The 115,343-nt window shown below is 38.3% G+C and carries 110 protein-coding genes (1 of these 110 running past the window's edge); 2 read left to right on the top strand and 108 right to left on the bottom strand.

What is annotated here, in order from left to right; translation table 11 throughout:
- The 78 genes from ASU02_RS09795 to ASU02_RS09410 all read right to left on the bottom strand — a co-directional run.
- Positions 1–4,176, bottom strand: the 5' portion of a protein-coding gene (locus ASU02_RS09795; RefSeq protein ID WP_057763241.1) for a PolC-type DNA polymerase III. Its footprint begins 147 nt before the window's first position; only the first 4,176 of its 4,323 coding nucleotides appear in the window; its start codon is at positions 4,174–4,176; the stop codon falls past the left edge of the window.
- 163 nt (positions 4,177–4,339) lie between these two features.
- Positions 4,340–6,043, bottom strand: a complete 1,704-nt coding sequence (locus ASU02_RS09790; RefSeq protein WP_057763240.1) for a proline--tRNA ligase — start codon at positions 6,041–6,043, stop codon at positions 4,340–4,342.
- Positions 6,044–6,120: 77 nt separating this feature from the next.
- Complete coding sequence (gene rseP / locus ASU02_RS09785) at positions 6,121–7,383, bottom strand: RIP metalloprotease RseP (RefSeq protein WP_057763239.1); 1,263 nt, start codon at positions 7,381–7,383, stop codon at positions 6,121–6,123.
- 110 nt (positions 7,384–7,493) lie between these two features.
- On the bottom strand, positions 7,494–8,636 hold the full coding sequence (locus ASU02_RS09780) for a 1-deoxy-D-xylulose-5-phosphate reductoisomerase (protein WP_057763238.1): 1,143 nt from the start codon (positions 8,634–8,636) through the stop codon (positions 7,494–7,496).
- Between the two features lie 82 nt (positions 8,637–8,718).
- Positions 8,719–9,507, bottom strand: coding sequence for a phosphatidate cytidylyltransferase (locus tag ASU02_RS09775; protein ID WP_057763237.1), 789 nt, complete (start codon positions 9,505–9,507; stop codon positions 8,719–8,721).
- A 19-nt stretch (positions 9,508–9,526) separates the two neighbouring features.
- Complete coding sequence (locus ASU02_RS09770) at positions 9,527–10,303, bottom strand: isoprenyl transferase (RefSeq protein WP_057763236.1); 777 nt, start codon at positions 10,301–10,303, stop codon at positions 9,527–9,529.
- A 504-nt stretch (positions 10,304–10,807) separates the two neighbouring features.
- The gene (gene frr / locus ASU02_RS09765) at positions 10,808–11,365 is read right to left on the bottom strand and encodes a ribosome recycling factor (protein WP_057763235.1); all 558 of its coding nucleotides are present in this window, start codon (positions 11,363–11,365) and stop codon (positions 10,808–10,810) included.
- Positions 11,365–12,090: a UMP kinase gene (pyrH, locus tag ASU02_RS09760; RefSeq protein WP_057763234.1), complete on the bottom strand. Its 726-nt coding sequence runs from the start codon at positions 12,088–12,090 to the stop codon at positions 11,365–11,367. The genes frr and pyrH overlap by 1 nt, the downstream gene beginning before the upstream one ends.
- A gap of 160 nt (positions 12,091–12,250) precedes the next feature.
- Positions 12,251–13,132, bottom strand: coding sequence for a translation elongation factor Ts (gene tsf, locus ASU02_RS09755; protein WP_057763233.1), 882 nt, complete (start codon positions 13,130–13,132; stop codon positions 12,251–12,253).
- A 135-nt stretch (positions 13,133–13,267) separates the two neighbouring features.
- On the bottom strand, positions 13,268–13,969 hold the full coding sequence (gene rpsB, locus ASU02_RS09750) for a 30S ribosomal protein S2 (protein WP_053475690.1): 702 nt from the start codon (positions 13,967–13,969) through the stop codon (positions 13,268–13,270).
- A gap of 152 nt (positions 13,970–14,121) precedes the next feature.
- Positions 14,122–14,775, bottom strand: a complete 654-nt coding sequence (locus ASU02_RS09745; protein ID WP_057763232.1) for a hypothetical protein — start codon at positions 14,773–14,775, stop codon at positions 14,122–14,124.
- Positions 14,776–14,784: 9 nt separating this feature from the next.
- Positions 14,785–15,102 (bottom strand): hypothetical protein, encoded by a 318-nt coding sequence (locus ASU02_RS09740; protein WP_057763231.1) that lies wholly within the window; start codon positions 15,100–15,102, stop codon positions 14,785–14,787.
- Positions 15,103–15,117: 15 nt separating this feature from the next.
- Positions 15,118–16,503 (bottom strand): DUF342 domain-containing protein, encoded by a 1,386-nt coding sequence (locus ASU02_RS09735; RefSeq protein ID WP_057763230.1) that lies wholly within the window; start codon positions 16,501–16,503, stop codon positions 15,118–15,120.
- A 27-nt stretch (positions 16,504–16,530) separates the two neighbouring features.
- Positions 16,531–17,292: a FliA/WhiG family RNA polymerase sigma factor gene (locus ASU02_RS09730; protein WP_057763229.1), complete on the bottom strand. Its 762-nt coding sequence runs from the start codon at positions 17,290–17,292 to the stop codon at positions 16,531–16,533.
- Between the two features lie 153 nt (positions 17,293–17,445).
- Positions 17,446–17,943 carry a chemotaxis protein CheD gene (locus tag ASU02_RS09725; RefSeq protein ID WP_057763228.1) on the bottom strand — a complete coding sequence of 166 codons (498 nt, stop codon included), beginning with the start codon at positions 17,941–17,943 and terminating at the stop codon, positions 17,446–17,448.
- A complete protein-coding gene (locus tag ASU02_RS09720) occupies positions 17,936–18,577 on the bottom strand; it encodes a chemotaxis protein CheC (protein ID WP_057763227.1) in 642 nt (213 codons plus the stop codon). Before ASU02_RS09720 ends, ASU02_RS09725 begins: the two co-directional genes overlap by 8 nt.
- A gap of 4 nt (positions 18,578–18,581) precedes the next feature.
- Positions 18,582–19,049, bottom strand: a complete 468-nt coding sequence (locus tag ASU02_RS09715; protein WP_057763226.1) for a chemotaxis protein CheW — start codon at positions 19,047–19,049, stop codon at positions 18,582–18,584.
- A 69-nt stretch (positions 19,050–19,118) separates the two neighbouring features.
- The gene (locus ASU02_RS09710; protein WP_057763225.1) at positions 19,119–21,173 is read right to left on the bottom strand and encodes a chemotaxis protein CheA; all 2,055 of its coding nucleotides are present in this window, start codon (positions 21,171–21,173) and stop codon (positions 19,119–19,121) included.
- A gap of 21 nt (positions 21,174–21,194) precedes the next feature.
- Positions 21,195–22,292: a protein-glutamate methylesterase/protein-glutamine glutaminase gene (locus tag ASU02_RS09705; RefSeq protein ID WP_057763224.1), complete on the bottom strand. Its 1,098-nt coding sequence runs from the start codon at positions 22,290–22,292 to the stop codon at positions 21,195–21,197.
- Positions 22,293–22,302: 10 nt separating this feature from the next.
- Positions 22,303–23,172, bottom strand: coding sequence for a MinD/ParA family protein (locus ASU02_RS09700; RefSeq protein WP_057763223.1), 870 nt, complete (start codon positions 23,170–23,172; stop codon positions 22,303–22,305).
- A 1-nt stretch (position 23,173) separates the two neighbouring features.
- A complete protein-coding gene (gene flhF / locus ASU02_RS09695) occupies positions 23,174–24,337 on the bottom strand; it encodes a flagellar biosynthesis protein FlhF (protein ID WP_057763222.1) in 1,164 nt (387 codons plus the stop codon).
- Positions 24,334–26,370, bottom strand: a complete 2,037-nt coding sequence (flhA, locus tag ASU02_RS09690) for a flagellar biosynthesis protein FlhA (RefSeq protein ID WP_057763221.1) — start codon at positions 26,368–26,370, stop codon at positions 24,334–24,336. The genes flhF and flhA overlap by 4 nt, the downstream gene beginning before the upstream one ends.
- Before the next feature lie 210 nt (positions 26,371–26,580).
- Positions 26,581–27,666 (bottom strand): flagellar biosynthesis protein FlhB, encoded by a 1,086-nt coding sequence (gene flhB, locus ASU02_RS09685; RefSeq protein ID WP_057763220.1) that lies wholly within the window; start codon positions 27,664–27,666, stop codon positions 26,581–26,583.
- Positions 27,663–28,445, bottom strand: a complete 783-nt coding sequence (fliR, locus tag ASU02_RS09680; protein ID WP_057763336.1) for a flagellar biosynthetic protein FliR — start codon at positions 28,443–28,445, stop codon at positions 27,663–27,665. Before fliR ends, flhB begins: the two co-directional genes overlap by 4 nt.
- A 4-nt stretch (positions 28,446–28,449) precedes the next feature.
- A complete protein-coding gene (gene fliQ / locus ASU02_RS09675) occupies positions 28,450–28,719 on the bottom strand; it encodes a flagellar biosynthesis protein FliQ (RefSeq protein WP_053475676.1) in 270 nt (89 codons plus the stop codon).
- 17 nt (positions 28,720–28,736) lie between these two features.
- Positions 28,737–29,402, bottom strand: a complete 666-nt coding sequence (gene fliP, locus ASU02_RS09670; RefSeq protein WP_053475675.1) for a flagellar type III secretion system pore protein FliP — start codon at positions 29,400–29,402, stop codon at positions 28,737–28,739.
- Positions 29,399–30,061 carry a flagellar biosynthetic protein FliO gene (locus ASU02_RS09665; protein WP_232426219.1) on the bottom strand — a complete coding sequence of 221 codons (663 nt, stop codon included), beginning with the start codon at positions 30,059–30,061 and terminating at the stop codon, positions 29,399–29,401. Before ASU02_RS09665 ends, fliP begins: the two co-directional genes overlap by 4 nt.
- Before the next feature lie 28 nt (positions 30,062–30,089).
- Positions 30,090–30,452: a response regulator gene (locus ASU02_RS09660; RefSeq protein ID WP_057763219.1), complete on the bottom strand. Its 363-nt coding sequence runs from the start codon at positions 30,450–30,452 to the stop codon at positions 30,090–30,092.
- A gap of 19 nt (positions 30,453–30,471) precedes the next feature.
- A complete protein-coding gene (gene fliY, locus ASU02_RS09655; RefSeq protein WP_057763218.1) occupies positions 30,472–31,758 on the bottom strand; it encodes a flagellar motor switch phosphatase FliY in 1,287 nt (428 codons plus the stop codon).
- Positions 31,745–32,746, bottom strand: coding sequence for a flagellar motor switch protein FliM (gene fliM, locus ASU02_RS09650; RefSeq protein WP_057763217.1), 1,002 nt, complete (start codon positions 32,744–32,746; stop codon positions 31,745–31,747). The genes fliY and fliM overlap by 14 nt, the downstream gene beginning before the upstream one ends.
- Positions 32,747–32,875: 129 nt before the next feature.
- Complete coding sequence (gene fliL, locus ASU02_RS09645; RefSeq protein WP_057763216.1) at positions 32,876–33,307, bottom strand: flagellar basal body-associated protein FliL; 432 nt, start codon at positions 33,305–33,307, stop codon at positions 32,876–32,878.
- Positions 33,297–33,518: a flagellar FlbD family protein gene (locus tag ASU02_RS09640; RefSeq protein ID WP_057763215.1), complete on the bottom strand. Its 222-nt coding sequence runs from the start codon at positions 33,516–33,518 to the stop codon at positions 33,297–33,299. Before ASU02_RS09640 ends, fliL begins: the two co-directional genes overlap by 11 nt.
- Positions 33,519–33,571: 53 nt before the next feature.
- A complete protein-coding gene (locus ASU02_RS09635) occupies positions 33,572–34,774 on the bottom strand; it encodes a flagellar hook protein FlgE (protein WP_057763214.1) in 1,203 nt (400 codons plus the stop codon).
- 80 nt (positions 34,775–34,854) lie between these two features.
- Positions 34,855–35,244 carry a TIGR02530 family flagellar biosynthesis protein gene (locus ASU02_RS09630; RefSeq protein ID WP_057763213.1) on the bottom strand — a complete coding sequence of 130 codons (390 nt, stop codon included), beginning with the start codon at positions 35,242–35,244 and terminating at the stop codon, positions 34,855–34,857.
- A 17-nt stretch (positions 35,245–35,261) separates the two neighbouring features.
- Positions 35,262–35,897, bottom strand: a complete 636-nt coding sequence (gene flgD, locus ASU02_RS09625; protein WP_057763212.1) for a flagellar hook assembly protein FlgD — start codon at positions 35,895–35,897, stop codon at positions 35,262–35,264.
- A 12-nt stretch (positions 35,898–35,909) separates the two neighbouring features.
- Complete coding sequence (locus tag ASU02_RS09620; protein ID WP_057763211.1) at positions 35,910–37,196, bottom strand: flagellar hook-length control protein FliK; 1,287 nt, start codon at positions 37,194–37,196, stop codon at positions 35,910–35,912.
- Positions 37,197–37,226: 30 nt separating this feature from the next.
- Positions 37,227–37,829, bottom strand: a complete 603-nt coding sequence (locus tag ASU02_RS09615; RefSeq protein WP_057763210.1) for a MotE family protein — start codon at positions 37,827–37,829, stop codon at positions 37,227–37,229.
- Positions 37,830–37,837: 8 nt separating this feature from the next.
- The gene (gene fliJ, locus ASU02_RS09610; RefSeq protein ID WP_057763209.1) at positions 37,838–38,281 is read right to left on the bottom strand and encodes a flagellar export protein FliJ; all 444 of its coding nucleotides are present in this window, start codon (positions 38,279–38,281) and stop codon (positions 37,838–37,840) included.
- A gap of 5 nt (positions 38,282–38,286) precedes the next feature.
- Positions 38,287–39,603, bottom strand: coding sequence for a flagellar protein export ATPase FliI (gene fliI, locus ASU02_RS09605; RefSeq protein ID WP_057763208.1), 1,317 nt, complete (start codon positions 39,601–39,603; stop codon positions 38,287–38,289).
- A gap of 3 nt (positions 39,604–39,606) precedes the next feature.
- Complete coding sequence (fliH, locus tag ASU02_RS09600) at positions 39,607–40,383, bottom strand: flagellar assembly protein FliH (protein WP_057763207.1); 777 nt, start codon at positions 40,381–40,383, stop codon at positions 39,607–39,609.
- Positions 40,367–41,383 (bottom strand): flagellar motor switch protein FliG, encoded by a 1,017-nt coding sequence (gene fliG, locus ASU02_RS09595; protein WP_057763206.1) that lies wholly within the window; start codon positions 41,381–41,383, stop codon positions 40,367–40,369. Before fliG ends, fliH begins: the two co-directional genes overlap by 17 nt.
- A 12-nt stretch (positions 41,384–41,395) precedes the next feature.
- Entirely contained in the window at positions 41,396–42,982 is a 1,587-nt protein-coding gene (gene fliF / locus ASU02_RS09590) for a flagellar basal-body MS-ring/collar protein FliF (RefSeq protein WP_057763205.1), read from the bottom strand.
- 147 nt (positions 42,983–43,129) lie between these two features.
- Positions 43,130–43,441 (bottom strand): flagellar hook-basal body complex protein FliE, encoded by a 312-nt coding sequence (gene fliE, locus ASU02_RS09585; RefSeq protein ID WP_082631753.1) that lies wholly within the window; start codon positions 43,439–43,441, stop codon positions 43,130–43,132.
- Positions 43,442–43,454: 13 nt separating this feature from the next.
- Entirely contained in the window at positions 43,455–43,913 is a 459-nt protein-coding gene (gene flgC / locus ASU02_RS09580; protein ID WP_057763204.1) for a flagellar basal body rod protein FlgC, read from the bottom strand.
- A gap of 2 nt (positions 43,914–43,915) precedes the next feature.
- Positions 43,916–44,311: a flagellar basal body rod protein FlgB gene (gene flgB, locus ASU02_RS09575; RefSeq protein ID WP_057763203.1), complete on the bottom strand. Its 396-nt coding sequence runs from the start codon at positions 44,309–44,311 to the stop codon at positions 43,916–43,918.
- A 423-nt stretch (positions 44,312–44,734) separates the two neighbouring features.
- Entirely contained in the window at positions 44,735–45,514 is a 780-nt protein-coding gene (codY, locus tag ASU02_RS09570) for a GTP-sensing pleiotropic transcriptional regulator CodY (RefSeq protein WP_057763202.1), read from the bottom strand.
- 80 nt (positions 45,515–45,594) lie between these two features.
- Positions 45,595–47,001, bottom strand: coding sequence for an HslU--HslV peptidase ATPase subunit (gene hslU / locus ASU02_RS09565; RefSeq protein ID WP_057763201.1), 1,407 nt, complete (start codon positions 46,999–47,001; stop codon positions 45,595–45,597).
- Between the two features lie 19 nt (positions 47,002–47,020).
- Complete coding sequence (hslV, locus tag ASU02_RS09560; RefSeq protein WP_057763200.1) at positions 47,021–47,563, bottom strand: ATP-dependent protease subunit HslV; 543 nt, start codon at positions 47,561–47,563, stop codon at positions 47,021–47,023.
- 79 nt (positions 47,564–47,642) lie between these two features.
- Complete coding sequence (gene xerC, locus ASU02_RS09555; RefSeq protein WP_057763199.1) at positions 47,643–48,548, bottom strand: tyrosine recombinase XerC; 906 nt, start codon at positions 48,546–48,548, stop codon at positions 47,643–47,645.
- Between the two features lie 54 nt (positions 48,549–48,602).
- Entirely contained in the window at positions 48,603–49,913 is a 1,311-nt protein-coding gene (trmFO, locus tag ASU02_RS09550) for an FADH(2)-oxidizing methylenetetrahydrofolate--tRNA-(uracil(54)-C(5))-methyltransferase TrmFO (protein WP_057763198.1), read from the bottom strand.
- 176 nt (positions 49,914–50,089) lie between these two features.
- On the bottom strand, positions 50,090–52,165 hold the full coding sequence (gene topA / locus ASU02_RS09545) for a type I DNA topoisomerase (protein WP_057763197.1): 2,076 nt from the start codon (positions 52,163–52,165) through the stop codon (positions 50,090–50,092).
- A gap of 334 nt (positions 52,166–52,499) precedes the next feature.
- Positions 52,500–53,363, bottom strand: a complete 864-nt coding sequence (gene dprA / locus ASU02_RS09540) for a DNA-processing protein DprA (RefSeq protein WP_057763196.1) — start codon at positions 53,361–53,363, stop codon at positions 52,500–52,502.
- Positions 53,364–53,482: 119 nt separating this feature from the next.
- Positions 53,483–54,385 carry a succinate--CoA ligase subunit alpha gene (sucD, locus tag ASU02_RS09535; protein WP_057763195.1) on the bottom strand — a complete coding sequence of 301 codons (903 nt, stop codon included), beginning with the start codon at positions 54,383–54,385 and terminating at the stop codon, positions 53,483–53,485.
- Between the two features lie 29 nt (positions 54,386–54,414).
- The gene (sucC, locus tag ASU02_RS09530; protein ID WP_057763194.1) at positions 54,415–55,575 is read right to left on the bottom strand and encodes an ADP-forming succinate--CoA ligase subunit beta; all 1,161 of its coding nucleotides are present in this window, start codon (positions 55,573–55,575) and stop codon (positions 54,415–54,417) included.
- 269 nt (positions 55,576–55,844) lie between these two features.
- Positions 55,845–56,123, bottom strand: coding sequence for an EscU/YscU/HrcU family type III secretion system export apparatus switch protein (locus tag ASU02_RS09525; RefSeq protein ID WP_057763193.1), 279 nt, complete (start codon positions 56,121–56,123; stop codon positions 55,845–55,847).
- Complete coding sequence (locus ASU02_RS09520) at positions 56,120–58,039, bottom strand: hypothetical protein (RefSeq protein WP_057763192.1); 1,920 nt, start codon at positions 58,037–58,039, stop codon at positions 56,120–56,122. Before ASU02_RS09520 ends, ASU02_RS09525 begins: the two co-directional genes overlap by 4 nt.
- A 35-nt stretch (positions 58,040–58,074) precedes the next feature.
- Positions 58,075–58,848, bottom strand: a complete 774-nt coding sequence (locus ASU02_RS09515) for a ribonuclease HII (protein ID WP_057763191.1) — start codon at positions 58,846–58,848, stop codon at positions 58,075–58,077.
- Positions 58,849–58,945: 97 nt separating this feature from the next.
- Positions 58,946–59,818, bottom strand: coding sequence for a ribosome biogenesis GTPase YlqF (gene ylqF / locus ASU02_RS09510; RefSeq protein ID WP_057763190.1), 873 nt, complete (start codon positions 59,816–59,818; stop codon positions 58,946–58,948).
- Positions 59,819–59,941: 123 nt separating this feature from the next.
- Entirely contained in the window at positions 59,942–60,493 is a 552-nt protein-coding gene (lepB, locus tag ASU02_RS09505) for a signal peptidase I (protein WP_057763189.1), read from the bottom strand.
- 205 nt (positions 60,494–60,698) lie between these two features.
- Complete coding sequence (gene rplS, locus ASU02_RS09500) at positions 60,699–61,043, bottom strand: 50S ribosomal protein L19 (RefSeq protein ID WP_053475644.1); 345 nt, start codon at positions 61,041–61,043, stop codon at positions 60,699–60,701.
- Positions 61,044–61,183: 140 nt separating this feature from the next.
- Positions 61,184–61,924 carry a tRNA (guanosine(37)-N1)-methyltransferase TrmD gene (gene trmD / locus ASU02_RS09495; RefSeq protein WP_057763188.1) on the bottom strand — a complete coding sequence of 247 codons (741 nt, stop codon included), beginning with the start codon at positions 61,922–61,924 and terminating at the stop codon, positions 61,184–61,186.
- Entirely contained in the window at positions 61,921–62,439 is a 519-nt protein-coding gene (gene rimM, locus ASU02_RS09490) for a ribosome maturation factor RimM (protein WP_057763187.1), read from the bottom strand. The genes trmD and rimM overlap by 4 nt, the downstream gene beginning before the upstream one ends.
- Before the next feature lie 14 nt (positions 62,440–62,453).
- Positions 62,454–62,840: a YlqD family protein gene (locus tag ASU02_RS09485; RefSeq protein WP_057763186.1), complete on the bottom strand. Its 387-nt coding sequence runs from the start codon at positions 62,838–62,840 to the stop codon at positions 62,454–62,456.
- A gap of 234 nt (positions 62,841–63,074) precedes the next feature.
- The gene (locus ASU02_RS09480) at positions 63,075–63,305 is read right to left on the bottom strand and encodes a KH domain-containing protein (protein ID WP_057763185.1); all 231 of its coding nucleotides are present in this window, start codon (positions 63,303–63,305) and stop codon (positions 63,075–63,077) included.
- An 11-nt stretch (positions 63,306–63,316) separates the two neighbouring features.
- Positions 63,317–63,589 carry a 30S ribosomal protein S16 gene (gene rpsP, locus ASU02_RS09475; RefSeq protein ID WP_057763184.1) on the bottom strand — a complete coding sequence of 91 codons (273 nt, stop codon included), beginning with the start codon at positions 63,587–63,589 and terminating at the stop codon, positions 63,317–63,319.
- 107 nt (positions 63,590–63,696) lie between these two features.
- Positions 63,697–65,049: a signal recognition particle protein gene (gene ffh / locus ASU02_RS09470; RefSeq protein WP_057763183.1), complete on the bottom strand. Its 1,353-nt coding sequence runs from the start codon at positions 65,047–65,049 to the stop codon at positions 63,697–63,699.
- An 11-nt stretch (positions 65,050–65,060) separates the two neighbouring features.
- Complete coding sequence (locus ASU02_RS09465) at positions 65,061–65,393, bottom strand: putative DNA-binding protein (protein WP_057763182.1); 333 nt, start codon at positions 65,391–65,393, stop codon at positions 65,061–65,063.
- Between the two features lie 719 nt (positions 65,394–66,112).
- A complete protein-coding gene (ftsY, locus tag ASU02_RS09460; RefSeq protein ID WP_057763181.1) occupies positions 66,113–67,099 on the bottom strand; it encodes a signal recognition particle-docking protein FtsY in 987 nt (328 codons plus the stop codon).
- A gap of 14 nt (positions 67,100–67,113) precedes the next feature.
- Positions 67,114–70,680 carry a chromosome segregation protein SMC gene (smc, locus tag ASU02_RS09455; protein WP_057763180.1) on the bottom strand — a complete coding sequence of 1,189 codons (3,567 nt, stop codon included), beginning with the start codon at positions 70,678–70,680 and terminating at the stop codon, positions 67,114–67,116.
- A gap of 50 nt (positions 70,681–70,730) precedes the next feature.
- Positions 70,731–71,471, bottom strand: coding sequence for a ribonuclease III (rnc, locus tag ASU02_RS09450; RefSeq protein ID WP_057763179.1), 741 nt, complete (start codon positions 71,469–71,471; stop codon positions 70,731–70,733).
- A gap of 222 nt (positions 71,472–71,693) precedes the next feature.
- A complete protein-coding gene (locus tag ASU02_RS09445) occupies positions 71,694–71,927 on the bottom strand; it encodes an acyl carrier protein (RefSeq protein ID WP_053475633.1) in 234 nt (77 codons plus the stop codon).
- Between the two features lie 116 nt (positions 71,928–72,043).
- Complete coding sequence (gene fabG / locus ASU02_RS09440; protein WP_057763178.1) at positions 72,044–72,787, bottom strand: 3-oxoacyl-[acyl-carrier-protein] reductase; 744 nt, start codon at positions 72,785–72,787, stop codon at positions 72,044–72,046.
- Positions 72,784–73,731 carry an ACP S-malonyltransferase gene (gene fabD, locus ASU02_RS09435; protein ID WP_057763177.1) on the bottom strand — a complete coding sequence of 316 codons (948 nt, stop codon included), beginning with the start codon at positions 73,729–73,731 and terminating at the stop codon, positions 72,784–72,786. The genes fabG and fabD overlap by 4 nt, the downstream gene beginning before the upstream one ends.
- A 21-nt stretch (positions 73,732–73,752) precedes the next feature.
- On the bottom strand, positions 73,753–74,745 hold the full coding sequence (gene plsX / locus ASU02_RS09430) for a phosphate acyltransferase PlsX (protein ID WP_057763333.1): 993 nt from the start codon (positions 74,743–74,745) through the stop codon (positions 73,753–73,755).
- 41 nt (positions 74,746–74,786) lie between these two features.
- Positions 74,787–75,362 carry a transcription factor FapR gene (gene fapR, locus ASU02_RS09425; RefSeq protein ID WP_057763176.1) on the bottom strand — a complete coding sequence of 192 codons (576 nt, stop codon included), beginning with the start codon at positions 75,360–75,362 and terminating at the stop codon, positions 74,787–74,789.
- A 63-nt stretch (positions 75,363–75,425) separates the two neighbouring features.
- Positions 75,426–77,474, bottom strand: a complete 2,049-nt coding sequence (gene recG, locus ASU02_RS09420; protein WP_057763175.1) for an ATP-dependent DNA helicase RecG — start codon at positions 77,472–77,474, stop codon at positions 75,426–75,428.
- A 225-nt stretch (positions 77,475–77,699) separates the two neighbouring features.
- Positions 77,700–79,379: a DAK2 domain-containing protein gene (locus ASU02_RS09415; protein ID WP_057763174.1), complete on the bottom strand. Its 1,680-nt coding sequence runs from the start codon at positions 79,377–79,379 to the stop codon at positions 77,700–77,702.
- A 16-nt stretch (positions 79,380–79,395) separates the two neighbouring features.
- Positions 79,396–79,758, bottom strand: a complete 363-nt coding sequence (locus tag ASU02_RS09410; RefSeq protein WP_053475626.1) for an Asp23/Gls24 family envelope stress response protein — start codon at positions 79,756–79,758, stop codon at positions 79,396–79,398.
- 345 nt (positions 79,759–80,103) lie between these two features.
- On the opposite strand from ASU02_RS09410, the gene rpmB reads away from it, so the two are divergent.
- Positions 80,104–80,292 (top strand): 50S ribosomal protein L28, encoded by a 189-nt coding sequence (rpmB, locus tag ASU02_RS09405; RefSeq protein ID WP_053475625.1) that lies wholly within the window; start codon positions 80,104–80,106, stop codon positions 80,290–80,292.
- Positions 80,293–80,548: 256 nt separating this feature from the next.
- Here the strand turns inward: rpmB and spoVM are convergent, their stop codons facing one another.
- The 17 genes from spoVM to ASU02_RS09320 all read right to left on the bottom strand — a co-directional run bounded on the left by spoVM (position 80,549) and on the right by ASU02_RS09320 (position 98,859).
- Positions 80,549–80,629, bottom strand: a complete 81-nt coding sequence (gene spoVM, locus ASU02_RS09400) for a stage V sporulation protein SpoVM (RefSeq protein ID WP_053475624.1) — start codon at positions 80,627–80,629, stop codon at positions 80,549–80,551.
- Between the two features lie 89 nt (positions 80,630–80,718).
- Complete coding sequence (locus ASU02_RS09395) at positions 80,719–81,366, bottom strand: thiamine diphosphokinase (RefSeq protein WP_057763173.1); 648 nt, start codon at positions 81,364–81,366, stop codon at positions 80,719–80,721.
- 181 nt (positions 81,367–81,547) lie between these two features.
- Positions 81,548–82,207: a ribulose-phosphate 3-epimerase gene (gene rpe, locus ASU02_RS09390; RefSeq protein WP_057763172.1), complete on the bottom strand. Its 660-nt coding sequence runs from the start codon at positions 82,205–82,207 to the stop codon at positions 81,548–81,550.
- 2 nt (positions 82,208–82,209) lie between these two features.
- Positions 82,210–83,091: a ribosome small subunit-dependent GTPase A gene (rsgA, locus tag ASU02_RS09385; RefSeq protein ID WP_057763171.1), complete on the bottom strand. Its 882-nt coding sequence runs from the start codon at positions 83,089–83,091 to the stop codon at positions 82,210–82,212.
- Between the two features lie 10 nt (positions 83,092–83,101).
- Positions 83,102–85,090 (bottom strand): Stk1 family PASTA domain-containing Ser/Thr kinase, encoded by a 1,989-nt coding sequence (pknB, locus tag ASU02_RS09380; protein WP_057763170.1) that lies wholly within the window; start codon positions 85,088–85,090, stop codon positions 83,102–83,104.
- On the bottom strand, positions 85,087–85,845 hold the full coding sequence (locus ASU02_RS09375; protein ID WP_057763169.1) for a Stp1/IreP family PP2C-type Ser/Thr phosphatase: 759 nt from the start codon (positions 85,843–85,845) through the stop codon (positions 85,087–85,089). Before ASU02_RS09375 ends, pknB begins: the two co-directional genes overlap by 4 nt.
- A gap of 4 nt (positions 85,846–85,849) precedes the next feature.
- Entirely contained in the window at positions 85,850–86,935 is a 1,086-nt protein-coding gene (rlmN, locus tag ASU02_RS09370) for a 23S rRNA (adenine(2503)-C(2))-methyltransferase RlmN (protein ID WP_057763168.1), read from the bottom strand.
- A gap of 2 nt (positions 86,936–86,937) precedes the next feature.
- Positions 86,938–88,290, bottom strand: a complete 1,353-nt coding sequence (rsmB, locus tag ASU02_RS09365; RefSeq protein ID WP_057763167.1) for a 16S rRNA (cytosine(967)-C(5))-methyltransferase RsmB — start codon at positions 88,288–88,290, stop codon at positions 86,938–86,940.
- Positions 88,287–89,237 (bottom strand): methionyl-tRNA formyltransferase, encoded by a 951-nt coding sequence (gene fmt, locus ASU02_RS09360; protein ID WP_057763166.1) that lies wholly within the window; start codon positions 89,235–89,237, stop codon positions 88,287–88,289. The genes rsmB and fmt overlap by 4 nt, the downstream gene beginning before the upstream one ends.
- The gene (def, locus tag ASU02_RS09355) at positions 89,237–89,719 is read right to left on the bottom strand and encodes a peptide deformylase (RefSeq protein ID WP_057763165.1); all 483 of its coding nucleotides are present in this window, start codon (positions 89,717–89,719) and stop codon (positions 89,237–89,239) included. The genes fmt and def overlap by 1 nt, the downstream gene beginning before the upstream one ends.
- A gap of 75 nt (positions 89,720–89,794) precedes the next feature.
- Positions 89,795–92,203 carry a primosomal protein N' gene (gene priA, locus ASU02_RS09350; protein WP_057763164.1) on the bottom strand — a complete coding sequence of 803 codons (2,409 nt, stop codon included), beginning with the start codon at positions 92,201–92,203 and terminating at the stop codon, positions 89,795–89,797.
- Positions 92,200–93,408, bottom strand: a complete 1,209-nt coding sequence (coaBC, locus tag ASU02_RS09345) for a bifunctional phosphopantothenoylcysteine decarboxylase/phosphopantothenate--cysteine ligase CoaBC (protein ID WP_057763163.1) — start codon at positions 93,406–93,408, stop codon at positions 92,200–92,202. Before coaBC ends, priA begins: the two co-directional genes overlap by 4 nt.
- Before the next feature lie 324 nt (positions 93,409–93,732).
- Complete coding sequence (gene rpoZ / locus ASU02_RS09340; protein WP_053475612.1) at positions 93,733–93,954, bottom strand: DNA-directed RNA polymerase subunit omega; 222 nt, start codon at positions 93,952–93,954, stop codon at positions 93,733–93,735.
- Entirely contained in the window at positions 93,955–94,569 is a 615-nt protein-coding gene (gene gmk / locus ASU02_RS09335) for a guanylate kinase (protein WP_057763162.1), read from the bottom strand. It lies immediately after the preceding gene.
- Between the two features lie 9 nt (positions 94,570–94,578).
- On the bottom strand, positions 94,579–94,842 hold the full coding sequence (gene remA / locus ASU02_RS09330; protein WP_003350261.1) for an extracellular matrix/biofilm regulator RemA: 264 nt from the start codon (positions 94,840–94,842) through the stop codon (positions 94,579–94,581).
- Positions 94,843–94,902: 60 nt separating this feature from the next.
- Positions 94,903–95,775: a YicC/YloC family endoribonuclease gene (locus ASU02_RS09325; RefSeq protein WP_057763161.1), complete on the bottom strand. Its 873-nt coding sequence runs from the start codon at positions 95,773–95,775 to the stop codon at positions 94,903–94,905.
- Between the two features lie 405 nt (positions 95,776–96,180).
- Positions 96,181–98,859: a calcium-translocating P-type ATPase, SERCA-type gene (locus ASU02_RS09320; protein ID WP_057763160.1), complete on the bottom strand. Its 2,679-nt coding sequence runs from the start codon at positions 98,857–98,859 to the stop codon at positions 96,181–96,183.
- A gap of 824 nt (positions 98,860–99,683) precedes the next feature.
- On the opposite strand from ASU02_RS09320, the gene ASU02_RS09315 reads away from it, so the two are divergent.
- Positions 99,684–101,396, top strand: coding sequence for an Rqc2 family fibronectin-binding protein (locus tag ASU02_RS09315; RefSeq protein WP_057763159.1), 1,713 nt, complete (start codon positions 99,684–99,686; stop codon positions 101,394–101,396).
- Positions 101,397–101,547: 151 nt separating this feature from the next.
- Here ASU02_RS09315 and pyrE read toward each other — a convergent pair whose 3' ends face one another.
- The 13 genes from pyrE to ASU02_RS09250 form a co-directional block, all read right to left on the bottom strand.
- Positions 101,548–102,180 (bottom strand): orotate phosphoribosyltransferase, encoded by a 633-nt coding sequence (pyrE, locus tag ASU02_RS09310; protein ID WP_057763158.1) that lies wholly within the window; start codon positions 102,178–102,180, stop codon positions 101,548–101,550.
- The gene (pyrF, locus tag ASU02_RS09305; RefSeq protein ID WP_057763157.1) at positions 102,177–102,893 is read right to left on the bottom strand and encodes an orotidine-5'-phosphate decarboxylase; all 717 of its coding nucleotides are present in this window, start codon (positions 102,891–102,893) and stop codon (positions 102,177–102,179) included. The genes pyrE and pyrF overlap by 4 nt, the downstream gene beginning before the upstream one ends.
- Complete coding sequence (locus ASU02_RS09300; protein ID WP_057763156.1) at positions 102,886–103,803, bottom strand: dihydroorotate dehydrogenase; 918 nt, start codon at positions 103,801–103,803, stop codon at positions 102,886–102,888. The genes pyrF and ASU02_RS09300 overlap by 8 nt, the downstream gene beginning before the upstream one ends.
- Positions 103,800–104,579, bottom strand: coding sequence for a dihydroorotate dehydrogenase electron transfer subunit (locus ASU02_RS09295; RefSeq protein WP_057763155.1), 780 nt, complete (start codon positions 104,577–104,579; stop codon positions 103,800–103,802). Before ASU02_RS09295 ends, ASU02_RS09300 begins: the two co-directional genes overlap by 4 nt.
- Entirely contained in the window at positions 104,576–107,788 is a 3,213-nt protein-coding gene (gene carB / locus ASU02_RS09290) for a carbamoyl-phosphate synthase large subunit (RefSeq protein ID WP_057763154.1), read from the bottom strand. The genes ASU02_RS09295 and carB overlap by 4 nt, the downstream gene beginning before the upstream one ends.
- Positions 107,767–108,873 (bottom strand): carbamoyl phosphate synthase small subunit, encoded by a 1,107-nt coding sequence (locus tag ASU02_RS09285; protein ID WP_057763153.1) that lies wholly within the window; start codon positions 108,871–108,873, stop codon positions 107,767–107,769. Before ASU02_RS09285 ends, carB begins: the two co-directional genes overlap by 22 nt.
- A complete protein-coding gene (locus tag ASU02_RS09280; RefSeq protein WP_057763152.1) occupies positions 108,870–110,156 on the bottom strand; it encodes a dihydroorotase in 1,287 nt (428 codons plus the stop codon). Before ASU02_RS09280 ends, ASU02_RS09285 begins: the two co-directional genes overlap by 4 nt.
- Positions 110,119–111,057 carry an aspartate carbamoyltransferase catalytic subunit gene (locus ASU02_RS09275; protein WP_057763151.1) on the bottom strand — a complete coding sequence of 313 codons (939 nt, stop codon included), beginning with the start codon at positions 111,055–111,057 and terminating at the stop codon, positions 110,119–110,121. Before ASU02_RS09275 ends, ASU02_RS09280 begins: the two co-directional genes overlap by 38 nt.
- Positions 111,058–111,224: 167 nt before the next feature.
- Positions 111,225–112,505: a solute carrier family 23 protein gene (locus ASU02_RS09270; protein WP_057763150.1), complete on the bottom strand. Its 1,281-nt coding sequence runs from the start codon at positions 112,503–112,505 to the stop codon at positions 111,225–111,227.
- A 59-nt stretch (positions 112,506–112,564) separates the two neighbouring features.
- Entirely contained in the window at positions 112,565–113,107 is a 543-nt protein-coding gene (gene pyrR / locus ASU02_RS09265; protein ID WP_057763149.1) for a bifunctional pyr operon transcriptional regulator/uracil phosphoribosyltransferase PyrR, read from the bottom strand.
- Between the two features lie 182 nt (positions 113,108–113,289).
- Positions 113,290–114,201 carry an RluA family pseudouridine synthase gene (locus ASU02_RS09260; protein ID WP_057763148.1) on the bottom strand — a complete coding sequence of 304 codons (912 nt, stop codon included), beginning with the start codon at positions 114,199–114,201 and terminating at the stop codon, positions 113,290–113,292.
- Positions 114,173–114,667 (bottom strand): signal peptidase II, encoded by a 495-nt coding sequence (gene lspA / locus ASU02_RS09255; RefSeq protein ID WP_057763147.1) that lies wholly within the window; start codon positions 114,665–114,667, stop codon positions 114,173–114,175. The genes ASU02_RS09260 and lspA overlap by 29 nt, the downstream gene beginning before the upstream one ends.
- Before the next feature lie 79 nt (positions 114,668–114,746).
- Positions 114,747–115,034 carry a hypothetical protein gene (locus tag ASU02_RS09250; RefSeq protein ID WP_057763146.1) on the bottom strand — a complete coding sequence of 96 codons (288 nt, stop codon included), beginning with the start codon at positions 115,032–115,034 and terminating at the stop codon, positions 114,747–114,749.
- Positions 115,035–115,343 lie beyond the last annotated feature (309 nt).

Raw genomic sequence — 115,343 nt, 5'->3', positions numbered from 1 at the left:
GTTGATAGCGGCATTTGTTCCAAGGCCAGGAATCGCATTGAACGGAGGGATCAGTGCACCGTCTTCAATTATAAATTCATTTGCACTTGATCGATAGAGATCAACCTTCTTAAATTTAAATCCACGCTCACACATTTCAAGCGCAAGCTCCATCACTGTTAATAAGTTCTTTTCCTTATTAGAAGCATCCAAGCCTTTTGCATTAATATCATCAATTAATGATCGAATCGCCTGAGATCCTTTTGCCATTGCATCCACATCAAAATCCTCTGCCCGAACAGTAAAATATGCTGCATAGTATAAAAGCGGGTGATGGACTTTAAAATAAGCAATCCGAACAGCCATTAATACATATGCCGCGGCGTGGGCCTTAGGGAACATATACTTGATTTTTTTACATGAATCAATATACCATTCCGGCACTTCATTCTTTCTCATTTCTTCTTCCATCTCATCGCTTAAACCTTTACCTTTACGGACTGATTCCATAATTTTAAATGCAAAGGCAGGCTCCAATCCTTGATAGATTAAATAAACCATAATGTCATCACGACAGCCAATTACTTCACTCAGCGTACAAATTCTATTATGAATGAGCTCCTGTGCGTTCCCCAGCCAAACATCTGTACCATGTGACAGACCAGAGATTTGTACCAGCTCTGAGAAAGTAGTAGGTTTTGTATCCTCTAACATTTGCCTTACGAATCTTGTGCCGAATTCCGGAATGCCAAGCGTTCCTGTTTTACACATAATTTGTTCTTCTGTTACACCTAAGGTTTCAGTCCCGCTAAAAATCTTCATTACTTCAGGATCATCAGTAGGGATCGTTTTCGGATCAATTCCGCTTAAATCTTGGAGCATCCGAATCACGGTTGGATCATCGTGTCCCAGAATATCAAGTTTCAATAGATTATCATGAATGGAATGGAAATCGAAATGGGTCGTTTTCCATTCAGAATTTTTATCATCTGCCGGGAACTGAATTGGCGAGAAATCATAAATATCCATATAATCGGGAACAACGATTATTCCTCCTGGATGTTGGCCGGTCGTTCTTTTTACACCGGTACAGCCCGATGCGAGACGATCGATTTCCGCTCCCCTTAATTGAAGATTGTTATCTTGCTGGTATGCTTTAACATAGCCAAAGGCTGTTTTATCAGCTACTGTACCTATTGTCCCCGCACGATAAACGTATTCTTCACCGAAAAGGATCTTTGTGTAATTATGTGCACGAGGCTGATATTCGCCAGAGAAATTCAAGTCTATATCAGGTACCTTGTCTCCTTTAAACCCTAGGAACGTTTCGAATGGAATATCATGTCCATCCTTCTTATATGTTGCACCACATTCAGGGCAATCCTTATCTGGCAAATCATATCCAGAGCCGACTGAACCATCATTAAAGAATTCTGAATGCTTACAGTCAGGGCAAACATAGTGTGGAGGAAGTGGATTCACTTCTGTGATTTCTGTCATTGTTGCTACAAGTGATGAGCCGACAGATCCACGTGAACCAACAAGATAGCCATCATCTAATGATTTTTTAACAAGCTTGTGCGAGATCAAATAGATTACAGCAAATCCATGCCCAATAATACTTTTTAATTCCTTTTCCAAACGCGCTTCGACAATTTCAGGTAAATTTTCCCCATAAATACTTCTAGCCATGTCATAGCTCATATTGCGCATTTCATCGTCTGCACCCTCAATTTTAGGTGTATACAGATCATCTTTAATCGGTTTTATTTCATCGATCATATCCGCAATTTTATTCGTATTTTCAACAACAATTTCTCGTGCTTTCTCCTTTCCTAAAAACTTGAAAGCATCGAGCATTTCATTCGTGGTTCGAAAATGGACATCTGGGAGCTTATGACGATTTAATGGATTTGCTCCGCCCTGTGAATTAATAAGAATTTTCCTGTAGATTTTATCATTGGGATTTAAATAATGAACATTTCCAGTCGCTACGACCGGAAGACCTAACTTTTCACCAAGCTGGACAACCTTCCCAATAATATCCTCCAGCGCTTTTTCATCTCGAACTAATTCTAGCTCCAAAAGATGTGCATATACTTCCTTTGGATGTACCTCAATATAATCATAGAATTGTGCAGTCTCTTCCACCTCTTCAGGTGATTTCTGCATCATTCCCTCGAACACTTCACCTTTATCACAACCAGACCCTATTAGAAGTCCTTCACGATATTTTTCAAGTTGGGACCTAGGTATTCTTGGCACTCGATAGAAATAATTCAGGTGAGAAATAGACACAAGCTTAAAAAGATTTTTCAAGCCTGCCTCTGTTTGTGCAAGCAATGTACAATGATAAGGTCTTGCACGTTGATAGGCATTTCCCTGACCCATATTATCATTAAATTGGTCGTGATACTCGATTCCCTTTTCAGTTGCATCCTTCAGCATTTTCAAAAGGAGGTAACCGGTTGCTTCAGCATCATAGATTGCTCGGTGATGCTGTGTTAATTCAATATCAAATTTCTTTGCAAGTGTATTCAATCGATGGTTCTTCATTTCTGAATATAGAAAGCGTGCAAGCTCAAGTGTATCAATGACTGGATTAGCAGCTTTGCCTAGATTGATTTTCTTATAGCCGACATTTAGAAAACCCATATCGAAAGATGCATTATGGGCTACTAATATCGCGTCACCCGTCCATTCATGGAAATCCTTCAGTACATCCTCTATCTCTGGTGCATTTTCAACAAGGTCATCTGTAATTCCAGTTAAATTGATGGTTGTTGCAGAAAGCGGGTGATGTGGATTCGCAAACGATTCAAAACGGTCAATTATTTCCCCATCGTGGATTTTTACGGCTGCAAGTTCGATGATCGTATCATACACAGCTGATAGCCCTGTAGTTTCAACGTCAAAGACAACATACGTATCCTCACTTAATAATCGATGTGTACTGTTATATGCAATGGGGACACCATCATCTACTAGATTTACTTCAACCCCATATAATATCTTGATATCATTTTTCTTTCCTGCACCAAATGCTTCTGGAAATGATTGAACGACTGCATGGTCTGTAATCGCAATGGCCTTATGACCCCATTTTTTAGCTTGTCCAACGAGTGTGCTAACTGATGAAACTGCATCCATTTGACTCATTGGCGTATGCAAATGCAACTCTACTCGCTTTTCATCTTCAGGGGCAGTATCTTTTCTTAGAACTGGCTTTATTTCATTAATATCATTTCCGATCATGACAAGGTCTCGGACAAAGGTGTCATTTTGAACGCTGCCTCGAACCTTTAGCCACATTCCTTTTTGAACATGCTGGTATAAAGCTGCATCTTCCTTGTCGCGGGAAAACATTTTAACAAGAATGGAGCTTGTATAATCGGTAATTTTAAAGGTTAGCAGTGTTCTTCCACTGCGAAGCTCTCTCGTTTCCGCTGCAAACACATATCCCTCTATTGCAACACGGCGTTCTTCATCAACAATATCAATGAGTTTCCGATAATCTGCATCATCTTTAATGGTTAAACCAATCATCAGAGGGCCTTGAAGAACTGCAGCATCTTGAGAGTCAGCTTCCGCTTCTTTTTTCTGCATATCAATAAGCGCTTGAAGTCCTCGCTCTTGATCCTCTTTTTCCTTCGCCTTAATAAACTTTTGATATTCTTCATTCGCTGCTTCTGTTGAAATTTCCGTTTCAATCACTAAAGGAGGAAATCCAAAGGTTTCAAATACATGACTAATTTGTCCAGCATATTTCCGTTTAATGGATAAACCTTCCGTTTCATTTCTTACATTGATAATGATTTTATTTCCATGTACGGACGGAATTTGTTCATTTAAAAGCTTAATAAGCGGAGGAGCCATCCCCTCCATCTCTTGGATAGAATATTGCCAGTAATCTAAAACTAATTGTTCAGTAAACTGCTGATTATTTACGTTAATAGTAAAAGAAACATTTGCTATGTGTGAAAAGGTCTTTTCCAACTGAGTAGAAAAAAGACTAAAATAACGAAATGGAAGAATCGTGTCAAAGTTAAAATAGAAGTGCCATTTTTTCGCCTTTTTTTCTATCACTACTCTATTAATTTCAGCCTGTTGAAATTGCTGTACAATCACATCATCTGTTAAATTCAGCTGTTGGAGCAAGAGTTGGAAACGCTCTTTGTTGCCTAGGGCATTCTCCATCTTTCTCTCTCCCATCTATATATATTTCTACCTATCTTTTTTCCTTAAGACATATTTAGACTTTGATAATTATAACATAACCTTGCAGGTGTTATAACTACTTCAAGTAAGGAATATTTCTCTAACAAAAAAAAGGATTCCCATAAAAGGAATCCGGTAATGATTAAAGTGTTTCTAAAAGTTGAGTAATGGTTTCCATAAGCTGATCTTTGTGAACCTCTTGCATTTCTCCTGATTTACGAACCTTTACTTCTACTATTCCTTCAGCAGCTTTTTTTCCAATTGTAATCCGGATCGGCAAACCAATTAAATCTGAATCTGCAAATTTCACACCGGGTCTTTCTTGGCGGTCGTCCATCAATACATCCCGACCGCTCTTCTTTAACTGAACATATAATTCTTCTGCAAGTACAGCTTGTGATTCATCCTTTGTATTAATAGGAATAAGATGAATATCAAAAGGAGAAATATCTGTTGGCCATAATAAACCATTTTCATCATTATACTGTTCAACAATCGCTGCCATAACACGTGATACGCCAATTCCATAGCATCCCATAATCATCGGTTGATTTCTTCCGTTTTCATCCAAATAGGTGGCGCCCATTGCTTCACTATAGCGGGTACCTAATTTAAAGATATGCCCAACTTCAATTCCCTTGGCAAATAAAATAGTTCCCTCTCCATCTGGTGAAAGATCTCCTTCTTGTATAAATCGAAGATCTGCATATTTGGTAACCTTGAAATCACGATCTGGATTGACATTAATAAAGTGGACATCCTCTTCATTTGCTCCACAAACAGCATTTGCTATCCCTGCAATTGCATGGTCAGCAATAATTTCAACTGAATCAACACCAACTGGTCCGAGTGAGCCAAATGAGCAGCCAAGTATTTTATTTGCTTCGTCAGCACCCGCAAGCTCAACCTCTGCTGCTTCGAACAAGTTTTTCAGCTTTATATCATTTACCTCGTGGTCCCCGCGTACTAGTACTAAAACATGCTTGTCATCGACTTTAAACAGCAATGATTTAATACACTGTTCTTTCGTTACATTAAGAAATTCGGATACTTCTTCTATTGTTTTTTTATTTTCTGTTTTCACCTTTTGTAATTCTTTTTGTGGCTCATTGCTTTTTTCATATGTATTGATTACCGGTGCCATTTCAATATTCGCTGCATAATTAGATGTGTCAGAATAGGCAATCGTATCTTCACCGATTTCAGATAATACCATAAATTCATGAGTGTCTTTCCCGCCCATTGCACCAGAATCTGCAATAACAGCACGGAAATTTAGTCCACAGCGAGTAAAAATATTCGTATACGCCTGATAAAGCTTATCATACATTTCATCAAGACTAGCTTGTGAAGAATGAAATGAGTATGCATCTTTCATAATAAACTCTCTGCCACGAAGAATACCAAAACGAGGACGTTTTTCATCTCTGAACTTTGTTTGGATTTGATATAAGGCAAGCGGCAGCTTTTTGTATGACTTGATTTCATCACGAATGAGGCTAGTTATAACTTCTTCATGAGTAGCACCTAAAGCAAAATCACGCTCATGACGATCTTTCAATCTCATAAGCTCAGGTCCATAGGTATACCATCTTCCTGATTCCTGCCACAGTTCTGCCGCTTGCATAGCTGGCATTAATAACTCGACCGCACCAGCATGATCCATTTCTTCTCGGACAATCGTTTCAATTTTTCTTAATACTTTCTGAGCTAATGGCAAATAGCTATAGATCCCGCTTGCATTTTGGCGGATAAAACCTGCTCTCAATAATAATTGGTGGCTTTTTATCTCTGCATCTGCTGGTATTTCTCTTAACGTAGGAATAAGTGTCATACTTTGTTTCATTCAATAGCACCTCTATTATGATTATTAAAAAATATAGGGTCATATCCTTAATGGAGTAAGACCCTAAAGGAAAATTATTATAAGAAAAACCGTTGAATATCATTCCATGTGACAACAAGCATTAACAGCATTAAAAGAGCGAATCCAATAAAGTGAACCATTCCTTCTTTGTGGCGATCAATCGGCTTTCCTCTTACTGCTTCAACCGCAAAGAACATCAGTCTTCCACCGTCTAACGCTGGAATTGGCAATAAATTCATGATTCCAAGGTTAATACTCAATATAGCTGCCCATTTCATTAAATAGAATATTCCAGACTTCGCTACTGTATCAGTAGAAACATAAATGCCTACCGGACCAGAAAGGGCATCGATAGAAAACTGACCAGTCACTAGCTTGCCTAACATGACAAAAATTTCTTTTGTCCAAAGGTATGTTTCCTTGGCACCATGAGAGATTGCTTTTATAGGCGATTTCTCCATTGGCTGGAATACACCTATTATACCAATCTTTTCTCCTTCTGCTTCTTGAACCTTTGGTGTTACAGGCAACTGCAGTTCTTTGCCATTTCGTTCAAGTGAGAATTGCAATTCTTTATTAGGGTTTTTACGGATGATTTCCACTACATCTGACCAGCTTGATATTTCTGCACCATTGACGCTTTGAATATTATCTCCCTCTTTCAGACCTGCTTCCATTGCCGCACCATCTTCCGTGAGCTTTCCAAGAACAGGATTATCAGTTGGGATCCCTTGCAATATGCCAATCAAAATAAATATGACAAAGGCAAGGATAAAGTTCATCATTGGACCTGCAAAAATAGCCATCGTTCTTTGCCAAAGTGTTTTTGAGGCAAATTGTCTATCATAAGGAGCAATCAGTGTTTCCGTCCCATTCTCTACTAAAACAGCATTTGCACTAATAGGAAAAGATTGCAGCTTCTCCTCTTCATCTCCTTCGACATATCCCTTTATAACTAATTCATGCTCAATATCCGCATGCTCAACTTCGACAACTCTTGCATCAGGATATTTTTCTTTGTTTGTTAAAATTATTTTATTCGCTTCTTCTTTCTCATTAAATAATAAACCAATTCGATAGCCTGGTTTAATCTCTATCATTTCAGGATCTTCACCAGCCATACGAACAAAGCCGCCTATAGGAAGCAGACGAATGGTATAGGTTGTTTCTCCCTTTTTATGAGAAAAGATTTTAGGACCGAAGCCAATGGCAAATTCTCTACATAGAATTCCAGCACGTTTTGCAAACACAAAATGGCCTAATTCATGAAAAAAAACAAGGGCCCCAAATATTACAATAAAAGCAATAACTGTACTCAAATTATAACCACCTTTTTAAAAGATAAGAAAATTATCTTTTCTGAGTTAGAAAGCTATCTAGCTTCAACAGCCATAGAGATATTTTCCCCTTTACCTGCTGAAACTTATCTTTATAAAAGTGAGTTTACATATTTTCTTGTTTCTACGTCAACTTCCTGAATTTCAATAAGTCCAGGATTGGAGATGTTATTATGTTTGCTCAAAGCTTTTTCTATTAAATCTTCAATTTGGAGAAAAGATACTTTTCTATCAAGAAACGCGGCAACTGCTGCTTCATTTGCAGCGTTTAGAACAGTAGGCATTGTGCCTCCCGCCTTACCTGCATCAAAGCTAAAACGCAAGCAGCGGAAACGTTCAAAATCCATTTTACTAAAGTGCAGTTTACCTATTTCTGATAAATTAAGACGTTTAGCAGAAGGTAGTTTAAACCTATCAGGGTATGTAAGTGCGTACTGAATAGGAACTCTCATATCCGGTGTTCCTAATTGTGCGATAACGCTGCTATCATGAAACTCTACCATCGAATGAATGATACTTTCCTTATGCAATAAAACATCAATTTTGTCATAAGGAATTGAAAATAACCAATGGGCCTCAATAACTTCTAACCCTTTATTCATCATCGTTGCAGAATCAATGGTAATTTTTGCACCCATTGACCAATTCGGGTGATTGAGTGCATCCTCAATCGTTACATTTTGTAATTCTTCTCGCGTACGATCTCTAAAGCTTCCACCTGATGCAGTAATAATTAATTTTTCAATATTTTTTTCTTTTTCACCTTGCAATGCCTGGAATATTGCAGAATGTTCACTATCTACCGGCAGTAAAGGAACATGATTCCGTGCAGCTTCTTCCATTACAAGATGGCCTGCTGTAACAAGTGTTTCCTTGTTCGCAATGGCTATTGTCTTTTTCTCCTTAATCGCTTCTAGGGTTGGTGTAAGCCCAATGCTCCCCGATACAGCATTCACAAGAATATTAGCTTTATGATAAACAGCCACTTCTGTAAGCCCTTGTTTTCCATAAGTAAAATGGATGCCCGGAAATTCTGCTTTGAGGTTAGTTACGGATGATTCATCCGCAACCGAAACAAGATCCGGCTTAAAATCCATGATAATTTTTCTTGTTAACTCAATATTTTTCCCCACCGAAATAGCTGCAAGCTTAAATTCAGAAGGATGTTCTTTAATCACGTCCAAGGTTTGGGTGCCGATTGATCCAGTTGCCCCCATCAAACTTATATATTTCAATATAATTCATCTCCTGTAGGAAAAAGAAAGACACATCATTCAATACTTAATAATAATCTTTAATGACTAGTTACTTTCAAATTTAAAATAAATAAATAAAATGAATAAGCGGCCATACAAATAATAAACTGTCAAAACGGTCTAAAATCCCGCCATGACCCGGCATAATATTCCCAGAATCCTTTACATCGTAATGACGCTTTAATGCAGATTCAACTAAATCACCAATTTGTCCAAAAACAGATAGAACTACAGTGATGAGTAGCATCTGAATAAATGTAGCCGGAATATCTGTGAATAGAAGGAATAGCAAGGCTACGATAATTGCGCAGAAAACTCCACCTATAGATCCCTCTATTGTTTTGTTTGGACTAATCTCAGGCCAAAGTTTTTTCTTCCCTATAGCTCGGCCAATAAAATAGGCTCCTGAATCTGTTGCCCAAATAATAAACAGTGAGAAGAAAATAAAGATTAAGCCTTCCTCCCTTGTTTCAATAAAATAATAAAAACCGATTCCAACGTATAAAGTAGACAATATTGAAAATGCAACATCATCAAATGTAAACTTATTTTTCGTAACTACTGTATAAGTTAGAAATAATAGTACAGCTAGCAAAGCAAACTCAATTTTTGTAAAATGGATCACATCCAGCAGAGATTGAAATTGATTTGGAAGAAGAAATATCCATAACAACAATAAAGATATGATCCCTGGAACAGAGATAATACTGAGTCTGCGCATTTTTAATAGTTCATAAAGTGCAATCGATGCCAATAAATAGGCAAGTATCACTACCGGCAGTCCTCCAAAAATAACAACTGGGAGAAAAATTGCACCAAATACAATCGCTGAAATAATTCTTTGCTTCATCTAATTTTCAACACCTTTGTCAAACTCCTCCAAAACGCCTTTGCCTATTTTGGAAAACCTCAATCGCTTCAATAAAATGGTCTTCTGCAAAATCAGGCCAAAGCACATCAGTAAACCAAAATTCCGTATAAGCTAGCTGCCAGAGCATAAAGTTGCTAAGACGGATTTCACCACTCGTACGAATTAAAAGATCCGGATCATTTAATCCATCAGTCATTAAATAGGTTGAAAAAATATCTTCATTTAACCCATTCTCATCTATTATACCATTTTTGCAATCTTTTAAGACTTCTTTGATCCCTTCAATGATTTCAGAGCGGCTTCCATAGTTTAAAGCAAAATTTAATATTAAACCCGTATTGTCTTTCGTATCCTCCATTGCTTTCTCAATCGCTTTTCTTGTATGAGAAGGCAGCATTTCTTTGTCACCCATCATGATAACTTTCACATTTTCTTCAACCAGCTCAGGAAGGAACGATCCTAGAAACTCCTCTGGGAGCTTCATAAGGTAATCTACCTCCATTTTTGGACGTTTCCAATTTTCTGTAGAAAAAGCATAAAGAGTCAGCGCCTTCACGCCAACCTGATTAGCTAATCTCGTAATTTTCCGAACTACCTTCATTCCTTCATGGTGCCCAGCTATTCTAGGCAAAGCTCTCTTTTTTGCCCATCTGCCATTGCCATCCATAATAATTGCTATATGCGAAGGAATTTGGAGCTCTTGAATTTTCAAAATTCTTTCTCGGAGTTCGGAAGAACTACTTTGATTCTTCCATCGTTTTATTTTATTTAACATAAGACTGCTCCTTTAAGATAGGTTAATCTTACCCTCCGATTAAAAAAGCGAATGCGCCTTCGAAACAATCAAAGTGCAGATTGTTCCAAAATTCTAACTCTAAGAAGCTTTCCTTAGAGAACTCTCCCACATGAACAAGAGGATCCTCCCAAAACGGGGTTTTTCACATTAGTGGGAAGGGTGACTTGTGAACTTGTGGTCGACAACTAGTACATTCTTGTAAGTCAGGTAAAAGGCGCTGCCACCAAGACAAAAAAAGCACGAACGAACATAAGAAAAACAAGTATACGCCAATTCAACCTCTTGTAAAAAAAATCAACCCTATTTCTGCATGATAATATCATACCAAAAATAAAGAAAGATATCTCTATAAATGAATATGTACATATGTAATAAATAAGAATAATACATCTTATTTAATTAACGATCCTCCATTTTCAGAAGCTAGAGTAAAAAAACCCCCTATACATAGAGGGTCCCTATTTCTATTCACAATCAATTTTTCTAAACTTCCAAAATTTCTTTTTCTTTATCTTTTGTTATCGAATCAATTTTGCTGATTTGCTCATCTGTTAACTTTTGAATATCATCTGAATACCCGCGTAAATCATCTTCAGTGATTTCACCGTTCTTTTCAAGTTTCTTTAAATCATCATTTGCATCACGGCGGACATTACGGATGGCAATCTTTGCTTCTTCTGACTCTTTTCTCACAAGTTTAACGAGGTCTTTTCTGCGCTCTTCTGTTAGCTGAGGAATTGTTAGTCGAATAATATTTCCATCATTTGAAGGAGTCAGACCAATATCAGATTTCAAAATGGCTTTCTCAATATCACCCAGAATAGATTTATCATATGGCTGAATAACGAGCAGGCGTGCTTCTGGAACAGAAATTCCTGCTAATTGATTGACCGGTGTAGGAGCACCATAGTAATCAACCGTAATTCTATCAAGCAATGATGCATTGGCTCTTCCTGCACGAATACTTGCAAGCTCACGTGTATATGCTTGGATCGCTTTCGTCATTCTATCCTTTGCATTGGCAATAACTTGTTTTGGCATTATTTTTTCCCCCTTACAATAGTTCCAATTGGTTCACCCATTACTGCACGATTAATATTTCCTTGCTCCATTATTGAAAATACGATTAAAGGAATATCATTATCCATACATAAAGATGATGCTGTAGAGTCCATGACAGCTAAACCTTCTTTAATGACATCAAGATAGGAGAGCTGGTCATATTTTTTCGCGTTTTTATCGAGGCGTGGGTCTGCTGAATATACACCATCGACATTGTTTTTCGCCATTAATATAACTTCTGCTTCAATTTCTGCAGCTCTTAGTGCAGCCGTTGTATCTGTTGAAAAATAAGGATTTCCTGTGCCAGCAGCAAAGATGACTACGCGTTTTTTCTCAAGATGGCGAATCGCCTTTCTGCGAATATATGGTTCAGCAACTTGTCTCATCTCAATAGATGTTTGCACTCTCGTCTCTACACCTAGTTGTTCTAGGCTATCTTGTAGTGCTAATGAGTTCATGACAGTCGCAAGCATTCCCATATAATCTGCATTTGCTCTGTCCATCCCCATTTCTTCTCCAATTTTCCCGCGCCAAATATTCCCCCCGCCAACAACGACAGCAACCTCAACACCTAATTGGGCTAAATCCTTGACTTGAGATGCTACCGACTTTATTACCGCGGGATTAATCCCAAATCCTTGCTCCCCGGCTAAAGCTTCTCCGCTTAACTTTAAGACAACACGTTTATATTTTGGGCTGCTCATAAGAACCTCCATATGTAGTATAGAAAAGCTAAGCACATGCAGCACTATAGCTAAACATTTATTGAATTTTTTCAGTCTTGAAAAACAGGGAACACAAAGTGTTCCCTGAGATGATAATTTCTAAGTTGTAATTTATTCTTTAAATGTATGAGCAGAAAAGTTATTTTTTAACTTGGCTCATAACTTCTTCAGCAAAGTTATCTTCACGCTTTTCAATACCTTCTCCAACTTCAAAGCGTACAAACTCACGGATTTTACCGCCTTTAGATTCAACAAATTTTCCAACCTTTTGGTCAGGGTTCTTAACGAATGCTTGATCATTTACACAAACTTCTTCAAAATATTTGCTTAGACGGCCTTCAACCATCTTCGCAACGATATTTTCAGGCTTTCCTTCGTTAAGAGCTTGTTGTGTTAATACTTCACGCTCACGTTCAACTTCGTCTTGAGATACTTCGTCACGAGAAACATATTTTGGGTTAAGTGCAGCAATATGCATAGAAACGTCTTTCGCAGCGTCTTCATCCGTTGTTCCTTCAAGAACTGTTAATACACCAATGCGTCCACCCATATGTAAGTATGCACCAAATGCATCATTATCAGTTTTTGTTTTCACTTCAAAACGGCGAAGGCTTAATTTCTCCCCAATTTTTGCAATAGCAGCATTAATATGAGCTTCAACAGTAGCTCCATTTGCCATTGTTTGAGCAGCAGCTTCTTCGACAGATGCAGGCTTGTTTGCAAGTAAGTGATCTGCTAATTCCTTAACTAATGTTTGGAATCCTTCATTTTTAGAAACGAAATCTGTTTCAGAGTTTACTTCAAGAATAACTGCAGAATTTCCATCAATTTTCACAGAAGTTAACCCTTCTGCAGCAATACGGTCACCTTTTTTAGCAGCTTTTGCGATTCCTTTTTCACGAAGGAAATCGATTGCTTTTTCCATATCACCATCTGTTTCTTGAAGTGCTTTTTTACAATCCATCATACCAGCGCCTGTTTTTTCACGTAGTTCCTTAACCATTTGAGCAGTAATTGCCATTATGAAATCCTCCTTAGAATTGAATATGTAGTTATATCTTTACCAAATATACATAACCAACAAACTGTCTTTTGCTTATTCTTTAAAAAAAGGTGATAAAGGGGCTCCCTCTTATCACCTTTTTCAATGTCCAACTTAAGCAGTTGTAACTTCTTCACCTTGTTTTGCTTCAAGAATCGCATCTGCCATTTTGCCTGTTAAAAGTTTAACAGCACGAATAGCATCGTCGTTTGCAGGGATAACAACATCGATTTCATCTGGATCACAGTTTGTATCAACGATACCAACGATCGGAATGTTTAATTTATGTGCTTCTGCAACAGCAATGCGCTCTTTACGAGGATCGATGATAAATAAAGCGTCTGGAAGACCCTTCATATCTTTGATTCCGCCTAAAAACTTTTCTAAGCGCTCTTGCTCTTTTTTCAATTGAACAACTTCTTTTTTAGGAAGCACTTCGAAAGTTCCGTCTTCAGACATTCTTTCGATATCTTTAAGACGTGAAATACGCTTTTGAATTGTTTCAAAGTTTGTTAATGTACCACCTAACCAACGTTGGTTAACATAGTACTGTCCAGAACGGATTGCTTCTTCTTTAACTGAGTCTTGAGCTTGTTTCTTAGTTCCTACGAAAAGGATTGTACCGCCGTTTCCAGCAAGCTCCTTCACGAAGTTATAAGCTTCTTCAACCTTTTTAACTGTTTTTTGAAGGTCGATGATATAGATGCCGTTACGCTCTGTGAAAATATATTTTTTCATCTTTGGGTTCCAACGGCGAGTTTGGTGTCCGAAATGTACACCAGCTTCAAGCAATTGTTTCATTGAAATTACTGACATGTGTATTTCCTCCTAATGGTTTGTTTTCCTCCGCTTAGATCATTTTCAATCGGGAACTGACAATACCAGCACCATCCGATTAAATCAATAAGCGTGTGTATTAACACCATTTGTTAATATATCATAATAATAATATACATTCAAGTTTTTTTCTATTGATTGCTTTGGAATTTTAGTAATAGTTCAATCTCCGTTTTTCCTTTATTCAGCTTCTGAGCTATTTTATCTTCCGTCAATCCTTGTTCTTTCAAGGCAAGTACTTGCTGTAATAACGAACCTTCTTGTAAATTGTTCATTGAATTATATGTTAGGTCCCCGTTTTCTACAATTATTTCGTCGTTTTTCTCAAGCGAGGGCAATTTCACAGAATAATCTTCCCTTGTTTCAGGGGTCTTACTCTCAGTATCCTTGTCAACCGCTTTAGAATATTGTTTATAAGCATTTGCTGCTTTATATGCGGAAGTCTTTCCGATTCGGCTTTGAATATGTATTTCTTTAGAATTTCCTTCTTGATTTGCCTTATAGTTTTTATCTTCCGACTTTTTGTATGTATTATTTTTTTTAGTTTTAATTTCATTTATTGGTGCATTCCGAATATCTAAATTCTTTACTCGATCAATGAATGCCTCGTTTTCTTCTTTCATTTGCAGCAAGTAAGCAGATATTACCTCCTCCATGTCAGTAATCATTTTCTCTTGCTTTTTTTCTACCTGTAAGAGGCGATTCTGGCGAAGAAATAATATAATAATTGCGAAGATAGCTAATACATTTAAAAACAAACTAAATAGTATCAAAAAAGTGGTCATACAATCCCTCTATCCACTAAAATCTATTACTTTCCCCTTATAAGGGTGAAAATCCTTTTTCTTTTTTTCTTTCTTTTCCTGGTGATCTTCACTTTCTTGCTGCCCATTTGTATCTTGATGGTGATCCTTTTGCTTTTGTGAAAGTACAACATTGGCTTTTTGCTCTTGCTTTAAGACTGTATTTCTATTTTTCTCTTCTTCCTTTTGCGTTTGTTGCGCGCCTATATCATTCATGTTTTGCCCGCGCTGCTGCAGCTGTTCTTGAATTTTTCCTGCTTCAAATGTTCTAGGCAAGGCAATTTGCATCTCAACTGATTTTAAGCTCATACACAGTCACCCTTGTTATGTACTTTGTAAAAGAAATTTATCAGATATACATGATTCTGAAACAATTTCACCATTTGAGAAATAGTAGCGGCTATTTGAATACTTCTTCTGAATTTGCATTGCATACTTTCCAAAGTGCAAAGTAGTATTTGGAAAAATATTTTCGTATATAAATATCGATGAATCTTGTTTCTCATTTATTTCTATTTCTAGCCTTTCAAATTCCTCATCAATTTCTTTTAACTGTTGGATGATGTGATCTTTCGTTACTCTTTGCTTAAGAATAAGTTCCTTCTGTTCTTTAGTAAGAGAGCCTGCAACTTTACCTAATTGAAGCAATTTGTGTTCAATATTAATCAATTTCTTAAGGTTATTATTTAATTCTTGTTTTTCTTTATGCAGAGCGTTTTCCTTTTCTGCTACCTTTAAATCTGCACCAGCATGTATTTCCGTTTTGGTAAATAATCGATTTCCGACTTCCTTTATATGAAGATCCCTTCCAACCGATATAATACCTCCAATAATCAGGGCTTTTCTGGAGTATAATGAGCCCCCTGCTTGAACATTGCTATGAAGAATAGAATTTTCCACAATAACATCTTGTTCTGCCTGAACATTAGCTTGATTCAAATAAGCTGCTTGAATATTGCCTTTGGCAATTAAATTTCCCTTATGACCGCCAGAGACCCCGCCAGAAATGACGATATTTCCCTCAGCATAAATCACAGCTGCTTCAACTAACCCAAATATTTTAATATCTCCTCCAGCCTTTACCTCATAACCGCTTGGTACGTTTCCTCTAATTACAACATTGCCAATAAAATCAATATTACCTGTTTTTAGATCTAGATCTCCGTTCACTTCAAATACAGGATTAACTGAAATTGTTTTATTTGTTAAGCTTAATTGTCCATCAGATGTTGAATAAAATGTTGAACCATTCAATATGACATTTTTTCCGGGCCGTATTTTAAGTGGCTTTCCATTTTTTGCAGGTATGTTTCGGCCTGTTACATCCATACCAGTAGTCCCAGGTGTAGAGGGGATAACAGTCGCTAGTGGTTGCCCAGCCTTGACTGAAGGAATTTGAATAACATTTCGGAAATTAAACTTTTCTCTTTTCACACATTTATCACTTTGGACTTCATCAAGCAAGTATGCATCTATGCCGTCTTTTGGCGGGTATCCCTCAGCGATAATAATTGGATAAGAAATAGATAATGGGCGAATGCTAATATCCCTAACTACATCCTCTTTTATACCAAAAACAATTTTTTCTTTATTTAGGAAATGAATAAACTCTTCATAAGTAAACGATAAATCATCTTCTGACTTTTCGATCAATTCAATCGTCGCGTGTAACCGATTCTTTTCAATCTCTACGCGGAATTGCTTTTCCATTCGTCATCGCCACTTTCCCTTAGAATTTTAAAAGACCTTTTCCAATGCATGCCGTAATTTAAAAATCGCTTTGGAATGAATTTGAGAAATTCTAGATGTTGAAAGATTCATGACTTGTCCTATTTCTGTTAAGGTAAGCTCCTCTTTATAAAATAAACTAATCACCAATTGTTCCTTTTCATTTAATTGCGAGATTAATTGTACCATTTCAGCGATCATTTCATCTTTTATTATTTTCTCTTCAGGCATTTCTGTGCCTTCATCTTTAATAATAAAAGACTGACTCTCTTTATCATCCTGATCACTCGGCTTTTCATCAATCGAAAGGATATTAGCAAAAAAATGTTCATTCATAACTGAATGGACTTCTTCTTCCGTCATATTTACCTCTAAGGATATTTCTTGGATAGTTGCCTTTCGTCCAAGACGCTGTTCGAGCTTCTCAATTGCTGATTCAATCTTCTTAGCCTTTTCTCTGGTATTTCGAGGCAGCCAGTCCTCTTTTCGGAGACCATCCAAAATAGCACCACGAATTCTAAATGAAGCATACGTATCAAACTTCAAATCACGATTTGGTTCAAACTTTTCTAGAGCATCATATAATCCCATTAAACCAAGGCTTCTCAAGTCATCTCTTGAAACATTTCTCGGCAGATTTACGGAAATACGCTGGACATGATAACTTACAAGTGGTAAGTATTTTTGAACGAGGAAATTTCCCGCTTGAGCATCCCGAGAAGTGACCCAACTTTGCCAATATGTTTGTTCTTCCGTCATTTGATGTGCCATATGGTCATCCTCCTCAAACGTTTACATTTTTCGTTACTACAAATAGTATATCAAAAAAATTATGAACAAAATAGACAATGCTGCCCTTAATAAAGTACATAAAAATGAATACAGCCCCTTCATTCAGAAAGAGGCTGTATTCATTTCTTGTCCTTATAGTTCCTGAATGCCCTTATTCACTGTTCGGATATGTAAGATGCAATTTTGTGGATTAAACTCAATGGTCCTTCCGCTATTTCCGCCAACATCAGCTGCAACGATTGCAATATTTAAAGCAGCAAGTTCTAATTTGACAGCTTCCACATTTCTGGGACCGATACGCATCATATCACTGCCACCTGAAAATTGAAACATTTGCGCTCCACCCGCAATTTTCGCCTTTAGAAAATTTGCTCGTGCCCCGTGACGAATTAACTTTGAAACAAGATCCTTTACAGCTGTATCAGCATACTTAGCGATATTTAAGACACCTGACTTAGCAAGAGAAGAGTCTGGAAGCATCACATGGGCAAGTCCAGCAATTTCTCTTGTTTGATCATAAATAACAACCCCTACACAGGAGCCTAAACCCGATGTGCGAATGATATCTGGAGTTTTAACTATATTCATATCAGCAATTCCGACTTTTATAATGGTTTTACTTTCAATCATTATGCGGAACTCCTAAAGATTTAAATATTATTTGAAAAGAATCTGGATCTGGCAAAAGGAAAAAATGTCCCTTCACATATTCTGCGCTTTCATCCTCATCTTCATTCAGGGCTGTATCTATGACAATCGCATAATCACTTACATGAGATAATTCTATCAGACCGTAGCTTATAATCGCTCCAACCATATCAATACTTAATGCTGGAACAGAAGGGTACAAGGATAGATTCGTAAAATCTGATAGAGATGATAAATAGGAACCTGAAAGAATATTTCCTAATTCCTGTAAAGCTGATAAACCTATTTCACTATATGGAGGAGACTCAAGGGAAAAACTTTCATCTCCGATCATTTCCCTAATGAAACTTGTCGCCTGTTCAACCGGCAAAACAAAAAACATACTCCCCGGAGCTTCCCCCTCAATTCTTAAAAAAACACCAGCGACAACATTTTCAGCTCCTCCCGCCATATTCATCATCTCATCAAATGAAACAATTTGTACGTTAGGAACTTTCATATCAATTTTCTTATTTAATAATTTTGATAAAGCTGTCGCTGCATGACCTGCACCAATATTACCAATTTCCTTTAATATATCAAGGTGGATGGATGAGATTTTTTCAATAAACCCCATTTGATTATCCTTCGCTTCTAGAGGAGCTAAATGATTCGGTGTCCAATATCATTTCCAAATCAATAAGAATCAGCAATCTCTTTCCAATTTTCGCAACACCATTAATATATTCAACCTCTTTTACCCCAACTACTTCAGGAGGTGGCTCAATCGAAGCAACAGGAATATCGATAACATCGTTAGCCAAATCTACAATAAATCCAACCTCTAAATCATTAACAGATACAATGATTACACGAGTACTATCAGTAAAATTCTCTTCTTCAATTCCAAATCTGCTTCGAAGATCGATGATTGGAGTAATAACCCCACGAAGATTAATAACACCTTTAATAAATTTCTCTGTACGTGGAACCCTAGTTATATGTTCAACCTTTTCAATTCCTTGAACATGATTAACTGGAATCGCATATTCCTTATCTTTTAATTGGAAAACGATTAATTTTATATCAGCCGCTAAAGTATCAGCCATTCGTATTCACCCCATAACTAGACTGTCAAAAAACTCTTGTGCAAATCACCTAAAAATTCAGCATTAAGGTTATTTAATTAATGCATTGCAATCAACAATCAAGGCAACTTGACCATTCCCTAGGATCGTAGCACCCGAAATGGCAAATACATTTGTTAAATAATTTCCTAAAGATTTTAAAACAACTTCCTGTTGTCCAATAAACGAATCAACAACTAGACCAGCCATTTTATCACCTTTTCGTACAATAACAACTGAGTAAAACTCATCATCTTCTGTAACAACAGGTACTTCAAAAATATCTTTTAAGAATAGAAGCGGTACGACCTTGCCCCTAAAATCAATTACTCTCTGATTATGTGCATTTAGTATCTCTGCCTTATTCACAATCGCTGTTTCTATAATAGACGATAGCGGAATAGCAAACTTTTCATTTTGAATTTCTGTTAACATAACTGAAATAATTGATAGAGTCAGAGGCAGCTGGATTGAGAATATTGACCCTTGTCCAAGACGCGATTCAATTGAAATCGTTCCGCCTAAAGATTCAATCGTACTTTTCACAACATCTAATCCAACACCGCGGCCAGAAACATCTGATATTTTTTCCGCAGTGGAAAATCCTGATGCTAAAATCAATTCATAAACTTGATTATCTGTCATAGATGCAGCAGCCTGTTCTGTAACAATCCCTTTACTTAACGCTTTAGCTAGAACTTTATCTCTGCTAATTCCTGCTCCATCATCCTCGATCTCTATAAATACATGATTTCCGCTGTGGTAAGCCTTAAGTACAACTGTTCCTTCTTCAGGTTTTCCATTAGCTTTTCTCACCTCAGGCGTTTCGACACCATGATCAAGAGCATTTCTAATTAAATGTACAAGAGGATCTCCAATTTCATCAATAACTGTACGATCTAGTTCAGTTTCGGCACCGATGATTTCAAGATTGATTTTTTTATTTAAATCACGTGCAAGTTGACGAACCATACGCGGAAAACGATTAAAGACAGTTTCAACCGGAACCATACGCATATTAAGAATAATATTTTGTAAATCACCCGTTACTCTTGACATACGTTCAACCGTCTCGTGCAATTCTTGATTGTTTAGATCTCTAGAAATTTGTTCTAAACGTCCTCTATCAATGACTAATTCTTCGAACAAATTCATTAAGATATCTAATCTTTCAATGTTTACTCGAATCGTTTTATTACTTGTTTGTTTTGCTGATGAAGTAGTCTTTTTATCTTCTTTCTTATTAGGTGCGTCTACATTTTTCTCCACTTCTTTTGCAGGTGTTTCAATTTCTGGTGTTTGAGTAATTTCCGCTTCCTCTACTTCAAATTGCCGGAGCTCTTCTAAAGAGATAGGATTTACATCTACCTTGTCAACCTCAGAAACCTTCATTAGTTTCTTTTGAATATCATCCTTCATTTCCTTCGAAACAATTGTTACTGTGAATTCATGATCAAACTGTTCTTCTTCAAGCTGATCAACAGCTGGATTAGATTTAATGACCTCTCCAATCTTCTCTAAGATTTCGAAAATCATAAATACTCTTGCTGCTTTTAATAAACAATCTTCTCTTAACGCAACCGTAATTTCAAAAGTTTCAAAACCTTGTTCTTTTGATTGTTGAAGAACAGTATATTCAAACTCATCATACTGGCTTTTTGCTGCGTGTAAAGGTTCAGCAACTGCGGCAGCAACTTCTGATTTTGCTTCTGCTAGAACAGGGCTTTCTCCTTTTTCAATTAGCAATAACTTTCCAACAGCATCTGATACATCTCTTTTTCCATCTCCGCCTTCAGCAATTGATTGCACCATTGCTTCAAGATCATCCACAGCCAGAAAAACAACATCTAATATTTCTGGATTGAATTTAATCTTATGATTACGAATGGCATCAAGGACATTCTCCATTTGATGGGTAAGCTTTGCTAAATCCTCATAACCCATCGTTGCAGACATTCCTTTTAATGTATGGGCAGAACGGAAAATTTCATTTACAATTGCAATATTTTCCGGATTCTTCTCCAATTCAAGAAGCTGTTCATTACATGCTTGTAAATGTTCTTTACTTTCTTCTATAAATACTTCTAAATATTGATTCATATCCATGTGGCCCACACCCCTTAAGCATTAAACATATTTCAAAATAGTTTGTGCTATATTCTCTACGTCTTGTATTTCATCAACTAAATGAGTGGCTATTGCAGCTTTAGGCATTCCAAAAACGATAGAGGTTTCCTGCGATTCAGCAATTGACTTCACTGACCCATTGTTCTTTAATGCGACCAACCCTTTTGAGCCATCTGAACCCATGCCAGTCATAATAACTGCTACCTTCGAATATTGATTTATCTCGCTTATTGATTCAAACAAGACATCAACAGCTGGTCTATGCCCATTTCTTGCTTCTGATTGATCAAGGCAAATAACTAAATTCGATCCCTCTTGTTTCGCTCTCATATGATAGCCGCCTGGTGCAATATATGCAGTTCCCTTTTGTACAACATCTCCATCGCATGCTTCTTTTACTGAAATTGCACAAAGTGTATCTAACCTAGCCGCTAAAGATTTTGTAAATCCTGCAGGCATATGCTGAACAATAAGTACAGCTGAATCAAGGCTTGCGGGCAAACGTGTTAGCACATTTTGAAGAGCCCTTGGCCCACCTGTGGAAGTGCCAATACATATGATCTTCTTTGATAGAGTTGGCACTTTACCAACAGATTTATTTACTCGATACTCTTCCTTTGGTTCTATTTTACTATAACTTTCGGCCTGAGTAGTAGATAAATATTTGTCTGATGATATTTTTATCAATTGCTTACGGTTAACTTTGCTAACTGACAGTACCTTCCGAACGAGTTCCTCCTTAATTTTATGTAAATCAAGAGAAATTGCACCTGAAGGCTTGGCGATAAAATCAATCGCCCCCGATTGCATGGCCGATATTGTATTTTCCGCTCCCGCTTTCGTCGTACTTGAAAGCATGATGACTGGGACAGGACATTCCTTCATAATTATTTTTAATGCCTCAATCCCATCTAAAACAGGCATTTCAACATCCATAGTGATAACATCTGGTTTTAATTCTTTTAACTTCTCAATTCCATCTTTCCCATTTCTTGCTGAACCAACTACTTGGATTCGTGGATCCTCAGATAAAAAATCAGAAATAAGTTTTCTCATAAAGGCCGAATCATCCACTACCAGCACATTAACTTTCGACATGCCTGATCCCCTACCTTTCAAAGAGAAATTGCTTTAATTTTGATACAAAGTGAAGTGAGGTACTTAATTTAAATTCTTGTGATAATTGTCCTCGTGTATACTTGTTTGAAATTTCCTTTAATGCCCTTGACGCTTGTGCCTTTTCATTATATAGGATAAATGGGATTTGGCTTCTCACTGCTTGCTGGATCACTCGGTCATCTGGAACTGTTCCAAGACAAATAATCTCTCGATCAAGAAAACTTTTTACTACCTTTGAGAGACGGGTAAATGTCTGCTGACCTTCCTTTTCAGACTGTACCCGGTTAATGACTACATAAAAAGGAATCGTTGTATCCATTAAATGTATGTGCTTCATCATTGCATATGCATCTGTCATTGCTGTTGGTTCTGGAGTCGTAATTACTACGATTTCTTGTACAGATAGAATAAATTTTAAAGTACCGTCTGTAATCCCAGCACCCATGTCAAAAATGACATAGTCATATTCATTGAACATTACAGTTAGTTCTTTAATAAATTTATCAACTAACTCTACATCAAGTCCTACTAAATGAGAGAGTCCCGATCCTCCCGCAATATATTTCAACCCTTTCGGACCATCCATAACCGCATCTTTTAAAGTAATAGAGCCTGCAAAAAAATCGACAATAGAGGATTCTGATGTATTTCCCATTAGGATATCAAGGTTTCCCATTCCCATATCCATATCAAACAACAATACTCTATTTCCTTTTGATGCTAGAGAAATGGAAAAGCTCAATGATAGATTGGACTTTCCAACCCCTCCTTTTCCACTAACCACAGCCATGGTTTTTGGCGCTTTATCCTCTGCTGCCACCTTAAGTTTTATTCTTAATTCTTCAGCTTGATCTTTCATTTTATTCGACCCCAATAATCGATTTCGCAATATTATTCGGACTAACAGCTATCATATCATCTGGTACATTTTGACCGTTTGTCATGTATGCTACACCCTTGTTGTATTTATTAATCATATTGTACATGGATCCATAGCTTGAAGTTTCATCTGCCTTTGTGAAAATAAATTTATCAATGTTTATGCTAGAAAATTGTGTAAAAATATCTTCCATATCTCTTTGCTTAGCAGTTAACGAAAGAACCAAATAAGTTTCCATGTCTTCATCAAAATCGATTACTTGTTTTAAATCCTCCACATATTGCTTGTTTCTAAAATTTCTCCCTGCTGTATCAATTAGTACTAAGTCAAAATCATGGAACGTCTGTACTGCTTTTTTAAAATCATCAATTGTATAACAAACCTCTAATGGAACATTTAAGATTTTTGCATATGTTTTTAACTGATCAATCGCAGCAATTCTGTATGTGTCAGTTGTAATAAAAGCAACTTTTTTCTTATGTGTAATTACACAATCAGCTGCGATTTTCGCAAGCGTAGTCGTTTTTCCTACCCCAGTAGGACCGACAACATTTATATATTTCTTCGAAAAAGAAATACCTCCAAATGAAACACTCGAAATACGTTTAACCATTTCTTGTTCAAGCCAAGAGTACACCTGTTCAATTGATGCACTTGCCCCTTCTACATACCATTTCTCAAGCAAGGAACTTAGAATTGATGCCTGAATGGAAGCATCAATCTCTTGTTCTTTTAAAAGCTTGTCCATCAGTTGAAGGGGGGCAGGATAAGAAGGTGATGCACTAACCGATCCTGCGGGAATACTCTTTAATAAAGCTTTAAGCTCATTTAATTCTTTAACTATTTCACCAGAAGGCTTTTGTTCTGCAGCACTAACGTTCTGTAGAACCTGATTCCTCGCTTCATCATTTTGTTCTATTTTTGATGAAATCATTTGCTTTTGCTTTACTTTTGGCATTTGCTGATATTTCGGCTTAGGATCAGCTGCAGCAATGACCTCGATCGTACGCTTTTTAAATAAACCTAAAAACCCACCGGTATGTGCAATTTTCGAATTTAATATAACTGCGTCATTTCCTAACTCAGCTCGGATTTTCTTCATGGCTTCTGTCATATTAGCCGCCACATATTTTTTTACCTTCAATCTACATTCACCACCCCAACACTTTGTACCTCTACGTTTGCCTCAAGCTCGTTATAAGATAAAATTGGAATTTGCGGAAAATAACGCTCTGTTAATTGCCTTACATACATTCTGACTGCAGGAGAACATAAGACAATAGGAGTTTGTTCGATGAGTGATAATTGTTCCACTTGTGATGCGATTGATTCAAGTATTCCTTGCGATATAGCAGGATCAATAGACAAGTAATTCCCATGCTCTGTTTGCTGAATCCCGTCTGCAATTAGCTTCTCCACTTTCCCAGAAAGTGTGACAACCTTTAACGAATCACCTGCCTGTGAAAATTGATTCGTTATTTGCCGTGCCAATGCTTGACGAACATATTCCGTAAGCAAATCAGTATCGCTTGTTACTTTGCCAAAATCAGCTAACGTTTCAAAAATAATCGGCAGATTACGAACAGAAACATTTTCTTTTAACAGCTTTGCAAGCACCTTCTGTACTTCTCCTACAGTTAGAGGATTAGGTGTAACCTCCTCCACTAAAATTGGATAGCTTTCATTTAAATGATCAATCAGTTGTTTCGTTTCTTGTCTTCCAAGAAGCTCATGGGCATTTCCCTTGATCACCTCAGTAATATGTGTAGAGACTACGGATGGTGGATCAACAACAGTATAGCCAAATATTTCGGCTTGTTCCTTCATATCCTCTGTTATCCACTTTGCCGGAAGACCAAAAGAAGGTTCAACTGTATCAATTCCTTCAATAGAATCATCTTCAATTCCAGGACTCATAGCTAAGTAATGATCAAGCAAGAGCTCTCCCCTCGCCATTTCATTCCCTTTTATTTTCAATCGATACTCATTCGGCTGGAGCTGGATATTATCCCGTATTCTGACAACAGGGATAACAAGACCAAGTTCGATCGCCAGCTGTCTTCTAATCATCACAATACGATCGAGAAGATCGCCTCCCTGATTTGCATCAGCAAGCGGAATAAGTCCATACCCAAATTCGAACTCAATCGGGTCGACATTCAATAGACTAACTACACTTTCAGGACTTTTCATTTCTCCTGTTTCAATTTCTTCCTCAAGTTCCTGCAACTGTTCTTTATCTGGCTCAGGGGTTCGAGAAATCATATATCCTCCAAATCCTAGCAGTGCGGCAATAGGGAAAGTTAGAAAATTACTTATTGGCGTAAACAAACCAAGTAAAAAGATTGTAGCTCCCGTAACATAAAGCATCTTTGGAAAGGCAAACAATTGAGCTGTGATATCTGAACCAAGATTTCCATCAGATGCGGCTCTTGTTACGACAATCCCTGTCGCAGTAGAAATCAAGAGTGCGGGAATTTGGCTGACAAGACCATCACCAACAGTTAAAAGCGAGAAATGCGTGGCAGCATCACCAAATGATAATCCTAACTGCATCATTCCGATAACGATTCCGAAAATTAAATTGATGAGGACGATAATGATCCCGGCAATAGCGTCCCCCTTTACAAATTTACTAGCACCATCCATCGAACCATAGAAATCAGCTTCTCTGCTTACCTTTTCACGACGCTCTCGTGCTTGCTGCTCTGATATCATCCCAGCATTTAAATCAGCGTCAATACTCATTTGTTTCCCAGGCATCGCATCGAGGGTAAACCTCGCTGCAACTTCTGAGACACGCTCAGCACCTTTTGTAATAACGATAAACTGAATAATAATGAGAATTAAAAACACAACAAGTCCAACAATAATATTTCCGCCAACTACGAAGGTACCAAAGGTATGAACGACACCACCAGCTTCTCCAGTTGAAAGGATAGAACGTGTAGTGGAAACATTCAGGCCAAGTCGAAATAATGTCAATAATAGCAACAATGATGGGAAAATTGAAAATTCAAGCGGCTCACGCATGTTCATCGTCGTTAATAAAACTAGGAGAGCCAAAGTAATATTAATTAAAATGAGTATACTCAGCAGCCAAGTTGGAAATGGAATGATTAACATGGCTACGATTAAGATTACACTTACCAAAACCGATAAGTCTCTTGCTGACATATATTTCCTCTCCTATTAGAAAAGCGTAAGTGCCTTGGTTACCATCAGGCATCTCACAAGTTGAGCATCACGGAAAGGTAATTTTCACCTTTTTGTGATGCTTGGCTTGTGACCTTTAGGCCAACACTCGTCGTCCCGTCGCAATGTAAATACATCACTTTCGTACGTCGGGGCAGCAATGGTGCTAGACACTATTAAACTTCAATATTATTAGATTTTCTTCTTAGTTCTGTATACATAGGCAAGAATTTCTGCAACGGCTTTGAAGAATTCCTCTGGAATCGCGTCACCGATGTCTGCCTGACTATATAAAGCTCTCGCAAGAGGCCTATTTTCTACTGTAATAATATCTTTTTCTTTTGCAATTAGCTTTATTTTTTGAGCAACAAAATCTACCCCTTTTGCAACAACATATGGTGCATCCGATTTTGTTTCATCATATTTTAAAGCAACTGCGAAGTGGGTTGGATTCGTGATGACAACATCCGCATTGGGAACTTCTTGCATCATTCGTCTCATCGCCATTTCTCGTTGCCTTTGCTTTATTTTTGATTTAATAAGGGGATCCCCCTCAATATTTTTAAACTCGTCTTTAATGTCTTGCTTCGACATTCGGATATTCTTTTCAAAATCATATTTTTGATATAGATAATCTAATAGAGATAGAAACAATAACGCACCTGATGCAAACAATCCCATCTTGATGGTTAAGTTTCCTATTGTCGCTAATGCAGCTCCAACGGGCTTTTGCGACAAAATTAAAATTTCATCAATACTGCCCCATAAAACAAGAAATGTAACAAGACCAACAAATCCTATTTTTAGCATTGATTTTAAAAGCTCAACAAGGGCTCTAAGGGCAAAAATCCTTTTAAAGCCTTTAATCGGATCCAGTTTTTCGAGCTTCGGCTGGATGACTTCCGTCGAAAATAGAATCCCAACTTGCATATAATTCGATGCTACTCCTGCAATTAACGCAACAAACATAATCGGTCCTAAAAGGAATACAAGCTCTTTCAAAATGGAAAGAAAAACCGACTGAATATTTGCTTCCGTTAACTCTGTAAGCATAATTTCCTGAAAGCCGTGCCTCATCACATACAAAACAATATCTTTCATATAGGAACCTGCAAATAGGAAAAAGAGAAAGACAGCAAGTAAACTAATTGCCGTATTCACATCTTGGCTTTTGGCAACTTGTCCTTTTTTACGAGAATCCTGCCTCTTCTTTGGGGTTGCTTTTTCTGTCTTTTCACCTGAAAAAAGCTGCAAATCTAACGTTAATAATAATTTCATCTGCTTGTTCCCCCAATAATGTCCATGAGACCGCGCATCGTATTTAACATCGTTTCAAATAAATGTGAAACAGCAAACAGCATCACACTCATCACCGCTATGAGAACGAGGAAACTCACTCCTATTTTCAAAGGAAGCCCGACAACAAAAACATTAAGCTGTGGAACCGTTCTCGCTACAATTCCTAAAGCTATATCGACTAAAAATAGACTTCCGACAACAGGAATAGACATTTGAAAAGCAATAATGAACATCGAATTAAATGCTTTAATTACATATTCAACCAAATTTTCATCCCCAAATGGAATCCATGGCTGATCTAAAGGAATAAACTCATAGCTGTAAAACACTCCATCTAGCATAAGATGATGGCCGTTCACTGTCAGTAAAAAAAAGAGTCCAATTGTATATAGATATTGACCCATTAAAGGACTTTGTGCACCAGTCTGCGGATCGATCACATTTGCAATTGCAAATCCCATTTGGAAATCAATAAAGCCACCTGCAATTTGGATAGCAGATAAAATTAAATAAGCGATAAATCCTATGAATAAACCAACAAGTGCTTCTTTTATAATTAATAAGAAATAAGTATGATCAATTTCCAGCGTTGGTGCATCAAGAGTAACAACCATGATAACTGCCATAAAAAAGCCTAATCCGATTTTCGCCGCTACTGGAATGGAACGGTATGAAAAAAGGGGCATCATCAGAAAAAAAGATGTTACCCTCACAAACACTAGTAAAAAAGCTGGAAAAGCGGGTATTAAGTCTACCATATCATCAACCCACAAACCTCGTTAAGTTTGAAAAAATTTCACCTGCATAAGAAAGCATATGACTTAGCATCCACGGTCCAAAAAACACAAGTCCCGCAAGAACAGCAACAATCTTGGGTATGAACGCTAATGTTTGTTCTTGAATTTGTGTTGTCGCCTGGAAAATACTGACAATTAATCCAACGACAAGTGCCAGCAGCAATAATGGTCCACAAATAAGTAATACAGTCATAATGCCACGTTCTGCAATTGAAATAACTGTTTCGGGAGTCATTTTATACATTCACCTGCTTAAAAGCTTTGTAAAAGAGATTTTACGACGAGATACCATCCATCAACAAGGACAAATAACAAGATTTTAAAAGGCAATGAAATCATTACTGGAGGAAGCATCATCATCCCCATTGACATGAGGATACTTGCCACTACCATATCAATTACGAGAAAAGGTATAAATATCATAAATCCGATTTGGAATGCGGTTTTAATTTCACTAATAGCAAAGGCTGGTACTAGTGAAGTTAACGGAATGTCTTCAACTGATTTTGGCGGTTCTGCCTTAGAATACTCCAGAAATAAAGCTAAATCCTTTTGTCTCGTATGTGCACTCATAAATTCCTTAAATGGAACGGAAGCTTTCTCATATGCTTGCTCTAAATTGATTTCTTCATTAAACAGCGGTGTTAGCGCTTCTTCATTCACTTGTTGCATTGTCGGAGCCATGATAAAAAAGGTTAAAAATAAAGATAATCCGATTATTACTTGATTTGGAGGCATTTGCTGTGTTGCAAGCGCCGTTCTGACAAAGGAGAGAACAATGACAATTCTTGTAAAACAAGTCATTAATATGAGAATACTAGGTGCCAATGACAACACAGTCAGCATTAAAACTAATTTTACTGAAGTCGAAACATTCTCAGGCGAACTATTATTAAAAAACTCCATAAATTCATTCATCGCTCGTCTGATCCTTTCTTCTCCATTTCGTCAAATAATTTCTGCCTGTCTGTATTTAAGTTATCTAGCTGTTGTTTAAGCAATGATTGAAACTGGTTCCCTTTGTTTTCATTTGATTGACTCTTTTTTCTTCTTTGAAGTACCTTTGTCACAATATCGCTTGGCTGTACAAGCTGTTCCATTTTTTCATTATAGTCTGAGATAATTTGACTGCATTCCTCTGAGTCCGTAAGTTCCTTTAATAGCTGAATATTTTCACCAACACCTACGATCAAGATACGATTACCAACCTTTATTAGCTGAACAGATCGATTCGTACCAAGTGCAGTGCCTCCCAAATTTTCTATGAGTCTGCTGCTTTTATAATTTTTACTTCTCTTATTAATAAACTTAAGCAGGAAATAAAGCAGAGCAACTACAAAAGCTGTTGCAAGGATCATTTTTAGAACATCCCAAGCGTTGATACCAACCTTTGAAGATTCAGCACTGCCTTGCTCTTCCTGTTTTGTTGGTGTTTGATCATCACCGCAAGCGTCTGGATGTTCTAAACAATCTCTCACACTATTGTTTAATTGCTCTGCATAGGCTGGTGCATCCAAGCCCAGCAGAGCAATTCCTATAATAAGTAGCAAAAGAATAGTCCGATTAACATATTGCAATATACTGCACCCTCTAATCAATAGATTATTATCCTAAAGTTTTCGAGATTGCTTCAATAACACGATCAGCCTGGAAAGGTTTAACAATAAAGTCTTTTGCGCCAGCTTGAATAGCATCAATAACCATTGCTTGTTGCCCCATTGCAGAACACATAAGCACTTTTGCATTAGGATTTATTTTCTTTATTTCTTTTAATGCTGTAATTCCATCCATTTCAGGCATCGTAATATCCATTGTCACTAAATCTGGTTGAAATTCTTTATACTTCTCTACTGCTTGTACTCCATCAGCAGCTTCCCCGACTACTTCATACCCATTTTTTGTTAGAATATCTTTAATCATCATTCTCATAAATGCTGCATCATCAACAATTAAAATTTTTTGTGCCATTCCTCATAACCCCCATGCATTATCTAAGTTTTTTTAATCGATCACTTTGACTAATAATATCCGTAACCCTTACTCCAAAGTTTTCATCAATAACTACAACCTCACCTTGGGCAATTAGACGGTTATTTACAAGAATATCAACCGGTTCACCTGCGAGTTTATCAAGTTCAATTATAGAACCAGCTGAAAGCTCAAGAATTTCCTTTACAGATCGTTTTGTTCTGCCAAGCTCCACTGTTACTTGCAGTGGAATATCGAGCAGCATATTTAAATTCTTTGATTCTGATTCTTGTAGATGAATAGGCTCAAAGTTTGAAAATACGGCTGGCTGCACGTTCGCTTTTGGTGCTTCCGGGAAAGCTGAACCAAAATGCTGTGGTCCACTTGGCTGACCTGCTTGCTGATACCCATACGGTACTTGCTGATAACCATGCATTGGCTGCTGTTGGTAGCCACCCTGCTGATAAACAGGTTCATTCTGCATGTGTTGTGACTGGTTGAATCCATAATCCTGTCCAGCTGGCTGTTTATCGAAAGAAAGATCCGGCTGTGCTGGCTGCGTGTATGCAGGTGTGTTAACATCATCCATTACGCTGGAATCAGCGGATTCTGCACCACCAGGATTTAGCAATTCTTCAACTAAACCTTTTGCAAAATGAAGAGGTAATAGCTGCATAATATTTGAATCTATTAAGTCACCAATTTTCAATCGAAAAGATATTTTTGCCAGTATATCTTCATCAGGTATTTTATCGGTTCCTGAACCTTCTTGAACATCTAACACATCAATCATCGGTGGTGAAATATCTACCTTCTTACTAAAAATTGTAGACATCGAAGTTGCAGCTGACCCCATCATTTGGTTCATTGCTTCCTGAACTGCACTTAGCTGTATTTCGCCCATCAAATCAGATGGATTTCGTCCATCCCCACCTAGCATTAAATCAGCAATTATTGCTGCGTCCTCTTGTTTAATAACTAATAAATTACTTCCATAAAACCCTTCTGTATAACTAACTTGAATAGCAACATAAGGATGAGGGAATTCCTCTTGTAATTTTTTTTGTGAGATGACAGTAACTGTCGGCGTTGTAATATCCACTTTTTGATTTAATAAGGTAGATAGTGCTGTAGCTGAGCTGCCGAATGAAATATTTCCGATTTCTCCTAGAGCATCTTCCTCAATACTAGAAAGATAATCTTCAACTTCAAAGGAATCATCCATTATTTCTTCCGTGTCCTCATCATCTCCACCACGTAATAGAGCATCGATTTCATCTTGTGAAAGCATATCACCGCTCATCATTGTCGTCTCCCCCTTTCACTATATCCAATACTTGAATGGCTAGTTTTTTATTTACTTTTCCTGGTTGTCCAATAAATTTCGGAATATCTCCTACTTTAATAATGAGCGGTTGTTCAATTTGCTTGTTCAGCTCAATAACATCCCCAATATCCAGCATTAAGAAGTCTTGAATGCTTATTTCTGAATTGCCCAGCTCACTGACAACTGAAACTTCTGCACTTTGAATATGTTTTTCTAATCTTTCTATTTCTTCAGGTACGCGATCCTTTTTATCTGTCTGCATATAATAATGGGCAGACAGCTTAGGAATAATCGGTTCAAGTACAACATGCGGTATACAAATATTCATCATCCCGCTTGTTTCGCCAATTGTTGTGTTTAGTGAGATAACTACAACCGTCTCATTCGGTGAAACCATTGATAGGAATTGAGGATTTACTTCGAAATCCGCCAACTGCGGTTCCATTTCAACGATCGTACTCCAAGCTTCCAGATAGTTTTCGAATGCTCGTTCAAACGTATTAGACATAATTTTCGTTTCAATTTCCGTTAAATTCTCAACATTATTAACGCTCGTTCCTTTTCCTCCCATCATTCGATCCATCAATGCATACGCGATGTTCGGATTGACTTCCATTAGAATCCTTCCATCTAAAGGCGGTACTTCAAACACGTTTAATATGGTCATTTTGGGAATAGAACGAATAAACTCTTCATAAGGAATTTGGTCGGCCGATGCAACCGTAATTTGGACGTACGTTCTTAATTGAGCTGAAAAGAATGTCGTCAAAAGCCGAGCAAAATTATCATGAATCCTTGTTAAACTTCTAATTTGATCTTTTGAAAATCTTAGCGCTCGTTTGAAATCATAAACTTTTACTTTCTTCTCTGTTTGTTCTTTCTTCAATTCGTCTGCATCCATCTCACCAGTAGATAGTGCAGACAACAGGGCATCTATTTCATTTTGTGATAAAACTTCCCCAGACACGTTCCCTCACCTCCAGTAAAAAACTATGACTCATTTCACTAATGCTGTGCCGTTCATTAACTTGTGCAATTCGTAACGTCATGCAACAGCATATCAGAAAAAAGCTTGCACTCATATCAGTACTATTGGCTATGGGAGGAGAGATTCGGTGATATAGACCTCTTCTACCTTGCCCTTTTGCATGAGGCCGTTTATTTTCCCTTTTAATACCTCTTTCAACTTTGTCTGACCTTCTTTACCTTGGATATCTTCAGCAGTCATTTCAGAAAGCTCTTGGATAATAATATCCTTTACTTGAAAATCTCTTTTCTCTAACTCTTCTTTTGCCTTTTTGTTATCGGTTTGAATCTTGAAAGAAATACGAATAAAATCATTGCTTGCTAAATTTGTTGTTAGTTGCGGAACATCAACAGATGCTTCCAAAACTTCATCAATCGAAGGTTCTTTTGGTCCTGAACCATCATTATTAAGCTGCTTGACAACAATAACTGCAACAGCACCAACTAGGGTAATAGCAACAAGCATAATTATCATAATCATTACAAGCTTATTATTCTTCATCTTCATCTTCCCCCACATGCTGATGCCCTAGAAGGCTTACAGATTGATAGAAATCTTTTACTAGCTTCACTACTGCTTCCTCTGATTCCTTCACGACATATTTCCGCCCATTCGTTAGCGTAATCGTCGTATCAGGAAAAGACTCAATTACTTCGATAAAAACAGCATTTAATACAAATGCTTTCCCGTTTAAACGCGTTACCTTAATCAATGTTATATTTAGGGTTAAAGGATCAACACCTTTAACCCTATCCCTCCCTTAGCCTATCGTTTTAAGTTTACTAACTCTTGCAGGATTTCATCAGATGTTGTGATGATACGTGTGTTGGCTTGGAACCCACGTTGAGTTACGATCATTTCAGTGAATTCTTCGGAAAGATCGACATTGGACATTTCTAGCGAGCCCGCTGCAATTGATCCTCTGCCACTACCGGGAACATTAATGTTTGCAGTACCTGAGTTAATCGTTTCTTGGAATAAGTTATTCCCTGCCTTTAGAAGTCCTGAAGTGTTACTGAATTTTGCCAGTGCAACTGTTCCAAGGCTTCTAATCTGGCCATTTGAATACACTCCATTTACTTCACCAGTAGGACCAATATTAAAACTTTCTAATTTTCCTGATAAATTCCCATTAGGATTAGCTTGTGCTGTGATTGAATCTCCTTCTTGTTTAAGTTTATCAACATTAATTTTAGCAGTGCCTGCATCCGTTAACTCGAGTGTTGCTAAATCTATATCAGCAGGTGCAGTATATGTTTTATTTGTTGCATCATATGCTAATGGAACTGATATACTCGCTTTTGGATCAGCTGTAGATTTTTGATTTGTAATCTTAACTTCCCAGCCAGTCCCAGCTGCATCTACAACATATTGATAGTCTAGAGTATGTTCAACACCTTTTTCATCAACAATCTTCATCTGTTGAACATCACTGCCTGCACCAGGTTTTAACGTTGACGGATCTGGCAAACTACCATTTAATTTAATTTCATTAGTTGCTAGTGCAGGTAATGTAGCATTCACATTAACTACAATATCTTCTAGTACCCCTGATTTATATGCTTGTACTTTAAGACCATCTGAATTAACAAGAGTTCCATTATCGTCAACATAAAAATTTCCTGCTCTAGTATATAAAACCTGATCACCTTGTTTAACTACAAAATATCCATCTCCATCAATTCCTAAATCAAGTGCACGACCAGTAGATTGTAAACTAGAACCAGTATGGATAGTATCAATCGTTGCTAATGCTGAACCAAGCCCAATTTGCATCGGATTAGTCCCACCGCGATTGTCTGTTGCCGCACTAGCACCCGCAACCATTTGGTTCATTGTATCTTTGAATGTAACACGACCTTTTTTAAAGCCGTAAGTATTAACGTTAGCGATATTATTACCAATTACATCTAGCTTTGTTTGGAAGTTTTTCATTCCGCTTATCCCTGAGTACATTGAACGTAGCATGTATTATTTACTCCTCTCATATACGGCTTGCTTCAATCATTCCACAAGCCATGGCTTCCTTTTTCAGGTCCAGCCATCTTTTATTGATCTAAAAGTATCGTGCCATTTATATTGGTAAAAATTTGTGTTCGGGCTTCTTCCCGATCCATTGCCGTAATCACCGTATTGTTTTTTGCACTGACAATTAATGCCGCGTCCTTTAGCAATACAAGCGACTCCTTTACACCCTTGTTTTTTGCTTCTTGAACTTTTTCTTCAATTTGATTCCAGCGCGCTTCATTTATATGTATCCCTCTTTGAAGAAGTCGCTCTTGTGCATGCTTGCTTACAGTAAGCTTATTGTCAGACTGTAATGCATGTTGGAAATGGACAGAAAATTTATTGTTCGATTGAAGTGTATGATTGACCGATGTTGCTTTGGGTCTACTAACGGCCTTTGATTGAATCGGATGAAACATCATTTTATTCATCCAATCACTTCCTTGTACTATTCAATTTTTGTTATCTGTGAAGATGTAATCGTTGTTCCATCCTCTAATTGAAAAATTGTTTTTCCTTCTTTGAATGATACAGATTGAACCTTTGCAGATTTTTCTTCCTTATCTTCACCTAGGAAGGTCACTGTCTTGCCAATCATCATACTTGCTTGAACCATCGCATTTTCCTTTGATGTTTCATTGATTTGTGAAATATTTGCAGGCTCTAATTTTGTTCCATCATCGAGAATAAAAATAACGCTATTATCCTTAAATTGCACAGAAGCTACTCTACCTGTTCCTTCTTCAATCACAGGTTCTTTGCCTTGCTCCTTGGATGGAGTCAGCTTATGCCATGTAACATCTTTACCGACAAATTGGTTATAGGCAATAATTTGGCTCTGTTCTTGAACTTTGACAAAGTTCTCCATCGTCTTTCCCATATTGGTAATTTGCTCCAATGTAGAGAAGGTTGCCATTTGGGCAATGAAGTCTTTATCCTGCATTGGGTTCGTTGGGTCTTGATTTTGGAGCTGAACCATTAATATTTTAAGAAAGTCATCTTTTCCTAGTATGTCCGAACCTGTTTTTCGCTGCTTTTGCTGATAGTCTGATAGCAGCAGCGAAGAATCTATTGTATTCGTCATTTCCAATCACACCTACGCTTCCGTATTAAGAAGTGCTTCTTCAAATGAGTTTGTAAAATCACCATTTGAATGCTGTTCCTTTTGTTCTTCCCTTGGCTGCTGTCTTTCCTGTTGCTGCTGTTGTTCACGGTTAAATGTTCGTTCCTGTCCTGTAAACTGTTGAGAGATTTCTACTCTTTCAATTTGAATGTTTTGAGAACTAAAGGCATGCTTTAAACCATTTAGCTGCGATTCCATCATATCCTTTGCAACAGAGGTAGATGTTAAGATTCTTGCTATTATCATCGAATCTTTTTGAATTAATTCGACTCTGAGTGCACCTAAATGCTCAGGATTCAATTTAATGAATAGCCTCTGTGTACCACCAGTATTCATAAATTTACTTCTTGAGAGAATTGATTCAAACTGTTCAATTAGCTGCTCTGCAGATACTGGTCTTTGTGCATTCGTCATCAGCGTTAATTGTTCAGGCTTTGAAAGCTGTTGGAATTGAAGAAATCCTGGATGAACACTATCCGTTTTCGTTAAGACTTTTGTCATATTCTCAGCACTGACCTCAGTACCAGATAGCACAGAATTTTTGCTGTTCATTTCTTGAACAAGATTATTAAATGTTTTTTGTAAATACTCTTCCCTTGCTGCTGGTGCTTGGGCATTTAATTTTAATTCTAACTTATCATTTATACTTTTTATTAAATCTTTTAATCTAGTTTCATTTCCAAATGAGTCTTTTTGGGCTGCTATCAGATCAAACAACTTCACAGCCTTCATCCCTTGACCAAATTCTTTATCTGGCACGAGATTTACATTTTGTATTTGCAGGGATGAGATCGCTTGTAATAGTGATATAATTACATCATTTACATTTTCTTCAGAAGACTCTCCCTCGGCTTTACTTAATAGATTCTCAGCAGGTATGTTTTCATCAGCAGAAGTTAATTGATTATAAAGTTTAGTTAACAGCTGCAAAAGCTCTTCTCCAGACATATTTAATTGCTCTTGGATAAGAGAAACTACATCATTATCACTTTGAAGCATTGTTTTCCCTAATAGATCGCTTCCATTGTCAAGGTCAAGAATATCTTTTATTTGCAAAAACTGAACAAGTCCAGCCAGTTCTTCACCTGTAAGTTCGTTTGCTTGCTCATTAGCTTGCTGACTATCAGAAGACTGTGTAGAGCCTGCCATCATATTAGCAAAAACCATTGAAAACCCATTAGAGCTTTTCCCTCCAGTAGCTGCTTTTCCTCCACTTGACTGCACGAGAGAATTGATTGTCCCTAAGCTTGCTATTTCCACTTTTTCACCTCCCTTCGATGAATAGATAACCTATTCGCTTTCTTCGATATTAGCTGTTAAAAGCTCCGTATATCTTGCTGCATCCTCTGGTTCCATTTTTTCCATAATTTCCGCAAGTGTATCCGACTTAAGATTCGTTAATATTTCTAATGCTTCCGTCTCACTCATTTGTGAAAGGATAGGTGCTGCCTTTTTTGCTGAAATGGTCTCGTAAGTTTTGACAATATCCTTGAAAGCTCTTTTATTATCTTCTTTCATTGCGGTCAGCTCTTCAATTTCCGACTCTAGCTGCTCCTTTTCAAGTTTTGCTCTTGAAATTTCCTGATCCTTGCTCTCTAATTCCGTTTCTAGATTTGCAATTTTAGCTTCACGGTCTTTTATTTCCGCCTCAAGCTCGATCATCTTTGTTTCAACATCTTTCGCTGAGTTGGAAGCATCATCCGATAGAGCAGATGAAATAAATGGAATTTTTTGCCCGTATTCCTTCGTTAATTCAAAAACATTGTAACCAAGAATAGTCATCACAATTAGGGCGACCGTTATGGTAAATAACAGCGGAATAAGGACAACAAATATGAAGCTTTGGAACCTTGATGTTTTTTTCGACTCTAATTCTTCTGCAACTTTGTCCACGCTACCACCTAACTTCCCCGACTCATATATTGCTGGATCGAGATATCATCCATTTGTTTGCCTTCTAGCTGTTTAATATTTTCAGTAAAATTGGTAAAATCTTTTTCTTTAATCTTTTCATACTTCTTTACTTCCATATTCTTTTCCATCAGCTTTTCTTGATAAAAATTCATATGGTTTCTCGCATTAATAACAATTTGCTGATAATGGTTGATTGTTTTTTCAAGATTATAAATAAAATGCTGATGATGTCTCATTTCCTGAACATGTATACCATTTACAAGCCTTTCGGATTGAAAGCTTTCAAGGTCTTCTTTTTTCTTTAGTAGACCGTATAACTTTTCTGCAGCCTCTTCAAATTTTTTCACAGCCTGATTATACACATTAAAGGCTTCATCTTTTTCTCTTTCTTTAATAGAAAGAATTTTTGCGAATTTATATTGGTACTGCACGAAAGTTACTCTCCTTTCCCTACTAAACTATATAATTGCTGAATACTTTCCTGAAATGAGATCTTTTCATGTGTCGCCTGTTTCAAGAACGAAATGATCGTCGGATAAAGTCTTATTGCTTCATCAATATCCATTGAGGAGCCTTTCTTGTATGCTCCAATATTAATTAAATCCTCGGAATTTATATAAGTACTTAATACTTCCCGCAGTTTTTCTGCAGATTTCACATGATTCGCATCTACAATATTATTCATAACCCTGCTGACACTTTTAAGGACATTGACAGCAGGATACTGCCCTTTGTTTGCTAAAGCACGATCAAGAACAAAATGACCGTCTAAAATACCACGAACTGTATCTGCAATCGGTTCATTCATATCATCACCATCAACTAAAACTGTATAAATGGCAGTAATCGAGCCTTTTTCATTCGTGCCGGTTCTTTCCAACAGCTTCGGAAGAATTGCAAATACGGAAGGTGTGTACCCCTTGGTGGTAGGCGGTTCACCAATAGCCAGTCCAACTTCCCGTTGAGCCATTGCCACCCTTGTAACCGAGTCCATCATCATCATGACATTTAAGCCTTTATCACGGAAATACTCAGCTATTGCTGTAGCTGTAAATGCACCTTTTATTCGCATTAATGCAGGCTGGTCTGATGTAGCAACAATAACGATCGATCGACTTAAGCCCTCCGGTCCAAGATCCTTTTCAATAAATTCCCGAACTTCTCTTCCACGTTCACCAATTAACGCGATTACATTTAAGTCCGCCGTCGTATTCCTTGCTATCATTCCGAGCAACGTACTTTTCCCAACGCCGCTTCCGGCAAATATCCCAACTCGCTGACCAATTCCAATTGTTAGCAGGCTATCAATCATCCGTACACCAACATCAATTGGTGAAGAAATAGGCGGTCTATTAAGTGGATTTGGCGGATCCTGATCTGTCGGAACAGATGAAAGACCTTTCGGCAATGCTGAACCATCTAATGGCTGACCCACTGAATCAAGAACTGAGCCAATTAACTGAGCTCCAATCTTTATTTCTAATGGTTTTGAAGTAGCCTCAACTAAGCTGCCAGGAGAAATATCATTAATTGATGTATAAGGCATTAGAATGACATCTTCATCCTTGAACCCAACAACTTCGGCCTTGATAATTCTTTTCCGTTTATGTCCAACATGAATATAACAAACATCCCCAATTGAACTTTCTGGTCCTTGGGATTCAATCATTAATCCGACTACCCTTTTCACTCGCCCATAACGTTTAAATGTATCTAATAGGTCAATCTCATTAATTAAATCAGCGAGTTCCATTCCTTATTCACCCTCTAGCAATTCGATAAGCTTCTGCTTAATTTCTTCTAGCTGACTATCAATACTTGCGTCAATTCTTCCGTTTTCTGATTCTATTAAGCAGCTAGTTTCAGATAAATCATCGTTTGGATAAATATAAAATTCTATGTCTTTTGGAAACAATGCAATGATCTCTTCTTTATTTGCCAAAAGAAAATTATATTGAACAGGGTGCACATGAAGCTGAACTTCTTTATTATCTCTCGCTTCTTTTAATGCACGTTTTACAATAGATAGAAATTCCTCTTCATTTTCTTTTAATGTTTTCCCAAGAATTTTCCCGGCAACTTTTAATCCAATCTCAAGTATTGTCCTCTCTGATGAATCTACATGCATACGGTAATCCCTTTTTGAGGATTCTACAACTTCCTTTGCCGATTGAATTCTTTCATGAAACTCATGATATCCTTGTTGGCGCCCATCCTCTAAGCCTTGCGAAAAACCAGTATTGCGAGCCTGCTCTGCTATTTCTGCTCTCTCGACTTCAAATGCTTGTCTATCTACTTCTATTTGTTTAAGGAGCATTTCTGCTTTATGTTGAGCTTGACTGATAATTGATTCTGCCTGCATTTCTGCCTCATTTATCATCGTCTGTTTCTGTTTTTCTGTATCGATCGGTGTAAAATCTGAATCTTCTTTTTGATTCAATGTTTCAAGAATCTTAATTGCAATAATTTTCTTTTCAGTCTGTACGGGAGGAGCCCACCCAGTTCCTTTGATGAGCCTAGACAATAATATCATCTCCTCCGCCACGCGCAATGACTATCTCTCCCGCTTCTTCTAGTCGACGGATAATCGCAACGATTCGAGATTGTGCCTCTTCAACATCTCGAAGTCTGACAGGACCCATGAATTCCATTTCCTCTTTAAAGGTTTCTGCCATACGCGTTGACATATTTTTAAAGATAATATCTTTCACTTCATCACTAGAAACCTTAAGTGAAAGCATTAAATCTTCGCTCTCACAATCACGTATAACTCTTTGAATTGCACGATTATCAAGTGTAACAATATCTTCAAACACAAACATTCTCTTCTTAATTTCTTCAGCCAGTTCTGGATCTTGAATCTCTAACGCATCCAAAATTGTACGTTCCGTTGATCGGTCAACACCATTAAGGACATCCACAACAGCCTCAATTCCACCAGTTTGTGTGTAATCCTGAGTAACAGTTGCAGAAAGCTTTCTTTCAAGTATTTGTTCTACTTCATTAATAATTTCTGGTGAAGTACTGTCCATCACCGCAATTCTTCGAGCAATATCTGCCTGCATTTCCTGTGGAAGCTCCGATAAAATCTGCCCCGCCTGCGCAGCATCTAAATAAGATAGGATTAAGGCGATTGTTTGCGGATGCTCATTTTGAATAAAATTTAGTATTTGTCCTGGATCCGCTTTTCTTGCAAAATCAAATGGTCTAACTTGTAAAGATGAGGTCAACCGATTAATAATAATTGCTGCTTGCTCATTTCCTAATGCCTTTTCAAGTACTGTTTTTGCATAACCAATCCCGCCTTGAGAAATGTAATCCTGTGCTAAAGCAATATTGTGGAACTCCTCAAGAATTTCTTCCTTGGCCTGTGATTCAACCTTGCGCACGCCGGAAATCTCTAATGTTAGTTTTTCAATTTCTTCCTCACTTAAGTGTTTATAAACAGAAGAGGCTACCTCAGGACCAAGGGAAATTAAAAGGATGGCGGCTTTTTGCTTACCAGTTAATTCTTTTTGATCTCTTTTTGCCATTATTCATTCCCCCTAATCTTCAGCAATCCATGTACGTAACAGTTTTGCGAAGTCTTCCGGCTTTTCTTTAGCCATTTTCTCTAACTGTTTCTTTCTCATTGTGCTTTCTGTTTCATGTTCTTCATTCACGTCAGGTACATGTAATAATTCTTCTTGAAGAGCATTTACTTCTTCCTCTCGGGCACGTTTCTTTTTCGCTCTAATAAATAGGAAGATAAGCAGTGCAATAATCACTAATAGAATTCCACCTACAATGTATGCCCATAGTGGCAGAAGCGGTTTTGATTCATCTGGGAATTCAACTTTTCCATTGAAAGGCTGAACCGAGACAACTACTTTTTCATTGATTTCCTCTTCCGTAAGTACTCCATCATTTGCTTGTTTATCAATCGTTGTCCGTACAATTGTTCCAAGGATTTTCGTAATATCATCAATTCTTTCCTGTGGTAGCTCCCCATTTTTAGGAGGGTTAACCATCACTTGAATCCCTAAATCTCTTACTTTATAAGGGCTTTCAACTATTTCTTTACGAATTTTATTTACTTCATTATTAATAGTTTCTTCAATTCTTTCGTAATCCCCATTTGCTCCATTACCTTCAAGATAACTAGAACCAAGAGCATCACCTGGATCTTCTCCTTGAGGAATACCTCCTGCAGCATCCCCATTGCCCGTAAAGGTTTCAGTAATTTTATGTGCACTAATCGCAATACCTGCCATGTCTTCTTCGTTCACAGGAGTCACAAGATTCTCTTCTCTGTTTTCCTGAGTAAAATCAATATCTGTTGAAACAGACACAACAACATTGCCAGGGCCCATCATAGTGCCAAGCATATTCTGCACTTGCCGCTGAACATCCTTCTCGATTTGCTTCTTAATTTCATGCTGTGAAGCAAATTGAGAACCAGGTGAAGAATTTTCAGAATTTTTTAGATCAAAGTACTCAAAATTCTGATTAGTTATGACGATATTATCTGTGGGTAAATTTGGAATACTCTTTGATACTAAATGATACAAGGCTTGAATTTGCGATTCTTCAAATTGATAGCCAGGTTTGGTGTTTAATACAATTGACGCAGAGGCTGCTTCAGAAGGGTCGCTGACAAAAATACCTTTCTCCGGTAAATTAATCATCACCTTCGCATCCTGAACGCCATCAATTCCCTTCATCAAATTGGCTAATTCGGATTGCATGGCGTCTAGCTTTAATACGTTAAATTCATTTTCCGTCATACCGATGCCAGCATTCTGGCTGAAAAACGAGTAATCAATGCTGCCCGATTTTGGGATCCCTTCGGCAGCTAATTCAACTTTAAGTGTATCCACAACTTCTTCTGGTACTTTTATTGTTGATCCGCCATCTGCGATTTCAGATTGTATCCCCCTGCCGTCCAGGTTTTCTTTTATTGTGCCTGTTTCAGATGGAGACAGATTGCTATAAAGCGGAACAAGTGTTGTTCTTGTAGAAAAAAATGATATTAATGCGATTAATACAATGAATAAAAGAGCGGAACCAAAAAGCATTATTTTTTGCTTTTTGGTTCGGCTGCTAAAATATTCTTTCACTTTATCAAAATATTTTCGAAACGATTCTTTCATTTTAATCCTCCGGTTATTCTGTCTCATATTAGGCTTTCTAATAACCGCAAATTATTAGTTTTCAGTTTTAATCAAGAAACCTATAATTGCTCTTAACCCATTCAGCTAGTTGATAACTTAGCAAAGAACTATACTAAAGCTTTTCAATTAAACTTGCATTCTCATTGTCTCTTGGTATGCTTCAATCACTTTATTACGAATCTCTAATGTTGCTGACATCGTTATACTTGCCTTTTGAGAAGCAATCATTACTTGGTGCAAATCAATATTCTCACCATTAACAAGCTTTTCCGTTGCTTTGTCAGATTGGATCTGTAGTTCATTCACCTTATTAATAGATTCCTTTAATACAGATGCGAAGCTTTCTTGTACTTCGGAAGGTGATTTTGTTTGGATCTTATTTTCACTTTGAGGTTTTAATACGTGAGATGCCGATGTGACTGAATCGATATTTATCATTTATTTATCTCCTTTACTTGCCGATTTCAAGTGCCTTCATCATCATGCCCTTAGATGCATTAAAAACGGTTACATTCGCTTCATATGATCTTGTGGCACTAATTAAATCTACCATTTCCCGTAAAGGGTCAACATTGGGCAGTTCTACATACCCTTCTTCATTAGCATCGGGGTGTTCTGGATTGTAGACAAGCTTAAATGGAGTTTCATCTTCAACGATCTTTGTTGCTTTTACACCATTACCAACCGAACCATCATTGCTTTTATTCATGGCTACATTTAAAAAATTTGAAAATTGCCCTTCTTTAGGCTGAAGAACAACTGATTTGCGTTTGTATGGCTGCCATTCTCCATTTACATATTTCGCTCTTGTTGAATCAACATTTGCCATATTAGAGGAGATCACGTCCATGCGTAATCGTTGCGCAGATAACGCTGATGCAGTATTATTCATACTATGGAAAATCGACATCTTTATTTTCCTCCCCTGATGACATTTTGTAAGCTGGAGAACTTCCCGCTGATTCTTTCAGTCAATGCGTTATAATAGATTTGGTTTGTCGCTAAGTCAGACATTTCATTATCTATATCTACGCTATTCCCATTCTCATTAAAAGAAACGTTCTTCCTTGTTACAATTCCTTTAGTAGATGGTTCGCTAATATTGAATTCATAATGTCTGCTATCTGTACGATAAGCAGGTATCCCTTGATTAACAGCAGTCTGCAACGTTTCTTTAAAACTGACATCCTTCGCTTTATAGCCAGGCGTAGCTTCATTGGCGATATTTTGCGAGATTACTTTTTGTTTAAGTGAAGAATAATTTAACCCTTTTTCAAGGGATGTTATCGTATTAGAAAACAACTTCATATACGCACCTCATTTTTATTCAGTTCATTGTAAGTATATTAATTGTAAATGTATTATTTTGATGATTATCCACGTTATTTGTCGACCTATAGTACATTGTAAAGAAAATGAAATAATATGTCTATGCGCAATAGATTACTTTTAACAGGACATTCGACCCATTTTCATTATAATTTGCTTAAAAGCATTCTGGTACAGGAAATCATTGTAAATAATTACGATTTTTCGAACAATTAAAACCGTACAAACAGATTTTATATAAGTAAAATTACTTCTCTCAATTTCTGTTAGTTCTTTAGTAGCGAGTAATACCTCCTACTTCTTCCTGTGTGCAATGTCATGGACTTGTAATAAAAAAACGCCAACTGTCGAAAGTTGGCGTTTTTCAATGTATTTTTATTTATTGCACAATTGCATGCAAAATTAATTAGACTTTAATTTTTCAAGTTCAAACAAAAATTTGTCATTAAGCACTTTAATGTAAGTACCCTTCATACCTAGAGAGCGCGACTCAATAACACCAGCGCTTTCTAATTTTCTTAGGGCATTAACAATAACAGATCTTGTAATTCCTACGCGATCAGCGATCTTTGAAGCAACTAACAAACCTTCTTTGCCGTTTAATTCTTCAAAAATATGTTCAATCGCTTCAAGTTCGCTATAAGAAAGTGAACTAATAGCCATTTGAACTACCGCTTTACTTCTTGCTTCTTCTTCAATTTCTTCAGCTTTTTCACGAAGAATTTCCATTCCTACTACAGTTGCTCCATATTCAGCTAAGATTAAATCATCATCATGGAACTGTTCCTTTAATCTTGCAAGAATTAGCGTGCCAAGACGGTCTCCTCCGCCAATAATTGGAACGATAGTAGTTAGACCATTGCTGAATAGTTCTTTATTTTCAATAGGAAATGCTGTGTATTCACTATTTACATCAAGGTTTGAAGATGTTTCCTGAATGTTGAAAAGGCTATTTGTATATTCTTCAGGAAATTGACGATCCTCAAGCATTTTTTTCATTCGTTCATTTTCAATTTGCTGGTTCGCAGCATATCCTAAAAGTTTACCTCTTCTGCTTACAACATAGATATTCGCTTCAATTACATCACTTAAAATTTCAGCCATTTCTTTAAAGTTTACCGGTTTACCCGCTGCTCTTTGTAACATTGCATTAATTTTTCTAGTTCTTGTTAATAAATCCATTCTTTCTTCCTCCTAAATGCTAAACACAGTCCTATTTATATTTATTTGTCTACCCTTTCACAAACAATTTAAAACAAAACCTATAAAATGAATTGGCTTAAATCTTTGTTTCTTGAGATAGCTCCTAATTTCTCCTCCACGTATTGCGGAGTAATTGTGATTTTTTCCAGCGTAATTTCTGGTGCTTCAAATGATAAGTCTTCCAGCAGCTTTTCCATAATCGTATGCAGACGTCTCGCCCCAATATTATCCGTATTTTGATTTACTTCAAAGGCAAATTCAGCAATCCTACGAATAGCATCGTCAGAAAATTCAATTTGTATACCTTCAGTTTCCAATAATGCTTCATATTGTTTAATTAATGCATTATCAGGCTCAACAAGAATATTGAAGAAATCATCGACCGTCAGCTTTGTCAACTCCACACGAATTGGAAAACGACCTTGTAATTCAGGGATTAAATCAGATGGCTTTGCCATATGGAAGGCACCAGCCGCCATAAACAATACATGGTCCGTTTTTACAGAGCCGTACTTTGTCACAACTGTAGAACCTTCAACAACAGGTAAAATATCTCTCTGTACCCCCTCACGAGATACATCAGCAGTTGATCCACCACTATTTTTGCTTGCAATCTTATCTATCTCATCGATAAAGATAATTCCAGATTGTTCTGCGCGGAAAACAGCCTCTTGTGTTACTTCATCCATGTCTATGAGTTTTTGTGCTTCTTCATTTGTTAAAACTTTTCTTGCTTCACTTACAGTTAGCTTTCTTTTTTTCCTGCGTTTAGGCATCATGCTGCCTAGCGCATCCTGCATGCTCATTCCCATTTGTTCCATCCCAGAACCTTGAAGCATGTCGAACATAGATGGCTGCTGTTCCTCTAGCTCAACAGTTATAACTTCATTTTCCAGCTCCCCTAGTGCAAGCTTTTCTTTCACTACCTTGCGTTTTCCTTGAAGATCTAGATCATCCGACGTGTGAGTGTCTGGCTCAGATTGAACGTTTCCACCGCCAAATAACATTTCAAGCGGATTCTTGTAGTTAACGGATTTTTTGCTGGAAGGTACGAGCAAGTCAACGATAATGCGATTGGCACTTTCTTCTGCACGTTCCTTTACACTTGCCATTTTTTCTTCTTTGACTAAACGCACCGATGTTTCAACGAGGTCTCTTACCATCGATTCAACATCTCTACCTACGTAGCCTACTTCAGTAAATTTTGTCGCTTCCACCTTAATGAAAGGGGCGCCAACTAACTTTGCCATTCGACGAGCAATTTCAGTTTTACCGACACCTGTAGGTCCAATCATTAAAATATTTTTCGGACTAATTTCATCACGTATTTGATCATCCAGCAAACCACGGCGGTATCTGTTCCTTAATGCGACAGCAACTGCCTTCTTCGCATCCTTTTGTCCAATAATAAATTGATCAAGCTTTTCAACAATTTGGCGGGGCGTTAAGTTCGTTCCTTTAACCATTGATCGCACACACCTTCCCTTAAAGTTCTTCCACAATGATATTGGTATTTGTATATACGCATATTTCAGCCGCCATCTCAAGTGATGCTCTGGCAATTTCTTTAGCAGATAAATGATCTCCAGCATAACGCTTTAAGGATCTTCCTGCAGCCAATGCATAATTCCCACCAGATCCGATTGCTAAAACGCCATCATCTGGTTCAATGACCTCCCCTGTACCAGAAATAAGTAGCAGGTTTTCAGCATTCATCACAATAAGCATTGCTTCCAACTTTCGTAAAACTTTGTCGCTTCTCCATTGCTTTGCAAGCTCAACTGCGGCACGCTGTAAATTCCCATTATATTCCTCGAGTTTACCTTCAAACATTTCAAATAATGTAAATGCATCAGCAACCGAGCCTGCAAATCCAGCAATTACCTTTCCATTAAACAGCTTTCGAACCTTTCTCGCAGTGTGTTTCATCACAACCGCATTTCCAAAAGTTACTTGACCATCTCCAGCCATCGCACAATTTCCATTGTGCTGCACAGCGAAAATAGTCGTCGCGTGGAATTGAGACATGATTAATCCTCCTTTTACTTATTATCCATTGTCCTCTTACTAGCCAATCCAATACCTCGCCTAAACAAAGAACTAATATTTAGGCTCTAGGATGATGGGTAATATATGTTTTTCTTAAATATTCATTCGAAACATGTGTATACACCTGAGTCGATGACAAAAAAGCATGACCTAGTAATTCCTGAACTGTTCTCATATCAGCTCCGTTCGCAAGCAAATGAGTAGCGAACGTATGTCTAAGCATATGTGGATGTATTTTACCCGTTAAGGTAGATTGTTCAATCAGTTTATCAAGGATTAATCTTATTCCTCGAGATGTTAACTGACCTCCCCGAAAATTTAAGAATAAATAATCATTAGGAGTATCTCGTTTTGAAAGCAGGCTTTCGCGGCCGTTGTTTATGTAATACTGGAGTGCATCATGTGCAAAGCTTCCAAACGGAATATAACGTTGTTTGTTCCCTTTTCCATGTACCAGTACTGTCGAGAGATACATATCGAGATCCTTCATGCGAATCTGACTGCATTCACTTACACGCATACCAGTTGCATAGAGCAGTTCAAGTAACGCTTTATTTCGTTGCCCTAAAATAGTTTCGGTTTCACAAGCACGAAATAAAGCCTCCATTTCCTCTTCATAAAAAAATTCCGGAAGCTTTTTTTCTGCCTTTGGAATAAATGCAAGTGCAAATGGGTTATCTTGTACAAGTCTCTCTCTAACCAAAAACTTAAAGAAACTGCGAAGGCATGAGATCTTCCTCGCAACGCTCTTTCTGGCAAGCTTCTCTTCATATAACTTTGTCAAGTAAATACGAACATCTAAATACTTAACATCATCAATACTGCTAATTGATTGTTCAGTCATGAACATAAAGAATTCACTGATGTCATGGTGATAATGTTCAATAGTATATTGTGAATAATTTTTCTCGATTTGTAAATATTCAATAAACAAAGTTAACGAAATGTTCACATTTGGATCCATTCAATCACCTCACAAGGGCTTCTAAATCGTATCACATTTTAGAAACCCTTGCAATTAAATCTCCTTATTTTTCGCAAAGTTCTGAATTGTTTCTAACGCCCTTGTTGCATGCTGTTCATTTCTTTCTTTTTTGCCTCTAATTTTCACAGGAAGATCTGGCAGCAATCCAAAGTTTGCATTCATTGGCTGAAAGTTTTTTTCATTTGCTGAAGTAATGTATCTAGCCATACTGCCTATCGTAGTTTCATGTGGAAATTCAAGAAGCTCCTCGCCTTTTACTAGACGGGCAGCATTTATTCCAGCAACTAAGCCGCTTGCTGCAGATTCAACATATCCTTCCACACCCGTCATTTGCCCTGCAAAAAATAAATCATCCCGATTGATAAATTGATAGGTAGGACGGAGCACTTTAGGTGAATTAATAAAGGTATTACGGTGCATTACGCCGTAACGAACGATCTCTGCATTTTCTAGCCCTGGAATTAATTGAATCACTTCTTTTTGCGGACCCCATTTTAAATGAGTCTGGAACCCAACAATATTAAATAACGTTCCTGCTGCATCATCCTGACGAAGCTGGACGACTGCAAACGGTCTTTTCCCTGTTTTCGGATCTTCTAAACCAACTGGTTTCATTGGTCCAAAAAGCATAGTTTTCTTTCCTCTACCAGCCATTACTTCAATTGGCATACATCCTTCAAAAAAGATTTCTTTTTCAAATTCTTTTAAAGGAACAGTTTCAGCAGAAATTAATGCTTCGTAGAATGTATTGAACTCTTCCTCTGTCATTGGACAATTTAAGTAAGCTGCTTCCCCTTTATCATAGCGGGACTTCAAATAAACCTTATCCAAATTAATTGATTCTTTTTCAATGATTGGTGCTGCTGCATCATAGAAATATAAATATTCTTCACCTGATAATTCTTTAAGCTTTGTGGAAAGTGCTTCACTCGTAAGCGGGCCTGTTGCAATAACAGTAGGGCCATCTGGAATTTCTGATACTTCTTCATTTATGACCGTTACATTCGGATGATTCTTAACTTTCTCTGTCACCAATGCAGCAAACTCGTGTCTATCAACTGCTAAAGCACCACCGGCTGGAACAGCACAGGCATCAGCAGATGCAATAATGACGGAGTCCAAATTTCTCATTTCTTCTTTCAAAACGCCAACTGCATTTGTTAGCGTATTTGCTCTTAATGAATTACTGCATACAAGTTCTGCAAATTTATCAGTATGGTGAGCCGGTGTTTGTCTTACTGGTCTCATTTCGTATAAACGAACTTGAATTCCGCGATTAGCAATTTGCCACGCAGCTTCGCTTCCAGCCAAACCAGCACCTATGACATTAACTGTTTCCTTCATTTAATATGAACCTCCAACTATGTAAATGAAACTTCAATCTTAACTTTCCCAAATTTCAAACCATCTTGCATTATATACTACGTTAGTAAAATAATAAAGTTTTAAATGTACGGCAATAAGCTGTTTTTTCATTCAAGGATGCACAACAGAAAAAAAGTGAGCCTTTTGGCCCACCTTTATCCTTGCTTCTCTTCCTTGTAATCACATTCTACGCATTGCACTTGAACACCCTTTTTCAGCTTCTTCTCCACTAAGAGATTCTCACATTTTGGACAGCTGCGCGGCAAAGGTTTGTCCCAAGAAATAAAATCACATTCAGGGAATCGATCACAACCATAAAAAATTCGGCGTTTCTTACTTTTTCTTTCTATTATATTACCTTCTTTACAGCTAGGACACGTTACTCCAACTTCTTTAACAATGGCTTTCGTATTTCGGCAATCTGGAAAATTACTGCATGCCATAAACTTTCCGTATCTGCCCATTTTAAATACCATTGGATTTCCACACTGTTCACAATCCTCGCCAGCTGGTTCATCCTTTATTTCCACTTCCTGCATTTCTTTTTCTGCTTTTTGTAAATGCTTCTCGAAATCCCCGTAAAAATCATCGATAATCTGAACCCAATTGACTTTTCCTTCTTCAATATGGTCAAGATCCTTTTCCATTTTTGCTGTAAACTCAACATCAAGTATGTCCGGGAAAAACTCCAGAATTAATTCTAATACGATTTCCCCTAGTTCTGTAGGAATGAACCTTTTATTATCCAACGCAACATAACCGCGCTTTTGGATTGTATCCAATGTTGGAGCAAATGTAGATGGGCGCCCTATTCCAAGCTCTTCTAACGTCTTTACAAGCCTCGCCTCAGTGTATCTAGGTGGCGGCTGAGTATAATGCTGCTTCGGCTCAATGTCTTTCTTTAACACAATATCCCCTTCTTTGAGATCAGGGAGCATTTTGTCCTTTTCTTCAGATGTATCATCTGTTCCTTCTACATATACCTTCATGAATCCAGGAAACTTTACTTTTGAACCTGTCGCTCTAAAAAGTACATCTTCATTTTTTAGATCAACACTCATTGTATCCATTATTGCAGCAGACATTTGGCTTGCAACAAAACGTTCCCATATTAGCCGATAGAGCCTTAGCTGATCCCTTGATAAATATTCTTTTAAACTATTCGGCTCTTTCAATATACTAGTTGGACGGATTGCCTCATGGGCATCCTGAGTATTTGACTTTTTCTTTTCCTTCTTCTTTTCCGTTGACAAAAACTCTGTTCCGTATGATTGTTTAATAAATTGGGATGCCTCAGCTTGAGCAATTTCAGATACACGGGTAGAATCTGTTCGCATATAAGTAATCAAACCAACCGTTCCTTCTTTACCAAGGTCAATCCCTTCATATAGCTGCTGTGCCAGCATCATCGTTTTCTTCGCACGGAAATTTAATTTTCGTGCGGCTTCCTGCTGTAAGGATGAAGTAGTAAACGGTGCTGCCGGGTTTCGTTTTCTCTCTTTTTTAGTGACAGATGTTACTTGGAATTCATTTCCTTCCATCTTGCTAAGGACACGCTCAACTTCTTCCTTAGAATGTAATTCAAGCTTATCATTCCCAACCCCGTAAAAGTTAGCTTCAAAGCTTTCCCTTCCCTTAAGAAAGTCACCTTCAATGGACCAATACTCTTCAGGAATAAATGCTTTAATTTCTTTTTCCCTGTCAATGATTAATCGAACAGCAACAGACTGAACTCTCCCAGCACTTAAACCCTTCTTAACTTTCTTCCATAATAAAGGACTTATATTGTAACCAACAAGTCGATCAAGAACTCTTCTCGCTTGCTGAGCATCAACTAGGTCCATATTAATCGGTCTAGGATGCTTAAATGATTCTTTAATGGCATCTTTTGTAATTTCATTAAAAACTACACGGCAATCTGATGTTACATCCATATTTAGGCTATGGGCTAAATGCCATGCGATTGCCTCCCCTTCACGATCCGGGTCGGCTGCTAGATAGATTTTTTTTGCTTTTTTGGCTGCTGTCTTTAATTCTTTTAAAACAGGGCCCTTTCCTCGGATCGTTATATATTTTGGTTCGAAATTATTTTCTTTATAAACACCCATTTGGCTTTTTGGTAAATCTCGAACATGACCCATAGATGCTCTTACTTTATATTTTTTCCCAAGATAACGCTCGATCGTTTTTGCCTTTGCAGGCGACTCAACGATTACAAGAAACTCTGACATCAATAGTCCTCCTTAAGAGGGATTTTTAAATTAGTTACATACGATCATTTTTATCATTCTTCAGATCACCATATGGTTTCTATATTAATAAATGACAATGGTAAAATTTTTTTCACTTAAAATTGTTTGCATTTCATTTTGTATAGGAAATGTATATTCATTTTATTACTAGCATGAAATTCTCCATTATTATTGTACATATATTACATATTTGTCAAACATAATCGTAATGTTTCGAAAGCGCTTTTATACTTTAACACATATCTAAGTATAAATCTAAAGAATATGTTTTTTAGAAATTATACAGCAATTTATTAAAAATAATACATAAAGATTAATATATCAATTCTTCTAAAATATCATCCGGTGTATTAACTAATTTCGCCCCCTGCTGAAGCAGCTCATTTGTACCCTTTGAATAGGGACTGAATATACTGCCAGGCAGGGCGAATACTTCTCTTCCTTCCTGTACAGCATAGTTTGCAGTGATCAGTGATCCACTTTTTCTTTTAGCCTGAACAATGAATGTTCCTTTGCTGATTCCGCTTATAATCCGATTTCTCATCGGGAATTGCCATCTGTCAGGTTTAGTATATGGGGGGTATTCTGAAATAAGCAATTGATTTTTCATCATTTCTGCTGCCAGATTCTTATTTGCATTTGGATAAATATGAAATAGACCACCAGCTATAACCCCAATTGTGTGCCCATTATTCTGGATTGCAGCATGATGAGCAATCGCATCAATACCCATGGCTAGCCCGCTAACAATAACAATTCCTTTCTCTATTAATTTCGGTATTATATATTTTATGGCATTTTCACCGTATTCTGTATATTGTCTTGAACCAACAACAGCTAATAGATTTTCTTTTTTTAATAGGCGTATATCCCCTTTTGCATAAATAACCCAGGGAGGCTGATAGGTTTCCTTTAATAAAGGTGGGTATTCCTCATCAAAAATGGTAATTATTCGAATATCATTTAGAAAATATTGTCGGATTTTTTCATGAATTAGATCAGAATGAAGGTCATTGAGAGCTGTAATTGAGGAAGAGTTTTGAAGATACAAATGTTCAAAGTTGATATGATAAAGAGATTTGAGCTCAGGGTCAGATTTTAATAGATAATAAATTGTCTTCCAGCCAATTCCTTTACAATGATGCAAATGAACTAGCCTTTTTGTAAAATCGTCCATTGGGGGAGGACCTCCTATTATTAAATTGGAATAGAGTTGAGGAAATACATTTTGGGGATAGATGCATAAATAGTCCCCCTATTTAGGGGGACTTAGCATTAGTGTTTTATATTCTTTTATTAATGTGTCTTACACTTGTCATAAAGGCCTTTTTCTTTAAGGACTTTAATTAATGTTTCACCCATAACAGATGGTGTATCTGCCACTTCAATGCCGCATTCGTTCATTACACGGATTTTCTCATCAGCTGTACCTTTACCGCCTGAAATAATTGCCCCAGCATGGCCCATACGCTTTCCAGGAGGTGCCGTACGCCCGCCAATAAAGCCTACTACAGGCTTAGTCATATTCGCTTTCACCCATTCAGCAGCTTCTTCTTCAGCCGTACCGCCAATTTCACCGATCATGATCACAGCATATGTTTCAGGATCTTCATTGAACGCCTTTAATACATCGATAAAGTTTGTTCCGTTAACTGGATCGCCACCGATACCAACAGCTGTTGTTTGTCCAATGCCCGCTTCAGTTAATTGATGAACCGCTTCGTAAGTTAATGTTCCAGAACGGGAAACAACGCCAACATGGCCTTTTGTATGGATGTATCCAGGCATAATGCCAATTTTACATTCATCAGGTGTAATCACACCAGGACAGTTTGGTCCAACTAGGCGCGTTTTCTTGCCTTCCATATAGCGTTTCACTTTAACCATATCTAAAACTGGGATATGCTCAGTAATACAGATTGCTAAATCTAATTCTGCATCAACTGCTTCTAAAATTGCATCCGCTGCAAAAGGAGCTGGAACGTAAATAACAGAAGCGGTTGCGCCAGTAGCTTTTACTGCTTCTTGTACTGTATTGAATACAGGCACTCCCTCAACTTCAGAACCACCTTTCCCAGGTGAAGTTCCTCCAACAATTTTTGTACCATATTCAAGCATTTGTTTTGTATGAAAAAGGGCTGTTGAACCCGTAATTCCTTGAACAATAACCTTCGTATCTTTATTAATAAAAACGCTCACGTCAATTCCCCTTTCTTATCTCAAGTAGCTTAGCCAACTAAGGAAACGATTTTTTGTGCTCCGTCAGCCATAGACTCTGCTGCAACAATCTCAATATCAGATTCTGCAAGAATTTTCTTTCCTAAGTCTACATTCGTACCTTCTAAACGTACAACTAATGGTACTTTCAAGCCAACTTGCTTAGCAGCTTCAACAACGCCTGTTGCGATAACGTCACACTTCATGATTCCACCAAAGATATTAACGAAAATACCTTTTACATTTTGATCAGAAAGAATGATCTTGAATGCTTCCGTAACCTTTTCTGCTGTAGCACCGCCCCCAACATCAAGGAAATTAGCCGGATCGCCGCCATAATGTTTGATTATGTCCATTGTAGACATCGCAAGACCTGCTCCGTTAACCATACAGCCGATATTTCCCTCTAACGAAATATAGCTAAGGTCATATTTTGATGCTTCAATTTCTTTCGCATCTTCTTCTTCAAGGTCACGATATTCTAGTACGTCTTTTTGACGGTATAACGCGTTTGAATCAAAGTTTAATTTTGCATCCAATGCCATAACTTTTCCGTCGCCTGTGACAACTAATGGATTGATTTCAGCAATTGAGCAATCCTTTTCAATATAAGCTGTATATAAACTCATCATGAACTTAACCGCTTGTCCAACCAGCTCTTTCGGAATATTGATGTTAAATGCGATACGTCGTGCTTGGTATGCGCTTAACCCAACAACTGGATCAATTTCTTCTTTAAAAATTTTCTCAGGTGTCTTTTCTGCTACTTCTTCAATTTCTGTTCCGCCTTCTTCAGAAGCCATCAGAACTACACGTGATGTTGCACGATCTAGAACTAGACCAATATAGTATTCTTTTTTAATGTCACAGCCCTCTTCAATTAGCAGGCGCTTAACTTCTTTTCCTTCAGGACCTGTTTGGTGCGTAACAAGTGTTTTGCCAAGAATTTCATTAGCATATGTACGAACTTCATCTAAATTTTTCGCAACTTTAACACCGCCAGCCTTCCCGCGGCCGCCAGCATGAATTTGTGCTTTCACTACACAAACCTGTGTGCCTAATTCTTTAGCCGCTTCAACAGCTTCTTCAACTGTGAATGCAACTTTTCCGTTTGGTACTGCTACCCCGTATTTTCTGAGGATTTCTTTACCTTGGTACTCATGGATATTCATTTCCCATCCTCCTATAAGCTCTTTACAAAAAATAGACTGCGCTTTCATTTTATAAAACTACACAAACCTTGTCCACCTTTATTGAGGAAATATTATATTTCTTTTAAAATTTATAAAATTCTGAATCGAAATAATCCTATCCTCATTACAATATTTGCATTCTTTAGTAGAAAAATTACTTTTTCAATATAAAAAAATAGGGAATTTGATTAAAACAAACTCCCCACAAATTTATCAAAATTGGATTGATTGTGAAAAATTCACCTGTGTTATTTCGCCGCTTGATCAGTACGGTAAATAAATGCAAAGATTTCAGCAACCGCTTGAAATAGTTCCTCTGGGATTTGCTCATTTATTTCTAGCTTGCCCAGAAGCTCGACTAAAGATGGATCCTCTTGAATAGGAACTTGATGTTCCTTTGCTTGATCAAGGATATTTTCGGCAACTACGCCCTTTCCCTTAGCAATCACGCGCGGAATATCATGCCCATATTTATTATATGATAAAGCAACTGCTTCTTTCCTCAGATGCTTCTCCTTCTTTTTCATATTCGAAAATCAACCCCATTAACATGACTCATTGCAGAACGCGCAGAAATGGCCGCCTTCAATGTATTCACCTTCTCATCTTTCGGTTTCTCAAAAACTATAGATGACAGCTGATAATTGATCTTTGTTAAATTTTCCTTTAACTGAGCAATGAAAGGAGCTGCCAGCATTCTTATATCAGCCCGCTCATTAAAAATCGATAGGTTCATGACCCTGTTCTGCACTTGTAAATCTACGATTGTTTCTTTCAATTGACTCAGATTTAGATAGAAAAGTACCCGGCAGAAATTGGGATCAATCTTGCCATTTTCAGTCTTACGTCCACTCCATTGCATCGTTAAGTCTGATTTCATTTCCCATAAAGACAGCGGAACTTGAAATATATATTGCTGAAGAGGTCCAACCTCCTGTGAGAGCACTTGGAAGCCTGTTATTTTGAATAATAGCTTCTCTGCCGCATCTTTTATTGCGGGTGAGGATTCCTCCGATAACAGCTGCATTAGAAGCGGTTTAAGAGTCTCTGCTTTGTTAACTGCATCGCCTTCTGGATTTTTCAGTACATTTAACAGTTCATGCTCATAGGAAAGGCCGATTGATTGGATTAAATGTTTAATCTGATCCTTAACTGCTTGTGAATTCCCCCACTGCATGCCTGCTATTTTTATGTCATTTTTCATTTGTTCTATAAGTATGTGTTCGTCATTCGATTGATTTTTGGACAAACTTTCCTGATTCATGAATAGCATATTAGCTAGTTTAGAGAGTGACTGCTCCGATTGGTTTAAGATGGGAAGAACTTGCTTCCATTCGGCTGTACGGGCAGGGATTTCCATCCTGTCTGACTCTTGTGCTAACACTTGAAAAATGGCTTTTGCTATCGTTGTCATATCCCTTCCACTTAAAGGTGGAGCAATGTTAGATCCTCTTATGTCCGATAGGATTTTCTGAATCTCACTTAAAGCTTTTGATTCTAAGCTGCCGTTTACATCATTTTTTAGGATAGTTTGAAGCTTTGTTAAGGTTAAAATAAGTCCCTCTCTGCTGCCTGTCCGATTGTTCTCAACTAATTCAGGAATAATATTTAACCCTGAACTATTTTTTGTTTGCACCATGGCTGCTTTTGACCATTTTTGCAGAGCTTGCTGGACCATACTCTCTTCATTCGCATGAGAGGAAATGAACCCTGTATTCTGAAGGAAATGGAAGGCTGATTTAGATTTTTGTTGATCAGTTGAACTAAGCCAGTCTTTTACTAGCTTCATTAATGCAACATTGCTCATTTTTTCTTTTTCAGTCATCGTCATTTCTGTTAGTAATGCTGTTAGCTTATTACTAGACTCAGTTGGATTTTCTCCCTTGAATTTTGTTAATAAGTTCTCCAATAACAAGGACATCGGTTCATTTTTTAGAACAGTAGTCAGGGAATGGAAAACATCTTTAGTAAATGGGAGCTGCTTTGTCAGCAATAATCTTATCCCTTCCAATCCTTCCTGAAACGAGTCGCTGCTTTTTAGCCATTCAGCTGCCATATGTATAGTTTCCTTTGTAATCGGAAGCTGTTCCCTCAAGAAGAATTGAAGCAAGGAAATATTTTCTTTTGTAACCGGAAGATTCAGCTGCTTTAAAAGATTCTCTACAGAGGGCTGCTTTCCATTTAAACCTGGTGATTCCAATACTTTTAGCTGTACTTGTCCATCAATCGATTGAACCTGAAAAAAGTGACGGTCATTGACGGAAAGACCCACTTCTAATTGCGCAATAACCTTTTGAGAGCCAACTTGCACTTCAGCTATCTGATTCGGAAAGAGCTTCAAAACCTTGCCGCTAATAATCTGCCCTGACCGAAAGGTAAGAGGTCTATTCGTCGTTAGTTTATCTTGTTTGATTAGATCCTGAACGATATTCGAGGCTCGCATGCATTCACCTTCTTCCTATTTTCCAATCCTGCTTATTATTTTTCTGTATACTCCTTTATCGGAGAAAAGCTTTTTCGATGATAGGGAGTTATACCAAACTTTTGAATGGCAGCGAGATGCTCTTTCGTTCCATAGCCCATATGCTTAGCAAACCCATACTCAGGGTACTCCTCGCCTATATCAGACATTATCCGGTCACGAGTTACCTTAGCAATGATTGAGGCTGCTGCAATCGATATACTTTTTCCATCGCCTTTAATAATTGCTTCATATGGATAAGGAGTGTTAAGTTTGACTGCATCGATAAGCAGAAAATCAGGCTGGACATTTAAATCGATAATAGCTGCTTTCATTGCCTTTTTTGTCGCTTCATAAATATTTATCCGATCTATCTCGTCGACATGAATCATTCCAACACCAATTGCTGTTGCTGTGGCCTGAATAATTTCAAAATATTCTTCACGTTTTTGTTCTGAAAGCTTTTTCGAGTCATCAAGACCAGGCAAATAAAAATCGTCTGGTAATATAACTGCTGCAGTTACAACAGGCCCTGCTAGCGGGCCCCTTCCCACTTCATCAATACCTGCAATATGTTGATAGCCAAGATTTTTGTATTTCTGTTCATACAAAGACATTTCCACATATTTTTCGTGTACCTTTTTTTCTTCTTCCTTCCGTCTGTGCCACTTTTTTAAAAGCTGTTGAACACCCTTTCGCTCATCATTGGCAAGAAATTCAATAAACGAATCGTCTAAGCAGGCATCTGCGGTTAATTTTTCTTCGATTTCACGAATACTTATCTTTCTCATGATTTTTCCCCTTTTACATCTATACCCTATGTATCGGCGTTTTGTAAAAAAAATGAAGGCCTTCTATAAGGAGAAGGCCTTAAGTGCTAAATGATATTTATTGTTCATTGGATAATTCTAATAAGTCCTCTGGGCGTTCCAAAGTAATGGATCCTAATTTCTCTGTACGAAATTCTCTAATTACTAGTTCTGTTACTTTATCATAATCAATTTCTCCGCGTCCCATGAGACATCCTCTTACTTTGCCAATTGCATCAAACAATTCAACAATGTCTTCAGGAATGACTTCAATTTGAAATCGCTCTTTCAATCGCTCAGGATATTTTTTTTCAAGAAAACGCAGGGCAAATACAGCAATGTCTTGCAAGTTTAATATGGTATCCTTTATTGCACCTGTAAGCGCCAGTTTTAATCCGACCTCTTGATCTTCGAATTTCGGCCATAAAATCCCCGGTGTATCAAGTAATTCTAGTTCCTTTCCTACTTTAATCCACTGTTGCGCCTTCGTAACCCCAGGAGTATTTCCTGTTTTAGCAATATTTTTCTTGGCAAGTCTGTTAATTAACGTAGATTTTCCAGCATTCGGAATCCCAACAATCATGGCGCGTATCGCTCTAGGTCTCACACCCTTTGCTCTCATACGATCAAATTTCTCCTGAAGTATCTCCTCAGATGCAGCGACAATTTCTTTCATGCCTTGTCCTGCCTGAGAATTGATAGCAAGAGCCTTTATCCCCTTCTCTTTGAAATATTTAATCCATTGCTTTGTCGCTTCTTTATCTGCCATGTCCGCTTTATTAAGAAGAACTAATCTTGGTTTATGTTGAATAATTTCATCGATCATTGGATTTCTAGAAGAATATGGAATTCTAGCATCGACAAGTTCAAAGATGATGTCTACAAGCTTTAGTTTTTCTGTTACCTGTCTGCGGGCTTTCGCCATGTGACCCGGAAACCATTGAATGGTCAAGGCTGCCACCTCCAATTGTAAAATTTTAGATGTTATTAAAGATGAATAATGGTACTTATTGAGGGGAGAAGATGAGAGGTGGATGAGAAGCAAACAGTCTTGAACTGAATGCTTTCTCATCGTTTATTTTACAATACGAAAATCTTCTATTGGCCAATAAATAATCCCTGTATTCCCTAGTACTTTTTCCATTGGAACAGCCCCAATATGCCGGCTGTCCTTACTGTATCTGCGATTATCACCCATAACGAAAAGATGACCTTCAGGAACAGTTTCCGATCCTATTTTTTCTTCAAGAGTAAATGGCTCAGTTAACGGCCCATCAATCACTTGTTTTTTGTATTCATCAAGATATGGTTCTTCATATGCTTTTCCATTCACATATAGCGTATCATCTTTATACTCAATCCGATCACCCGGGAGACCAATGACTCGCTTTATGTAATCCTTATTTTCTGGTGCATGAAAAACAATGATATCGAACCGTTCAGGTTTTCCAATTTTATAACTGAACTTATTCACTATCATTCGATCTTGATCATGCAGCGTAGGCATCATCGACAGTCCATCTACTACTATTGGTGCAAATAAAAAGTATCGGATAACTGCTGCTAATAATACCGCAATAATAAGTGCCTTTGTCCATTCCCACAGTTCATTTTTCTTCTTAGCCATTATTTCCCCACCATTCTCTTAAAAAATATCCATTAAAAACGATATGCTTTTAATGGGAACGCTATATTCCTCTATTATTATATATTACAAAAATCCTCCTGAAAAATCAGGTTGGGAGCCTTATATATTTATTATTGATCAATTATGTAAATTTATTTGCTAAGAAAAAGGAGCTTGTTGAACAAGCTCCTTTCCGCTTTTCTTATTATCGAATTTCTTTAATACGAGCTTTTTTACCACGTAGGTTACGTAGGTAGTAAAGTTTCGCACGGCGTACTTTACCGCGACGGATAACTTCAAGCTTCGCAATCTTTGGTGTGTGTACAGGGAATGTACGCTCTACGCCTACACCATAAGAAATCTTACGAACTGTAAAAGTTTCGCTGATTCCACCACCACGACGCTTAATCACAACTCCTTCATACACCTGAATACGCTCACGTGTTCCCTCAACAATACTTACGTGTACACGTACAGTATCACCAGGACGGAAAGCAGGAAGGTCCGTACGAAGTTGTTCTTTTGTGATCTCTTCGATTAATTTATGCATCGTTTTCAACTCCTTCCAACAGATGCTCTTGCACATCATTTCTTTCAATTGCAGCGGAACATCTTAATAAGACAAAAACTGAAGTCCTCCAGCCTAAGTCACAAAAAGTATTGTAACATACATAGCTATCAACATCAATGCTATTTACTCTCTTTTTTGATTTCTTCGAGCCACTTTTTTTGTATATCCGATAATTCTACATGTTCAAGCAAATCCGGCCTTCTCAGCACAGTCCTTCTTAACGATTCTTTCGTCCGCCATTCGTCAATCAGACGGTGGTTACCTGAAATAAGAACGTCAGGTACCTTCATCCCTCTGAAGTCTGCTGGACGTGTATAATGCGGGTGTTCTAATAAGCCAGTACTAAACGAATCGCTTAAGTGAGATTCTTCCTTTCCTAGTACACCAGGCAGGAGGCGAACGACGCTGTCTATGACAACCATTGCACCTAGCTCACCACCAGTTAGTACAAAATCACCAATAGAAATTTCATCGGTCACAACATGCTCCCTAATTCTTTCATCATACCCCTCATAATGACCGCAAACAAAAATAAGATGGTCTAAGGCGGCTAGCTCTTCAGCTTTTTTTTGTGTATATCTCTCGCCTTGCGGGCAAAGGAGGATGACTCGTGGAGATGAAGCTCCTTTTTCACGTAAATCTGCAACAGCATCAAAAATGGGCTGAGGCTTTAATACCATACCCGCCCCTCCGCCGTAGGGGTAATCATCAACCGTTTGATGCTTATTATCCGCATACACTCTAAAGTTCACTACATTGTATTCTACAGCCTTATTTTCAGCTGCTCTTTTTAAGATTGAGTGACCGAAAACTCCTTCAAACATTTCTGGAAAAAGGGTAAGAACATCAATCTTCTTCATGAAAGCAGCCCTTCAAGCGGATCAATGACCACGCTCTTCCCCTTAACATCTACTTGCTTTACCACATCTTCAATATAAGGAATCAAAATATCTTTCCCGCTCTTTCCCTTTATCACCCAAACATCATTGGCACCCGGTGAAAGAATTTCACGAATTGTCCCGATTTCCTCCCCTTCAAGCGTTGTAACTGTGCATCCAATAATTTCATGATAATAAAATTCATCTTCATCAAGCTGACCAAGTTGGTCTTCAGAAACTTTTAAAATGCCGCCCTTCATTTTTTCAATATCATTAATATTTTCATACCCTTCAAAAGTAAGTAAATCAAATGACTTATGTGTTCGGTGCGACTTGATTATTAACTCAATGGGGGCTTTTGAATCAGGCATAAACAAAGATAATTTATTTCCACGCTTATAGCGTTCTTCCGCAAAATCTGTTTTTGAAATTACTCGTGCCTCTCCTTTAATTCCATGCGTGTTCACGATTTTTCCGACATTAAACCATTTTTCCATTCTGTATTTCACCTCTAACGTATTTCATCAATGATTCCATCTTTAATAATAATCGTCTTCTCACTTTGCACCGTTTTCCAGCAATCTCCTACTTCAATGTCGATAATCGCATTTACTTCTTTCTCTTTCAACTCGCTGCCTAATGGTAGTATATGTAATTGCTCAATTTGAAAATCAAGCAGTTTTGCTTTTTCTTGGCGTTTATGGATTTCCTTTTCGAAGTGTATCTTTAAATTGTTTGATTGGAATTTTTTCGTTTTTTCTAGTTTTTTTAATTCAAATTTAAGCTGTTCACACTCTTTTATCAGCTGCTGCTTATTTTTCTCATATCCCTCTAAGAGGAACAATTTGCTTTTCTCCGTAAGAACTTGCTTTACCACGACAGATTGAAGTATTTTCAACAGGCATCGCCTCCTATGGGCAGTGATCGTGTTCCAGCTCTCGCTTATTAAAAACCTTCGATAATTGGAAAAAAAGGAGGGTATGAACCCTCCTTTCTTCCGCTTTTCTTATTGTCCAGCTTCAACGCCTTGCCCCTCAAGATCATTAGCCAATCTGACAAGAAGATTAAAGAATAATCTTCTCAGTAGCTTGTCTTATGCTTATCAGGACTGATCAAGGCACTTTCGCTTTTCTTATTCAGCAATTTCTAAAAAGATCTTTTTCTGTTGTGATGATCCTGCTGCATAGACAACAGTTCGTATTGCTTTCGCAACGCGCCCTTGCTTCCCAATTACTTTCCCCATGTCTGTCTTGTTGACAGAAAGCTGATAGGTCACGCGATTTTCTTCCTCAAGAACCTTTACTAGAACATCCTCTGGAAAATCAACAAGGGGCTTCACAATCGTTTCGATAAGTTCTTTCATTTGTATATGAATTACTTACCGTTTTTTGCGTTATGGAATTTTTCCATAATGCCTTGTTTAGAGAAAAGGTTGCGAACTGTATCTGATGGTTTCGCACCAGTTTGAAGCCATTTAAGAGCTAACTCTTCATTGATTTCAACGACTGCTGGTTGTGCAACCGGATTGTACGTTCCTACTGTTTCAATGAAACGTCCATCACGTGGTGAACGAGAATCAGCTACTACGATACGATAGAAAGGAGATTTATTAGCTCCCATACGTTTTAAACGAATTTTTACTGCCATTATTAAAGCACCTCCGAATAGTTTCACACAAGATAGTATATTATCAGATTCCTAAATGGTTTGTAAAGGTTTTTTTCTTTACAGTTTAAAAAAAATTTCTTTTTCACCTAAAATGGATTAAATGGCAGCTTAAATCCGCCTTTTTTCTTCCCTTTTGGTGAGCCGCCTGTCATTTGTTTCATCATTTTTTTCATATCTTCAAATTGTTTAAGCAAACGATTTACTTCAGGAACGGTTGTACCGCTTCCCTTAGCAATCCGTTTACGGCGGCTTGCATTAATCGTTTCCGGATGAATTTTTTCATCCTTTGTCATTGATTTAATGATCGCTTCCACATGATTAATTTGCTTTTCATCCACTTGGAGATTGTTCAAGCCTTTAATTTTATTCGCTCCTGGCATCATTTTCAAAAGCTCATCAAGCGGTCCCATACTGCGAACCTGACCTAATTGTTCTAAGAAATCATCGAATGTGAACGAAGCAGTTCGGAACTTTTGCTGCATTTCCTTTGCTTTTTCTTCATCCACATTTGCCTGAGCCTTCTCAATTAATGTTAGAACATCGCCCATTCCTAGTATGCGTGAGGCCATCCGTTCTGGATGAAATGCTTCTAGTGCATCTAACTTCTCCCCAAGACCGACAAATTTTATCGGTGTTTCTGTTACTGCACGGATTGATAGCGCAGCTCCTCCACGGGTATCACCATCAAGCTTTGTCAGGACAACACCTGTCAGGCCAAGCTGTTCATTGAAGCTTTTCGCCACATTGACTGCATCTTGACCAGTCATTGCATCAACAACAAGAAAGATTTCATCCGGCTTAGAAAGCTCCTTAATCTGCTTAAGCTCGTCCATTAATGCTTCATCCACGTGTAAACGGCCAGCCGTGTCAATAAGAACATAATCATTATGATCTTCTTTTGCTTTTGCAATTGCTTGTTTAGCAATTTCAACTGGACTTACTTGGTCTCCAAGTGAGAAAACTGGCATGCTCAATTGTTTTCCAAGCGTTTCAAGCTGTTTAATCGCAGCCGGACGATAGATATCTGCTGCAACAAGCATAGGGTTACGGTTGTATTTTTTTCGAAGCAAATTAGCTAGCTTACCGGTTGTTGTTGTTTTACCTGCACCCTGTAAACCAACCATCATAATCACGGTTGGCGGTCGGTTAGAAACAGCAATTTTACTTTGCTCTCCACCCATTAACTCAGTAAGTTCTTCTTTTACAACCTTAATAACCTGCTGCCCAGGCGTTAAGCTCTTGAGAACTTCTTGGCCGACAGCTCGTTCACTGACCTTTTTAACAAACTCTTTGACGACCTTAAAGTTAACATCCGCCTCTAATAACGCAAGTCGAACTTCACGCATCATTTCTTTTACATCTGATTCATTAATCTTTCCCTTGCCGCGGATCTTCTGGATTGTATTCTGCAGTCGGTCGGCTAACCCTTCAAATGCCATCTTGCCGCCTCCTAATCTAATTTCTCAAGCTTAGCTACAGTCTCGATAATCGTTTCGTTTATAGGATTGTCTTCCTTAAGCATTTCCTTGATTTTGACAAGCAGCTTGCTTCGCTCTTGAAATTTCTGAAATAATAACAGCTTTTCTTCATACTCTTCAAGCATTGCTTCAGTTCTTTTAATATTGTCGTAAACCGCTTGTCTACTTACATCATATTCCTCAGCAATCTCTCCAAGTGAAAAATCATCCAAGTAATAAAGGGACATATAGCTTCGCTGTTTTGGAGTCAGCAACGATTGATAAAAATCGTATAGATAATTCATTCTCGTTGTCTTTTCTAACATCCCTACTCCCCCTTGTTAAGTGAAAAGCCTTTACAATAGTAAGTTTACCCAGAAGCAATACACATGTCAACTAGAAAAGCAGAAGCAGGCAGCTTTGCCCCAACAATCATTAGTAAAATTGGCGGAGAGAAGTTCTTTTCTTCCCATCAAAACTTAGGTTATAACCTTTAGCCTATAGTGCAGCAGATGGATAAATAGAAAGATATAGGCAACAGTTCTTACGATATCTTGCTTCGAATAGCTATTTCAACTATTCCTTCACGTTCTTGAATTTCTTTAAATGTATTCCATCTTCTCTGGCTTAGCCCTATCAATGCTTCATAATCCTTAGGAATCAATAAAATAATATGCTTTTCTATAAAGATTCGTTCTTGAGTCCATTCTACAAACATTCAAGTGAGACGAGGATTCATGCCCCTCCCCTTTGTGTAAAAGCTCCTCGAATGATATCGCAGCTTCCATTATTTTTTTGTTTCAACTATTCTTTCATGCTCGTAAATGAAGGCGAGTATATCATCAATTCTAAATGAATTCGCAAATGCATTTTCCAAGCTCATGCTGATCTCTGTGTATAACTTCAGATCGGTCCACCTCAATGACGAGATCAGGGGCAGACAATTCCTTTTTTCTCCTTTATCTATCTTTAAATTATAGACAAATTCCCCACATCCCCTGCCTTATGAAAAAAAGCAGCCGGACCATTGGTCCAGCTGCTTCTTTTATACTTCCTCTTCAACTAAGTCTGCAAATAACCCATATACATATTGTTCTGCATTAAATTCCTGAAGATCATCCATTTTTTCACCGAGGCCAACAAATTTCACTGGGATGTTGAGTTCATTTCTAATGGCAAGAACAATTCCACCTTTTGCTGTCCCATCTAGCTTGGTCAATACAATTCCACTCACATCGGTTGCTTCCTTAAAAGTTTTTGCTTGGATCATTGCATTTTGACCTGTTGTTGCATCAAGAACCAATAATACCTCATGAGGTGCACCTGGAATTTCACGTTCAATAACGCGCTTCACCTTTTCTAGCTCCTTCATTAGGTTCACTTTGTTCTGCAATCGGCCAGCTGTATCACAAATAAGGATATCTGCTTGACGGGATTTGGCAGCTTGGACGGCATCAAACATAACAGCTGCAGGATCCGACCCTGCACCTTGCTTAATGACCTCAACCCCCACTCTTTCTCCCCATACTTCAAGCTGTTCAATCGCACCAGCCCGGAAAGTATCACCAGCAGCTAACAATACCTTTTTCCCTTCACCCTTAAATTTATGAGCAAGCTTTCCAATTGTTGTTGTTTTTCCAACACCATTTACACCAACAAATAGAATTACAGTCAAAGAGTCTTCTTGTATATTTAATTCAGCAGAACCTTCCCCGCCTGCTTCATAAATTTCAACAAGCTTTTCTGAAATCACACTTTGAACCTCTTGCGGATCTTGGATGTTCTTGCGCTTTACTTCCATTTTTAACTCTTCAACTAGCTTCATAACAGTATCAAAGCCTACATCCGCCTGGATTAAGATTTCCTCTAACTCTTCAAAAAAATCCTCATCTACTTTGCGATATCTTGCTACTAAGTCATTTACCTTCCCAGAAAAATTATCTCTAGTTTTCGCTAGCCCATCTTTAAACTTTTCTGTTACACTATCTGTTTGCTTCGTAATTTTTTCTTTTAATTTCTTAAAAAAACTCATGTTTTCACTTCCTTTTATTGGGTAACTAACTCCTTCGTTTCTTCCAAACGAACAGAAACTAATTTAGAAACACCTGATTCCTGCATCGTTACTCCATATAAAACATCTGCCTCTTCCATCGTTCCTTTCCGATGGGTAATGACAATAAACTGCGTTTCTGTGCTGAATCTTTTTAAATATTGGCTAAAACGGGATACATTCGCTTCATCAAGTGCAGCTTCTACCTCATCAAGTATGCAGAATGGTACAGGGCGCACTTTCAAAATAGAGAAAAGCAGAGCGATAGCTGTTAATGCACGTTCTCCGCCAGACAGAAGTCCAAGATTTTGCAACTTTTTTCCTGGAGGCTGAGCAACGATTTCCACACCAGTATTCAATAAATCTTCTGGATTCGTTAATTTCAGGTCGGCTCTGCCTCCGCCAAATAATGAACAAAAAACTGACTCAAAATGATAGCGTATTCCTTCAAAAGTTTCTTGAAAACGTTTTTTCATTTCCGTATCCATCTCATCAATTACTTGGAATAATGTATCTTTTGCTTCTTGGAGATCATTTTTTTGCTCCAGAAGAAATTCATACCGTTCTGAGACGCGGTCATATTCTTCAATCGCACCAAGATTTACAGTACCAAGCTCTTCGATTGCCAATTTAATCAGTTTTACTTTTTTCCTTGCTTCCTCCGCTGGAATCGTTAATGGGTATTCATCCTTGGCAGCCTCAAATGAAAGCAAATATTCTTCGCGTAAATGTGTTAATCTATTTTCCAATTCAACATCAAGTCTGTTCAGCTTTACCTCTTCATCCTTTAATGTTTCAGTCATCCCTTTATACTGTCTTTTAAGCTCTTTTGTTTCAAGCTCAAAATCCTCAAGTGCTGATTGAAGCTTTAGACGTTCTTCTCTTCTCGATGAGATTAGTGCAATTGTTTCTGTTTTATCCTGAAGTTTTCTTTGGGCTGCATCCTCAAGCTGCTGTTCACCTGAAAAGCTATTGGTCATTTCAGAAGATAATAATTGTAAATCCTCTTTAATGGTCTCTAACTTTTCTTGGTTAAATGACAACTCAGAAGAAATAGCTTCGAATTTATCTTTAACATGGTTCAATTGCTCCGTTTTTGCAGCATAATTCACTTTTAAATCATTTATTTCAGTATGAAGCGTTTCCTTTGACGTTTGCTGCATGTTTTTTTGATCAGTAAGCCTATTAATTTCTATATCATAGGAAATAATCTGATTTTCAATCTCCGACAGCAACAAGTCAAGCTCAGACTTTCTTGTTGCTAATCTTTCTTTGTCCTCTGAAAATTGTGCCTTATCAAGATCATACAAGGATAACCTTTCATTCAAGCTTTTTTCTTCAAATTCCACTTCACGAAGATCGCCTTTTACAGCTTGCTCCTTTAATCGAAGCTCTTCTCCTGTTTTTCTTAGCATTTCAAGATTATCTTCAAGCTTTTGAATATCTGACTTTAACATTTTAACTTGCTCTTCCATGCTAAGAGTTTTTGTTTCCATGTCATTAATTCTTGTTTTTAATTCCTCAAGCTCACTTTTTCTGCTTAAAATGGAGGAAGTCTTTTGTTTTAAGGCTCCTCCTGTCATTGATCCACCAGGATTAACAACATCCCCATCAAGTGTGACGAGCCGCACACGATACTGAAGGATCTTTGCCAATTCATTTGCACCTTGTAAATCTTTCGTTATCACTACATTCCCAAGCAAATTATGAATTATTTCAATGTATTTTGGATCTGTTTCAATTAATTTTGCAGCAACACCAATGAATGAAGGATGATGTTGAATGGACTGTAGCTGACTAGGATTTATGGTCTTTCCTTTTATTACATTAAGAGGAAGGAATGTTGCTCTTCCATAAGAATTTTTTTTCAAATATTGGATGGCATCCCTGCCATCCTTTTCGGATTCAACAACAATGTGCTGCGTTGCTCCCCCTAAGGCTGTTTCAATAGCTGTTTCATAATCCTTTGATACTTGAATTAATTCAGCAACGGCACCTTCGATTCCCTTTAGCTTGCTTCCTCGTGCCTTAAGAACCTCTTTTACACCTTGAAAGAATCCGGAATATTCATCTTCCATTTCCGCGAGCATTTCTTGTCTGGATTTTGACTTTTGTAAATATTGATAAGCCTGATAAAGAGTTGTTTCTTGTTTTTGGTAATTATTTTTTGCTGTTTCCAATCTTCTTTGTACATCTCTAAATTTCTTTACCTGCTCGTCCAGCTCATTTTGAACACTTAGAAGGTGAGATTGAACAATTTCCTTTTTTTCAATGATCTCTTCTCTTGTTTGAATAAAAGCTTCATTGTCTTTTTCAAGCCTAGATGTCCGATAGCCCAGCTGGCTTTCCTGCTGTTCAATGTTCTGCAGTTCATTCTTGGCAGCCGCTTGTTTACTCAAAACTTCAATATAGTCACTTTTAATTGTTTCAATCTTTTCCTCTGTATTCTCGCTAAACAATTTTAGCTGATCCTGCTTTTTCTTTAATTCCTTTTGCAGCATGGCGGCAGCTTGTTCTATTTCTAATAATAGATGTGATTGCTTTTCTTTTTCTTTCGCCAATTCCAAATCTTTTTGTGTCAATTCTTCTAAACTTCTATGAAGCTGTTCTTTATTCTGAGAAGCATTTTTCTTTCTTTCTTTTAAAACTTCTTTTCTTCCTTCAAGCTTTTCTAGTTCCTCACTTGCATGCAGCAAAACATTCTGCAAATCATTTATGGATTCATCGATTGCTAGTGCATGGTCTCTTAATTCTTCTATTTTCGCTTCCTTGCTTTGCAATGTTGCAGAATGCTTTATTTCATTTTGCTTATGAAGTTCTAATTCCTTTGAAAGTTTCTCCCATTTTGAATGTAAATCCTCAATTTCAAAAACAGTCAGAGCCACTTCTATTTTTTCTAGTTCTTCCTTATGTTCTAAATAATCCTTTGCAATGGATGCCTGTATTTTCAATGGTTCTACTTGAGTTTCTAATTCATATACAATGTCATTTACTCGGTTTAAATTCTCTTGTGTTTCAGAAAGCTTTCCCTCTGCTTTCTTCTTTCTTGTCTTATATTTAAGAACCCCAGCTGCTTCTTCAAAAATGGTTCTTCGCTCTTCAGCCTTACTGTTAAGAATCTCTTCCACTCTTCCCTGACTTATGATGGAAAAGGCTTCTCTTCCTAGACCAGAGTCCATAAATAAATCAATAATATCTTTTAACCGGCATGATTGTTTATTTATTAAAAATTCGCTTTCCCCTGAACGATAAACTCTTCTTGTCACACTCACTTCGTTATAATCAATTGGCAGACGCTGATCCTCGTTATCTAAGGTGAGCGTAACTTCGGCAAAGTTCAGCGATTTACGCGAATCACTCCCAGAAAAAATAATATCTTCCATTTTTGCACCGCGCAAAGATTTAGCTGATTGTTCCCCCAACACCCAGCGGATCGCATCAGTAATATTGCTTTTCCCGCTTCCATTCGGTCCAACAACCGCTGTGACCCCGGGAACAAAATCAACCATTATTCTCTCTGCAAACGATTTAAATCCAACTACATCTAACCGTTTTAAAAACAACTGCTGCTCCCCCTCACCCCAGGACATTATTTCCCTAGTACTTTTTGTCTTTACGTATGACTTTTTAGCACCTCAAGTGCCATTTGGGCAGCGTGCTGTTCTGCTTCTTTCTTCGATCGGCCAGTTCCAATCCCTAATTCTTTTCCATTCATTGATACTCTTGATACAAATTCCCGATTATGTGCCGGTCCTTTTTCTTGTAAAATTTTATATTCAATCAAACCAGTTCCATCCCGTTGAATAAGCTCTTGAAGCTGGCTTTTAAAATCCATTACATGTGCAAATGCACCCGAATCAATCTTGGGAAAGACAACTTTCTCGAGAAAACGAATAACGGTTGGCAGCCCTTGATCCAAATATAGTGCACCAATAAATGCCTCAAATACATCAGCAAGCAGAGCAGGCCTTTCCCTTCCACCGGTCATTTCCTCGCCTTTGCCTAAAAGAATTAATGTCCCAAACGACAAGTCATGTGCAAATGATACTAAAGAAGGTTCACAAACAACAGCAGCCCTTAATTTCGTTAATTCTCCTTCACTCATCATTGGATACTTAAGAAATAGAAAATGCGAAACAGTTAATTCTAGAACAGCATCTCCTAAAAATTCTAGTCTTTCATTATCTTCATGTGGTTTACGGCGATGCTCATTTACATACGATGAATGGGTGAACGCTTGCTTTAGCAGTTTTTCATTTTGAAATTGGATCCCTAGCTTAGTCTGAAATTCTTTAAATTGCTTATCTATTGAACGAAAAATGCGTTTTTCTTTGTCTTTCCCATTATTGTGCATATTGTTTCACCCTTGTTAGTTATAAAATTGTTTTCTATCTATAGCTATTCCCGTTTTCACACAATAAAGCCCCGTTTCAAAACGGAGCTTTAAGAATACCGTATTTACTGTCCACAATTACCTAAAAAATATGACCCAGGTAATAATGGACAGGAAATACGAATTTTTGTAGTGCAGTGAGGGTATGTAACCCTCACTGAAAGTTCAATCGTATCCCTTGGATTATTGTTTCGCTTGTATGTAGTTAACAGCATCACCAACTGTTGCAATCTTTTCAGCGTCATCATCAGAGATTTCCATATCAAACTCATCTTCTAATTCCATTACTAATTCTACAACATCAAGGGAATCAGCGCCAAGGTCATCTTTAAATGAAGCTTCAAGCTTAACTTCTGATTCTTCAACACCAAGACGGTCTACGATAATCTTCGTTACGCGTTCTAATACATCTGCCATCCTTATTCACCTCCCCTCAAGACATTATAGAGTATTTTTCACAATTAATAAATGCTCCATAATCAAATTTATTAAGCAAATATTTAACATATGGTCAAGCACTTAAAATATAATGCTTACATCACCATTCCACCATCAACATGAAGTGTTTGTCCAGTCATATATCGGCTGTCCTCAGATGCTAAAAACACAACAACATTCGCAATATCTGATGGTTCACCGAATCGAGCTAACGGAATTTGCTTCAGCATTAGATCCTTTACATCCTCAGTTAGTTTATCCGTCATATCCGTCGTAATAAATCCTGGAGCAATCGCATTAACAGTGATTCCGCGTGATGATAATTCCTTAGCCGTTGTCTTTGTCAGACCAATAACGCCAGATTTTGCAGCAACATAATTTGCTTGGCCCGGATTTCCGCTCACACCTACGATGGATGAAATATTAATTATTCTTCCACTGCGCTGCTTCATCATTTGTCTTGTAACTGCTTTCGTACAAAGAAAGACCCCTTTAAGGTTGATGTTAATCACATCATCCCATTCTTCCTCCTTCATTCTCATAAGAAGATTGTCTTTCGTAATTCCAGCATTATTGACGAGAATATCAAGCTTTCCATAGGTATCAATTGTTGCCTTAACCATATTTGCTACCGACTCGCCATTCGACACATCGCATTGAACGGCAATCGCATTTCTTCCTAGCTCCTTAATTTCAGCAACTACTTGATTTGCTCTTTCTTCGCTTCCGGAATAATTAACAACAACGTCTGCTCCTTGCTTAGCAAGACCTAGGGCAATCTCTCTTCCAATTCCTCGAGAAGCACCAGTTACAAGAGCAACTTTCCCCTCTAGCTTCATTGATTTTCCTCCTTTAAAGACTCAATTACCTCAAAACAGGTTTCTTTATCCGAAACAGCAAAAATTCGCACCGTTTTATCAATTTTCTTTACTAGGCCAGATAGAACCTTTCCTGGTCCAATTTCAATAAACGTATCGACGCCTAGGGAAATCATTTTTTGAATAGAATCTTCCCATAAAACTGGGGAATATAATTGTTCAATTAATCGGCTCTTTATCTCAGCTGAAGAAGACATTTCAGTTGCAGAAACGTTTGCAATTACTGGAATGTTTGCATCATTTACAGAAATTTCGTTAAGTATGCCTTTGAATTTTTCAGCAGCAGGCTTCATAAGCTCTGAATGAAAAGGACCGCTTACAACCAAAGGCATTACCCGCTTGGCTCCTGCTTCCTTTGCTCTTACTGAGGCAAGTTCGACCCCTTTTTTTGAGCCAGAGATAACAATCTGGCCAGGACAATTTAAATTGGCTAATTGAACAGGATGTCCCTCATTAGTAATTTCTGATGTAACATCAGCCAGTTTGTCTCGGTCAAGTCCTAAAACTGCTGCCATTGACCCTTCTCCATTAGGGACTGCTTCTTCCATAAATTCGCCTCTTTTTCGAACCGCGTACACGCCATCCTCAAAAGAAAATGCCCCAGCAGCAACAAGTGCCGTATATTCACCTAGGCTATGTCCTGCAGCATAATCAGGTTGAATACCTGATTGTTTAAAAAACTCTAAAATCGCAATACTAGTCGTTAAAAGGGCTGGCTGCGCATTTGTAGTTAAGGTCAGCTCTTCCTGTGGACCCTCAAAAATAAGAGCAGAGAGCGGGTATTTTAATCTCTCATCCGCTTTATCGAAAATAGACTTAACCGTTTCATCCATTTCAGCTAAAGATTTGCCCATTCCAACTGTTTGTGAACCTTGTCCTGGAAATAGAAATGCTATTTTTCCCATTTCAACTCTCCTTATTCAACTTTATTTTGACGCTTCCTTTTCCACAGCTTCTTTGATTGTTTGAGAAACTGAGTTTTCAACCATGTTTCTTGTTTGTCTTATAGCACTAAATATTGCATTTGCATCGGATGAACCATGCGCTTTAATAACTGGCGCCTTTAAGCCAAACAAACCTGCACCGCCGTACTCTGAGTAATCCATTTTTGATTTTAATTGAACGAGATCTGGTTTTAGAACAGCTGCCGCCATTTTGCTTTTAAAACTGCTAGTAAGCGCTGTTTTCATCATTTTAAACACAGATAGTGCGGTGCCCTCGATCGTTTTAAGAACCATATTGCCTGTAAAGCCGTCTGTTACTACGACATCTGCCACTCCATCCAGCAAATCTCGTGCCTCTACATTTCCAATAAAATGAATATTTGCTTGCTGAAGAAGTTCAAATGCATTCTTAGCTAGCTCATTCCCTTTTTTCTCTTCTGTTCCGATGTTCAATAGACCAATTCTTGGATTTGATACCCCCCGAACCTTTTCAGCATAGATAGAGCCCATTATCGCGTATTGCAGCAAATGCTCTGGTTTTGCATCAACATTGGCACCTACATCAAGAAGCAGAAACCCTTCTCCGCCGATTGTTGGTAATGTCGGTGATAAGGCCGGGCGTTCAATTCCTTCAATACGGCCCACAACAAAAAGACCTGCAGCCATTAATGCTCCTGTATTTCCAGCTGATATACAAGCATCTGCTTGTCCATCTGCTACCTGCTGTGCAGCAAGAACCATAGAAGCTGTCTTCTTTCGACGAACGGCTCTAACAGGTTCATCTGTAGGAAGAATGACTTCTTCTGTATGTAAAATTTCAATCCGTTCAGCGGATGTTACATATTGCTTTATTTTTGATTCGTCTCCAACAAGGGTAATATGAATATCTTTATATTCATTAATCGCTCTCATTGCTCCAAGAACAATTTCTTTTGGCGCATGATCGCCGCCCATTGCATCTATTGCTATTTTCATATTTCTATAACTTCCTTTGTTATTAATTTGCGAAGGAGTCATTAAGACCTTCGTCCTGCTTCAGACCGGAACATATCAAATTCACCTTTAAAAACAAGTTCATTATTAACAAAGCTAGTCACTTCTACAATCGTTCTTCCCTTTTCCGTATCTATCTTGACTACCCTTGCTTTCGCAATTACCCTCTCATTTTGCTTTACAGACCGAGTAAATTGAATATTTGCTTTGGCAGTTAATGCTAGTTCGTCATTGATTAAAGCAACTGCAAGCGAATTTGCCTGTGCAAATAGATGATGTCCCCTGGCAATCTGATTTCTTCTAAAAACATGCTCTTCTTTAATATCCAAGATGGATATAGCCGTTTTATCTAGCTCTATATCAATAATTTCACCGATTATTTCCTCTATCGGCAATGCTCGCACTTCATCATCAAAATTTTTTTCGGCGACATTTTTTATTCGTTCGCGCAGCTCAGGAATTGATAGCTCCAGCCGATCCAGCCGAATGGTTTGAACACTAACCATAAACTTTTCCGCAAGCTCTTCGTCCGTAACAAAAGGATTTTCTTTTATTGTTGTGTTTAATAATGCCTGCCGTTCCTTTTTAGTTCTTTTCATTTTAACACACCGTCCGCGTTATTAAGACTAGGTACTAATAGTAGTATATAATTAAGAATCGCTTTAATCAAGCTTTTCTCCTTCTAAAACACCTGATTCCTTCAAATAATTTCTTAAATACATATATTCAGAGGAATGCCAAAACTCATTTGACTGTACTAATAGAGCCGCATCATTTCTGGCAGTCTCTAACGCGCGATAATCATGAACCATATCTGCGACTTTAAATTCAGGAAGTCCACTTTGTTTTTTACCAAAAAAGTCTCCTGGGCCTCTTAACTCGAGATCCTTTTCACTAAGAAGAAAACCATCATTTGTATCTGTCATTATTTTCATCCGTTCCTTACCGACTTCTGATTTAGGATCAGCCAGTAAAATACAATAGGATTGTTCACTGCCACGTCCGACTCTTCCTCTTAGCTGGTGAAGCTGAGCGAGTCCGAATCTTTCCGCATCATAAATGACCATCATCGTTGCATTTGGGACGTTTACTCCTACCTCAACAACGGTAGTTGATACTAGAACTTGTTTTTCATTTTGACTAAATGCCTTCATTACCGACTCTTTTTCATCTGGAGTTAGTTTTCCATGCATGAGTCCGATTGTATAACGGCCATTAAAATAATGAGTTAAGTTGCTGTGGACATCAATTGCATTTTGAACATCTAGTTTGTCTGATTCTTCAATAAGGGGGCAGATGACATAAGCTTGATGACCTGCACGCAATTCTTTTTCCACGAAAACAAGTATGCGGTCTAGCATATCAGGCTTTGCCCAATAGGTTTCAATGACCTTTCTTCCTGCAGGCATCTCATCTATAATGGACACATCCATTTCTCCAAACACAGTGATTGAAAGTGTTCTCGGAATGGGTGTTGCAGTCATAAATAGTACATCTGGGTTTTCTCCCTTTTCCCTTAAGACTCTTCTCTGCTCCACTCCAAATCGATGCTGTTCATCGGTGATGACAAGTCCAAGATTGTGAAACTCGACCTCATCCTGTATTAATGCGTGCGTTCCGATTAAAACATCAATTTCTCCCGTTTTTAACAATTGCAATATTTCTTTTCTGCGTTTTCCTTTTACAGAACTAGTTAATAGCTCGCATCGAAGCTGGAATGGTTCAAGCATCACTTTCAACGATTCCATGTGCTGTTCTGCTAGAATTTCCGTAGGGACCATTAAAGCACCTTGAAACCCTGCTGTTGTACTTGCATAAAGGGCAATGGCTGCAACCGCTGTTTTTCCCGAGCCAACATCCCCCTGTAATAGCCGATTCATCCTAAACGGAGACTTCATATCTTTAAGGATTTCATTCACTACCCGTTTTTGAGCATTTGTAAGAGAGTAAGGGAGAGACTCAAGGAATGTTTGAAGTGATTCTAGATTATAATCTTGTGCAACCCCTTTTGTATGGTCTCTTTCAAATTTTCTTAATGATTGCATTTTTAACTGAAAATAGAAAAACTCTTCATACACAATCCGTCGTCTTGCTTGCTTAAGCTCTTGCTGATCAGTTGGAAAATGCATAATCCTTATGGCAGTTTTCTTATTTAATAGCTTATAGTTTTTTAAAAATTGTTCAGGTAATGTTTCTTCAATATACTCCCCAAATTGATTAAAGGCTAAATTAATAAATCTTCTTAAGCCTTTAACTGTAAGCTTTCCCTTTACAGTATAAACAGGTTCAAAATCTTTAGACTTTGTCTGTGAACCAATATGTATCTCACTTGCCGTTATTATTTGTCTATGCTGATCCCATTTTCCTGTTACTGACACTGTTTCATTAATGCCAATCTTATTTTTCACATAAGGCTGATTAAATAAAACGACCTGAACAAGATATCTTCCAACAAGTACTCTTACAGTTAATCTTGAACGCTTTCGGCCATAATAAACGAGAGAAGGCTCACTGTGTACCTTCCCTTCGATTGTAATTCGTTCATCATGTTTTACGTCAGCTAAATCACGAAGACGATAATCTTCATAACGATAAGGGAAATATTCCAGCAAATCATTAACTGTCCGTATCTTCATTTCACCAAGAATTTCTTCTGTTTCTCCACCGATTCCTTTAATAGCTGTTATGGACTGATTTAAGATTTCATTCACGATCGTTTAGCGGAAAATAATATCCGCCTTCCCCCCTTCCCTATCAATTTTTCATTATAAAGAAAAACCAGCGACTGCCAGCCTTAAAAAGGCGAAGACAGAGGCATAGTTGCACTTACACGTTATTCCTATAATTTATTTATTAAGTCGAATAAACTACTTGATGAAAATTTATGTTAACTTAACGTACAAAAAAGAAGGGGATTCCCCTTCTTTTCACATCGCTTATTCAATCGCGAAAATGAATGCATACAGTGGCTGCTTTCCATCATGCACTTCAATTTCTACATCTTCATATTTATCTTCTGCGAAGCCAATTAGCGCTTGAATGTCCTCATCAGTGGCATCTTCACCTTTTAAAATGGTTAAGATTTCTGAATCAGCATCAATCATCTTCATTAATAAATCTTTTGCCGATTGGACCTTATCTTTATTTTTTACAACAATTTTCCCTTCATTAATCCCCATGAAATCATTCTTTTCGATTTCAAGACCATCAATGCTCGTATCTCTAACAGCAAAAGTTACTTGACCTGTTTTCACATGCTTTAATGCTTCATTCATCACTTCTTCGTTTTGTGAAAGTTCCGCACCCGGATTGAATGCAAGCAGTGCAGACATTCCTTGAGGAACTGTCTTCGAAGGAATAACAATCACTTCTTGATCTGACACCTCAGCTGCCTGTTGTGCAGCCATAATAATGTTTTTATTATTAGGGAGAATAATCACTTTTTTAGCATTTACTTCATTTATCGCTTTAACAATATCTTCCGTACTTGGGTTCATTGTTTGGCCACCCTCGATAACTGCATGTGCACCAATACTGCGGAACAAATCAGCAATTCCGCTACCCATTGAGACGGTTACAATCCCATATTCCTGTTTTACTTTTTTCGAGGAATTTTCAGAAACTAACGGCGTTTGCACTTCATCTACCAAATTGGAATGCTGCTGACGCATATTTTCAATTTTCATGTTAATCAGGCTGCCGTAACGTTGACCATATGTTAAGCAATTTCCTGGCTGTTCAGAGTGAATATGTACTTTAACAAGTTCTTCATCAGCAATAACTAATAAAGAATCTCCATATTTGCTTAAATCCTGACGGAATTTTTCTTCAGTAAATGGATTATTTGCAAGCTTTGCACTTTCAAACTTCACCATAAATTCAGTACAGTAACCGAATTCAATATCCTCAGTATTCATAAAACTATGGACATTTTTATGGTGCTCCGCACTAACTAGCTCGTCCATTTTGGGAAGTGATGCAGGTGCATCCGGCAATTCTTCTCCTTTTAATTCAGCAAGAAAGCCTTCGTATACGAATACAAGCCCTTGTCCCCCGCTGTCAACCACTCCCACTTCCTTAAGAACAGGCAATAAATCGGGTGTACGGTTTAAAGAAGCTTTTGCCTCTTTCACTACCTCATCCATAATAGCGATAATATTATCTTCATTTTTTGCTACTTGAACTGCCTTTTTCGCGGCATCCTTTGCGACTGTTAATATTGTCCCTTCTACAGGCTTCATTACTGCTTTATAGGCAGTTTCCACCCCATTTTGAAGAGCTGCAGCAAACTCTTTGCCGTCTATTTCTGCTTTTTGTTCAATCGCTTTCGAGAATCCGCGAAATAATTGTGACAGGATAACACCAGAATTTCCACGCGCTCCCATCAGCAAACCTTTAGAAAGTGCTGACCCGACTTTTCCAATGTGCGGCTGAACATTATTCTTTACTTCTTTAGCCCCTGAAGTCATTGATAAATTCATATTTGTTCCTGTATCACCATCAGGAACAGGGAAAACGTTAAGTGCATCTACCAATTTCGCATGAACGGACAAATGGTTCGCACCGAGTATAACCATTTCGGCAAATCGTTTTCCGTCTAAAACTTTAATTGACACAAATCTTTCCTCCTCACTACGGGTTCGTTACACGAACTCCCTGAACGTAAATATTGACCGACTCTATGGCTAGGCCAACTGTTTGATTAAGCGTGTATTTTACTTTCGATTGGACATTATGAGCAATCTCGGAAATTTTTGTTCCGTAACTAACAATAATATACATGTCGATATGTACTTCATCGTTTTCTTGGCGAACAATTACACCGCGGGTAAAATTCTCTTTACGCAAAATTTCTGTTAAGCCATCTCTTATTTGTTGCTTAGAGGCCATACCAACTATACCATAGCAGTCAACAGCCGCTCCACCTGCAAGCGTAGCAATCACGTCATTTGAGATATCAATTTGGCCGAATTTCGTTTTAAGTTCGATTGACATATTTCTTTCCCCCTTTAAAATTGTTCTACCCTATTTTTGCTCCTAGAGCTATTACTTTCGAAGCAGATTATCCACACACCTTAAAATATTTTACTATAATTACATTTATTTTGAAAGCTACAGTCTATATTTTATTATAGCTTATTCAATCATAGTGTATGTCAAGGTTTTTTTCTTGAAAGTCAACTATTGCAATAAAAGGGGTTGTATGATAAATTATTAAAGTATCTTTTAATGTCTAAAAATAAGTTTTGCTTTTTTTAACATTAAATCACTTTGGTCATCTAACATGGCAAATGATTCTTAAAAAAGTTTTGAGCTTATGTGTTAAGGAGGGAAATGAATATGCCACGCAAATGTGTTGTAACTGGTAGAAAAACAACTACAGGTAATGCACGATCTCATGCTATGAATGCTAACAAACGTACATGGGGTGCTAACCTTCAAAAAGTACGTATCCTTGTAGACGGAAAACCGAAACGTGTTTGGGTTTCTGCAAGAGCGCTTAGATCAGGTAAAGTAGAACGCGTTTAATTACGTGTCGGGACATCCCTATGGGATGTCCTTTTTCTATAAAAAAGCGTAAAGCGCCTTGGTCATTGACGTTCTAACACATAGGGCCAGGTTCTTTCGATAAAGGAAACACGAAGAGCGATAACGCATTCGTGCTTGACGCAATCATTACGGAGGGGACTGAAGTTTTCTAGGCGATAGGACGCTTGCGCTAGGCAATTCTCAATTCCAAAAAATAAAGCACCTTTATCAGGTGCTCTTTTCTTCGTGTATTGATTCAATTTTTCTTGAAGGTTCCTAACATCGCGCGGACAATACCGCCTAAGAACTTCGGCAATTTAATTGTATAAAATCTCATTACTCATGTCCCTCCTCGATCTCACACATCCATCTTCACCATTCATCATATTCAAAATAAATAGATAAGTACTAATCAATTTTTCAGACCTAATCATTACTTCTTACAACCATTAATATGCCTTTTGAAAATGAAAAATGACCACAATCGTTAATAAGTTCATTACTTATGCATAAAGTGGATCCCAAAGGGAGTTGGCGATCCACTAAAGGATATTTAAATCCTTCAAGTGTAATGCCGCTAACCTCCATTGTGATTGGCAAGAATGAAATGTATTTAAAGCCTGGAATTTTTTTTATTGAATACTTGCCTGGCATTCGAAGAAACACGATATTTTTTTTGTCGAATATTTCCACCAGCATGCTGTGATCCCTTTGCAATGGTTTTATTAGTAATTGAATATTTGCAATAAAATGATCGATCCTGCCTCCTGTCGCTCCAAAAACTCTAATTAATTCAGGCTTTTGTTCAATCGCCCACTCCAGCGCCAATTCCATATCTGTTTCATCTTTTTCAGGCATGAAACGGTTCAATTCATCTACACCTTGCTCAATTGCAGCCATTTCATCATCAGTAACTGAATCGAAGTCACCAAAAGCAATCGTCGGTTTTATTCCATTTGATAGAAGTGTAAAAACCCCTCTATCAACCCCCACCCAAATATCTTCATCTGTTTGATACCTTTCTAGCTTTGGCAATAGTTCAATCGGTCCGCCTGCCAATATATTTATATTCATTTTTTCGACCACCTTATAACGGCTATTAGAAAATCTTGGCTCTCTCCAATTCCTTCCAGAAAAACACATTAGTTTTTATTATACGATTGTATTGGTTTATTGAAAGCGGAACATCACCTAAATTAACCTTAAATTTTCCTGCTACCTAAAAAGAAGCCAGCTAGTGATAGCTGACTTCGAATTAATTGTGTATGGCACTGCCTTTAATAGCAGCAATTGCCTTTGCACGATCCTTTTGATTATAAACTGCTGAGCCAGCTACAAGCACATTCGCACCGGCTTCAACACAAAGCTTTGCAGTTTCCTCATTTACGCCGCCATCTACTTCAATTTCAATATTCAATCCTCTATCATCTGCCATTTTCTTTACAGCAGCAATTTTTCGGAGAACAGATGGGATAAATTTTTGACCGCCAAAGCCTGGGTTTACTGTCATTAGCAGAACCATATCCACGTCTTCAATAATATCCTGAATCATCTGAACTGGTGTTGCAGGATTTAATACAACTCCTGCTTTCACACCTAAAGATTTGATTAAATGGATTGTACGGTGCAAGTGACGGCATGCTTCCACATGAACGGTAATATAATCTGCTCCTGCATCTGCGAAAGACTCAATATACTGATCTGGATTCTCAATCATGAGATGTACATCAAGAGGAAGCTTCGTCACGGGACGAATCGCTTCAACAATTAAAGGGCCAATTGTAATATTCGGAACAAAATGCCCGTCCATTACATCGACATGAATGTAATCTGCTCCTCCTCTTTCAACATCCTTAATTTCCTCCCCTAGCCTAGAAAAATCAGCAGATAGAATGGAAGGGGCTACTTTCACCATAGTTAATACCTCGGCTTTCTGTCTTTAATTTCTTGCAAAAATGTAATATAGTGCTCATACCTATAAGAAGGGAGTTCCCTATTTTCAATAGCAGCCTTAACTGCACATTTTGGTTCTGCTTTGTGGAGACATCCTCGAAATTTACATTCCTCACTCAGCTTTTCAATTTCTGGGAAACAAAAGTTAAGGTCCGGGATCTCTATATCCATAAATTCAAGAGAACTAAAACCAGGTGTATCTGCAACTAAGCCTTGTCCAACTTTAATCAGCTCCACATGCCTTGTTGTATGCTTTCCTCGCCCGAGATGGGAAGAAATGTCATCCGTTTTTAAATCTAAATCCGGATTGAGCACATTAAGAAGAGAAGATTTGCCAACACCTGACTGCCCGGCAAAAACAGAAATTTCCCCCTCTAGATAAGGATATAATTCCTTAATTCCTTCTTCGGTTTCAGAAGAGGTTAAGAGGACATCATAGCCTGCCTTTCGATAATCCACGGCATATTGCTGTATTTCCTTATTTTGCACCTCGTTAGTTAAATCCATTTTAGTAATACAAATGATCGGCTTAATGCGATTAAACTCTACTAATACAAGAAAACGGTCAAGAAGGGCCGTACTAAAATCAGGCTCAACAGCAGAAAAAACGAGAATGGCCTGATCCACATTCGCAATTGGCGGCCGGACAAGTTCATTCTTCCGCTCTCTTACTTCTAAAATATACCCTTCTTTCTCATTTTCAGCTTGGAAAACAACTTCATCACCGACAAGCGGGGTTATTTTATTCTTTCTAAAAACCCCTCTACCACGGCATTGCACGATCTCGTTCCCAGTTAATACATAATAAAAACCGCTTAATGCCTTTATGATTTTGCCCTCAGGCATAGCAACACTCCTATTCCGGATACAACACTTCCTGCTGGTCAATAACAGTATTATCTCTTCTTACTTGATATACCGCTTTCTGCCCGTGTTGAATCTCAAGCTCTAATCTGAATTTTCTCGTTTCCGTAATGTATTCTGTGATAAATGGATCGGTTATACTTCGATTCATATCGTTAATATAAATTTGCACTTCCTGTGGCTGTCCTTCGATAACGGGTTCATACGGTACCGTTACCTCCACAAATTTTGTTTTAGGCGGGATTTCTTTTTTTCCTTTAGAAATAGCTACCTTCACTTTGCTACCCTTGGTAACTTGAGCCCCAGCATTTGGCTTTTGCCAGATAACAAGCCCCTCTGAAACGGTATCACTATATTCTTCTATTCCGAATTCAATCACTACACCAGTCGATTCTTCATATTCTTGAAGCCCTTTTTTATTATAATCTCTTAAGTCTTTTAAAGTAATTGGTGTTGGTCCCTTGCTAACAGTAAATATCAGTTCTGTATCTTCAGGAACAACAAGCTCTCCCTCTTGCTTGCTTTGTTCTAAAATGGTACCGGCAGCCTTACCTTCATCATTCACTTCTTTTTTCTCGATATTCTCGCTCTTGAAATTACTCTTTTCCAATAATCGAACAACATCATCATAAGATTGACCTGTATAATTGTCTAATTCAAATTTTTCCTTTCCAAGACTTTCATAAAGATCAACCATTGCACCTTCTTTTAGGACTGTTCCTGCTTTTGGATCTGTTTTAATTATTAAACCCTCATCTAATTCATCATCATTTATTTGAATCGTCTCACCGATACTAAATCCAGCTTCTTCTAGCTGCTTAACTGCATCATCTGCTTTTTCACCGGTCAATTCAGGTACAGATATTTCATCAGGCGCTAATAAATCAGGTAGAACAAATACAACAAAAATACCAAGGATAATTAAGGCAAAAAAAGTAGAAACTAAAATGGTTGTCCATTTTTTTCTTTTTTTCTGTTCTTTTTTTACGCTCTTCTCTTTCTTTGGTTTTATATCCTGAGGCGTTTGATTCCCTTTGACGTCCTTATCTCGAATGACCGTTTCATCCATATTTGAAAAGGATTGGCTATCTGTAATGATCGGAATCGCCTTTGTCGCATCATTATCGATTGGGACTATAAACATTTCTTCATTCATCCGGTCAGGCTCAAGTGCCGTCCTAATATCCTCTTCCATTTCCTCTACACTGTCATACCGGTGAAATGGATCCTTTGCAGTTGCCTTGAAAACGATATTTTCGACACTTTGGGGGATTGATGGATTCCATCTTCGTAAAGAAGGTGTTTCAGATTGCAAATGTTTAAGTGCAATAGAAACAGCAGATTCCCCAGAAAACGGCAAACGTCCTGTCAATAATTCAAACATTACAATCCCAAGCGAATAAATATCTGATTTCCGATTGGCCATTCCGCCTCTTGCTTGTTCCGGTGATAAATAATGTACAGAGCCTAAAACAGAGTTCGTTTGCGTTATACTTGTTGCACTTAATGCCATTGCTATTCCAAAGTCTGTGATTTTCACGTTGCCAAGACGGTCAATTAATATATTATGAGGCTTAATGTCTCGATGGATAATATGATTTTGATGGGCATGAGAAATAGCTGATGTTAATTGCTTCATTATATCCAGCACTTTGTCTACCTGTATTGGACTGTTCTGTTGTATGTATTGTTTTAATGTTTGTCCATCTACATATTCCATCACAATATAGTATATTGAATCTTCTTCCCCAACATCAAAAATACTTACAATATTCGGATGAGCAAGACTTGTTGCTGACTGTGCTTCACGGTGAAAACGGCGTATAAATTCCTCATCATTAGCAAAATCCAGACGCAGCATCTTCACTGCTACATCACGGTCTAGAATCATGTCATGGGCTAAATAAACATTAGCCATTCCGCCTCCGCCAATGATTTCAAGAATTTTATATCTCCCGCTAATTCTTTTTCCAATCATCATAAGCCATCACCAGAATTACTACCATCCAAAAACTCTACAATAACTAATGTTATATTATCTTCTCCACCGTGGTTATTAGCCAATTCTATAAGAGAAGAAGCTTTAGCATTCAAGTCAGTTTCACTTTCAAGCATGTCGATCATTTCAGACTCAGTCACTTTATTGGATAAACCATCGGAGCATAATAAGAGCAAGTCCCCTTCTTCAAAAATAATCGTTTTAATATCAATACTTACAGATTCTTCTGTCCCTAATGCCCTTAATACAACATTTTTCATTGGATGATGCTCAGCATCCTCTTTCGAAATTTGTCCTGTTCTAACCAGCTCATTCACAAGCGAATGATCATCTGTTAATTGCTGAAAACCTGTTTCATTTAAAATATAGCATCTGCTGTCACCTATATTTGCTACGGTTGTAAAACGGTCAGTACAAATGGCTGCAACCATTGTTGTCCCCATACCTTCACATTCAGAAACCTTTTTTGAATGCTCATAGATAAGCGTATTCCCATTTTCAATATTCGTTTTCAGCCATGCTTCCGCCTCATCAGCGGTTTGGATTTCTTCTGTTTCTCTCCATACATTCTGTAAATTTGTCAGTGCCATTTCACTTGCTACATCACCAGCACGATGGCCGCCCATGCCATCTGCAACAATGGCAAGGCGCTGACCGCTTTTATTAGTAAAAACTCCACCGTTATCTTCATTATGCTGGCGAATTCTGCCTCGGTCTGTCATATAAACAGCTTTCATCTTGTCACCTCGTCTCCTCTTTTCGCTCCTTTGCACGAAGTTGTCCACATGCTGCATCAATATCATGACCCTGTTCTCTGCGAACAGTTACATTCACGCCATGATTTTTTAACGTTTTTTCAAACTTATTAATTTGCTCTTTTGGTGTTCTTACATAATCTCTTTCAGGAACATAGTTGACAGGGATTAAATTTACATGGCATTTCAACCCTTTAATCAGTCTTGCCAATTCTTCCGCATGTTCAACCTGATCATTTACACCGCCAAATAATCCATATTCAAAGCTAACGCGTCTGCCTGTCTTATTAATATAATAGCGTATGGCATCCATTAAGTCAGGCAATTTATAAGCTCGGTTAATAGGCATTAGACGACTGCGAAGCTCTGTATTTGGTGCATGCAGCGATATGGCAAAATTAATCTGCATATTTTCATCTGCAAATTTATAGATTTTCGGGATAATACCGCTTGTAGAAACAGTAATATGACGTGCACCAATATTTAAGCCCTTGTCATGATTGATAATTTTCAAAAACGAAAGCATATGGTCAAAATTATCAAACGGCTCGCCAATTCCCATAATTACGACGGAACTAACCCGCTCATCCGTCTCATCAAGCGCTTGCTGTACTTTTACGACCTGAGCAACAATTTCTCCTGCTTCCAAATTACGTTTTAATCCACCTAATGTAGATGCACAAAACGTACAGCCAATTCTGCAGCCCACTTGTGTTGTTACACATACGGAGTTTCCATAATCATGCCTCATTAATACTGTTTCAATTGAGTAGCCGTCATGAAGTTCAAATAAAAATTTAATTGTACCGTCTGAGGATTGCTGCTGAATAATCGTTTTTAACGTAGTTAAGGTGAACGCTGATTCCATTCTTTCTCTTAACTGCTTCGATAAATTAGTCATCCCTTCAAATGACGTGACTCTTTTTGTATAAAGCCAATCAAAAATTTGCTCCGCACGAAATGCTTTCTCATTATTCTCTTTGAGCCAGTCTTTAAGCTCCTGCAGTTGTAAAGAATAAATGGAGGGTTTCTGATCTATTGTTGATTGTTTCTTAGCTGTTACTTGTTCCATTCTTACACCTTCTTTCTTAAACAGGCTATATAAAAGCCGTCCGAACCAAAATCCTGTGGTAAAATTTGAAGTTCAAATCCATGAACTAAGGGACGAATCGCTGCAGGCATCCGATCCTTAATAGTATGGTCTTCTTCAAAATCCACCTCATTTTTTATAAATGACTCCACTACCAGCTGATTCTCTTCCTTATCAACTGTACAAGTACTATAAACTAGAATACCACCTTTTTTCAACAAAGGGGAAACAGCTTTTAATAAGTTTAACTGTATCAATGATAGCTGCATTAAGTCTTCTTCTTTTTTCGTATACTTCATATCTGGCTTCCTTCTCATGACACCAAGGCCTGAACATGGAGCATCAAGCAAAATTCGATCAAATGATTCTTTTTCGAAATGTTCTTGAACCTTTCTGCTATCAAGTGTTTTCGGTTCAATATTAGTAAGCTCTAATCTAGTAGCATTTTCCTTAATTAGCTTTACTTTATGATCATGGAGATCAAGTGAAATGACTTTTCCTGAGTTTTGCATTCTCTCTGCAATATGAGTTGATTTCCCTCCGGGTGCAGCACATCCATCCAAGATCCTTTCATTTTCAGAGGCACCTAATGCATAGGCCACAAGCATAGAGCTTTCATCTTGAATCGTTAGATACCCCTCTTTAAAAGCATCCGAGTTTGCAAGATTCCCTCTGTAGCACTTAATTGCCTCTGGTATCATAGGACTAGCTTCTACTTGGAAACCTTCCTCAGTAAGCTTCAGAATGCAATTCTCTCTCGTGATTTTTGTTAAATTGACTCTTGCCGTCTGCAAAGGAGCCGTTAAATTAATCTCACACATCTGCTTTGCTTGATCGAAACCGAGCTGGTCGACCCATCTTTTTACAAGCCATCTCGGGTGACTTGTTTCAATAGACAATCTTTCGATTGGATCCTCTAGTGTTTCGATAGATGGCAGACCTTGTCGCTGGATATTTCTCAGTACACCATTGACCATCCCTGAAATCCCTTTATGTCCCTTTTGCTTCGCAATCTCTACAGCCTCAAAAATGGCCGCACGGTCAGGAATTTTATCTAAATAGACCATTTGATATAATGTGAGACGCAATAATTGCTTAACCCAGCTTTCCACTTTTTTATTTCCCTTTAAAAATGGCTGTAAATAGAAGTCTAGGCTCATTCTCCGCTGCAATGTACCATATGTTAATTCTGTCAGCAGGCCGATGTCCTTTTGGTTTATTTCATTTTTTTTAATCGCATTATTTAGAAGAAGATTACTATATGCCTGATTCTTCTCTATTGCTTCTAGCAGATCTAGTGCAGTTTCTCGGACATTTTTCTTCCGTTCTTTCTTCATTGTTCTTCCCCAAGGCAGTCGCCCACTTGAATTTGGGAACCAGCCCCCCTTAAAAATTGCTCAGCTGACATTTTTTTCTTGCCTGATGGCTGCAGCTGAAGAATTCTAATAGCTGTACTATTGCCAGTAGAAACGATTACTGCCTGCTCATCCAATCCAATAATCGTTCCTGGTGTCTTATCTGCCAGTGCATTTGTTTTCTCAGCCCACCATATTTTAATAACTGCTCCATTAAAAGTTGTATAAGCAACCGGCCAAGGATTTAATCCACGAATATGATTATAGATTTCTTCCCCAGTTTTTGACCAATCAATCTTTTCTTGCTCTCTTTTAATATTTGCAGCAAAAGTAGCTTCCTCGTCATTTTGAGGAATAGCAGCCAATTCACTTTTTAATAATTTTGGCAGTGTTTCTGATAGTAGCTGAGATCCTGCAGCACTTAATTTATCATGCAATGAGCCAACTGTATCCGTTTCAGCAATCGGCACTTCAACTTGAGTTAAAATATCTCCAGCATCCAGCTTTTCCGCCATATACATGATCGTAATTCCTGTTTTTTCTTTTCCTTGAATAATTGAATAATGGATCGGTGCTCCCCCTCTAAGTTCTGGAAGCAAGGAAGCATGAACATTAATGCAGCCATATTTCGGCGCTTCCAGCAGCTCCTTTGGCAGAATTTGACCAAAAGCAGCGGTTATAATTAAATCTGGATTTAATGCCACTATTTTTTCAAGTTCTTCAGGCTGACGGATTTTTTCCGGCTGAAAAACTTGAATCCCATGTTTTTCAGCTTCTACTTTTACAGGTGGCGGAGTCAGCACTCTTTTTCTTCCTACTGGACGATCTGGCTGTGTCACTACCCCAATCACATCATAGCCATCATTTAAGATTTGCTGCAGAACAGGAACTGAAAAATCCGGTGTTCCCATAAATACAATTTTAGTCATTATTCTTCCAACCCTTCCAACTCTTCTTCATCCAAATATCTTATTACCTTCGAAGTGAATAATACACCGTGCAGATGATCAATTTCATGTAAAATCGCTCGTGCTAAAAAATCTTCCGCTTCAAACGTAAAGAACTTTCCTTTTCGGTCCTGAGCTTTTATTTTCACGTATAACGGCCTGCTTACTTCTCCAAAAAGATTAGGGAAGCTTAAACACCCTTCCGGTCCGGTCTGTTCTCCGCTCACTTCAAGAATTTCTGGATTCATCATTTCAATTGTTCCATTATCGTCATCTATATCAACAATCGCAGCCTGCATATCAAGTCCGATTTGAGGGGCTGCTAGTCCAACCCCATCAAATTCAATCATCGTATCATACATATCATTTAAGATTTTCACTAACTTTTTATCAAATTGCGTAACTGGCTTGCATGGGACCTCAAGGATTTCTGCGGGGTATTCTACTATTTTTCTGACTGACAATTTCCTTCCTCCTGTATGATCGCTATCCAACTATTTTCAACATTTTTATTCATATTCATAACCGTACGGCCAATTTCACATTAGAATAAATGGATTTACATCTACCGATATTTGTAAACCGCCTAATGAAATTTCTTGTTGATATTGATCGAGTATTTTCTTTAATGCTGTATTCAGCTCCGGTTCCCGTTTGTATTTTATCAAACATTGATACCGATATCTATTATTGATCCTAGGAATCGGCGAAGCGACAGGTCCTAAACAAATCGCTTCATTCGATAGTCTGGAACGTATAAAAGAGGTTATTTTTTCTGTTATCGACACTGTTTTCATTAATTCTTCATGACTGACCGTGATAAGTGAGAGATAATAGAAAGGAGGATACCTATGGATTTTGCGCACCATCATTTCTTTTTCATAAAAACGGTCAAAATCCTGTTCTCCTGCTAATTCCACACTATAATGCTCAGGTGTATAGGTTTGAATAACAACCTGACCTTCTTTCTCATGCCTTCCTGCCCGTCCACTCACTTGTGTTAATAACTGGAAGGTTTTCTCTGATGAACGGAAGTCAGGTAAGTGCAGCATCGTATCCGCAGACAAAACGCCGACTAATGTGATATTGGGAAAATCAAGGCCTTTTGCAATCATTTGTGTGCCTAAAAGAATATCTGCATGGCCCTCCTGAAATTGATCAAGCAGCTTTTCATGTGAACCCTTTCTGCTAGTTGTATCCACATCCATTCGGATCACTTTCGCATGAGGCAAAATTTTGACTAGCTCTTCCTCCACTTTTTGCGTACCAGTGCCAAAGTATCGAATATGCTCACTATTACATTCCGGACAAGACTTAGGTACATGTGCTTCATACCCGCAATAATGGCATTTCATTCTCTGACTTGCACGATGATATGTCAGGGAGATATCACAATTTGGACAATTAACAACATACCCGCAGTCTCTGCACATGACGAAAGATGAATGACCTCTTTTATTGAGGAAAAGGACAATTTGTTCTTTCTTCTCTAGCCTGTCCTCAATTTTTTCTAAAAGAAGCCGGGAAAACATCGAGCGGTTCCCCTCTCTTAATTCTTCCCGCATATCTATGATTTCGACACCAGGCAGCGCTTGATTATTCATCCGATTCGGCATGGAGAGAAGCGTATATACCCCCTTTTGTGCCCTTGCAAACGATTCAAGTGAGGGGGTGGCGCTTCCTAGTACAACTGGGCATTGATGAGTTGTCCCACGTTTAATTGCAACATTTCGGGCATGATACTTTGGGTTATCCTCCTGCTTGTAGCTTGTCTCATGTTCCTCATCTATGATAATAATGCCTAAATTTTCAAATGGAGCAAATATGGCCGATCTAGCTCCGACAACGACCTTAACTTCCTTCTTCTGAATTTTTCGCCATTCATCATATTTCTCCCCAGCGGATAGCCCGCTATGAAGGACAGCCACTTCATTTCCAAATCTTCCTTTAAAGCGCTTGACCATCTGTGGAGTCAATGAAATTTCCGGGACAAGAACAATGGCCTCTTTCCCTTCCTGCAGCACTTTTTGGATTGACTGAAGATAAATTTCCGTCTTTCCGCTCCCTGTCACCCCATATAACAAAAAGGTTTCATGATTATGTTCACGTATGGATGCAAGAATTGGCATAATTGCTTTTTCTTGATCCTCTGTAAGCGGAAGCGCTTCTGTATGTGAAAAAACTCTTTCTTCGAATGGATCACGATACACTTCCATCTCTTTTTCTTCAAGAAATCCTTTTTGGACTAATCCCTTAATTGTTGAAGCAGAAATGCCTAGTTCAGATAAGAGCTTACGCAACTCGACTGGAGCTTCTGCATCAAGAAAAAAATCAATGACTTCTTTCTGTTTTACAGCCTGTACAGGTAAATTTTCCTTTTCTGCTGCTAATTGCTGCTTTGTTAGCCTAGATATAATATGTTTTAATTTTTTCTTTCTCACACGCTCTTTTACTTCATATATAATTTCAACTTTTCCGTTTGCAACTTCCCTTTGCATAAGGTTTAAACAGCCAAGTTTTACTGCTTCCTCCCACGGAATCATATCATCCGCTCCAAATACAGTTCTGATCTCAGCTGGCAGGTTTGTTACATCTGCCGTTAATTTCAGTTTTTTTTCATATTTTGCTTTTAATGCAGCAGGAAGCATCACTTGAAAAGCAGAAATTTTATAGCATAGTGTTTCATATGTCAGCCACTCTCCAAGTGCTAAAAGCTCTTGATTTAATATCGGCGTTATATCCATTGGTTCAATTAATTCTTTTAATTTGCCAAAGTCTGATTCTGGCTTTACTGCAATAACAAAACCTTGTATTTTTCGAGGACCAAAGGGAACGATAACTCTCATTCCAGGCTTGATTACTTCAACTAAATGAGCAGGAATAACATAATCAAATGGCCTGTCCGTTTGTTTAGCAGGTACATCAACGATTACACTTGCTATGGTCATTTCATTTCATTCCCTAATAATTGCGAAGCTTCATTTAAGATCCTAATAGCTACTTCGTTTTTCGATAGTAGAGGCAGCTCTATTACAGTCCCATCTCGCTTGAATAGCGTCACAATGTTCGTATCCGTACCGAATCCAGCCCCTGCGGTCTTCACATTATTAGCTACAATCATATCTGCATTTTTCTTTAATAGCTTTTTTTGAGCATATTCAGCAACATGGTTCGTTTCAGCTGCAAAGCCAATGAGGAGTTGTTTTTTCTTATTCTTCCCCAACTCCAAAAGAATGTCCGTTGTTCTTTCAAGCTCCATGCTTTCGTCCCCATCCTGTTTCTTTACCTTATGATCATAGCTGTTTTTTGGACGATAATCTGCCACTGCTGCTGTTTTAATGACAATGTTTGCATCCTTATATTCCTTCATAACAGCTTGATACATATCCTCAGCACTCTCGACTTGAATAAGGTTTACTCCTGCAGGTGCTGGTATGCTAACAGGACCAGAAATAAGAACAACCTTTGCACCTGTTCGGGCAGCCTCTTCAGCTATGGCGTATCCCATTTTTCCTGATGAATGATTCGTAATATATCTCACTGGATCGATTTTTTCCCGGGTAGGACCAGCTGTAATGACGATCTTTTTGCCTATCAGCTTTAAATCCTTAGGCTGAAAAAAAATCTCGATATTCTCTACAATTTTCTCCGGTTCCTCAAGACGGCCTTTCCCTACATATCCGCATGCAAGATATCCTTCTCCAGGCTCAATAAACCGATACCCAAACCGAAATAATGTATCGATATTTTGCTGAACAGCTGGGTGATTATACATATGAACATTCATAGCTGGGGCAATCCACACTGGCTTAGTTGCCGCAAGCATTGTTGTTGTTATCATATTATCTGCTATACCATTTGCAAGCTTTCCAATGACATTGGCAGTTGCTGGTGCTACTAAAATCAGATCAGCCCAATCTGCAAGATCAATATGAGCAATTACCTTAGAGTCCTTTTCATCAAATGTATCAGTATATACATCATTTCTTGATAATGCCTGGAATGTTAGCGGGGTAACAAATTCACAGGCAGATTCACTTAAAATGACCTTCACATCTGCACCTGCCTGCGTAAGCTTGCTAGTTAATGCGGCAGCCTTATATACAGCAATACCGCCTGTTACACATAATAGTATTCTTTTTCCGTGCAGCATTCTATAACCCCCATTTTGTTTCTATCATTTTCTCTCTTTTATTATGCAAGAAGTATGGCTTTTTTTCACGTTTTATGTCGAAGAGCAAATGTGTGGAATTGCATTGATCATTGCAAACAAACACAGATGGGCCGGTTCTTTCGATAAAGGAAACCCAAACAACGATAGTGAATTAATGCCGCCTTATCGTAAGTAGGGAGCCTGAAGTTTGATAGGCGAATGTAACCAGCTTGTCACTAAGTTATCCCTAACAACAAATTAAAATAACACCAGGACCTGCTAAATAAAAATAACAACCTGAAAGGAGGTTGTTATTTTCGACAGTTATTCGTAAGATTCGTCCTTAAGTTTAGCAGAAAGACGATAATGAAGCTGATCTGCATTGATTTCCTCAAGTGCCTTGCCTACATTTTTATGTGAAACATATTTGTCTAACTGAGGCTTAGCATTTTCTTGCATTTTTCTAGCACGTTTTGCAGCTACAGATACAAGTGAATATTTCGAATCAATTTTTGTCATTAATGAATCAATAGAAGGATAAAGCATTTAATCTACCTCCAGCATTTTAATATATCTTGGTTCTACTCGTTCTCTGCGACAGTGTTCAGCAACAACAATGGACTTAATTCTATCACATGCCCGTTCAATTTGATCATTTTCCACGACATAGTCATATAAATTCATCATTTCAATTTCTTCTTTTGCAACTGTCATCCGATTGTTAATTACATCTTCCGTTTCTGTACCTCTAGTAACAATTCGGTTTTTCAGCTCCGAAAGACTAGGGGGTACAAGAAAAATAAACAATCCATCAGGAAATTTCTCACGTACTTGTCGTGCCCCTTGAACCTCGATTTCAAGGAAAACATCTTTCCCTTGTTCTAGTGTCTCTCTTACATAATCAACAGGTGTTCCGTAGTAGTTCCCAACAAATTCAGCATACTCAAGTAACTTATCCTGTTCAATTAACGCTTCAAATTCCTCGCGTGACTTGAAGAAATAGTCCACTCCATCAACTTCCCCTTCTCTAGGAGACCTCGTTGTCATTGAAATCGAATATTCAAAAGCCGTATCAGGCTGTGAAAAGATTTCCTTCCTTACCGTACCCTTGCCGACACCAGAAGGGCCGGATAAAACAATCAATAAACCTTTTTCCTGCATTCATTCATCCTACCCTTCATCGATAATTTCATCTCGGTCATTTAAGCGATGGGCAACAGTTTCAGGCTGAACTGCTGAAAGGATGACATGATCACTATCCATCACTATAACCGCTCTTGTTCTTCTGCCATATGTTGCATCGATTAATGAACCACGGTCACGGGCATCTTGTATAATTCTTTTGATTGGTGCTGATTCCGGGCTGACTATTGAGATTATTCGGTTAGCTGAAACAATATTGCCAAAACCGATGTTTATTAATTTAATCGACATTTTCGTCCTCCAAGTATCAGTTATATATTTTGACCCCGTAAAACCTTTTCTAAACAAACCTTATTCAATATTTTGCACTTGTTCTTTCATTTTTTCGAGACAGCTCTTTAGCTCAACAACCTCCGAAGCAATCGATGCATCATTGGCCTTCGAACCGATCGTATTTACTTCCCTGTTCATTTCTTGAATTAAGAAATCTAATTTTCTGCCTACGCGTTCATTCACTTGAAGGGTGGATTCGAATTGATTCAAATGGCTTAATAGCCTTGTAAGCTCTTCGCTAATATCTGCCTTATCGGCAAACAATGCAACCTCTGTTAAGATTCTCGCTTCATCCAGCTGACCCTCTAAAAATAAACTCATTCGTTTTGTTAGCCGCTCTTGATATTGTTGCACAACCTTAGGAGCTAACTCTTTTAAGTGATTGATTCGTTCAGCAACTTCATTAAGATAAAGCTTTAAATCTTTTTCTAGCTCCGTACCTTCCAATTTTCGCATATGCAGTAAATGTTCACTCGCTTCTTCAATAGCAGCCAGCACAACTCTTTCTATTTCCTCATTTCCAGCATCTTTTTCCTCAATAGAAATGAGTTCATCCCGTATAAAGTCATGAACTGTAAGTCCCTGATCAATAGCAAATCGATCTTTAATTTTTGTTATGTATTGGTAATACTCGTCTAATAAAGTCCAATCAACCTGTACTTGACGGGTTGCTAGCTGATCACCTTCTACTGTTACATATACTTCAATTCTGCCTCGATGAATAGACTCACCCAGCTTTTTCTTTATTTTGTCTTCCAAATGAAAAAGCTGTCTCGGCATTCTGATTTGATACTCAGAAAATCGGTGGTTTACCGACTTTATTTCAACGAGTGCAGAAAATTGATTCAAACTCTTTTTGCTTCTGCCAAAACCTGTCATACTAACGACCATATGTAACACATCCTGTCTTATAGGAATGCCATTTTTATCGCAGATTAACGGGCAGTAACCCCCCACTTTAAGGAAGACCTAGTTACGCAGAAGCCTAAGCAAGGGATCATCTGCCCGTAAATGTCCGATTGGTTTAACTTCCCCTCATTGGAGGATAAAAGCCGACCAAGAACGCTACATCCTGTGATAACGTCGGCACTTGCACGTCCTTTGTGTCGGGAAATCCACAATGATGGAAGTTTCTCTTTATGTAATTACTACAAGCAATTAGTTCGTATTTTATCATAAATGAAGGAAATTGTATGCAAAATAAATAGCATCAGCAAACTTTTTGTTAAGGCCATCCGGCTACACAGAAAAAAGTAGTAGAGAAAATCTCTACTACCTTATTCATTATAACATAATTTATTTTCTTTTTGTCAGCAAAAATGATCCTGCAAGTAAAAATGTTGGAACCGCAGCAAGTCCAGTAATCATTAGCCAATCTTTCATTTCAATTGGCACAGTATGGAAAATTGGCTGTAATGGCGGATAATAAATGACAACAAACAGCAATAACAAGGAAGATATAACCGCCCAAACTAAATACTTGTTTCCAAATGGATTCCTTGCAAATACTGATTTTTCGCTTCGGCAATCAAATACATGAATCAGCTGTGCTAGTACTAGGGTTGCAAAAGCAATGGTTTGCGCATATGGCAAGTCATTTGGATTAGCGTGATAGGCGAATATAAACGCTAGCAATGTCGCTATTCCAATTAAAAACCCTCTTGAAACAACCTTCCACCCAAGTCCTCTAGCAAAAACGCCTTCCCTTGGGTTTCTCGGCTTCCGTTTCATCACATCATCCTCAGGCTGATCAAGACCTAATGCCATAGCAGGAAGTCCATCGGTCACAAGGTTCACCCATAGAATTTGAATAGGAACTAATGGGAGCGGAAGTCCTAATATCATTGCAAACAGCATAACCAAAATCTCCCCTACATTGGATGCGAGCAAATATCGAATGAACTTCCGAATATTTTCATATATGTTTCTGCCTTCTTTGATTGCCGCTTTAATCGTTGCAAAATTATCATCTAATAGTACAAGTGCAGATGCTTCCTTAGCCACATCTGTACCTGTTATCCCCATTGCCACTCCTATATCCGCAGCTTTTATTGCTGGCGCATCATTGACCCCATCACCAGTCATCGCAACTATATGTCCTTTATTCTGCAGCGCTTTCACAATTTTTAGTTTATGCTCCGGAGAGACACGTGCAAAAACAGATACATCATCGACAACCTCTTCAAGCTCATCTACATTCATTTCAGAAAGTGCTTTCCCATCAAGAACCTTCGATTTATTTGTTAGAATCCCAAGCTGTTTTGCAATCGCTTTAGCAGTAATCACATGATCACCAGTAATCATAACTGTTTTAATTCCCGCTTCTTTACACTCTTTAACCGCATCCTTCACCTCTGGTCTTGGCGGGTCAATCATCCCTTGAAGACCAATAAAGGTTAATCCCTTCTCCGCTTCTTTTTCATCCAGAATGATTGTGTTGGGAGAAAGTTCTTTTACTCCGATTGCGATGGTTCTTAACGCTTGAGAAGCTAGGCCTTCAATGGCCTTTTGGATATGTCCTGTAACTTCTCGATTTAAGAATTTTCGTTTTCCATCCCAAAGAATCGACTCACAAACACCAACTAACACATCTGGTGCTCCCTTTGTAACTATAAATTGCTTGCCTTGCTGATCTTTAACAACGATGCTCATCATTTTTCTTTCAGAATCAAATGGGAATTCCTTTACAATTTGAAACTGGTTTAGCAAAGTTTCACGGTTATAACCTGCCTTCATTGCCGCTACAAGCAATGCCCCTTCTGTTGGATCCCCATCAATCACAAATTCATTCTCTTTTCGTTTTACTTCCGCATGATTGCATAGCATACCAAACATAAGCATTTGCTTAAGAGCCTTATCTTCCTTCGGTTCCACCTGATTGTCATTTCTATAAAAGTGCCCTTGAGGCTCATAGCCAACCCCATCTACAAGCCATTGATTCCCCCCGCTCCATAGATGGGTTACCGTCATCTTGTTTTGAGTCATCGTTCCTGTTTTATCAGAACAAATAACAGAGGCACAGCCTAGTGTTTCCACTGCAGGCAGTTTTCGAACAATTGCTTTTTTCTTAATCATTCGCTGGACACCAAGCGAAAGGGCTACTGTTACAATAGCTGGCAAGCCTTCTGGTATAGCAGCTACTGCTAACGAGACACCCGCAAGGAACATTGTATAAAGATCATGCCCTTGGATGACACCCGCTACTACGACAAGCACAGTAAGAATTAATGCAACAGTAATGAGGATTTTCCCTAGCTGTTCCAGTCTTCTCTGTAAAGGTGTTGTCATTGTCTCCGCATTTTGCAGTAAATCGGCAATTTGTCCCATTGCAGTTTTCATCCCTGTTGCAACAACGATTCCCATCCCGCTTCCGCGAGTAACTAATGTGCTCATAAAAGCCATATTTTCCATATCGCCAATCCCAATATTGGCTTTTTTGATCGCACCCGTAGTTTTCCCAACTGGCAATGATTCACCAGTTAAAGCAGATTCTTCTACTTCCAAACTATTCGATTCGATGATTCTAACATCTGCTCCTACCCGATCTCCACTCGAAAATTTAAGCAGATCTCCAACTACAACATCTTTTGATGGAATCTTTATCCACTCGCCATCTCTTAATACACTTACTTGCGGAGCAGATAGCTCCTTTAATGCTTGCAGTGATCTTTCCGCCTTTCTTTCTTGAAAAAACCCAAGCAGCCCATTAATGATAACAATGGCAATAATTGCAACTGCATCAATGTATTCACCTAGCAGTCCTGAAATAAGTGTTGCCGCAAGTAAAACAAGGACCATGAAATCTTTAAATTGGCTAAAGAACAAGAGTAAGGCTGATTGCTTTTCCCCCTCTTCTAATTCATTCTTCCCAAATTGATTTCTGCGTTTTTTTACATCATCTTCAGTTAAGCCAGATGTTGAATCCGTATTCAATGCCTGCTCAACCTCTGTTTCGTTCATTTCATGGAATTTCATTCAGACATCACTTCCTCCTCCAAGCCATACTTATCATCTAAAGAAAGCTTATTCAGCCTTGTCCGAAAAAATGCTATGATATTATTAAATGCGGAATCCCGCTTAATCAGCCCCGACAAGCATAAGTCAAGGTGAGTGGAAGGTTTGTCCTTTAATTTTCTAGCCAGATTGGCTTATGACCTCGAGGGGGCTTGGAGCCGCAGCTAGATTGATTAAAAGCGGCATCCGCTTTGCTAGTCATGACAAGCATAAAACCACATGTCATTGGTTTTTAATTGATTGAATTGACTGATAAAAATGTGAGTGAATCTAAGAATGGGGAATCAATAGGTGCTAATGACTACTTAATATGCATGAAAAGTGAGATTTGTGGACTCAATAGAGTTCATTGATTCCCTAAAATGAACTAAATGCAATATTTGAGGAGGTAAAAGAGGGGATTGCTTCCCTATTTATGCACCAAATCCAACTTTTGTGGAATCAATAGTGGGGATGGCTTCCCTTTTATTCACAAAATCCAACTTTTGTGGAATCAATTGAGGCGATTGCTTCCCTTTTATGAACTACATGCAATTTTCTTGGAATCAATAGTGGGGATGGCTTCCCTTTTATTCACAAGATGCAATTTTCGTGGAATCAATAAAAGGTATTAGTTTCCTTCTTTCACCAAATGTGAAAATCGAGGAGCCAATAATGAGTATTGGTTCCCTCTATGCACTAAATGCGAAATTCAAGGAATCAATTAAGATTAACGACGACTCTTTTATACAAAAAACCCCTATAATAAAATGCCAATACAACTTATATAGAAAAGGATGTTACATATGTCATTCGACGGTTTATTTACGAGAGCTATGACTGAAGAGCTTACCAATGAGTTAAAAGGGGGAAGAATTAATAAAATCCATCAGCCTTATAAAAATGAAATTATCTTAGTAGTAAGAGCAAACGGAAAAAATCATAAGCTGCTGCTTTCCGCTCATCCTAGCTACGCAAGGGTGCAGCTAACAAACGAAACTCATGATAACCCATCAGAGCCGCCAATGTTTTGCATGCTGTTAAGAAAGCATCTTGAAGGATTTTTCCTAGAGGAAATACGCCAAATTGGCTTGGATCGAATTATTATTTTCGAAGTTAAAGGCAGAAATGAAATTGGTGATACTTCTTACAAGCAGCTGATTGTCGAAATAATGGGCAGACACAGCAACATTACTTTAGTCGATAAAACAAGAAACATTATTTTAGACAGCATTAAACATGTCTCATTTGCAGTGAACAGTCACAGGGCAATATTACCTGGGCAGGAATATGTTTTGCCGCCTCAGCAGGATAAGATGAATCCATTTGAAGCAAACGAGGACGATATCTTGCGACAGATTGATTTTAATAGCGGAAAGCTAGATAAACAGCTTGTTGGTGCATTTGCCGGACTATCGCCCTTGGTTGCAAGAGAGGTTCTCTTCCAAGCAGGGTTAGCTAACAGGACCACTATTCCGAAAACATTTTTACACTATATTCAAATACTGAAGAATCACCAAATCTCACCAGCAATTATAAGTGGCGGTCAAAAAGAAAGCTTTTATCTTTTTCCCTTGGAGCATCTACAAGGTGAGCCCAAAAAGTTCCATTCACTTAGTGACATGCTTGACCGTTTTTATTTTGGCAAGGCAGAACGTGATCGTGTCAAGCAGCATGCAAATGACTTAGAGCGTTTTATTCACAATGAAAAAGATAAAAATGAAAAGAAGATAGAAAAACTGCTAGCGACATTGAAAGAAGCAGAAAACGCGGATCAGCACCAGCTGTACGGTGAACTTATTACAGCTAATATTTATGCGATAAAAAAAGGAATGAAAACAATAGAAGTCAGCAATTATTATGACGAAAACGGGGCCATGGTGACCATTCCGCTCGACCCGCAAAAATCCCCTTCTGAAAATGCACAGAAATATTTTACAAAATATCAGAAGGCGAAGAATGCAATTACGATTGTAAAAGAGCAGATTGAAATGACAAAAGCGGAGTTTGCTTATTTCGAAGCCTTGCTGCAGCAAGTGGAATCAGCCTCACCGAAGGATATTGAAGAAATACGCGAGGAATTAATTGAGGGTGGTTATATAAGGGATAGGCAAAAAAAGAAAAACAAGAAAAACCAAAGCATAAAGCCGCTTCTTGACCGGTACATCTCTTCTGATGGAACGGAAATTTTTGTCGGGAAAAATAATAAACAGAATGATTACTTAACAAATAAACTAGCTGCAAGAGACGAGATTTGGCTGCATACGAAAGATATTCCAGGCTCACATGTAGTGATCCGTAGTAAAGAGCCTGCAGAATCAACAATATTAGAAGCGGCCAATTTAGCAGCCTATTATAGTAAGGCACGCAGCTCCAGCTCAGTTCCAGTAGACTTCACACAGGTTCGGCATGTAAAAAAGCCTAGCGGAGCCAAACCAGGATTTGTGATTTATGAGAACCAGCAGACTGTCTATGTGACACCAGATGAGGAGATTATTCTTTCATTAAGGCAGGGCTAAACAAAAATATGGGACGAGGGCAGGGACCTTGTCCCATATTTTCATTTATGAAACGGAAGATTAATACCCTATATTACTTTATTCCCTGTGAACTTGTTTTTTCCAAGCAGAACTACAGAGGGGACAGTAACCTGTCCCCTCTGCCCCACAATTATTTACTAACTAGTCCCCATTCTGCTGGATCTTTCCGCCATTCGATTAGTTTCTCCATGTCTTCTTCCTGAATATATCCTTTTTCCTTCGCAATTTCAGAAAGGGTTTCAAAATCAGTCAATGTGCAGGCAGTTATGTTTGCATCTTCTAGCAATTGTTTACCTTTTTCTAACTGGTAAGTAAAGATTGCGACAACACCAAGGACTTCACATCCAGCTTGGCGCAATGCTTCAACAGCCGTTATGACGCTGCCGCCTGTTGAGATTAGATCCTCCACTACAACAACCTTTTGTCCCGGTTCTGCTTTTCCCTCAATTTGGTTACCTTGACCATGTCCCTTAGGCTTCGAACGAACATAGCACATCGGCAGGTCCATTAAGTCGCTGACCCATGCGGCATGTGGAATTCCAGCAGTTGCCGTACCTGCGATTAATTCAGCTTCTGGAAACTTCTCCAAAATAGTTTCCTTCAATCCAATAGCAATTTCCTTCCTAACAGCAGGATAGGAAAGTGTTAACCGATTATCGCAGTAAATGGGAGATTTCATACCAGATGACCATGTAAATGGATTATTCGGCTCTAACGCAACGGCTTTAATTTCTAGTAAACGTTCGGCAATTTGTTGTTTCATTGATGAGCACCCTCCCATGATTGTTTGAATTCAATGTATTTTTCCAGCGGGTTAGATGATTTTGTAATTGGCCGGCCGACAACGATTGCTGATGCACCTTCAGATTTAGCATATGCAGGAGTCGCCACTCGTTTTTGATCCTGAATATCATCTAATTGCAATCGAATCCCCGGTACTACTGACAGAAAGGAATAACCAAGTAATTGTCGAATAGACTTGGCTTCGAAAGTTGAGCACACCACCCCGTCAAGTCCGGCTTTCTTCGTTAAGGCAGCATAATGAAGGACAGATTCCTCCATCGGGACTCGAATAAGCTGCTCTTCTTGCATTTGCTCTTCAGAAGTACTTGTTAGCTGTGTGACTGCAATACATGAAGGTCTGTTCTTTCCAGCAGGTGTACCTGCTTCCAATCCTTCAAGAGCTGCTTCCATCATTTCCTTCCCACCTGCTGCATGTACATTCACTAGGTCGCAGCCAAGACGGGCAAGCCCCTTCATCGCTCCTTTAACTGTATTCGGGATGTCATGTAGCTTTAAATCTAGAAAAATATCATGACCTTTTTCTTTTAAATCATAGATGATACTAGGACCTTCCTGATAAAAGAGCTCCATGCCCACTTTCACAAAAAGCTTTTCATCTTCAAATCGATTTAAAAACTGAAATACTTCCTTTTTATCTGTAAAATCAAGCGCAAGAATAAGTGACTTATCCATTTTTCCAGCTCCTTCCCGTACATTCAGATATATGTTCAAATCCCAGGCTTCTCACTAATTCAGGTAGTTCCTCAATGATCGTTGGACAGACGAATGGATCGACAAAGTTTGCTGTTCCGACTGCAACCGCACTAGCACCTGCATAGTAATATTCAATTACATCCTCCGCCGATTGAACGCCGCCCATGCCAATAATCGGCAAGGACACATGCTGGCTTACTTCATGAATCATACGAATGGCTATAGGCTTTATAGCAGGTCCAGATAATCCGCCTGTTTTGTTTGCTAAAATTGGCTTCCCGGTTTTCAAGTCAATTCTCATCCCAACAAGCGTATTAATCATCGTTAATCCATCAGCTCCGCCATCTTCAACCGCTCTCGCCATTTCGACTATATTTGTTACATTAGGCGATAGCTTTACATAAACGGGTACTTCAGACACTTCCTTGACTTTTTTCGTTAAAATTTTAGCCACTTCTGGAATGGTTCCGAAGGCAATTCCGCCCGTTTTAACATTCGGACAGGAGATATTTAATTCTAAAGCATGAACATTTGGTGCTTTGGAGATATCTTTCGCAACAGCAATATAGTCTTCTTCTTGTGAGCCGGCAACATTGGCAATAATCGGAACATCGAATTGATCAAGCCAAGGCAGTTCTTCATTCATTACTTTTTCAAGTCCCGGATTTTGCAGCCCGATTGCATTTAGCATTCCTGCTGTAGTTTCAGCAACTCGCGGGGTTGGATTCCCAAACCGAGGTTCAAAGGTTGTTGCTTTAATCATAATCGCACCAAGCAGGCTTAGATCAAAGAGCTGGCTGAATTCACGGCCAAACCCAAAGCAGCCCGATGCCGGCATGATTGGATTCTTTAATTCTAATCCGGGCAAGCTTATTTGTAATGATTTCATAGAAGCACCTCCCCAGCTTTAAAAACAGGTCCATCACTGCAAACTTTTTTATATGTGTGCCCTGAAGGATCATCCGCAGTGTGGCACACACACGCAAAGCAAGCACCAATCCCGCAGCCCATTCGTTCTTCCAATGAAAGGTATACCTTCTTATCCTTATAATTATTTTCAAGTGCCTTAAGCATCGGCGTGGGGCCACATGAATAAAGCACATCAAATGTAAGCTTCCGATCCTCGATGATGTTGGTAACAAACCCTTTCGTACCATAGCTTCCATCAACTGTGGCTACATATGTTTCCCCGAGTTTTGTAAAATCTTCATCATAAAATACGACATTTTCGGATTGAAATCCAAGAACATGGATGACTTTAACCCCACGTTTTACAAGCCGCTTAGATAGCTCGTATAGAGGGGGTACACCAATGCCCCCGCCAACGAGCAGAGCTGTTTCGCCAGTCGATGCCGCTTCAATGGGGAAAGCATTCCCTAGAGGACCAAGAACATCAACAAAATCTCCGGGTTTTCTCTCGGAAAGCAGTGCTGTACCCCTTCCTTCTGCACGGTATATCATTGTAAATTGATTCTCATCCTTATTAATATCTGAAATACTAATTGGTCTTCTTAGAAGTGGTTCAGCATAATCTGACACCTTAAGATGAACAAATTGTCCTGGCTCATTCATTTCGCGGACCAGCTCACCTTGAAGGGTGAGCTTGAAAATATGTTCCGCTATTTCTGCTTGTGAGACGATTTGGCATAATTCTTTTTTGATCACGCAAAGACCGCCTCCTGGATTTCAGCTGGCTTTTCCATTGGATCCGCTGAGAAATTCATTGATTCGATTACCTTTAAGATTGCATCTGCCGTATCAAGCGACGTTAAGCATGGAACGCCATTTTCAACGGCTTCCCGACGAATTCGGAAACCGTCTCGTTCAGGCTGTTTCCCTTTTGTTAAGGTATTAATAATAATTTGTGCCTTCCCGTTCCGGATAACATCAAGTAAATTTGGACCCTCTGATCCAATCTTATCAACAACTTCAACAGAGATACCTGATGCACTCAAAAGCTGTGCAGTTCCGCTCGTTGCTAACAAGCGGTAGCCAATTGAAGCAAATCGTTTAGCTAGATGAAGTGATTCCTCTTTATCTTTATCAGCCACGGTCATTAGGACCGAACCAAATGGATGAATCTTCATTCCTGAAGCAACTAATCCTTTATATAAAGCTTTTTCAAGGGTAGAATCTTTTCCCATTACCTCACCAGTTGACTTCATTTCTGGACCGAGGGTAATATCTACTCTTCTTAATTTCGCAAAAGAGAATACTGGCACTTTTACAAATACCCCCTTTTTTTCTGGTACTAGACCAGTCTGGTAGCCCTGCTCCTTTAAAGATTGTCCCAGAATGACCTTTGTTGCGATGTTTGCCATCGGTACATTGGTAATTTTACTTAAGAAGGGTACTGTACGGCTTGATCTTGGATTGACTTCAATCACAAACACTTCTTCATTTGCAACAATGTATTGGATGTTTAATAGTCCAATAATCCCAAGTCCCTTTGCAAGCTTTTCTGTATAATCAACCAGCTTCTCTTTTACTTCAGCAGATATACTCTGTGGCGGATAGACTGCAATCGAGTCACCTGAATGAACACCCGCACGCTCTATGTGCTCCATAATTCCAGGAATCAAGACATTTTCTCCATCTGAGATTGCATCTACTTCAATTTCTTTCCCTGTCAAATACCTGTCAATTAGAACCGGATGTTCCGGATTTACCTTCACCGCATTTTTCATATAGTGAAGAAGTTCTTCTTCTTTATATACAATTTCCATCGCACGCCCGCCAAGAACATAGGATGGGCGGACAAGAACAGGGTAGCCAATGCCATTTGCGATTTTAACAGCCTCTTCTACAGAGAGGGCTGTTTTTCCTTTTGGCTGAGGAATGTGAAGTTCCGATAAGGCCTGTTCGAACTTATCTCGATTCTCTGCACGATCAAGATTTTCAAGAGAAGTCCCGAGAATATTCACACCTCTTTCTACTAGATCAGCAGCAAGATTAATAGCTGTTTGTCCGCCAAACTGGACAACAACTCCTTCTGGCTTTTCTAGATCGATAATGTGCATGACATCTTCAATAGTCAGCGGCTCGAAGTAGAGCTTATCGGAAATACTGAAGTCTGTGGAAACCGTTTCAGGATTGTTATTAATAATAATAGCCTCATAACCTGCTTCTTTAATCGCCCAAACCGAATGTACTGTTGCATAGTCAAACTCAACCCCTTGCCCGATGCGGATCGGTCCTGAACCGAGAACAACCACACTCTTTCGATCTGTCACGACCGATTCATTTTCTTCCTCATATGTTCCATAGTAATATGGTGTTTCCGATTCAAATTCTGCTGCACATGTATCAACCATTTTATAGACAGGCACCATATCATTTTCGGTTCTCCACTTATAAACCTCTAATTCAGTCGAATTCCAGATAGCAGCGATTGTACAGTCAGCAAAGCCCATTTCCTTCGCTTTCCTTCCACTATCCTTGTCAAAAGGTTTGGCAGCGAGTACCTTTTCAAAGGTAACGATTTTTTCCATTTTATGAAGGAAGAATAGGTCAATCTGGCTCCAATCATGAATCGTTTCAATAGTAACACCTCTTCTAAGTGCTTCACCGATATAGAATAGGCGCTCATCTCCAGCTTTGCGAATTCTTTTTTCCATTAAATCATTATCAATTGTATTTGCCTCTTGCAGCGTAAGATGAAACACATTTGCTTCAAGTGAACGTACCGCTTTTAATAATGATTCCTCAAATGTCCGGCCGATTGCCATTACCTCACCAGTCGCCTTCATTTGTGTTCCTAAGGAACGGTTCGCTGATTCAAATTTATCGAACGGCCAGCGCGGAATTTTTGTGACAATGTAATCAAGTGCTGGCTCGAAGCTTGCATAGGTTTTACCAGTAACCGGGTTCATCATTTCATCTAACGTTAAGCCGACTGCGATTTTTGCAGCAAGCTTAGCAATAGGGTAACCAGTTGCTTTTGATGCCAATGCGGATGAACGGCTAACCCTTGGGTTCACTTCAATAATATAGTAGTTGAAGCTATACGGATCGAGTGCCAGCTGAACATTACATCCCCCTTCGATTCCTAATGCACGAATAATTTTTAATGAGACATTTCTTAATAATTGATACTCGCGGTCACTTAGAGTTTGGCTTGGAGCGACAACAATCGAATCTCCTGTATGAACACCAACTGGGTCGATGTTTTCCATGTTACAAACAACAATTGCATGATCACTTGAATCTCTCATAACCTCGTATTCAATTTCTTTAAATCCGGCTATGCTTTTTTCTAATAAGCATTGTGTTACAGGGCTATTCTTCAAACCACTCGCAACAAACTCATTAAGCTCCGCTTCATCGCGGCAAATGCCTCCACCTGTACCACCAAGTGTGAAAGCTGGACGAACGATGACAGGATAGCCAATCTTATTCACAAACTCATAGGCTTCTTCTAATGTATGGATAATTTCACTTTCAGGCACTGGCTCACCAAGTTCATTCATCAAATTTCTAAAAAGGTCGCGATCCTCTGCTTGTTCTATAGCCGAAAGCTTCGTACCTAGAATTTCTACTCCACATTCCTCAAGGACCCCTGATTTAGCGAGTTCTACTGCAAGGTTAAGCCCTGTTTGTCCTCCAAGTGTTGGGACAAGTGCATCCGGTCGTTCCTTGCGAATGATTCGGCTCACGAATTCTAATGTAAGCGGCTCGATATATACAGCATCTGCAATTTCTGTATCTGTCATGATTGTCGCTGGGTTTGAATTGACGAGGATGACTCTATATCCTTCTTCCTTTAGGGCGATACAGGCTTGCGTTCCAGCATAATCAAACTCTGCTGCCTGACCAATGACGATGGGGCCCGATCCAATAACTAGTATGCTTTTTATATCTGTACGCTTTGGCATTTGTTCGCACCTTCCTGTTTCTCAATTTCAATCATCTTTAAAAATTGCTCAAAAAGACCGTTGGCATCTTCAGGACCTGGTGATGCTTCAGGATGATATTGGACAGTAAAAGCTGGATAATCTTTATGCTTCAATCCTTCAACTGTTCCATCATTAAGAGCAATATGAGTAACCTCTAATCTTGTATTCATAATTGAATGTTCTTCGACCGTGTAGCCATGGTTTTGTGAAGTAATATCAACTTTTCCTGTTACCAATTCCTTTACCGGATGATTTGATCCGCGATGGCCAAATTTCATTTTCTCTGTATTTGCACCGCAAGCAAGTGCAAAAAGCTGATGACCAAGGCAGATGCCAAACAGAGGCACTACACCTAATAAACTATTAATCATTGTAATTGCTTCCTGCACATCTTTCGGATCTCCTGGTCCATTTGAGAGCATTACCCCATCTGGACTTAAGTTAAGAATTTCCTCTGCTGTCGTATTGTATGGAACAACAATCACGTCACAGTCACGTTTATTTAACTCTCGTAATATTCCGTGCTTCATGCCGAAGTCAACAAGAACGACTCTTCTGCCACGGCCGGGACTTGGATAAGGTGTTTTTGTAGAAACAGCCTTAACTTGGTCATTTCGAAGTTTAGTTGCCCGCAGCTTTTCTACTACGGATGCTGCATCTTCTTCCATTCCGCAAATTGCACCCTTTAAAGTCCCATGCTGACGGATAATTCTCGTTAATTTTCTCGTATCTATTCCAGCAATTCCCGGAATATTTTTCATTTGGAAATATTCATTTAGTGATTTTTCATTTCGCCAGTTGGATGGAAAATCTGCTGCCTCCTTGACGATAAAGCCTTGAATGGCTGGAGAAATCGATTCAAAATCATCTCGATTTATTCCGTAGTTCCCGATAAGAGGATAAGTGAGGGTAACAATTTGGCCACAATACGAAGGATCTGAAATAATTTCCTGATAGCCCGTCATTCCAGTATTGAATACAACTTCCCCTATTGTATTCGTATCACTGCCAAAGCCATCCCCAATAAATACAGTGCCATCTTCTAAAATTAGCTGTTTTTTCATGCTGTTACTCTCCCCTCACTCCATGCAATTTTTCCATTTACCATTGTTAGCACAGGCCAGCCTTTGCATTCCCAGCCGCCAAACGGTGAATTTTTTCCTTTTGATAAAAATTGCTCTGGATTTATTTTTTCCGAGCGGTTCAGGTCTATTAGAACGATATCTGCCTCTGCACCAATCTCAAGCTTCCCAGATGAAAGGTTAAACGCTTCAGCTGGCTTGACTGAGAGAAAATCGACTAGCTGTTTTAATGTAAACAAACCTTTTTCAACAAAATGTGTATATAGGAGGGGGAAAGCTGTTTCTAAGCCTACAATCCCAAATGGCGCGAGCTTCATTCCCTCTGCTTTATCCTCTTCTGTATGTGGTGCATGATCCGTTGCAATAAAATCGATTGTTCCATCCAGTATTCCTTCAATTAAAGCTGCTCTATCTGCCACTCCTCTTAGAGGAGGGTTCATCTTATAATTCGTATCAAGTCCAGGGATATCATCTTCACATAAAAGCAGATGATGCGGTGTTACTTCAGCTGTTACCTTGATTCCAGCACGCTTTGCATCTCTTACGACTCTCACGGATTCCTTGGTGCTAATATGACAGACGTGGTAATGACAATTGGCTGCTTCCGCTAAAAGCACGTCTCTTGCGATATGGACTGATTCACAAACAGATGGAATGCCATTTAATCCATTCCTTACAGAAAAATCCCCTTCATGAACAGATCCTTTATTAATCAGTGTATTTTCTTCACAATGAGCAACGATCGCCATATCCAGTTCAGCAGCTTTCTTCATCGCTTGCAGCATCATCACAGCAGATTGTACGCCTACTCCATCATCGGTAAACGCAAAGGCACCCGCTTCTTTCAATGCTTGAAAATCAGTTAATTCCTCACCAAGCTCACGGATGGTGATCGATGCATACGGAAGCACCCTTACTGAAGCTGTTTCTTCAATACGTTTATTAAGCCAATCTAATTGTTCCCTCGTATCTGGAACTGGCCTGGTGTTCGGCATTGCCGCAACAGTTGTAAACCCTCCCCTTGCTGCAGCTGCTGTTCCTGTTGCAATGGTCTCTTTCTTTTCCCCGCCAGGCTCCCGCAAATGGATGTGAAGATCAAGAAAACCTGGAGAAACTAACAGGCCATTCGCATCAATGATTTCATCCGCTTCTCTTGTAAGCCCTTCTCCTATTTCGATGATTTTCCCAGCTTCTATATAAATATCTGCAGCTTTTAGGTCCCCTTTATTAGTTAGCAACTGTCCATTTTTGATTAATGTGTTCATTTTGACCGCTCCCTTCCATTTGTTCAATAGTCCTCTTAAGTACAGCCATTCTGATATACACACCATTTTTCATTTGTTTAAAGATCCTTGAACGTTCGCATTCTACTAAGCTATCAGCAATCTCTACATTTCTATTAACTGGCGCTGGATGCATGATGATGCTTCCTGGCTTCATTCTTTTTTCTCTCTCTATTGTTAGTCCAAATGCTTGATGGTAATCATCCGCTGCTTTCGTTCCTTTATCTCCATGGCGCTCATGCTGGATTCTAAGCAGCATAACAACATCCGCTGTTTCTACAGCTGAGTCAATCGCTTCATATGATCCATTTTCAAGAAGTTCTTCATTAAACCACTCTGCAGGCCCGGAGAAAACCACGTTTGCTCCTAAACGAACCAATGTATCCGCATTTGATCTTGCCACACGGCTATGTCTGATATCACCAATAATAGCTACCTTAAGCCCCCTAAAGCTGCCAAACTCCTGTTTAATAGTTAATAAGTCAAGAAGGGATTGTGTTGGGTGATGTCCACACCCATCCCCTGCATTAATAATTGAAACATCTGATTTTCCTGCAAGCTCATCAAAATAGCGATCCTGATTATGACGAATCACAACAGCATTTACTCCAATTGCCTCAAGTGTTTTGACTGTGTCATACAATGTTTCACCCTTTGAAACACTTGATGTGCTTACCTCAAAAGGGATAATATTTAAGCCTAGCCTTCTCTGAGCAACCTCGAAACTGCACTTTGTCCTGGTACTGTTTTCAAAAAATAAATTGGCTACAAAAATATTCTTCTTAGGTAACCAGTCCCCGCCATCTAAAAAGTATTGAGCATCTGAGAGGATTTGAGAAATATCATTTATCGTTAGATCTGATGTCTGAAGTAAGTGTTTCAAGCCTATCCCTCCAAATTTTCATAATAGAAAAAGCACCCTAAATATATTCAGGGTGCTGAAACTTCTAAGCATAGCTATGGCTTAAGAGACATGAATATTTATATCCTTATGCCCTAACTAATACTTTACACCCTTGTAAGCCTCTCTGGACTTCTTTAAAAGGTAACTTATGAAATTTTATCGTCCTCATCTTGGACAATTTCTCTTCCTGGTAAAATAAGGTTCAGGATCACTCCTACAATAGCAGCAAGTGCCATCCCTTCAATCGCAAAAGTTTCTGAGAATCTTAAAGCTGCTCCGCCAATTCCAATGACTAAGATTACTGACGAGATAACTAGATTTCTGTTTTTGCCAAAATCAATATTATTTTCAACAAGCATACGCAGCCCGCTGGAGGCAATAATCCCGAATAATAGGATCGAAATCCCTCCAAGTACAGCAGTTGGAATGGTTTGTATCAACGCCATTGCTTTGCCGAAGAAAGCGAACAAAATGGCTAGCACAGCCGCTCCAAATATGACGTATACGGAGTAAACGCGTGTAATTGCTAGTACACCAATATTTTCTCCATACGTTGTCTTTGGTGGTCCACCTAGGAATGCACTGATAAATGTTCCTAACCCATCTGCAAAGATTGAGCGGTGTAAGCCCGGATCTTTAATGTAATTGCGGTTTACTACTTTTCCTAGTACTAATTGATGTCCAATATGTTCTGAGATGGTGACAAGTACAATCGGCACCATAGCAAGTAAAACCGTTGAGGTTATATTAAATTCATAATGCACACCTGGAAACAAGAAATCAGGCAGCGCAAACCATTTTGCTTCTTTTACTGGCGTATAATCTATAATTCCAATGATAGCAGAATATATATAACCTATAATCAGACCAAGTAAAATCGGCATCGCACTTAAAATATTTTTAAAATAAACTGTGAAGATGATTGCTGAAAATAATGTAACTAGTGCAGCTGTAAAGTGAATAAAACTATATTTATCGTTGACATTCATTGCCATATTCACTGCAGTTCCTGATAAACCTAACCCGATAACCATGATGACTGGACCAACAACAATTGGCGGTAAAAGCCGCATCAGCCATTTATAGCCAGCCTTCCAAATAACTAAAGCGACTAGGGAGTAGGTGACACCGACCGCCATCGCTCCAATCATTGCGTTACCCGGATTCTCCCCAAAGTTTGTTGCAATTAGTATGGGAGTGATGAAGGCAAATGATGAACCTAAATACGCAGGTACTTTAAATTGCGTGATGAATAAAAAGATAATTGTTGCAATCCCGCTTGTTAAGAGTGCGATAGCAGGACTTAATCCAACTAACTGCGGCACTAAAATGGTTGAGCCAAACATCGCAAACATATGCTGAAAGCTTAATGTAATAAGCTGCGTTTTACTCGGAAAATCATTGATGTCTAATACTGGCTTATTCATGTTTCATTCTCCTCGATTCCTTTTTAGCCTCACTGGGCTATATTTAAAGGGTTTGCCAACTAGTTTTCAAAAATACTTACATGCTCATGCTCGTCGACTTCGTTTAGTTCAACGACAATCTTTTCTGAGCTTGATGTAGGGATGTTTTTACCAACATAGTCAGCCCTGATCGGCAATTCTCTATGACCTCGATCAACTAAAACAGCCAGCTGTACCGAAGATGGTCTGCCAATATCAACTAGTGCATCAAGTGCCGCTCTAACCGTTCTTCCTGTATAAAGAACGTCATCAACTAAAATTACTTTTTGATTGGTAATATCATGTGGAATTTCAGAACCCTTTACTAACGGCTCCTCATCTACTGTCACCTTCGATAAGTCATCACGATAAAGAGTAATGTCAAGCTCTCCGACAGGAATGTTTGCTCCTTCTATTTGCTGGATTCGTTCAGCTAGCCGTCTGGCTAAATAAATTCCTCTTGTTCGAATACCAACAAGAATACAGCCTTCAATACCTTTATTTTTTTCAATAATTTCATGGGCAATCCTCGTCAAAGCTCTGCGGATTGCTTGTTCATCGAGAACAATTGCTTTTTGCGACATGATAATAACCCCGCCTTTACTTTATATATAAAAAACCCTCTCACCGATTCGGCGAGAGGGTAACGAGCGCAGATTTAGGGTAACTCCCCTTTGCACTTATCCGTTTCCTTCTCAGCCTCACGGGACTGTATTAAAGGACTCTTAATTAACTAAATTTAGTTTATTGCAATCATAGGTACTTGTCAACGGTTATTTTTCAGCTGATCAACCAGCTTCTGAAAGTTAGGAGGAAGCGGGGCTTCAAACTCCATATATTCACCTGATCTTGGATGAACAAATCCTAAGATGCCTGCATGCAATGCCTGACCGCCAATGTTTAAAGTTTTTCTCGGACCGTACTTTGGATCTCCTGCCAGCGGGTAGCCAATATATTTCATATGAACCCGGATTTGATGCGTTCTACCTGTTTCTAATTGACATTCAACAAACGTGAAATCAGTAAACCGCTCAAGCACATGAAAATGGGTAACTGCCTTTTTGCCATTGTCTGTCACAGCCATGCTTTGTCTTTCCTTTTGATCACGGGCAATAGGGGCGTCAATTGTTCCATAATCATGAGGAATCACTCCATGGACAATAGCACGATATTTTCTTGTCACTGTCTTATCAACTAATTGGTTAACTAAACTCTCATGAGCGAGATCATTCTTTGCCACCATTAACAAACCTGATGTATCTTTATCAATTCTGTGAACAATTCCTGGTCTCATCACCCCATTAATTCCAGAAAGGTCCTTACAATGAGCCATCAATCCATTTACGAGTGTGCCTGTAACATGGCCTGGAGCAGGATGGACAACCATCCCTTTTGGTTTATTCACAACCAAAACATCTTGATCCTCGTAAAAAATGTCTAAATCCATTTCTTCCGGAACAACATCTAATTCTTCAGGTTCTGGAATCATAATCTCGATTCGATCATTTAAAGCACATTTATAATTTGTTTTTATTTGTTGTTCATTAACAAGAACATGTCCTTCTTTAATCCATTGCTGGACCTGTGTCCGTGACCATTCTTTATTCAAAGCAGAAAGAACTTTATCAATTCTTTCACCTATTTGTTCCTCAAGAATGGTGTGTTCCATTTTCTCCATGTGTTTTCTCCTTTTTCAACGCTCTCTCTTCTAACAGCATTTGGATCATTAACATCGCCACGCCGATAACTAAAGCTGAGTCAGCAACATTAAAGACAGGGAAATCATAGCCAAATATATAGGTGTTCACAAAATCCACTACTTCATTTCGGAAAACACGATCAATAAAGTTACCTATCGCTCCACCAAGCATAAATCCTAATGATACACCAAATAACATTTTCCCTTTTGCAGCTTTTTGAATGTAATAAACAATCCCAATGATTACGACAACAGTGATAATATAAAAGAACCACATTTGTCCCTCAAGAATTCCCCAAGCAGCCCCTCTATTTCGATGGGATGTTATATAAAGGAAGTCTTCTATCACTTCTATGCTTTCACCTAGCTCCATTTTTTTGACAATTAAATATTTCGTTAATTGGTCAAGTGCAATAACAAATAAGGCAATTATGTAATAAAACACAAAGGCAACCCCCATATCTCTTATCTTTACCTTTGCATTTTAGCACACTCTGAATAAAAACGACAGTAAGCGCTTATTCTTATTCATACAAAGATTTTCGATAATATGTCTCCAGTCGATTACAATCATCAAGGGTTTTTAAGGTAGGAACCTCAGCTAAGATATTGTCTGGAAGCAATTCGCCAGATACTTCACATTTGCCATAAACCCCTTTTTCAATCCTTTCTATTGTGCTTTCCACATCATATAACTCATCCAGAATAAAAGGTCGAATTAGTTTTGAGCTGCGATCATCCATTAATTTTTCTAAAAGTTCCTGTCTTGTATTACGGAGTTCGGAATAGAGCTCTTCTACTTTTGCATCCATGTCTGTTCCTCCGTTCATATATTTTTCTTTAGTATCTCTTGTGAGTCTGATTTAGACACAGGCAAAGTTTTTACAAGGGGAACAACAATTAACGGAGATGGTATTATTTATAAAGAAAAATCGCAGATCGGCTGTCCGAAAAGCCGAAGATATAGGTGCAGCTGTACTTTTACTAAACTCCTATAAATATTTACTTTTTTAATGTATAAAAAAAGCCCCTGTATAAACAGGGACTCAGACTGTAGACAAACTCGATGAAAATCGAGTTTGCCTACAGTCTTTTTTGTTTTAAAATAGAAATAGAACAAT

This window comes from Cytobacillus praedii (genome assembly GCF_001439605.1).
Taxonomy (GTDB): domain Bacteria; phylum Bacillota; class Bacilli; order Bacillales; family Cytobacillaceae; genus Cytobacillus; species Cytobacillus praedii.
This window is presented reverse-complemented; position numbering and strand designations above follow the sequence as displayed.

Coding starts and splice junctions, on each gene's coding strand:
- rpsP (WP_057763184.1), bottom strand. CDS start 63,589: ATGGCAGTAAAAATTCGTTTAAAACGTATGGGAGCTAATAAATCTCCT.
- ASU02_RS09285 (WP_057763153.1), bottom strand. CDS start 108,873: ATGAAAAAACAGCTAATTTTAGAAGATGGCACTGTATTTATTGGGGAT.
- ASU02_RS09395 (WP_057763173.1), bottom strand. CDS start 81,366: ATGAATATAAATATATTGGCAGGCGGACCGATTGAACTATTGCCAAAG.
- fliH (WP_057763207.1), bottom strand. CDS start 40,383: ATGATATTATTGTCTAGGCTCATCAAAGGAACTGGGTGGGCTCCTCCC.
- ASU02_RS09465 (WP_057763182.1), bottom strand. CDS start 65,393: ATGTTAGAAAAGACAACGAGAATGAATTATCTATACGATTTTTATCAA.
- sucC (WP_057763194.1), bottom strand. CDS start 55,575: ATGAATATCCATGAGTACCAAGGTAAAGAAATCCTCAGAAAATACGGG.
- ASU02_RS09710 (WP_057763225.1), bottom strand. CDS start 21,173: ATGGATATGAATCAATATTTAGAAGTATTTATAGAAGAAAGTAAAGAA.
- rimM (WP_057763187.1), bottom strand. CDS start 62,439: ATGGAAAAATGGTTTAATGTCGGAAAAATCGTGAACACGCATGGAATT.
- fabD (WP_057763177.1), bottom strand. CDS start 73,731: ATGGGAAAAATAGCATTTCTATTTCCAGGACAAGGTTCACAAACAGTT.
- ASU02_RS09660 (WP_057763219.1), bottom strand. CDS start 30,452: ATGGCACAAAAAATTTTAATTGTTGATGATGCAGCATTTATGAGAATG.
- rpoZ (WP_053475612.1), bottom strand. CDS start 93,954: ATGCTTTATCCTTCTATTGATTCATTAATGACAAAAATTGATTCGAAA.
- ASU02_RS09630 (WP_057763213.1), bottom strand. CDS start 35,244: ATGAATAAAATGATGTTTCATCCGATTCAATCAAAGGCCGTTAGTAGA.
- ASU02_RS09525 (WP_057763193.1), bottom strand. CDS start 56,123: ATGAAAAAGAAGGAGAAGCATCTGAGGAAAGAAGCAGTTGCTTTATCA.
- ASU02_RS09300 (WP_057763156.1), bottom strand. CDS start 103,803: ATGAAATCATTACAAATAAGCTTGCCCGGATTAGAATTAAAGAATCCA.
- flgC (WP_057763204.1), bottom strand. CDS start 43,913: ATGTCGATTTTCCATAGTATGAATAATACTGCATCAGCGTTATCTGCG.
- gmk (WP_057763162.1), bottom strand. CDS start 94,569: ATGCAGGAAAAAGGTTTATTGATTGTTTTATCCGGCCCTTCTGGTGTC.
- pyrR (WP_057763149.1), bottom strand. CDS start 113,107: ATGTCGCAAAAAGCAATTGTTCTCGATGAACAAGCAATCCGCAGAGCT.
- ftsY (WP_057763181.1), bottom strand. CDS start 67,099: ATGAGTTTTTTTAAGAAATTAAAAGAAAAAATTACGAAGCAAACAGAT.
- flgB (WP_057763203.1), bottom strand. CDS start 44,311: ATGAAGTTGTTTTCTAATACGATAACATCCCTTGAAAAAGGGTTAAAT.
- pyrE (WP_057763158.1), bottom strand. CDS start 102,180: ATGAAACAACAAATTGCCGAACGTTTACTAGAAATTAAAGCCGTTGCG.
- ASU02_RS09725 (WP_057763228.1), bottom strand. CDS start 17,943: ATGATTGAAAGTAAAACCATTATAAAAGTCGGAATTGCTGATATGAAT.
- priA (WP_057763164.1), bottom strand. CDS start 92,203: ATGACCATAGCAAGTGTAATCGTTGATGTACCTGCTAAACAAACGGAC.
- lepB (WP_057763189.1), bottom strand. CDS start 60,493: ATGGCTAAGAAGAAAAATGAACTGTGGGAATGGACAAAGGCACTTATT.
- ASU02_RS09790 (WP_057763240.1), bottom strand. CDS start 6,043: ATGAAACAAAGTATGACACTTATTCCTACGTTAAGAGAAATACCAGCA.
- rsgA (WP_057763171.1), bottom strand. CDS start 83,091: ATGCCTGAGGGCAAAATCATAAAGGCATTAAGCGGTTTTTATTATGTA.
- tsf (WP_057763233.1), bottom strand. CDS start 13,132: ATGGCAATTACTGCTCAAATGGTTAAGGAACTACGTGAAAAAACAGGC.
- fmt (WP_057763166.1), bottom strand. CDS start 89,237: ATGACTAAAATTGTATTTATGGGAACACCGGATTTTTCAGTTCCTGTT.
- pyrF (WP_057763157.1), bottom strand. CDS start 102,893: ATGGATAAGTCACTTATTCTTGCGCTTGATTTTACAGATAAAAAGGAA.
- fliL (WP_057763216.1), bottom strand. CDS start 33,307: ATGAAGAATAATAAGCTTGTAATGATTATGATAATTATGCTTGTTGCT.
- ASU02_RS09445 (WP_053475633.1), bottom strand. CDS start 71,927: ATGGCAGATGTATTAGAACGCGTAACGAAGATTATCGTAGACCGTCTT.
- fliQ (WP_053475676.1), bottom strand. CDS start 28,719: ATGACTCCCGAAACAGTTATTTCAATTGCAGAACGTGGCATTATGACT.
- ASU02_RS09635 (WP_057763214.1), bottom strand. CDS start 34,774: ATGCTACGTTCAATGTACTCAGGGATAAGCGGAATGAAAAACTTCCAA.
- ASU02_RS09770 (WP_057763236.1), bottom strand. CDS start 10,303: ATGTTAAATAAAATAAAACGATGGAAGAATCAAAGTAGTTCTTCCGAA.
- fliG (WP_057763206.1), bottom strand. CDS start 41,383: ATGGCAAAAAGAGATCAAAAAGAATTAACTGGTAAGCAAAAAGCCGCC.
- flhB (WP_057763220.1), bottom strand. CDS start 27,666: ATGAAATTATTATTAACGTTAGATTTGCAGCTTTTTTCAGGTGAAAAG.
- rlmN (WP_057763168.1), bottom strand. CDS start 86,935: ATGGAACAAGTAACAGCTAAGAAACAATCAACAATAGATCAGAAACCC.
- plsX (WP_057763333.1), bottom strand. CDS start 74,745: ATGAAAATAGCAATAGATGCAATGGGCGGCGATCATGCGCCAAAAGAA.
- fliE (WP_082631753.1), bottom strand. CDS start 43,441: ATGATAAATATCGATTCAGTCACATCGGCATCTCACGTATTAAAACCT.
- rnc (WP_057763179.1), bottom strand. CDS start 71,471: ATGCACAATAATGGGAAAGACAAAGAAAAACGCATTTTTCGTTCAATA.
- carB (WP_057763154.1), bottom strand. CDS start 107,788: ATGCCAAAGCGTACAGATATAAAAAGCATACTAGTTATTGGATCGGGC.
- ASU02_RS09740 (WP_057763231.1), bottom strand. CDS start 15,102: ATGAGCTTAAAATCAGTTGAGATGCAAATTGCCTTGCCTAGAACATTT.
- trmD (WP_057763188.1), bottom strand. CDS start 61,924: ATGAAGAAGATTGATGTTCTTACCCTTTTTCCAGAAATGTTTGAAGGA.
- ASU02_RS09720 (WP_057763227.1), bottom strand. CDS start 18,577: ATGGGGTTTATTGAAAAAATCTCATCCATCCACCTTGATATATTAAAG.
- codY (WP_057763202.1), bottom strand. CDS start 45,514: ATGGATTTATTAACAAGAACTAGAAAAATTAATGCAATGTTACAAAGA.
- ASU02_RS09315 (WP_057763159.1), top strand. CDS start 99,684: ATGTCATTCGACGGTTTATTTACGAGAGCTATGACTGAAGAGCTTACC.
- rpsB (WP_053475690.1), bottom strand. CDS start 13,969: ATGTCAGTAATTTCAATGAAACAATTGCTTGAAGCTGGTGTACATTTC.
- ASU02_RS09260 (WP_057763148.1), bottom strand. CDS start 114,201: ATGGAGAAAATGGAACACACCATTCTTGAGGAACAAATAGGTGAAAGA.
- hslV (WP_057763200.1), bottom strand. CDS start 47,563: ATGTCTCAATTCCACGCGACGACTATTTTCGCTGTGCAGCACAATGGA.
- ASU02_RS09775 (WP_057763237.1), bottom strand. CDS start 9,507: ATGAAGCAAAGAATTATTTCAGCGATTGTATTTGGTGCAATTTTTCTC.
- ASU02_RS09745 (WP_057763232.1), bottom strand. CDS start 14,775: ATGACCACTTTTTTGATACTATTTAGTTTGTTTTTAAATGTATTAGCT.
- fliY (WP_057763218.1), bottom strand. CDS start 31,758: ATGATGAGCGGTGATATGCTTTCACAAGATGAAATCGATGCTCTATTA.
- fabG (WP_057763178.1), bottom strand. CDS start 72,787: ATGAAGCTAGAGGGGAAAGTTGCTCTTGTAACTGGTGCTTCTCGAGGA.
- flhA (WP_057763221.1), bottom strand. CDS start 26,370: ATGTCAGCAAGAGACTTATCGGTTTTGGTAAGTGTAATCTTAATCGTA.
- rpe (WP_057763172.1), bottom strand. CDS start 82,207: ATGGTGAAAGTAGCCCCTTCCATTCTATCTGCTGATTTTTCTAGGCTA.
- fliF (WP_057763205.1), bottom strand. CDS start 42,982: ATGAAAGAATCGTTTCGAAAATATTTTGATAAAGTGAAAGAATATTTT.
- ASU02_RS09520 (WP_057763192.1), bottom strand. CDS start 58,039: ATGCGAGCCTCGAATATCGTTCAGGATCTAATCAAACAAGATAAACTA.
- rpmB (WP_053475625.1), top strand. CDS start 80,104: ATGCCACGCAAATGTGTTGTAACTGGTAGAAAAACAACTACAGGTAAT.
- ASU02_RS09515 (WP_057763191.1), bottom strand. CDS start 58,848: ATGAGAAAGATAAGTATTCGTGAAATCGAAGAAAAATTAACCGCAGAT.
- ASU02_RS09700 (WP_057763223.1), bottom strand. CDS start 23,172: ATGAAAGATCAAGCTGAAGAATTAAGAATAAAACTTAAGGTGGCAGCA.
- ASU02_RS09730 (WP_057763229.1), bottom strand. CDS start 17,292: ATGGCACATCAAATGACGGAAGAACAAACATATTGGCAAAGTTGGGTC.
- fliI (WP_057763208.1), bottom strand. CDS start 39,603: ATGGAACTCGCTGATTTAATTAATGAGATTGACCTATTAGATACATTT.
- coaBC (WP_057763163.1), bottom strand. CDS start 93,408: ATGCTGCACGGAAAAAGAATACTATTATGTGTAACAGGCGGTATTGCT.
- ASU02_RS09705 (WP_057763224.1), bottom strand. CDS start 22,292: ATGTCGAAAGTTAATGTGCTGGTAGTGGATGATTCGGCCTTTATGAGA.
- rplS (WP_053475644.1), bottom strand. CDS start 61,043: ATGCATAAATTAATCGAAGAGATCACAAAAGAACAACTTCGTACGGAC.
- ASU02_RS09250 (WP_057763146.1), bottom strand. CDS start 115,034: ATGGATGCAAAAGTAGAAGAGCTCTATTCCGAACTCCGTAATACAAGA.
- xerC (WP_057763199.1), bottom strand. CDS start 48,548: ATGGATCCAAATGTGAACATTTCGTTAACTTTGTTTATTGAATATTTA.
- fapR (WP_057763176.1), bottom strand. CDS start 75,362: ATGAAAAGAACTAAAAAGGAACGGCAGGCATTATTAAACACAACAATA.
- ASU02_RS09410 (WP_053475626.1), bottom strand. CDS start 79,758: ATGTCAATCGAACTTAAAACGAAATTCGGCCAAATTGATATCTCAAAT.
- ASU02_RS09320 (WP_057763160.1), bottom strand. CDS start 98,859: ATGAAATTCCATGAAATGAACGAAACAGAGGTTGAGCAGGCATTGAAT.
- ASU02_RS09325 (WP_057763161.1), bottom strand. CDS start 95,775: ATGGTCGTTAGTATGACAGGTTTTGGCAGAAGCAAAAAGAGTTTGAAT.
- remA (WP_003350261.1), bottom strand. CDS start 94,842: ATGTCGATTAAATTAATAAACATCGGTTTTGGCAATATTGTTTCAGCT.
- fliP (WP_053475675.1), bottom strand. CDS start 29,402: ATGAATGAATTTATGGAGTTTTTTAATAATAGTTCGCCTGAGAATGTT.
- ASU02_RS09280 (WP_057763152.1), bottom strand. CDS start 110,156: ATGAACACATTAATCAAAAATGGACAGTTGCTAACTAATAAAGGGGAC.
- frr (WP_057763235.1), bottom strand. CDS start 11,365: ATGCCAAAACAAGTTATTGCCAATGCAAAGGATAGAATGACGAAAGCG.
- trmFO (WP_057763198.1), bottom strand. CDS start 49,913: ATGAAGGAAACAGTTAATGTCATAGGTGCTGGTTTGGCTGGAAGCGAA.
- ASU02_RS09270 (WP_057763150.1), bottom strand. CDS start 112,505: ATGAATAAGCCAGTATTAGACATCAATGATTTTCCGAGTAAAACGCAG.
- ASU02_RS09375 (WP_057763169.1), bottom strand. CDS start 85,845: ATGAAAGCTGTTTATATGACAGACCGAGGCAGAATTCGCCAGCATAAT.
- fliR (WP_057763336.1), bottom strand. CDS start 28,445: ATGGTAGACTTAATACCCGCTTTTCCAGCTTTTTTACTAGTGTTTGTG.
- spoVM (WP_053475624.1), bottom strand. CDS start 80,629: ATGAGATTTTATACAATTAAATTGCCGAAGTTCTTAGGCGGTATTGTC.
- ffh (WP_057763183.1), bottom strand. CDS start 65,049: ATGGCATTTGAAGGGTTAGCCGACCGACTGCAGAATACAATCCAGAAG.
- pknB (WP_057763170.1), bottom strand. CDS start 85,090: ATGATGATTGGAAAAAGAATTAGCGGGAGATATAAAATTCTTGAAATC.
- flgD (WP_057763212.1), bottom strand. CDS start 35,897: ATGACGAATACAATAGATTCTTCGCTGCTGCTATCAGACTATCAGCAA.
- ASU02_RS09715 (WP_057763226.1), bottom strand. CDS start 19,049: ATGGCTGATACTTTAGCGGCTGATATAAAATTAATCGTTTTCCAATTA.
- topA (WP_057763197.1), bottom strand. CDS start 52,165: ATGTCAGAGTTTCTTGTAATCGTTGAGTCGCCTGCAAAGGCAAAAACG.
- rsmB (WP_057763167.1), bottom strand. CDS start 88,290: ATGAAGAAAGAACGGAAGAAAAATGTCCGAGAAACTGCACTAGATCTG.
- ASU02_RS09480 (WP_057763185.1), bottom strand. CDS start 63,305: ATGAAAGAACTTATCGAAACGATTGTGAAGCCCCTTGTTGATTTTCCA.
- hslU (WP_057763201.1), bottom strand. CDS start 47,001: ATGGTTAAAGGAACGAACTTAACGCCCCGCCAAATTGTTGAAAAGCTT.
- pyrH (WP_057763234.1), bottom strand. CDS start 12,090: ATGAGCAGCCCAAAATATAAACGTGTTGTCTTAAAGTTAAGCGGAGAA.
- ASU02_RS09735 (WP_057763230.1), bottom strand. CDS start 16,503: ATGGAAAAGCAATTCCGCGTAGAGATTGAAAAGAATCGGTTACACGCG.
- dprA (WP_057763196.1), bottom strand. CDS start 53,363: ATGGACGATTTTACAAAAAGGCTAGTTCATTTGCATCATTGTAAAGGA.